Genomic DNA, 115,343 nt, shown 5'->3' on the forward strand with positions numbered 1-115,343 from the left:
TTAATTTAGCTTTCGGCGGGCAAAAGGGAAAAGGGTGAGTGCGGTGATTGTGATGGGATTCAAAGATTGGGGGAGTGAGGTGATGGTCCTCTCCCTGGAAGGGAGAGGGAGCAAATTATTCCCTCTCCCCTTTGGGGAGAGGGCTAGGGTGAGGGGCGTTGGCCGGGCGAGCGCATCAGCCCCGGAGCCTGCCACATCGACGTTGTCAGGCCGCTGTCCACCAGACCAAGCTGATCGGCATAGACCTTCTGCCACTTATCCTTCATGCCGTCGTAGAGCTCCCGGTGCGCACGATTCGGCGTAAACACCCGGCTCCAGCTCACCAGCTTTTCGCCCGCGCTGGCCATATCGGCATACAGCCCGGCACCCGCGCCTGCGGCGATCGCACAGCCCAGTGCGGTGGCTTCTTTGACTTCTGGCACCCGCACCGGTAGCCCGGTAACGTCGCTTAAAATCTGGCTCCACAGCGCGCCTTTCGAACCGCCGCCCGCGAATACCAGGCTGTCGAACTGTACGCCGGAGAACTGTGAAATCTGCGCCAGATTGCAGGCTGACACAATCGCCGCGTTCTCTTCGAGCGCGCGGAACAGCGTGGCCTTGTTGCACTTTTCGGGGTCGATGGAGAGGTTAATAAACGACGGCGCGGCGTGATACCACTGGCTGAAGTGCATGGCGTCAGAGAATATCGGCATCACGCCGTGAGAACCCGCCGGTACGCGGCTCGCCATCTCTTCGAGCAGTGCATAGGTATCGGTGCCGAGGCGTTCGGCAATCAGCTTTTCCTCAGCGCAGAAGGCATCGCGGAACCAGCGCATGGTGAGCCCGGTAAAAAAGCTTATCGATTCTGCCTGCACCATGCCGGGAATAACATGCGGGTTAACGCGGATGTTCATCGCAGGGTCGGTTCGCACTTCCGGCAAATTCACCACCTGCTGCCAGAAGGTGCCCCCGAGCACGGCCGTCTGGCCAGGACGCACCACGCCAAGCCCCAGACAGCCCAACTGTACGTCGCCACCGCCCATCACCACGGGTGTACCAGCCCGCAATCCGCACTGCTGCGCCGCGGCTTTGGTGACGCTGCCGAGCACCGTGCCGGTTTCTTTTACCGGTGAGAGCATATCCGCCCGCAGCCCGGCCATATCCAGCAGCGCGGGGCGCCAGTCACGGCTGAACAGATCCAGCATCCCGGTGGTGCCTGCGTTAGACGGGTCTACCGCCAGTTCACCGGAGAGCTTTGCCGCCAGCCAGTCGCTGATCATGGTGATGGTTGCGGCATTGCGATAGATATCCGGCCGATGGTGTGCCAGCCAGAGCAGGCGCGGCATGGCAGAGAGCGCCAGCGTCTGGCCGGACACGTCGTACACTTCGGATTCAAACCGGTAGTCGTGGATCTCTTTTAGCTCCGCCACTTCGCGACTGGCCCGGGCATCGACGTTGGCGCAGGCCCAGATGGCCTCGCCGTTGCGATCGTAGAGCACAATCCCTTCACGCATCGAACAGCAGGCGACAGACTGAATATCGGCGGCGCTGAGGTGGGCGTTTGCCAGCGCCTGGCGGATGCACTGGCAGGCGAGCTGCCAGTTCGTGGTGAGGTCAAATTCCATCGAGCCGGGAACGCCCTCGACGCTCAGGTGTTTCCACTCGGCCTGGCCGACCGCTATCTGGCGGCCTGCCAGGTCGAAAATCACCGCCCGAATGCTGCCGGTTCCTGCGTCTAACGCTAAAAGGTAACTCATGACGTGCGCCTCGCTGTTATCGCACGGCGCGCGGCGGTTACCCCGCCAGCGACAGCACCGCGCGTGCTGTTGTCTCTTCCGTTACCAGGCCATTAATGCGTTTGCCGGTGAGGGCCGCATAAATAGCCTGCGCTTTCTCTTCTCCCCCGGCGACGCCAACGATGGTCGGCAGCTGCGCCAGCTCATCGAGCGTGACGCCGAGCAGCTCGCGGTGGATCTCCAGTCCTTCAACCGGCTTGCCGTCTGCCTGGAGGAAGTAGCCCAGAATGTCGCCGACCGCACCTTTGCGGGCGAACATCAGCTGTTCTCCTTCGCTGATATAGCCGGAACGCAGGATCGTGGCGTCACGCCGCTGATCGATGGCGCCAATCCCGACGACCGCCGCGTCTGCCGCACCCGCCGCGAGGATCACATCCCGCACGCTGGATTCACGCCGCAGGATCTCTGCCACCTCCGGCGACGAGACCCGCAGCGGGGCAGGGATCATGCTGACGCTGCACGCCGCATCTAACTGCCCGATGCCGGTCATATACGGCCCGACGCCGCCGGAGAGCGTCACCAGGCGGATCTGCTGAGAGCCGATAAAGCCGCTCAGGTGCTGAATACAGCTCATGGTTGCTTCGCCGAACCCCACCGCCAGCAGCTGGCCTGGCTCAAGCACGCCCATCAGTGACTGCGCGGCACCTACGCCTAACCGCGTGTTCATCGGCGGAGTGTTCAGCGCTGGCAACACCCGGGCAATTTTGAGCCCGAAGCGCTGCTGCAGTTCGGTTTCCAGCGCCAGGCAACCCTCGTAGCGGGAGTTGATCTGCACGCGGATCACGCCGGACTGGCGCCCTTTTTCCAGCAGCCGGGAAATCTTCAGCCGCGGCAGGCCGAGCCGCTCGCCAATGTCGTTCTGGGTCAGACCGTCGTGGTAGTAGCACCAGGCCACCCGCGCCACCAGTTCTTCCTCCGCCAGCGCCAGCCCGGCGTAGCGGCCCTCTTCGATGCGTTTTTCGCTCATAAAGTGAACTCTTATAAAAATCTAGATCATATGTTCGCAGTTGCGCGGACTGAAAGTGTGAAGCCACTGGCAAAACAGATCTTTCATTGCTCATCGACTTTGCAGGGCGATGAAAACGCCAAAACTGTGATCCTTGCACGGTTGTAAATATAGTTCAGGGTCTACGCTTTTGAACATTATTAATTTAAAAAATCATTTGTTCAACCGAGGCGTGACGATGAAGCCACTGATTGAAGCCCGCAGCATTCGCAAAAAGTTCTCCGGTATCGCCGTGCTGAAGGGCATTGATTTCACGCTTTTTTCTGGTCAGGTGCATGCGCTGATGGGCGGCAACGGGGCGGGAAAATCCACGCTGATGAAGATTGTCGCCGGGGTGGAAACGCCGGACGAGGGTGAACTTCGGATAAACGGTAAACCTTTTGCGCGGCTCAAGCCCGGCCAGGCTCACCAGCTCGGCATTTACCTGGTGCCGCAGGAGCCGATGCTGTTTCCGAATTTGACCGTGCGGGAAAACATTCTCTTTCGTCTGCCGCGTGAGGCGAATCTCGATCAAAGGCTGGCGGAGAAATTACAGCAGCTGAACTGCCAGCTGAATTTGCAGGCCACCGCCGGCACGCTGGAGGTGGCGGATCAGCAGATGGTTGAGATCCTGCGCGGGCTGATGCGCAACGCGCAAATTTTGATCCTCGACGAACCCACTGCGTCATTAACGCCCGGCGAAACGGATCGGCTGTTTCGGCAGGTTCGGGCATTACAGGCACTGGGCGTCGGGATCGTCTTTATCTCCCACAAGCTGCCGGAGATCCGCGCGCTGGCGAGCCACGTATCGGTGATGCGCGACGGCGCGGTGGTGTTAAGCGGCGCGACAGCCGATCACAGCGATGCGCAGCTGATCGCCGCGATGACGCCCGCCAGCCGCGACAAATATCTGAGCGACACGCAAAAGCTTTGGCTGGCGCTGCCGGGCAACCGCCGCACCCAACCGCAGGATTTTCCCGTTCTGCGCGTGGAAGATCTGACCGGGGAAGGTTTTATCGATCTGAATCTGGAGATCCGTGCCGGTGAGATCGTTGGCCTTGCGGGGCTGGTTGGCTCCGGGCGCACGGAGCTGGCGGAAACGCTGTACGGCCTGCGCCCGGTGCGCGCCGGGCGAATCTGGCTGGAAAACCGCGATATCAGCGGCGACAGCACCCGCGCGCGGCTGGCAAGCGGGCTGGTTTATCTGCCGGAAGACAGACAGGTTTCGGGGCTGTTTCTCGATGCGCCCGTTCGCTGGAACACGGTGATGTTCAATCAGCCTTCGCTGTGGCAGGAAAACAAACGTGAGGCAGCGGTGGTGGAACGCTATCACCGGGCGCTGGGCATCAAGCTCAACAATGCCGACCAGCCGGTGCGCACGCTCTCCGGCGGTAACCAGCAGAAGGTGCTGCTGGCTCGCTGTCTGGAAGCGAATCCTTTACTGCTGATCGTCGATGAGCCAACGCGCGGCGTGGACGTTTCCGCTCGTGCCGATATCTATCAGCTGCTGAAAAGCGTGGCGGCGCAAAACGTGGCGGTGCTGATGATTTCCAGCGATCTTGATGAATTTCCGGGGCTGGCAGATCGGGTGCTGGTGATGCATCAGGGCCGCATGAGTGGCGAACTAATGAGGCAGGCGGTGAGCGTCGATCGGATGATGACCCTGGCCTTCGGAGGGCAGGCATGAAAACCTTGCTGAAAAACCGTGAACTGAGCGCGTTCCTCGCCATTCTGGCGCTGTTTGCCGTGCTGGTGGCGCTGAATCCGTCCTACTTCAGCCTGCAAACCCTGGCGATGATTTTTTCCAGCTCGCAGATCCTCTGCCTGCTGGCGCTGGGGGCCGCGCTGGTGATGCTGACGCGTAATATTGATGTTTCGGTCGGTTCCACCGTTGGTCTGAGCGCGATAGCCGTCGGCGTGGCGCTTAACAACGGCTACGGCCTGCCGGTCGCTATCGCCTTTGCGCTGGGGATTGGCGCGCTGGCGGGCGCATTCAATGGCCTGTTAGTGGTGGGCTTTCGCATTCCGGCGATCGTCGCCACGCTCGGCACGCTGGGGCTGTATCGCGGCATTATGCTGTTGTGGACCGGCGGCAAGTGGATTGAAGGCCTGCCGGACAGCCTGAAATCGCTATCGGAACCGGCGCTTATCGGCATTTCACCGCTCGGCTGGCTGGTACTGGTCTTGCTGCTGGCGGGCGCGTGGACGCTGGCACGCACCACCTTTGGCCGTGATTTTTATGCGGTGGGCGATAACCTTGCCGCCGCACGCCAGCTGGGCGTTGGCGTGAACCGTACGCGAATGCTGGCCTTCACCTTCAATGGCATGCTCGCCGCCTGTGGCGGGATTATCTTTGCCGCACAGATTGGCTTTGTGCCGAACCAGACCGGCAGCGGGCTGGAGATGAAGGCCATTGCTGCCTGCGTGCTTGGCGGCGTGTCGCTGCTCGGCGGCACCGGCACGCTGATTGGCGCCTTCCTCGGCGCGTTTTTCCTGACCCAGATCGACACCGTGCTGGTGCTGTTCAGGCTCCCGGCCTGGTGGAACGACTTTATCGCCGGGCTGGTGCTGCTTGGCGTGCTGGTTCTGGACGGACGGCTGCGTCAGGCGCTGGCCCGCCATCAGCGGGCGCAGAAGTACAGCCGGTTTCAGCCTGGCAACAAAGGCGGCAAGAACGTCGCCCCGTTTCCCAAACGTAAAAGCAAAGAGGTGGCGTAAATGAAGCTCAACTGGGAAAGCGCGCTGCTGATTCTGCTGGTGCTGGAGATTGCTTTGTTCGGGGCGCTGAACCCGCGCATGCTGGACGCCAATATGCTGCTGTTCAGCACCAGCGATTTCATCTGTATTGGCATTGTCGCGCTCCCGCTGACGCTGGTGATCATCAGCGGGGGAATAGACATTTCGCTTGGCTCAACCATTGGCCTGTGCGCGATCGCGCTGGGCGTGATGATGCAGGCGGGCTGGCCGATGAGCGTGGCGATACCGCTCACTTTACTGCTCGGCGTGCTGTGCGGGCTAGTGAACGCGGCGCTTATCCATTACACCGGCATTAGCCCTTTGGTCATCACGCTTGGCACGCTTTATCTCTACGGCGGTGCGGCGCTGCTGCTTTCCGGCATGGCCGGGGCGACGGGCTATGAGGGCATCGGCGGCTTCCCGGACAGCTTCACCGCCTTCGCCAACCTGACGCTGCTTGGCCTGCCGGTGCCGCTGGTGCTGTTTATCGTTATTACCTTTTTCTTCTGGCTGCAGGCCCACCGTGGGCGCTTCGGGCGCCATCTCTTTTTGCTTGGGCAAAACCCGCGCGCGGCGCGCTATGCGGCGCTTTCCGTTAACGGTATGCCGTACGTTCTGTACGGCCTGGTGGGGCTGGCATCCGCGATTGCCGCGCTGGTGCTGGTGTCCTATTTCGGCTCTGCCCGTTCGGATTTAGGTCGCGATTTGTTAATGCCCGCGCTGACCGCAGCGGTGCTCGGCGGGGCCAATATTTACGGCGGTTCCGGCTCGGTTATCGGGACGGCGCTGGCGGCGCTGCTGGTGGGGTATCTGCAGCAGGGTTTACAGATGGTCGGTATTCCCAACCAGGTGTCGAGTGCGCTTGCGGGCGCGCTGCTGGTTGTTGTGGTGATGGGGCGTTCGCTGAGTCTGCATCGTGAAGGGGTGCGCACGGTGTGGCGTCGGCTTTTTTCGCAAAAAATATCCGGAGCATAAGATGAAAGCAAAACTGTGTGTGCAGCTGAGCGCCCTGGCGCTGGCAATGAGCGTGGTGACGGCGCAGGCGGCAGATCGCATTGCGTTTATCCCGAAGCTGGTCGGCGTCGGCTTCTTTACCAGCGGCGGCAACGGTGCGAAAGAGGCGGGCAAGCAGCTCGGCGTGGACGTCACCTACGACGGCCCGACGGAGCCGAGCGTCTCCGGCCAGGTGCAGCTAATCAACAACTTCGTCAACCAGGGCTATAGCGCAATTATCGTTTCGGCGGTGTCACCGGACGGCCTTTGCCCGGCGCTCAAGCGTGCGATGCAGCGCGGTGTAAAAGTGCTGACGTGGGATTCCGACACCAAACCGGAATGCCGCAGTATCTACATCAACCAGGGCACGCCGGAGCAGCTTGGCGGCCTGCTGGTGGATATGGCCGGGAAGCAGGTTACCAAACCTGATGCCAAAGTGGCGTTCTTCTATTCCAGCCCCACCGTTACCGACCAGAACCAGTGGGTGAAAGAGGCGAAGGCTAAAATCGCCAAAGATCATCCGCAGTGGCAGGTGGTCACCACCCAATTTGGCTATAACGACGCCACCAAATCATTGCAGACCGCCGAAGGCATTCTGAAAGCGTATCCGGATCTCGACGCGATTATCGCGCCGGATGCCAATGCGTTGCCTGCTGCGGCACAGGCGGCTGAAAACCTGAAGTGCCAGGGCGTGGCGATTGTTGGTTTCAGCACGCCGAACGTGATGCGCCCTTACGTAGAGCGCGGCACGGTGAAGGCCTTCGGCCTGTGGGATGTGGTGGAACAGGGCAAGATTGCGGTTAACGTCGCCGATCATTTGCTGAAAAAAGGCGATCTTAACGTCGGTGACAGCGTGGCGGTGAAGGATATCGGCGACCTGAAGGTCGAACCGAACAGCGTGCAGGGCTACCAGTATGAGGCGAAGGGCAACGGTATCGTGCTGCTGCCGGAGCGCGTGGTGTTCACTAAAGAGAACATCGGCAAATACGATTTCTGAGGGAGGGAACAATGGCTGATTTAGACGATATCAAAGACGGTAAAGACTTTGGGCTCGACCGCCCACAGAAAAACGTGCTGTACGAGCTGAAGGGCTGCGGCTCGCTGGAGTGGGGCATGCAGTCGCGTCTGGCACGCATCTTTAACCCGCAAAGCAACCGCACGGTGATGCTGGCCTTCGACCATGGCTATTTCCAGGGGCCGACGACGGGGCTTGAGCGTATCGACCTGTCGATAGCGCCGCTGTTTAGCGAAACCGACGTGCTGATGTGCACGCGCGGCATTTTGCGCAGCACCGTGCCTGCCGCAACCAACAAACCTGTGGTGCTGCGTGCGTCCGGCGGCAACTCGATTCTGAGCGAACTTTCCAACGAGTGCGTGGCGGTGACGATGGAAGATGCCCTGCGCCTCAACGTGGCGGCGGTGGCGGCGCAGGTGTATATCGGCAGCGAGTACGAGCATCAGTCAATCAGCAACATCATCAAGCTGGTGGATGCCGGAAACCGCTACGGCATGCCGGTGCTGGCGGTGACGGGTGTGGGCAAAGAGATGACGCGTGACGCCCGATACTTCTCGCTTGCCAGCAGAATTGCGGCAGAAATGGGGGCGACCTTCGTCAAAACCTACTTCGTGGAAGAGGGCTTTGAAAAAGTGACCGCCAGCTGTCCGGTGCCGATTGTGATTGCTGGCGGTAAAAAGCTGCCTGAGGACGAAGCGCTGGAAATGTGCTGGCGGGCCATCGACCAGGGGGCGTCCGGCGTGGATATGGGACGCAATATCTTCCAGTCCAGCGCGCCGCTGGCGATGCTGAAGGCGGTGAAAAAAGTGGTGCATGAGAACCTGAGCGCCCGCGAGGCGTACCAGTTCTGGCAGGAAGAAAAACAGGGAGAAGCCAAATGAACGTGACGCTGGTGGAGATCAACATCAAACCGGAACGCGTGGATGAGTTTCTGGACGTATTCCGCGCCAACCACGAAGGGGCGCTGACCGAGCCGGGTAACCTGCGCTTCGACGTATTGCAGGACCCGGAGGTGGCGACCCGGTTCTTTATCTACGAAGCCTATAAGGATGAGGCTGCGGTGCTGGCGCACAAGCAGACCCCACACTATCTGGCCTGCGTGGAGAAACTTGATGAGATGATGTCGGAACCGCGCAAAAAGCGGAGCTTTGTTGGGTTGTTGCCTGAGTAAAAAATGCCTGGTAGCTGATTGCCCGGTGGCGGCTATGCCTTACCGGGCCTACGGGATCCTCACTCGTAGGCCGGATAAGCGCAGCGCCATCCGGCAATGGCCAAGTGCGTGCAGAAAAAGCCCGGTGGCGGCTATGCCTTACCGGGCCTATGGGATCCTCACTCGTAGGCCGGATAAGCGCAGCGCCATCCGGCAATGACAAATTGCGCGCAGAAAAAAGCCCGGTGAGTGTCAAATCTCACCGGGCTTTTTGTTGGCTATCCTCAGGCTTGCTCCACGGAGACCCGCAGTGCAGCCAGTGCTTTACCCGTCGCTTTCAGTACCTGCTCACATTGCTCAACGGTGAGCGTCAGAGGGGGTTCAATGCGAATGGTTTTAGCGTTGTTCAACGTGCCCGCCACCAGAATACGCTGGCGGAACATTTCGCTCGCAAAGCTGTAGCCGATCTCGTTATCAACGAACTCGATGGCGATCAGCAAGCCTTTCCCGCGCGCTTCCTGCACCAGATCCGGGTATTCACGCGCCAGCAGACGGAAGCCGTCCAGCAGCATGTCACCTTTCTGTTCCGCCTGAGCGGGCAGGTTCTGTTCCAGCAGCACGTTGATGGTTGCCAGCGCCGCCGCACAGGCCAGCGGGTTGCCGCCAAAGGTGGTGGTGTGCAGGAACGGGTTGTCGAACAGCACCGAGAACACTTCTTCGGTCGCTACCGTGGCACCAATTGGCATCACGCCGCCGCCAAGCGCCTTGGCAAGACAGAGAATGTCCGGCTGCACGTTTTCATGTTCGCAGGCGAACATTTTGCCGGTGCGGCCCATCCCGGTTTGTACTTCATCGAGTATCAGCAGCGCGCCAAACTCATCGCAGAGCTTACGCACGGCGGGCAGATAGCCCTGCGGTGGCAGGATCACGCCGCCTTCGCCCTGGATGGGTTCCAGAATGATGGCTGCCACGTCGTCCCCGGTCTTTTTGCATTCGCTCAGCACGGTGCGCATGGCGTTGATGTCACCGAACGGCACATGACGGAAGCCTGGCAGCAGCGGCATAAACGGCTTGCGGAAATTCGCTTTTGCCGTGGCCGACAGTGCGCCAAGGGATTTCCCGTGGAACGCGCCGCTGGTGGCGATAAAGGTGAACTTGCCGCGCGGTGACTGGTACGCTTTGGCAAGCTTGATGGCCGCCTCTACGGACTCGGTGCCGCTGTTGCTGAAGAAACTGTATTTCAGCTTGCCCGGCGTCAGTGCCGCGAGCGTTTTCGCCAGCATCGCGCGAAGCGGATCGAGCAGTTCCTGGCTGTGAAGCGGTTGTTTGGCGAGCTGATTCTGTACGGCGGAAACGACTGTTGGATTACGGTGCCCCACGTTGAAAATCCCGAATCCACCCAGGCAGTCGACGAACTCCTGTCCCTGGGTGTCGACAAGCGTATTCAGACTGCCCGCTTGCCACTCTACGGCTCCGTAATCCCCGCCGGCGGTAACAGATTTGCGATATTCCAGAAAACCTGGATTCACGTGCTCTTTAAAGTACTCCCGGACCTCCTGGTTGAGTGATTTCATCTCATCATGATCGAGCGTGCGCTTCTCAATGAGGTTCAATGCGTGCGCTGTGCAGGCCAAAGCCGATGCGCTGGAAGGTAACCTGTTCAAAATATGCTCCTGGCGATCGCGTATCACATGATACTGATTTAAGTATTGCAGGGATTACGCCAGCCGGGAGCGGACCGCGAAAATCGAGATAAACGGCTGTGGAGGGCGCTATGTTACAAAATTTAATCATTTCTATAACACTGTGACGTGTTTTACTCCTGAGCTTTCAGCATATGTGCGGTCATTATATTGAACGGTTGCACTGCACTGGTGCAGAGGTTGCACCGTGAGAGGGATGGCCTACGAAAATCAGGGTTTAAACGCAAATTGCGATCTGTATCAACTTTAACAATTAAAGTAAAAGTGGTTATCGCCGAAATAACAATTAAGAGAAAAATTAATAACCATCGAATCAGCCAAGGACGCGTTTAATGTCACCTCCACTGACCGTCACGCAGCGTGATTATACGCTTGACGATGACACCACGTTGATGTCCACCACCGATCTGCAAAGTTACATTACCCACGCTAACGACACGTTTGTTCAGGTCAGCGGCTACCGCCTGGAGGAGCTAACCGGGCAGCCGCACAACATGGTGCGTCACCCGGATATGCCAAAAGCCGCCTTCGCCGACATGTGGGCCACGCTGCAACAGGGCGAGCCATGGACCGGAATCGTCAAAAACCGCCGCAAGAATGGTGACCACTACTGGGTGCGTGCCAACGCCGTGCCGCTGGTACGCAATGGTAAAATCAGTGGTTATATGTCGATTCGTACCAAAGCGCAGCCTGAGGAAATAGCGGCCACAGAGTCGTTGTACAAAGCGCTCAATGAAGGCCGCTGCACGAAGCGCGTGCGTAAAGGGCTGGTGGTGAGCAAGCGCTGGTGGGGGAAATTACCGGGTATGCCGCTGCGCTGGCGAGTACGTGGCGTGATGGGGCTTACCTGGCTGGCGCTGACGGCGGTGCTGCTCAGTACCGGCGCGCACTGGCTGGCGTGGCTTGTCAGTTCGCTAATGCTGCTGGCGGGTAACGGGTTTATTCAGTGGCAAATTGTGCGCCCGGTAGAGAACGTGGCACGTCAGGCGCTGAGCGTGGCGACCGGCGAGCGAAACAGCGTCACCCACCTCAATCGCAGCGACGAGCTTGGGCTGATTCTGCGCTCGGTCGGTCAGCTTGGGCTGATGTGTCGCTGGCTGATTCATGACGTCTCCGGTCAGGTGGCGAGCGTCCGGCAGGGCAGCGAAACGCTGGCTCAGGGCAACAGTTCGCTGAACGAAAGGACCCGCCAGACCGTGGAGAACGTCCAGCAGACGGTGGCCACCATGAGCCAGATGGCAGCGTCGGTGCAGAACAATGCTGAGACCGCCGCGGCGGCGGATAAGTTGTCGAACGCGGCAAGCGCGGCGGCCACTCAAGGCGGGCAGGCGATGCACACCGTGGTGAAAACCATGGATGAGATTGCCGACAGCACCCAGCGGATTGGTTCGATCACCAGGCTCATCAACGATATTGCCTTCCAGACGAATATTCTGGCGCTGAATGCGGCGGTTGAAGCAGCGCGCGCCGGGGAACAGGGCAAAGGCTTCGCGGTAGTGGCAGGCGAAGTGCGCCATCTGGCAAGCCGCAGCGCGAGCGCGGCCAATGACATCCGCAAGCTGATCGATGCCAGCGCCAGCAAAGTGCAGTCCGGCTCCGATCAGGTTCATGCTGCCGGAAAAACAATGGACGACATTGTGAGCCAGGTGCGCAACGTTACCGGACTGATTGCGCAGATTAGCCTCTCGACATCAGAGCAGGCGACGGGGCTGGCGGACCTGACCCGCGCCGTGGCGGAGCTGGATGCCATCACCCTGAAAAATGCAGGGCTGGTTGAGGAGAGCGCGCATGTCTCGGCGATGGTGAAACACCGCGCCGGACGCTTACAGGATGCCGTGGCGGTGCTGCACTGATCGCACAAGCTGCCCTTTTGTGTTTTGTTGCAAATCATTATCATTTGCGCTTAATGACAATAACAGACTAAAAGAGGCTTACCGATGGCGACCCTGACCGAAAAAAAATACCCGAAGCGCGTGCGTAACGAGCTGCGCTTTCGTGAGCTGACCGTGCTGCGAGTGGAGCGCATCAGCCAGGCGTTCCAGCGTATTGTGCTGGGGGGCGAGGCGCTGGAAGGCTTCACTTCAGCCGGATTTGACGATCACACTAAGCTGTTTTTCCCGGAGTCGGGCAGCCATTTCACCCCGCCGACCGTCACCGACGAAGGCATTATCTGGGTGGACGACGTGCGCCCGCCAACGCGTGACTACACCCCACTGTATAATGCGGAGCGTCATGAGCTGGCCTATGACTTCTTTATCCACGACGGTGGAGTTGCCAGCCAGTGGGCAATGGCGGCGCAAGTGGGTGACAAGCTCACCGTCGGCGGTCCGCGTGGTTCACTGGTGGTGCCGGAAGATTATGCGTGGCAGCTTTATGTCGCTGATGAATCCGGCATGCCCGCGCTGCTGCGTCGCTTCACGGCTCTCCGCCAGCTGGCGAATCGCCCGCAGGTGAGAGCGATTGTCACCGTCGCGAACGCGGCGTATCAGGATTATCTCGCCGATTGTGGCTTTGAGATCGACTGGGTGGTAGGGCACAGTGCAGAAGCAGTAGCGGAGAAACTGGCGGCGTTGAACGTGCCGGAGGAAGATTATTTCCTGTGGTTTACCGGCGAGGGCACGGTGGTGAAATCGCTGCTGGATGAGTTTGTCACGGAAGAGATTGATCCGCAGCTGGTGCGTTCACAGGCTTACTGGCATCAAAAGTAACAGTTTCCCCTCACCCCGGCCCTCTCCCCAAAGGGGCGAGGAGGAAAACCAAACATCCGCTCCAGACAGTTCCCTCTCCCCTCCGGGGAGAGGGTTAGGGTGAGGGGTTGTCACCTGACTCACGCCACCTCATCAAATCCCGCATCGACAATCTGCTTTTCCAGCGTGCGAATGGTGTTGCTCATCGCTTTCTCCTGTTGCCGGAAATAGCCTTCCGTGTCACGAAGCGTGGTGACTAACTGCCACGCACCTTCTTTTTCCAGACCCGACAGCTCCAGATGCAGAGCCTGAATCTGCCGACGCATTTCGTTGATGCGCTGGCGTAACGGTGCCAGCTCGTTGAGACGAGCACTCGCCATTTCTGGCTGCTGACCCTGCATAAGCCTGGCGAGGATCGTCCGCACCGTGGCGAGATCGCCGCGCTGACGGGCCTGGTTGAGCCTCACCATCAGCGTATTGGCTTCCGCTTTCAGCGCCTCGTCCACCAGATCCGGGTGGCACAGCTTGCTGGCCTGTCGCCACAGGCGCTTCAGCTCCTGGCGCTCGGATTCTGCCAGCCGCAGCTGGGCGGCCTGGTGCTGCTGGGCCTCCTGGTGGCGCTGGCGATACGATTCATAATCCTGGCTTGCGGCATCGGCCTGGCGGGCCGATTCTTCGGTGACGGGCTCACTGCGGCTGCCTTCATGCAGCTGACGACGCAGCATTTTCTCCGCCAGCACTTTACGCAGGCGCAGGATCTCCGTCATCAGCGGGCCGAGACGGGTCATATAGAGATCGTTGAAATCATCCAGCCGCTGAATGCGGGCGTTGCGCCGATCGACCAGATCCTGCAGCTCGGTCTCGAGAGTTTTCAGCTCCAGCTTGCTGGCGGCAATTTGCGGATCCTGCCAGGCCGTCAGCGCCCGCTGACTTTGCAGCCAGGCGCTGATGGCGGTGATGGCGTCGGCATAGCGGTGCTGCTCCAGCGCCTGCACGATCGCGGTGAGTGCCTCATCCAGTGGCTCTTTCTTCAGCCGGACAAGCTGGCTCTCGACGATGTCGTCGTCCTCCAGCTCAATCGCATTCTTGATGATTTCCAGCCGTTTAATGGGTTTATTCATGACGCGTAAGCTCTGCTTCCTGGCCTGCGGAGTGGCAGGCAGATTACCACTGTGCCCGGACGGCTGTCAGCGGATAAACGTCATTATAAATTGTCTTATTTCAGTCAGTTAACACTTCAACCTAATCTAAAACCTTAACCGCAACTGCCAGTCAAAAATGGCAAAGAGCCGGGTTAGCACATTGCGGCATAATCATATGCGTATTTTGTTGTTGAGTTCTTTGTGAAACTAATGCTACCGTCTGGACGTCTATAGCTCTAAACATCTAAAAATAATGATTGTACTTAACCAGATCCGCAAAATTTTTGACCACGGTAAAGCGCCCATCACCGCCGTGGACGACGTCAGCCTGACCGTCGACAAGGGGCAGATTTACGGCATCATCGGCTACAGCGGCGCGGGAAAAAGCACGCTGATCCGCCTGCTCAACGGCCTGGAAAAGCCGACTTCCGGCAGCGTGTTGATCAACGGCCAGAACATCGCTACCGCCAGGGGCGAAACGCTGCGCCGGGCGCGCCTGAAAATCAGCATGGTGTTCCAGCACTTTAACCTGCTGTGGTCGCGTACCGTCAGTGAAAACATTGCGTTTTCCATGCAGATTGCCGGGGCGCCGAAAGCGCAAATCAAGGCCCGCGTGGCGGAGCTTATCGATCTGGTGGGGCTGAAAGGGCGTGAAAATGCTTATCCGTCGCAGCTGTCCGGTGGGCAAAAGCAGCGAGTGGGCATTGCCCGGGCGCTGGCGAACAGTCCGGACGTGCTGTTGTGTGATGAGGCCACTTCGGCGCTCGATCCGCAGACAACCGATCAGATTCTGGATTTACTGCTCGATATCAACCGCCGCTTTGGCCTGACTATCGTGCTCATCACCCATGAAATGCACGTGGTGCGCAAAATCTGTGACCGTGTGGCGGTGATGGAAAACGGCAGAGTGGTGGAAGAGGGGGAGGTGATCCGCGTCTTCACGCACCCGCAGCAGCCGATTACCCAACAGTTTGTGCGCCAGGTGAGCCAGTACGCCGAAGACGACGCCTTTAACCCGGCGCTTGCGCAGGATTTGCAGGGCAGCGTGATCAAGCTGACCTTTACCGGACACAGCACGCACCAGCCGATTGTTGGCGAGCTGACGCTGCGCTATGGCCTGCCTTTTAACATCCTTCACGGCAAGATGACCCAGACGGCGCACGGCGTGTTTGGCCAGCTCTGGCTGCACGTGGTGGCAACGGAAGAACAGCTGAACAACATCCTCGCGGATTTGCAGCACAGCGATATCGACGGCGAGGTGATTAAACGTGGCTGATTTGACCCTGACTGAACAATGGTTCCCGCATCTGGATCTCGACTCGCTGTGGGCGGCCACTCAGGAAACGCTCTACATGACGGCGCTGTCCGGTGCGGCGACGTTTGTCCTCGGTATTGTGCTCGGGCTGGCGTTATTCCTGACAGCCAAAGGCGGCCTGTTCCACAACCGTGCCGTCTACGGTGTGATTTCGGTGCTGGTGAACGTGTTCCGTTCCATTCCGTTCATCATTTTGATTGTGCTGCTGATCCCGTTCACCAAGACGATCGTCGGCACCATTCTTGGCGCGAACGCCGCGCTCCCGGCGCTGATTGTGGGCGCCGCCCCGTTTTACGCACGGCTGGTGGAAATTGCCCTGCGTGAAGTCGATAAAGGCGTGATTGAAGCGACCCGCTCCATGGGGGCACGCCTGTCGACCCTGATTTTCCGCGTGCTGCTGCCGGAGTCTTCTCCGGCGCTGGTTTCGGGGATTACCGTCACCCTGATTGCGCTGGTGAGCTACAGCGCAATGGCGGGGGTGATTGGCGCAGGTGGCTTAGGCAATCTTGCGTATCTGGAAGGATTCCAGCGTAACCATAATGACGTCACCCTGGTGGCGACGGTGACCATCCTTGTCATCGTCTTCATCATTCAGTTCTGCGGCGACGTTCTGACTTCTCTTTTGGATAAACGATAATTCTTTGGGACCACACATCATGAAAAAAGCACTGACACTGATTGCCGCCGCCACCCTGAGTGCCCTGAGTCTCTCTGCGTGGGCTGATACCCTGACCGTAGGCGCGTCTAACGTACCGCACGCCGAAATTCTGGAGCAGGCGAAGCCGATTCTGGCGAAAGAGGGGATCGACCTGGAAATCAAACGCTTCCAGGACTATATCCTGCCAAACACCGCGCTGGCGGGCCGCGAAATTGATGCCAACTACTTCCAGCACATTCCTTATCTGAACAGCGTGCTGAAGGACCATGCGGGCGATAAAGAGTATGATTTCGTTAGCGCAGGGGCGATTCACATTGAGCCGATTGGCATCTACTCGAAAAAATACAAATCGCTGAAGGACCTGCCGGAAGGCGGAAAAATCATCATGCGTGATGCGGTGTCAGAAGAAGGGCGCATCCTTTCCATCTTTGAAAAAGAGGGCGTGATCAAGCTGAAGCCGGGAATTGATAAAGTCACGGCGCGCATCAGCGATATCGTGGATAACCCGAAAAAGCTGAAGTTCCTGCCGAACGTCGAAGCTTCCCTGCTGCCTCAGATGTATAACAACGACGAAGGTGATGCGGTGGTGATCAACGCCAACTATGCCATCGACGCGGGTCTCGACCCGGTTCACGATCCCATTGCCGTTGAGAGCGGTGAAAATAACCCGTACGCCAACATCATCACCGTGCACCGCGGCGACGAGAAGAAAAAGGATATCGTCGAACTGGTGAAAGTGCTCCACTCCAAAGAGATTCAGGACTGGATCCGTACCAAATACAAAGGTGCTGTGATTCCTGTGAATAACTGATTGCTCTTCTTTGGTCAGGGTTGAACACATTGCTTTAAGGTTCGGTGTGCACCCTCTCCCCGGCCCTCTCCCAAAGGGAGAGGGAGAAGGTCAAAGGCTGCACCGTGCAGTTCTCTCTTCCCGGGTGAGGGAGAAGGTCAAAGGCTGCACCATACAGTTCCCTCTCCCTTTGGGAGAGGGTTAGGGAGAGGGGAAATCGTCAACACAAGTCCCGTTCCAGACACTTCTTTACAGCACTCCCCTTCATCTGCCGCTAAGATAAGCCTCGAAAATCCCTGAGGCATTTATGATTAAACGACCGCGCAACGCTTTTCTTCTTGTCGCTCTGGCTTGTCTGGTGGTGCTGATTTGCACCGCGCAGCGCATGGCTGGCGTGCACGCGCTGGTGATGAATGCTTCTCCCGTTGCGCAGCAGACTGCCCAGCAAAACGTTACGCAAAGCAATGATACCGACGCGCCCGTTACGCCGTGCGAGTTAAGCGCCAAATCCCTGCTGGCGACGCCGCCGGTGATGTTTGAAGGTGCGCTGTTTGCCATTGCGCTGCTGATGGCGGTGCTGGCCGCCGTGCCGCAACGCCCGGAGCGGCTCTGGCCGCCGCGAGTCATTTCTCCTCCCCGTTTACGGGTGCATCTGCGATTATGCGTCTTCCGTGAGTGAGTGATTGCCTGACAGCTCAGGTTAATCAATCATTTACGGAGAAACATTATGCAAAACCTTTTCAGGCAGCTTCTGCTCTGCCTGCTCTGGCTATGGCTGCCTGTCAGCCATGCCGCCGATACGGGCTGGCTGCGCGCCGCCGATAACGATCATGCCAGCATCAGGCTGCGAGCTCAGGCTCAGCAGGCGGGTGATGCGCGTCTGCTGCTGGATGTGGCCCTCGAAAAAGGCTGGAAAACCTACTGGCGTTCGCCGGGAGAAGGCGGCATCGCGCCCGCCATTAAGTGGCAGACGCCGCTGGAGATGGACTGGCGCTGGCCGGTGCCGCAGCGGTTTGAGGTGGCGGGTATTTCCACTCAGGGCTACCATGGCAACGTAACGTTTCCGGTAACCCTGCGTGGCAAACTGCCTGAAAAGCTCAGCGGCGTGCTGACGCTTTCAACCTGCAGCAACGTCTGTATCCTGACCGACTATCCGTTCTCGCTCGATCTCAGCGCGCCAGCCGGGGCGGATTTCAGCTACGACTTCACGCGTGCCATGGGCACTTTGCCGCTTAAGGATGGCTTAACGTCGCAGCTTGAGGCGGGCTACGGCGCGGGCAAGCTGACGGTTACCGCAACCCGTGATGCGGGCTGGCAAAAACCGGAGCTGTTTATCGACACCCTGGCGGATACCGACTTCGGCAAGCCAAATTATCAGGTTGAAGGACAAAATCTCACCGTCACGGTGCCGGTCAGCGATGGCTGGGGTGAAGCCGCGCCGGAGCTGCGGGGTAAAACGCTCTCCGTTGTGTTAGCCGACAGCGGGCAGGCACAGGAAAGCCGTGTGAAGGTAGGCGAAGCCAGCATGGCGGACAACTCGTTTTCACTCGGCTGGGTGCTGCTGATGGCGCTGGCAGGCGGGCTTATCCTTAACGTGATGCCGTGTGTATTGCCGGTGCTGGCGATGAAACTTGGCAGCATCATGCAGGCACAAGGTGCCGATCGCCGCAGCGTGCGCCTGCAGTTTATGGCCTCGAGCGCCGGGATCGTCACTTCTTTCCTCGTACTGGCGCTGATGATGACGGCGCTGCGCCTCAGCAACCAGGCGCTGGGCTGGGGCATTCAGTTCCAGAACCCGTGGTTTATCGCCGGGATGGCGCTGGTGATGGTGCTGTTCAGCGCCAGCCTGCTGGGCCTGTTTGAAATCCGGCTTTCTTCGGGCGTGTCTACGTTCCTCGCCACCCGCGGCGGCAACAACCTGCGCGGGCATTTCTTACAGGGCGCATTTGCCACGCTGCTGGCGACGCCTTGCACCGCGCCGTTTCTCGGTACGGCGGTATCCGTTGCGCTACTCGCGCCTCTGCCGCTGCTGTGGGGGCTGTTCCTCGCAATGGGGATCGGCATGAGCCTGCCGTGGCTGCTGATTGCTGCCTGGCCGGGGCTGGCGTTGCATCTGCCGCGTCCGGGACGCTGGATGAACGTCGTGCGTCTGATTCTGGGGCTGATGATGCTCGGCTCAGCGCTATGGCTCGGCAGCCTGCTTACCGTGCATATCGGCCAGAAGCCGACGCTGGTGTTGCTGGTCGTTGTCACCGTTGCGCTGCTGCTCGGCACGCTGTGGCGCTGGGGCTGGCGCGTTGCCGCTTCTTCTTGCCTTGCTGTACTGATTGCGATTGCCGTGGCTTTTCCCCTGCTGCAGGGAGAACGCAAAAGCCTGATGGAAGATCGTATCGCCTGGCAGCCGCTCAGCGAGCAGGCCATCACCAAAGCGCTGGCGGAGAACAAGCGCGTGTTTGTCGACGTGACCGCCGACTGGTGCGTGACCTGTAAAGCAAACAAATTCAATGTGCTGCTGCGTGAGGATGTGCAGAAGGCACTAACGGCGGATGACGTGGTTGCCCTCAGAGGTGACTGGAGCCGCCCGTCTGACACCATCAGCGAATTTCTTCGTGCCCGCCAGAGCGTGGCGATCCCGTTCAATCAAATTTATGGCCCGGGGCTGGAACAGGGTCGCATTCTGCCGCCGCTGTTAAGCCGCGATGACGTGCTGCAAACCCTCACCGACGCCAAAGGACAATAACGATGCGTATTCTGACTTTTATTCTGCTGTTTTGTGTTTCAACCCTGAGCTTCGCTGCGGAACCGGATCTGGAAAATTTGCTCTGGAACGACCCGAATACACCTTCCATCGGCGCTGAAAAACCACGCCTGACGCTGGTAAGCTTCACCGATTACAACTGCCCGTACTGCAAGCAGTTCGACCCTGAGCTGGAGAAAATTGTCCATAAATACCCGGACGTGAAGCTGGTGGTGAAGCTGTTGCCGTTTCGCAGTGAAAGTTCGGCTAACTCAGCACGCATCGCCCTGACGGCCTGGCGAGAACAGCCGCAGCAGTTCTGGGCGCTGCACCAGCGGCTGATGTCGAAGAAGGGCTACCATGATGATGCTTCCATTCATGCGGCACAGCAGAAAACAGGGACGGAGGCTATCAAGGCGGACGGGCAAAGCGCTGAAACGCTGCAGATGAACCTTATCCTTTCCCAGGTGCTGGGCGTGCAGGGCACCCCGGCGACGCTGGTGGGCAAAACCATGGTACCGGGCGCTATCCCTTACGCAGATCTGGAGGCGCTGGTGAAAGAAGAGCTGGCGAAAGCCGATGCGAGCTAAGCTCAAACGCTGGCTGCGTGAAGGTGTGGTGCTGCTGTTTATCGCGGCAGCGGCAATGCTCGTAGTGGATCAGTTCCGCAAACCAACCCTGCCTGCGGCGTTCAGCGATACGCCATTGCAGACGCTGGACGGCAAAACGGTGAATCTGGCTGAGATGAGCCAGGATCGCCCGCTGCTGGTTTACGTCTGGGCAACGTGGTGCGGCGTGTGTCGCTATACCACGCCGTCGGTCGCGACGATGGCAGAACAGGGGGATAACGTTGTGACCGTCGCGCTGCGATCCGGCGATGACGCAACGCTCTCGCGCTGGCTGGAAAAGAAAAAATACGCCATGCCTGTGGTGAATGACGAACAGGGGCAGCTTTCCCGCGCATGGCAGATTCAGGTCACGCCAACGCTGGTGGTGATGTCGAAAGGGGAAGTGAAATCCGTTACAACAGGATTCACCAGCGGATGGGGAATGAAGTTAAGGCTGTGGTGGGCGGGGATATAACCGTTGATGGCATCAGGGAGGATGCCTGTTTTTCATCTCCATCAGTCTGCCCATTCACTACGGGATCTTATTTAGGGGGGAATGGGGAATGCTTTTGCTCCGTATTCTTCAGGACAATCTGTCGGCAGTTACCGTACCGTGCAGATATGTACGCAATAACGTCATGATTACCTTCATGGACATGTAGCATATGCTCCTGCTATTAATTAAGGTATAGCAATTTTGACATGATAATCTCTTGCCTGAGATTAACGAATTAATAATATAAAAATAAGTACTCAAAACGGTGGGGGGATTTATTAAACGGTTTATATGCCGGCGTTATAGAGACAAAGTGTACGATATCAATATTACCGCTGGCAGCAATAGGATAACTTATACTTGAATGTGTTTGTTATGATAACAGGGGCCAGCTTATTCGCGTGAAAATTCATGCGCTATGATTTCCTGATTTAACGTAAGATACCAGGGCCGCCGTTTTCTACTAAATAATATCATTATCCTGCATGCCACTGTTGATGGTATATCGATTTGGGCTTCATACAGACCCACTCATTAGCTATGCGCATTCAATAGATGCGAGCAACCTTTTACACAAGAAAAACTCTACCCTGACCCTGTAATTAACATACTCCTATTAGCAAAATGGCCTCAGTAACCTCAGGAAGTGTCAGCCCCGCCGGTTTTTGCATAGAGGTAACGTGCACGGGTAAAGTATGAGGTCTAATGATTGCCCTGCTTCTTCTCTCCAGCAACAAAATAAGTTCATCCCTGATGCTATCCTCCCCTGAACGGTGGATAATCGTTCAGGGCTGCGGCTTTCCGTAGCCTGTCTCCCCATTATTAATTTACTTCTGCTGTCCTGTCTTCCCCACTGGAAGGGCAATGTCTACCAGAGATCTACCCATAAACTGCTGGATGTGGTTTGGTTTCATTGTTTCATGAAGTGAATTTATAACATTAATATCAATAGGTTAAGTAATTTTTTAAGGTGAATGAAGATAACTTCAGAAGCTGGTCAGGGTTTGATCAGAATAATGAAGCTAACTTCATTTTAAAATAAACAGGAAGCTTATTATCTTGGTATTCAATTCACTCCATTACTTTCTTTTCCCGCAAGGGCGAAGAGGGGGAGAGTTCATTCATCGGTGCTGTGGAAATGCGTTTCGAATCGCTGGTAACTATTCTATGCATCGGAGGTGGCTACATTATTTTTTCGGGGGAAGAGACGGCGGTCTTCTCCTGAAACACCATTCATCCCGCCAGAGAAATGCATTATGGAAAACAAAGAATTTATTTTGAACGACAAAAAATTTATGTTGGTCAAATTACAAGCGTGGAACCGTCTGATGTTTGTCGCTGATTTACAAAAAGATGTTCTGACACCGCTTCTGGATAATCTGGGGGAAAAATCCCTTGATGGTATTTTTTCAGCTGTATCCGAACAGGGCGATAAACCAGATGTCATGAAGCTATTAAAATCACTGTCCAGTGTTATTGATAGCCGTAATTTAGAAAAGTGGGTAAAGAGAGTCCTTTCTGAGGGGATGATCGTTTATGTGAAAGAAGATGAGCAGAAAGTAAAACTGTCTTTCCATGAACTCACAAAACTCTTCTCGGCGCCTCAGGATATCATCATGCTGATGAAGGAGGCGATTGTATTTAATCTCGACGGTATTCTCGACATTATTAAAGGTATGGGAGGGGCAAAGGCGGATAAACCGCAAATAAGCTAAAGAAGAGCCAGGGAAGAGCGCTCTTCAGTGTATAAGAAAACACATCAACTCAGAAAAGGAAGAGGGATATTCCTGTGTGGTCTCTGGCGGGCCACCGCGTGTTTTCTTTTTTGCAAATAAATATGGGATTGAATCTATATGAATGGAACAATTGATTTTTTCTCGCCATCAGGCGAGAAACTCGCTAGCACGGCCGAAATGACAGGTGCAGCTCCTGCCAAAAGTGGAGCGATCCGCATACCTGTTTCAGCAAGAGATGTCACGGGCGTACAAAAGGATAAGAACGCCCTTAATATCTTAACGAAAGATAATCAAAAAATTGTCATCAAAGACTTTTTCGGCGATGCGAAAAAGAAGCTCGTTTTTGATGATGGTAAGGAGATTTTTGAAGGGGATTATCTCCCTAACGAACAATTCAACGGTCTGCAATTTAAACCATTACAGAGTATTGATGAGGTATTTGAAGGGGCTGAAACGGCTGCAAACGACAGTGACGATTATGTATGGGTCGTGCCTTTAATTGCGGCAGCTGCTATTGGCGGTCTCGGGATTGCCGCGATAAATCATAAAGGCAGCAGCAGTAAGATTAAGGGCCGGGATACGGCCAAAGATAAGCTCGACAATGCCAAAGACGACGCCAATAAGGCGATCGACGACATGGAGCATCTGACCGACAAGGAGAAGGACGATGCCCACAAGGCCGTTGATGAGGCCAAAAATGAGGATGAGGTAAATAAAGCCGTTGAAGATGCGGCTGACAAGAACCTTGAGGGAGCCAAGGACGACGCCGATAAGGCGATCGACGACATGGAGCATCTGACCGACAAGGAAAAGGATGATGCCCACAAGGCCGTTGATGAGGCCAAAAATGAGGACGAGGTAAACAAAGCCGTTGATGATGCGGCTGACAAGAACCTCGAGGGTGCCAAGGACGACGCCGATAAGGCGATCGACGACATGGATCACCTGACCGACAAGGAGAAGGACGATGCCCACAAGGCCGTTGATGAGGCCAAAAATGAGGATGAGGTAAATAAAGCCGTTGATGATGCGGCCGAGAAGAACCTCGAGGGGGCCAAAGACGACGCCGATAAGGCGATCGACGACATGGATCACCTGACCGACAAGGAAAAGGATGATGCCCACAAGGCCGTTGATGAGGCCAAAAATGAGGACGAGGTAAACAAAGCCGTTGATGATGCGGCTGACAAGAACCTCGAGGGTGCCAAAGACGACGCTAATAAGGCGATCGACGAGATGGAGCATCTGACGGACGAGCAGAAAGATGATGCCCACCAGGCCGTTAACGATGCGACCGACGTTCCGGGCGTGGAAAAAGCGGTGGAGGATGCAGCAGAGAAGAACCTCGAGGGCGCCAAAGACGACGCCAACAAGGCGATCGACGACATGGAGCATCTGACCAACGAGGAGAAAGACGACGCCCACAAGGCCGTTGATGAGGCCAAAAACGAGGATGAGGTCAACAAAGCCGTTGAGGACGCAGCAGAGAAAAATCTCGAGGGCGCCAAAGACGACGCCAATAAAGCGATCGACGACATGGAGCACCTGACGGACGAGCAGAAGGACGATGCTCACCAGGCTGTTAACGATGCGACCGACGTTCCGGGCGTGGAAAAAGCGGTGGAGGATGCAGCAGAGAAGAACCTTGAGGGCGCCAAAGACGACGCCAACAAGGCGATCGACGAGATGGGGCACCTGACGGACGAGCAGAAGGACGATGCTCACCAGGCCGTTAACGATGCGACCGACGTTCCGGGCGTGGAAAAAGCCGTTGAGGACGCAGCAGAGAAAAATCTCGAGGGCGCCAAAGACGACGCCAACAAGGCGATCGACGAGATGGAGCACCTGACGGACGAGCAGAAGGACGATGCTCACCAGGCCGTTAACGATGCGACCGACGTTCCGGGCGTGGAAAAAGCCGTTGAAGACGCGGCTGAGAAAAACCTCGAGGGAGCCAAAGACGACGCCAGCAAAGCGATCGACGAGATGGCATACCTGAGCGATGAGCAGAAAGACGCAGCTCACCAGGCCGTAAACGTTGCGACCGACGTGCCGGGCGTGGAAAAAGCACTGGACGATGCCGCCAAAGCTAACCTCGAGGGAGCCAAAGACGACGCCAACAAGGCGATCGACGAGATGGAGCATCTGACGGACGAGCAGAAAGACGACGCTCATAAGGCCGTTAATGACGCGACCGATATCCCGGGCGTGGAAAAAGCACTGGACGATGCCGCCAGCCTCAATGTTGAAGACGATTCTTCATTCCTGGGCGATATTATCAGTGGCATATGGAATGCGATTATTGCAATTCCTAAAGGAATTTTAGAAGCACTTAAGTCGGTTATTTCGAAATTAGGTGATTACCACTTCTTGCTCGAATCAGGTCCTGCTGCCCTGACCGGTGTTGCATTGATCGTTTGGGAAGCGGTGGTTGAAATTATTCACGTGCCATTAAGCTTCTTGTCTAACATGGCTCAGTGGGTTATTGGCTTTACTACAGGTATTTTGGGCGGAATTTGGGGACCGTTAGGCACCATTCCACATATCCTGAATGGCATATTGATTCTCGTAGATGGTGCAGTTAATGCCATTAAAATTATCGTCGAAAGCATCGGTATTGGCGTTATTACCCTCCCTGCGATCATTACCGGGGCAATTGCCTGGGTGATTACCCTTGCTAAAGGGATTGGTGCTTTGTTAAGTGGCGACTCTTCCGCGATGGAAGATTTCATCTCTGACCTTTCACAATCATTTTTGCAAAACCCACTTATCCCATTAGTACTGGGTGATCTGTTCGTCGCGTTTATGGTTATTCCTAAACTGGCCGTTGAGGTAATCGCTGTCATTGCTGAGTGGATCCTGGGAATTATCACCGTAGTGATGCAATGGATCCCAGGGTTGATCCCGGTCGTCAGCGTAGTCTCTGATTTCACCCTTGCCATTGATGGTGTTGTTATTGCTATTCATTATGGCTTGAGTAGCGTTATAAACCTGATTACAAAACTGGGAATGGCATTGATCATGGGGCTCCCGATTGCTATCAGCACGGGGACATCAGCAGCCGCCATTATTGAAGCCTTTATAAAAGGCGTCCTCGGTCTTAACTCTGATGAGGATACCTCGGATAATCCAATCAATAATATTATTGATTCTATTATCGATTTTATTAGTTCGCCAATCAGCAGTATCGGAGATATTATTTCTTCAATCTTCAGTAACATTGGTAAATTCATCGAAGATCCGTTCGGCGTTATCGGCGAAATGTTTCAGAATGTTATTGATATGATTCTTAGCCCATTCAAGGGTATTATCGATGCGGTTGTCTCGGTTATTGATTTTATTACCAGTCCGTTTGAAGCAGTGGGTAATATCATCAGCGGTATAATGGAAGTCATCGGTAATATCATCAGCGATCCGTTCGGTGCTATCGGCGATATGTTCCAGAAGGTCATTGATCTGATTCTCAGCCCGTTCAAGGGTATTATTGATGCAATTGGTTCCATTTTTGATTTCATAACAAATCCGATTGATGCGATATTTAATTTGATCGGCAACCCAATTGCACTGGCGTTCAAATTTATCACTGACCCGGTCGGAACAATTACCGAGTTGTTCAACAATGTCATTGATACCCTCCTGAGTCCGTTTAAGGGAATCATTGATTTTATCGGAAATATTATTTATGGCATTACCCACCCACTGGAAACGATCTCTAATATCATTAACGATATTATAGCGAAAATCTTCGGCGGCTCATCCGACGAACCTGCCGATGCTGTTGCTGAGTCGCTCAATGCCATTCTGGATACCGTTGAATCAGCAGCTGAGGTCGTAACACCGGCGGCTGAAGCAATTGACAGCCTGCTCGTTCGTGCAGAGGGGGCTGTTGATAATTTCCTGGAGGCTCCGGTTGAATTCGTCTTTGGGGAAAGCAACGAGAAAGGCTCTTCTGTCAAAGATTTGACCGAAATTACGAGTACGCTCGATGAGTTAGCGGGTTATGCCGATGCTAATGTTGTTTCGCTGACCGAAATGGCTGAGGCGCAGGCTTCGCAGGAAGCAATTACGCCAGCGGTAAGTGAAGAGCTCACAGAGGCGCAGCTTGCTTCTGTCATGGAGGAAAGCAACGCCAGCGAGATTGATTTGGATTCACTCATTGGTGCAGAAAACGAGCTCATCGTAGCAGAGAATAATGCTCAGGATGAGCAACGCAGCGTCGAAGATACCGGAGGATATAGCGTATTTGAACAAATTATCAGTCAGCTACAGTTAAACGAAGATAGTTATCAGTTTGCTGCTGCATAATATTAAGTAATCACCTTTCCCAACAGCTTTATATATTGAGCTGTTGGGATTGGTCAGCCACATGTCTTATAAAAAGTGGCTTCTTATCAGCGCCATGAAGTATCTCTTCATCACGGATGCCAGAAACACATCATCATGGAATGATAACGCGTTGTATTTATAATTCAGGGAGATATTCAGTGGGACTTACTCATAAAACACTACTCTATTTATCCGTTACCATGGGAAATCTGTTAACGATCGCGGATGCTTCTTGTGAACTTATAACTTATCCCGTTTCATTTATTAATGAGGATAAATCATCTGCATCATCTGCATCATCTGCATCATCTGCATCATCTGCGACTTTCGAACCGAAAAAAGATCGGAACAGTGATGCCTCTGTTGTATATGCCAGGACTGTGGAAGCGAGCCCGTTACCAAAGAAACACGCTCCTGTGGCATCAGCGGCGGCGACTAAAAAAAATATCACTACTTCAAAAGAGAAATATAGCCTGCGCAGCGCAATATGGATGGCAGTCAGCTGGCACCCGGAAATAAAACGGGCAAAAGCTGAAACTGAAAGACTTAAGTCTATGGTGGATGAGGTCAGATCTGCATATTATCCTAATGTAGAAATGGGCCTTAATTCAGGAATAGAAAAAGATGGTTATACTGACGACAATAACAAAACCAATCAGCTAAACGTCTCAGTTGAACAGATGATTTATGATTTCGGCAATACTGGCGACAGGGTAGAGCTTTCTGAGCTTAACGTCATCGGTGCTAATTATGAAGTTGAAAAAGAGGTTAACGACATCCTCTATCAAACCATTAACGCTTATTTACAGATAGTTCGTTATCATCAGCTCATTGCCGCCGCCAGGGATCGCATTGACGGTTTTACTAAGATCAGAGATATAACAAAAAAACGCGTAGCCCTGGGGGCCAGCGCTGAATCTGACTACTCTCAGGCCAGCCTCAGAGTGGCCGAATCGCTCTCGAACTATAATGATTATATTTCTCAGTATAAAAAATGGTCAGCAACGCTGGATTATCTGCTAAACAAAGAGATTGCTTCCAGGATTATCATGGAGTTTCCTGCTGACGTTGAAGAACTCTACAATAAAATATTACGTGATAATCCAGCTAATATTGAATCTCCGGCGATCAGGATTGCCAGGGCAAAAATAGAGATCTCGAAAAAACAAATTGATGTGCAAAGAAATGGGCATTACCCGAAGATCACGTTGACACCTTACTATGAACACGATTTGACATCCCAATCAACCGGTAACAGCGTTGCGAAAAATCGCGATCGCTATGGCGCATTTATAAATGTAAAAGTCCCGCTTTATCAGGGGGGATCAGTGTCATCTAAAGTACAGCAAGCACAAGAAGCGCTAAATACTGCACAATTTAACTTAGATGCTGAACAAAATAATGCTAAACAGAAAATGATGGAATTTTCCAGCCAAATTATAAACACGAAAATCAGCCTGGAAAACAAACTGGAGCGGGAACAAAGTGCTATACGAACCCGGAATCTTTATATGTCTCAGTATCTGGAGTTAGGGACTCGATCATTCTCCGATTTAACCAGCGCTGAATCGGAGATCCACCAGACCAAAGCAGACATTATTAACAGTCATTATGCGATATCGAATCTTGCCCTTGAAAGTCTCTACTATGCTGGCAAGTTAATGAATTTATTACAAGATAAAAGGTAATATAGTGCAAGATATGGATTTCTTTTCCTGTATGGAAAGTGATAGTGACGCCAAAGAGTACTATCTGGAACAATGGAAAAGTGCGTTGGTTAATATTGCTCACCACTATCGACTCAATGTGTCAGAACAGAATATTCTGATAACATCGTTATGGCATGACAATGAGCCAACCCGGAAAATCATAGAAAACATGAGTCGTCGGGCCGGGCTTTCGTTTAAAGAAGACTTTGTTGATGGCTATCGGTTTAATTCCTGGCTCTTTCCTCAGGTGCTGGAAATGAAAGACGGGCGTCTGGCCATTATCAAAAGCATTGATGAGGATAAAAATTTTGTTATCTCGTTTATTGAAGACGGTGAGCTGATCTCGTTAGTGCCGGAAGAGCAGGTTCGCGCTGAAGGGCGCCGAATTATTACCTTGCGGCCGGCAAAAAACGTCTCCGATTCCCGAATTGACGATTATATCAAACCGGCTGAGAAGTACTGGGTCTGGAAGATTATTTTTGCTGACATGAAGCCATACTACCTGGTCATACTGGGTTCACTGTTTGTCAATATTCTGGGCCTGGCGGGTATCACTTACTCGATGCAGACCTATGATCGAGTCATTCCTGCGCAATCTCATCCCACAATGTGGGTGCTTTTTATCGGCGTGGTTGTGGCGCTGATTTTTGATTTCACCTTACGCTTAATCCGCTATAGCGTAACGGATATTCTGGGAAAACGTGCCGATCTGATTATTTCAGACAGGGTATTTGGCAGGGCCCTGAGGATTAAAAATGCCTACCGCCCAAAATCCACTGGTTCGTTTATTTCTCAGCTAAAGGAGCTGGAACAGGTTCGTGAAATGATGACCTCGTCGACCGTCGTCGCAATTACGGATTTGCCGTTCTTCTTTATGTTCCTGGTGATTATCTATTTTTTGGGTGGGATCGTCTTCCTCGTGCCTTTGGCCGGGGCAATTCTTATGGTGCTTCCTGGTTTGTTGAGTCAAAAGAAACTTTTCCGTCTGGCCAATACGGCCACGAGAGAATCCAGCCTGCGTAATGCCATGCTGGTCGAAACGGTTCAGGGGCTGGATGACATCAAATTTTTACAGGCTGAGCATCGTTTTCAACAGCAATGGCTGCACTACATTAAGACGACATCAGAAAATAGTCTGGAACTAAAACATCTGACACATACGTTAACCACATGGTCTTATTTAGTCCAAAGTTCGGTGTTTGTTTGCCTGGTCCTGGTAGGGACCCCGTTTGTTATGTCCGGCGATCTGTCTACCGGAGCATTAGTCGCCTCATCCATTCTTAGCTCAAGGATGATGGCACCCATTGCACAAATTGCCAACATCATTACTCGCTGGCAACAAACCAAAGTGGCGATGACGAGCCTCGACTCGATTATGCAATTACCCATTGACCAGCCGGAGCATCAGCGCTTGATCCATAAGAAATTTATCGAAGGTAAATATTCGATAAAAAATGCCTCCTTTATGCATCATGCCGATGGCCAGAAAATAGCCGTGAGCGTTGACTCACTGGAGATCAAAGCGGGTGAGCGTATTGCAATACTTGGGCGTAACGGTTCGGGGAAATCATCGCTGTTAAACGCGCTTTCAGGAATGATGCACCAGAGGTCCGGAGAGGTGATCCTGGACGGTATTAATATCAATGATATCGACCCCGCCGATCTGCGTCGCGATGTTGGATATCTGAGCCAAAACTCCCGGCTTTTTTTCGGTTCGCTCAGGGAGAACATTACGCTGGGCTCTCCGTTGGCGCGCGATGAGGATATTGTTGAAGCAATCAAGATTACCGGAGCCATTAATTTCATTAACCAACTTCCGTCTGGTTTAGATTATATTATCCAGGAAGGTGGCCATGGTCTTTCAGGTGGGCAGCAGCAAACAATTTTGCTGGCAAGACTGGTGTTGCGTAATCCTAATATTGTGATTATGGATGAACCAACTTCTTCTCTTGATGATGTTACTGAAGATGAGTTTGTCAAAAAAATGGGCGGCTGGATTTCTGGTAAAACAGTAATTATTGCCACCCATCGTAAAAAAATATTGAATCTCGTTAACCGGACTATCGTTGTATCTGGCGGAAGGATTGTGTTAGATAAAAGCAAGAATGAGATTATCGATGAAATGTAACCATATATTTTCAAGGTCGATATATTTATATTGTTGTCCAGCTATTTCGGGTGATCATTTTTAATGAAAAATACTTATGAAAAATTAAAAAATAAATTTCTGTCTGCCAAAGACTTTTGTCAGCATGTGTTTTTTACAACCGATAAGGACGCCATCCGTCAGGTACGGGCGACCGATGAATTTACGCTTGCCGATACCCATGGTGGCGTAAAGACCAGCCGGGCCCTTTATATCCTGCTCAGCATTGTCTTTTTCCTCAGTATATTTTTGCTGTGGGCCTCGATGTTCAGTATTGATGAGGTCTCTAAAGGCGATGGTCGGGTAATCCCCAGTTCGAAAGAGAAAATCATTCAGTCTCTTGATGGCGGGATCCTCGATAAGATAAATGTTACGGAGGGGCAAATCGTTCAGGCGGGAGATATTATTGCCAGCCTGGATACGATAAGAACCCAGGCTGCAGTGATGGAGTCTGAATCTAAATATCGGGCTTTATTGGCCAGCAAGGTCAGGCTGCTGGCGGAGATAAGCGACCGCCCTTTGGCGTTTCCTGACGAGCTGAATGATTTTCCTGAAATCACCGACAGAGAAAGGATACTTTATACGTCGAGAAAAAATAATTATATTTCGTCGATTAAAGATATCCAGGCATCTAAGGTGTTATTAAACAATGAGCTGGCGATCAATACACGGCTTATGGCGCAGGGTGCATCAAGTAAAGTCGACGTTATCAGACTCAGGAAGCAGCTGGTCGATCTGAACATGAAAGAGTCAGAGCTGAATTACAACTATCAGGTCAGATCGGGCGAGGAGCTATCCAGAATTTCCGGAGAAGTGGATTCACTGTATCAAAAGATCGTTGGCCAGCGCGATTTGCTGAAAAAATCGACCATTACTTCGCCGGTCAGAGGGATTGTAAAGAATATAGAAATTAACACAATTGGAGGGGTTATTCCTCCTAATGGCACCATCATGAACATCGTTCCCCTTGACGATCGCCTGCTTATTGAAGCAAAGATCTTGCCGCGCGATATCGCCTTTATTCATCCCGGACAGCGTGCAATCGTCAAAATCACCGCATATGACTACTCAATTTATGGCGGCCTGGACGGTGAAGTGGTAACAATTTCTCCTGATACCATTTCAGACCCTCAAAAACCTGAAGTTGTCTTTTATCGTGTCTATATCAGGACGACAAAAGATCATTTACAGACCATGGACAACAAACAGCATTTTATCTCTCCAGGGATGGTGGCCAGCGTTGATATTAAGACCGGTAATAAGACCATCCTCCAGTACCTGATTAAGCCATTTAACAAAGTTGGTGAAGCATTGCGGGAAAGGTAAGGGAAGCGCCTTTTCGGGGATTAAGCATGCCATTGATGCATTTAGCTAAAATGGGCTACCACTTTTTAATCGCCATTCAAAAATGGGGCAGCAAAAAGGCCACTCGCGAAAGTGGCCTAACTGTATGTATTTACTGCTTAAATTTGGTGGCCCCTGTTGGGTTTGAACCAACGACCAAGCGATTATGAGTCGCCTGCTCTAACCACTGAGCTAAGGGGCCGTGGCGGGGAATTATAAAGGAACTGGCGGGTGCAATCCAGCACCACGCGCATGGTTGCTGTTTTTATAAACAAATGGTTTTTCAATCCTTTATACTTTGGTTATCTCTCAGTAAGACAGGAAAGGCGATGATCAACGATATTCTGGCACCTGGTCTGCGCGTGGTGTTCTGCGGCATTAATCCCGGCAAATCGTCGGCACACACCGGGTTTCACTTTGCTCATTCTGGTAATCGCTTCTGGAAGGTGATTTATCAGGCCGGTTTTACCGACAGGCTGTTAAAGCCTGAAGAGGAGCAGCAGCTACTCGATACCCGCTGCGGCATTACCATGCTGGTCGAACGCCCTACGGTGCAGGCCAGCGAAGTGGCGCTGCATGAGCTGCGAAGTGGAGGAAGAGGGCTGATTGGTAAGATAGAGAGCTACCAGCCTGCGGCGTTGGCGATTCTGGGTAAGCAGGCGTACGAACAGGCTTTCAGCCAGCGTGGAGCGCAGTGGGGCAAGCAGCCGACGTCCATTGGCGCGACTCAGGTTTGGGTACTGCCAAATCCGAGCGGATTAAATCGTGCGACGCTGGATAAGCTGGTTGAGGCGTACAGAGAGCTCGATCAAGCGTTGATAGCTCGAGGGTTATAACCCGGCGTCCGACGCCGGGTCTGGCAAGATTAGAGCTGATTCGCCTGGTTGATCATCGACTGGCCTAACGTGCTCTGAATACGGTAACAAAGCGATTTCATACGCGAGTCGTAGGCGCCGGTCACCAGATCGTCAATCTGTGGGTTCAGATTTTCTTTCACTGAAAGGTACTGGCTGGTTTTACGGGTCAGCACCTGCATTTCACCGCTGTAGCGTTTATAGCTCTTGGGATTATAGGTTTTAAGCGCGGTCAGTTGTTTCACGCAGGTATCGTTGGCGATAAGAGTGGGGGCGCTGCTGACGGTTTGCGCGACAGCGGGCTGAGGCTCCACCACGACGGGCTGGGCAGGGGGCGGTGTGACCACGGATTTCGGCATATTTTGCGGTTTGTTGACGCATCCTGCCAGCGCGATGCAAAGCATCAGAAGCCAAGTTTTATTCATTATGTTTTTAATTCCTGCGAGGTTTTCAATAGTCTAAAAGGAAATCATGACGCGATGCAGTGTCTGATTCACCTCATCTCTAAGCGCCATTAAAAGGAAAAAACTTAATATCTTAGGGGAAAATTCTGCGCCGATGAGTATAGAGCGTCACCGGGCAGGTTCAAAGATTCATAAACGGCCAAAAGTCAGGCTAAAACCGCAGATTGGGTGATGAAAGCGGCCTGATGAGCAAAAAAAAGCCACACTTGCGTGTGGCTTTTTTGTCGCGGATAAAGCGTAAACGAAATTAATCGTCCAGGAAGCTACGCAGCACTTCAGAACGGCTTGGGTGACGCAGCTTGCGCAGCGCTTTCGCTTCGATCTGACGGATACGTTCGCGGGTTACGTCGAACTGTTTACCCACTTCTTCCAGAGTGTGGTCGGTGTTCATGTCGATGCCAAAGCGCATACGCAGAACCTTCGCTTCACGCGCGGTGAGGCCCGCCAGCACGTCGTGCGTTGCCGCACGCAGGCTTTCAGTGGTCGCTGAATCCAGCGGCAGCTCGAGGGTAGTATCCTCGATGAAATCGCCCAGATGTGAATCTTCATCGTCACCGATTGGGGTTTCCATGGAGATAGGCTCTTTGGCAATTTTCAGTACTTTGCGGATTTTGTCTTCCGGCATCAGCATACGTTCGGCCAACTCTTCCGGCGTCGGCTCGCGGCCCATTTCCTGCAGCATCTGGCGGGAGATACGGTTGAGCTTGTTGATGGTCTCAATCATATGCACCGGAATACGGATGGTGCGTGCCTGATCCGCGATGGAACGGGTGATCGCCTGACGGATCCACCAGGTTGCGTAAGTGGAGAACTTGTAGCCGCGACGGTATTCGAACTTATCAACCGCTTTCATCAGGCCGATGTTGCCTTCCTGAATCAGGTCGAGGAACTGCAGACCGCGGTTGGTGTACTTCTTGGCAATGGAAATAACCAGACGTAAGTTCGCTTCAACCATCTCTTTCTTCGCACGGCGGGCTTTGGCCTCACCGATGGACATGCGACGGTTGATATCTTTTACCTGTTCAATGGTCAGGCCGGTTTCTTCTTCAATCTGCTGCAGCTTCTGCAGGCCGCGCTGAACGTCGCCTTTCACATCGTTCAGTTTTTCAGACCACGGCTTATTCATCGCTACGGCGGCGTTGAACCAGGTTTCGCTGGTTTCGTTGCCGGTGAACAGGGTGATGAAGTTTTTCTTCGGCATTTTGCACTGTTCAACGCACAGCTTCATGATGATACGTTCCTGAATACGAACGCGCTCCATCATGGTCCGCATGCTGTTGACCAGGTAATCGAACTGTTTTGGCACCAGGCGGAACTGTTTGAATACTTCAGACAGCTTCTGGATCTCTTCCTGCGCCGCCGCGTGGCTACGACCTTTAGCTTTGATCGTGTCGCGGGTCAGTTCGTACTGAGTGCGCAGCTCACCGAATTTTTCACGCGCCAGTTCCGGATCGATGCTGTTGTCATCATCGCTGGAATCGTCGTCGCCGTCCTCTTCGTCTTCATCTTCGTCATCATCCTGCTCTTCCTGAGAGAGCTCAGAACCGACGTGGGTGGCGGTTGGTGCCATCTCTTCTTCAGCGTTAGGATCGACGAAGCCCGTGATGAGATCGGACAGACGCGCTTCCGCGGCTTCCACGCGATCGTACTGCTCAAGCAGGTAGGTGATCGCTTCCGGGTATTCTGCAACGGAGCACTGCACCTGGTTGATGCCGTCTTCGATACGCTTGGCGATGTCGATTTCGCCTTCGCGGGTCAGCAGCTCAACGGTCCCCATTTCGCGCATGTACATGCGCACCGGGTCGGTGGTACGACCGATTTCAGATTCAACGCTGGACAGCACCTGAGCAGCCGCTTCTTCCGCGTCCTCATCGGTGTTGTTTGAGTTTTCAGCCAGCAGGAGATCATCGGCATCCGGTGCTTCTTCCATCACCTGAATGCCCATGTCATTGATCATTTGGATGATGTCTTCGATCTGATCGGAGTCGACGATATCTTCCGGCAGATGGTCATTGACCTCGGCATAGGTCAGATAGCCTTGCTCCTTACCACGCTGGACAAGAAGCTTAAGCTGTGACTGCGGGTTTTGCTCCATAAGACGGTATCCACACTTAATTCATTGATTGGTGTCGGTCGGCGAAAACGAGTTACCGACTTTTAAAGCGAGGGCCTGCTTATATTATTGCCGCTGCGCCTCGGGGCGGCTTTCGGGGGCTTCCCGATTGATATTCGGCACTTAAGCCGTTGAATTCATTTTTTGGCCAGTTCCTGGTTCAGCGTCCAGAGTTCCCGGCGTTCTTCACTGCTTAATCCGTGTGTGCGGTCGCGAGCTATCAACTCTTCTTGCCGCTGGACCAGCAGTGAATCAAACATATGGTTTAACGAGTCGGTGAAAGTTTGTTCAGCGATTTCCTTATCTGCTATATCGTCCCACATCGACAGTTTTTCAAGGGTTGCGGCCTCATTTGTGCCGCGATACTGCTCAAGCATTTGGCCCGTTGTCAGTCCAGGCTGCGACAAACAAGTGTTGACCAGTTCAGAAAATAAGCCAAGCCCAGGCAGCTTTTTCGGATCAAGCCCGGTCAAAGGCGGCACTAGAGCAGCAAGCTCAGGGTTTTGCACCAGTAACCCTATCAGTATACGCATGGTCGTGCGTTTTAGCTGAGGCGCGGGGCGGGCAGCGCCATTTTCTGCCTGTTTTGGCATTAAACGTTCAAGCTGCGCGTCGTCCAGGATCCCAAGCTTCTTGCCCAGCTCCTGGCGCAGATAAATACGCAGCGTTTCACCCGGGACCTGGGTAATCAGCGGCAGCGCCAGCGTACTGAGCTGTGCGCGCCCGTCCGGGGTGCTTAAATCGACCTGCGGCATCAGGCTGTTAAACAGAAACGTGGAGAGCGGCTGTGCCTGCTCCATCCGTGCTTCAAACGCTGCTTTGCCCTCTTTACGCACCAGCGTATCCGGATCTTCGCCGTCCGGCAGAAACATAAACCGCAATTGACGGCCGTCAGTCATATACGGCAGCGCGGTTTCCAGCGCTCGCCATGCGGCATCGCGGCCTGCACGGTCGCCGTCGTAGCAGCAGATGACCTGATTGGTCACCCTGAACAGCAGCTGAATGTGATCGGCTGTAGTAGAGGTGCCCAGTGACGCGACGGCATAATTAATGTCGTACTGCGCAAGCGCCACCACATCCATATAGCCTTCGACCACCAGCAGACGCTGCGGTTCAGCTTCGGTTTGCTGCGCTTCATAAAGGCCGTACAGCTGGCGGCCCTTATGGAAAATATCGGTTTCCGGAGAGTTGAGGTATTTCGGCAGGGCATCGCCCAACACGCGGCCACCAAAACCTATCACCCGGCCTCGCTTATCGCGGATGGGGAACATCACCCTTTCGCGGAAGCGATCGTAGCTGCGTCCTTGATCGTTGGTGACTAACATGCCCGCATCGGTCAGCGACTGCTGATTTTCCCGGTTGTTGCCAAAACGCTTCAGGACGTTATCCCAGCCCGGTGGCGCATAGCCAATCGCAAACCGGGCGATGACTTCGCTGCTTAAACCACGCTTTGTCAGGTACTGACGCGCAGGTTCGGCGACGGGTTGGTTCAGGGATTGCTGATAAAACGCGCTCAGACCATCCATGAGCTGATAGAGACTTTGCCGCTGATGGCGCTCTATCTGGGTTGGGCCAGAGCCTGCTTCGTACGGGACTTCGAGGTTGTGCATGGCCGCCAGCTCTTCGACGGTTTCCACAAACTCGAGCTTGTCGTAGTTCATCAGAAAGTCGACGGCGTTCCCGTGCGCACCACAGCCGAAGCAGTGGTAAAACTGTTTCTCACCGTTGACGGTGAAAGAAGGGGTTTTTTCGTTGTGGAACGGACAACACGCGTGATAATTCTTGCCCTGCTTTTTCAGCTTAACGCGCGCATCGATCAGATCGACGATGTCGGTTCTCGCCAGCAGGTCATTGATAAAGACACGTGGGATTCGTCCGGCCATAAGCCCCGTTAAGTTTTACCAATACATAAACGAAAATAAGCCGCGCATTCCTTCCGGAAGCACGGCCTTTACAGCTTAAACTCGGTCTGGATTGAGAGCGTGCGCTCCCAACAGATTAGTACAGACGAGTGCGGCGTGCGTTTTCGCGAGCCAGTTTCTTCGCGTGACGTTTCACAGCAGAAGCTTTAGCGCGCTTACGTTCAGTCGTTGGTTTTTCATAGAACTCACGACGACGAACTTCCGCCAGAACACCTGCTTTCTCGCAGGAACGCTTGAAGCGACGCAGTGCTACGTCGAACGGCTCGTTTTCACGTACTTTAATTACCGGCATGTAACTCTCACCTTTATAAATTCGGTTTGCCGCTGGCATCAACGCCAGCTTATTTCAAAATGGTGCGGAATTTTACTGCAACTGTCGCTGCTTTGTAAAGCACCAATGCCGTTTTTGAACGGGACTTTTGTAAGGGGCACGAGTATACACGAAGTCACCCCTGAGGGTATACATCAACCCGCATTCGCCCTACACTGCGCGGTATTGAAACGAGGTAAAACGAACCATGCGTGTACTGGGAATCGAAACATCCTGCGACGAAACCGGCATCGCCATTTATGACGATGTGAACGGATTGTTAGCCAACCAATTGTATAGTCAGGTGAAACTGCACGCTGACTACGGCGGCGTGGTGCCGGAGCTTGCCTCCCGCGATCACGTGCGGAAAACCGTTCCGCTGATTCAGGCAGCGCTGAAAGAAGCGAATCTGTCGGCAAAAGAAATTGATGCCGTGGCCTATACCGCAGGTCCGGGTCTGGTGGGCGCGCTGTTAGTTGGCGCAACAGTGGGGCGCGCGCTGGCGTTCGCATGGAACGTACCGGCCATCGCCGTTCACCATATGGAAGGCCATCTGCTGGCCCCGATGCTGGAAGATAATCCGCCGGAATACCCGTTTGTGGCGCTGCTGGTTTCCGGTGGCCACACGCAGCTGATAAGCGTAACGGGCATTGGTGAGTACGAGCTGCTAGGCGAATCTATTGATGATGCGGCAGGCGAAGCCTTCGACAAAACGGCGAAGCTGCTGGGGCTGGACTATCCCGGTGGCCCGATGCTGTCAAAACTGGCTTCTCAGGGCGCAGAAGGGCGCTTTGTTTTCCCTCGTCCGATGACGGATCGTCCGGGGCTGGACTTCAGCTTCTCCGGCCTGAAAACGTTCGCTGCGAATACGATTCGCTCGAACGGCAATGACGATCAAACCCGCGCCGATATCGCCCGTGCGTTCGAAGATGCGGTCGTTGATACGCTGATGATCAAATGCCGCCGTGCTCTGGATCAAACGGGCTTTAAGCGTCTGGTGATGGCGGGCGGCGTAAGCGCCAACCGCACTCTGCGCGCGAAGCTCGCCGAAATGATGCTCAAGCGTAAAGGCGAGGTGTTCTATGCGCGTCCCGAATTCTGCACCGATAACGGCGCGATGATCGCCTATGCCGGCATGGTGCGTCTGAAAACCGGCGTTCATGCGGATTTAGGCGTTACCGTCCGTCCTCGCTGGCCGTTGGCTGAACTGCCTGCCGCGTGATTTTTTCGCCGAGCGGCACTTCGTTTGCACCGGCCTACGGTTTGTCGGTCCGGTAAGCGAAGCGCCGCCCGGCATTGATAATCACCCCTTCAGCATTCCCTTATCTTCCAGAAACGCAATAATCGTCTTTAGCCCTTCTCCGGCTTTCAGGTTGCTGAAGGTCCAGGGTTTGTCGCCGCGCATGCGGTTGGTGTCGCGCTCCATCACTTCCAGCGATGCACCGACGTACGGGGCGAGATCGGTTTTGTTGATCACCAGAAAATCGGATTTGGTGATCCCCGGGCCGCCTTTGCGGGGGATCTTTTCCCCTTCCGCCACGTCGATTACGTAGATCGTCAGATCCGCCAGCTCCGGGCTGAACGTTGCGCTGAGGTTATCGCCGCCGCTCTCCACGAAGATCAGATCCAGATTGCCGAATTTCTCGCTTAATGCTTCCACAGCGGCGAGGTTCATCGACGCATCTTCACGAATGGCGGTATGCGGGCAGCCGCCCGTTTCCACGCCGACGATGCGCTCAGGGTCCAGTGCACCCGCTTCGGTGAGGATGCGCTGATCTTCTTTGGTGTAGATGTCATTGGTGACGACTGCCAGGTGATATGTATCGCGCATTGCTTTACACAACGCTTCCAGCAGGGCGGTTTTACCGGAGCCCACCGGGCCGCCGACGCCGACGCGCAGCGGGTGTTTGTAACTTGCCATACCTTCTCCTCAGGAACGGAATATCCGGGAATATTGGGTTTCGTGACGCGCCGAAGCGATGGCCGAAAGCGGCGTCGCGGAACCGATCTCTTCGTCTGGGCAGTTCAGCCCCCGTTCAACGCCTGCGGCATAGCGCTCGCAGAGTGTCATTATTAATTTCTGCGCGGCCTGCTGCCCGAACGGCACGAGCTTCACGCCGGCCATCACCGCGCTTTCGATCCAGCTGTATCCGAGCGTCAGGGCCAGCTCGTGCAGGTTTATCTGCCAGCGCACGCCAAGCCACGCCATGCCGCACAGCTGGCTCTGGTTAAACAGAGTGCGCCATTGCGCCGGGCATTCCGGATGCCAGTCGTAGAGCAGGCGGGTGAACGCCTGGCCGCGGTTACGTTCTTCTTCACGCAGCTCACGCGTTTCGCGACAGGCGAGCAGCCATGCCGTCCAGCGCTTCGCGGCTTCCGCATCGTCCTGCTCCCAGGCCTGATACAGTCGGGCGAGCAGCGGTAAATCAACGTGGAAAAAACTCTGCTCCATCTGCTGCGTTTGCCAGTGGGCAAAGGCGGCGCTGTCTTTCACCCAGCCTGCTTCGACTGCCCATTCCAGGCCCTGCGACCAGCTGTAGCCGCCGACCGGCAGGCTGCTGCTGGCGAGTTGAAACAGGCGCAGCTTTTGCGTGGCGCTGGTCATCAGTGGCTGTGCGAATGGCTGTGAGAATGATGATGTCCCTGCGCTTCGCTGGTGTACGCGCCGGCCTCAGGTTCGAACGGCAGATGTGCAAAGCTCACCTCAAGGCCGAACTGGCGCAGCATATCGTCGAGGACGTGGTCGTGATGAAAGCGCAGTTCGCCGGGCATGATTTGCAGCGGCACGTGGCGGTTGCCGAGGTGATAGCAGGCTTTGGCAAGCTGGAACGGATCGTCGCAGCGCACCACTGAAACGCCTTCATCGGCGGCGATCACTTCGATACATTCGCTGCCGTCTTCGCTGGAAAGAATGTCGCCGCCGCGCAGTAGCAGGCCGCGTGGCAGCATCAGCCCGGCTTCGCGCCCGTCGCTGAGTGTCACTTTGGCGCGACTTTTTACCCGCACGTCAATCGGCAGAGTGACGCTGGCGGTGAGGCTGTGCGCGTGTTCGACGCGCTGAGTCAGATACAGCATCTTTGCTCCTTAAAACAGAAAATAACGTTGCGCCATCGGCAGCACGTCCGCCGGCTCGCTGGTAATCAGCTTGCCGTTGACCTTCACTTCGTAGGTCTGGGCATCCACGGTGATATCCGGCTGTAAGCCGTTGTGGATCATGTCGGTCTTTTTCACCGTGCGGCAGCCTTTCACCACGGCAATCTGGCTTTTCAGCGCCAGCTTTTGCGGCACTTCGTTGTCGAGCGCTGCCTGGGAAATGAACGTCAGCCGCGTGTGATGACGCGCTGTGCCGAGCGCACCAAACATCGGACGATAGTGCACTGGCTGCGGCGTGGGGATAGACGCGTTGATGTCGCCCATCGGGGCCATCACGATCATCCCGCCTTTGACGATCGTTGCAGGCTTCACGCCGAAGAATACGGGAGACCAGAGTACAAGATCCGCCAGTTTTCCCGCTTCGATGGAGCCGACCTCATGGGCAATGCCGTGGGTTAACGCCGGGTTGATGGTGTATTTGGCGATGTAGCGCTTCACGCGGAAGTTATCGTTATCGCCGGTTTCTTCCTCCAGCGCGCCGCGCTGTACCTTCATGCGATGCGCTACCTGCCAGGTGCGCAGAATGACTTCGCCCACGCGGCCCATGGCCTGTGAATCTGAGGAGGTCAGCGAGAACGCGCCGATGTCGTGCAATACGTCTTCGGCGGCAATGGTTTCCCGGCGAATGCGCGATTCGGCAAAGGCCACGTCTTCGGCGATATCCGGCGACAGGTGATGGCAGACCATCAGCATGTCCAGGTGTTCGTCGATGGTATTGACGGTGTAGGGCAGCGTCGGGTTGGTGGAGGAGGGCAGAATATTCGGGTGTGCGCAGGCGGTGATGATGTCCGGCGCATGGCCGCCGCCCGCGCCTTCGGTATGAAATGTGTGAATAGTCCGGTCGCCAATAGCCGCCAGGGTATCTTCAACAAAGCCTGATTCGTTCAGGGTGTCGCTGTGCAGCGCCACCTGAATATCCATCTCTTCGGCGACCGTCAGCGAACAGTCGATGGCAGCGGGCGTGGCGCCCCAGTCTTCGTGAATCTTCAGGCCGACCACGCCTGCGGCGACCTGCTCCCGGAGCGTGTCTGGATTCGAACTGTTGCCTTTGCCGAGCAGGCCAATATTGACCGGCAGTGAATCGATAGCCTGAAGCATCCGGCTGATATACCACGGTCCGGGCGTACAGGTGGTGGCGTTGGTGCCTGCCGCCGGTCCCGTGCCGCCGCCGATCATCGTTGTCACGCCGGAGACCAGTGCTTCTTCCGCCTGCTGCGGGCAGATCCAGTGAATATGAGTGTCGACGCCGCCTGCCGTCACGATCTTACCTTCGGCGGCGATCGCTTCGGTGCCTGCGCCGATCGGGATCGTGACGTTGGGCTGAATATCCGGGTTGCCCGCTTTGCCAATGGCAAAGATCCTGCCGTCCTTTACGCCGATATCGGCCTTCACGATCCCCCAGTGATCGACGATCAGCGCGTTGGTAATCACCAGATCCACGCAGTCGTTACTCAGCATCTGGCCCTGACCCATGCCGTCGCGGATCACTTTGCCACCGCCGAATTTGACCTCTTCGCCGTAGGTGGTGAAGTCGTCTTCGACTTCGATCCACAGTTCGGTGTCAGCAAGGCGGACTTTATCACCCGTTGTCGGGCCAAACATGTCGGCGTACGCCTGACGGGAAATCTCAGTCATGCTTTTGCCTCCAGCTCGCCCATTACGTCTGCGCGAAAGCCGAAAATACGCTTCTCTCCCGCGACGGCGACCAGTTCGACTTCACGCTTCTGGCCGGGTTCAAAGCGCACGGCGGTGCCTGCCGCGATGTTCAGTCGGAAGCCTTTGCAGGTGTCGCGCTCGAACTTCAGGGCCGGGTTCACTTCATAAAAATGGTAGTGCGATCCGACCTGGATCGGACGGTCACCGTGGTTCTCGACGATGACTTTTCGCGTTTCGCGGCCTGTATTCAGGGCAATATTGCCATTTTGGATCTTGTATTCACCGGGGATCATGGCGGTACCTCAGAGTATCGGATTGTGCACGGTGACGAGCTTGGAGCCATCCGGGAATGTGGCTTCTACCTGAATATCGGGGATCATTTCCGGCACGCCTTCCATTACCTGGTCGCGAGTCAGCACATGGCGGCCATCCTCCATCAGCGAGGCCACGCTTTTGCCGTCGCGTGCGCCTTCCATGATGAAGGCGCTAATCAGCGCCACGGATTCCGGATAGTTGAGTTTTACTCCTCGGGCGAGGCGGCGTTCAGCCACCAGCGCCGCGGTGAACAGCAGCAGTTTGTCTTTTTCTCTGGGCGTCAGTTCCATAGCGTTCTCTCAGGTCAGCCAGATGCGGGGAAGCAGAGGCGATTTGTTCAGTAACTGCGGTCGAAGCTGCTGCCAGACGTCACGCATTGCGCGCTGGCAGACCAGGTTATCGTGCGACAAAAAGCGGACCATCAGCAGGCCGTCGGCAAGCGTGGCACCGGCGAAGGCGTCAAGCGGCACAAGCCTGTCGCGCACGTCCTCAAGCATGTGTTCATCGGCGGGATAGCACGTCAGGCTGCCAACCCACGGCTGTTCGGCCACGGCGCTTAAGTCACCGTTGCTCAGGCGCAGGCGCTCAATCAGCAGCGGCTCGCCGTTCTTCCACACTTCAAGACGGTTGCTGATATCGCCTTCGCTAAAGCGTTCTCCCATCACCGGGCGGCCAAAGCAGAACAGATCCCAGGCGAGCAGCTTTGCGCCTTCCTGCAAATGGAAAATGCTGTGCAGCGTGGCGCGGGCAGCGGGAAAGAAGATGGTGTCCTGCGGCAGCCATTCGAGAATGGCGTTTTCGCCGATGTCAAAACGCTGGTGAAGTTGAGACTGCGGGCCGCAGCTTCGGTAGAACTTGCTCGCGCCGGGCATAGTGATAAGCGTATGGCTGCCGTCTTCAAGGGTGACGTTGATAGCCAGCTCATCGCCACCAACGATGCCGCCGGGTGGGTGAAGCAGGTAAAGGTGGCAGGTTTCGCCCTCGGGATAAAAGGGGCGCTGGACGGTGAGCGGACCGTAATGGCGGCCGGAAGCCAACACTGTTTTTTCCGGCGTGCGGCGAAACAGCAGATCGAGCGTGGCGCGCCAGCCCGTATGTTCACTTTTCGGTACTGCGCCAGGCAACGAGGCACCCCTGCAATCGCGTGAATAATCAGACGATAATGAGTATGGATCAGCGTGCAGGCTTCGCGATCATAGGAAACGCTTATGATGTTAAGTAAATGCAATAATTGATGTCGCCGCCCGAACGGCGGCGAAGGGGAAACTATTCCTGCAGTTTTTTCTTGCGCTTGAGGCGCGACCAGATTTTGGTTTCCTGACGTCGCCACAGGCGCTGAATATTGTCATGATGGCGCAGCAAAATCAGGCAGGAAAGCATGGATACCGGGAAGGTGTACTGCGGTTTGAACCACCAGACGTAAAACGGCGCAACCAGCGCGCTGACGATGGCGCCCAGCGATGAATAGCCGCTCAGCAAAATAGTCAGTAGCCAGGTGCCGGCCATCACGCCAGTTAGATCCCAGCCGATAGGCGCGATAGCACCAAACGCCGTAGCAACGCCTTTGCCCCCGCGAAAGCCAAAGAAGATAGGCCAGATATGCCCGAGACAGGCTGCGATAGCGACGAGGCCGAGCCAGAACGGGGTGAACCCCAGCGCCCAGGCACCCCAGGTCGGCAACATGCCTTTGAGGATGTCGAAGATTAAGACTGCTACGGCTGCTCCCTTGCCGCCAATTCGTAAAACGTTGGTCGCCCCGGGATTCCCGGAACCGCTCACGCGTGGGTCAGGCAGACCCGCGATGCGGCAGACCAGAATGGCGCTGGAAATTGAGCCGCAAAGGTAGGCGAGGAAGACCATTCCAGGCTCGATTGCACTCATAACGCTGTTCCGTTTTGAAAATGTATCGGTATTCTCTTCATCTGTGGATAATACGCATATTTTGCCGGAAGTGGTATCCGGCACGGGCAAAAAGCAGGCAGGGCGTGATGGATATTGTATTTATAGAGCAACTTTCGGTTATCACCACTATTGGTGTTTATGACTGGGAACAGACCATCGAACAGAAGCTGGTGTTCGATATCGAAATGGCGTGGGACAACCGTAAATCAGCTGCCAGCGACAACGTTGAGGATTGCCTGAGCTATGCCGATATCAGCGAGGCGGTCATCGCCCATGTGGAAGGCGGGCGTTTTGCGCTGGTGGAACGCGTGGCGGAAGAAGTCGCGCAGATTCTGCTGACGCGCTTTAACTCACCGTGGGTGCGCATCAAACTCAGTAAACCGGGGGCCGTGGCGCGTGCGGCAAACGTGGGCGTTATCATCGAGCGTGGCACAAATCTGAAACCGTAAGAATAAATTCATCACAAGTAAACGAAACGCCGATAGTTATGTCTTAGAGCTGGATTCTTTTTAGCAGCTTCTTTTTTCTATTATTTAAGGGTTTATTGAATGAGCGATATGCACTCGCTGCTGGTAGCGGCTATCCTGGGTGTTGTCGAGGGACTGACGGAGTTTTTACCTGTTTCCAGCACCGGCCATATGATTATTGTCGGCCATTTGCTGGGTTTTGAGGGCGAAACAGCAAACACGTTTGAGGTGGTTATCCAGTTAGGATCGATCCTTGCGGTGGTGGTGATGTTCTGGCGTCGTCTGTTTGGTCTGATCGGCATCCATTTTGGTCGTCCACCGGTGCATGAAGGTATGGGGACAGGTCGCCTGTCGCTGATTCACGTGCTGCTGGCGATGATCCCGGCGGTGGTGCTTGGGCTGGTGTTGCACGATGCCATTAAATCGCTCTTCAACCCGGTAAACGTGATGTATGCGCTGGTGGTCGGCGGCGTGCTGCTGATTGCCGCTGAGCTGCTGAAGCCGAAAGAGCCGCGCGCAATGGGCCTGGATGATATGACTTACCTTCAGGCGTTTGCTATCGGCTGCTTCCAGTGTCTGGCGCTGTGGCCGGGCTTCTCCCGCTCGGGTTCCACCATCGCGGGCGGGATGCTGCTTGGCGTGAGCCGCTATGCGGCGGCAGAGTTTTCCTTCCTGCTGGCGGTGCCGATGATGATGGGCGCGACGGCGCTCGATCTCTATAAGAGCATCGGTTTCCTGACCAGCTCTGATATTCCGATGTTTGCCGTAGGCTTTGTGAGTGCGTTCGTGGTGGCGCTGTTTGCCATCAAAACCTTCCTGCACATCATCAAACGCATCACCTTTATTCCGTTCGCTATCTACCGCTTTGTCGTGGCGGCAGCGGTCTACGCGGTGTTTATGTAACCTGCGGACAGCGTTTGTCCTTCCACTGCGCGACGGCGTCAATGCGGCGTCGCGTCAGTTCTTCCCGCACTTCAGGCCCCTTGAATCCTGCCTCAATCACCGGTTTTGTCGGCACGGATTTCGTTATCTCCCACGCTTCGCGCAACAGACGCCCCTGCGGATAATCGCAGGCTTCAAACGTGGTGCGTCCGCGCACGTCGGCTTCGCTGGTGAGCGCCAGCTGCTCGACCCGCTGCGGTTTGCGCCAGGCATCCAGGGAGTCAAAGAGCTTCACGATCGTCGCCGGTTTGAGAATGGGCAGGGTGTGAATGAGGTCGTGGAATTCCGCCACCAGTTTCGCCAGATCGCGCATCTCGTTAGGCACGCGTAACCGGGCGCAAAGCTGTTCGACAAGCTTTACGCCAGCCAGGCCGTGGCCATGGTGGCGCGGCCAGAACTCTTTTGGCGTGAGTGCCTTACCGAGATCGTGGCACAGCGTGGCGAAGCGTACGTCAACGGCTGGCGTCAGCATTGCTGCCATCGTCAACGTCATCAGCGTATGTACGCCGGTGTCGATTTCAGGGTGCCATTTGGCTGGCGCGGGCACGCCGTATAGCGCATCAATTTCCGGAAAGAGTACCTTTAACGCACCGCAGTCGCGCAGCGTCTGGAAGAATACCTGCGGGTTTCGTGTGCTCAGTGCGTTCTCGGTTTCTTTCCATACGCGTTCCGGCGTGAGATGTTCAAGCTCACCTGCGGCGGTCATGTCGCGCATCAGCGTCATGGTTTCATCGGCGATGCGGAAACTCAAATGCGCGTAGCGGGCGGCAAACCGCGCCACGCGCAGTACGCGAAGCGGATCTTCACTGAAAGCCGGGGAAACATGGCGCAGCAGGCGGTTTTGCAGATCGGCCTGACCGTGATACGGGTCGATAATATCGCCGCTTTCGTCCTGGGCAAGGGCGTTAACGGTCAGGTCGCGGCGCTGTAAATCCTGCTCCAGCGTAACGTCCGGAGCGGCGTAGCAGGTGAAACCGGTATAGCCTGAACCGGATTTTCGCTCGGTGCGGGCGAGGGCGTACTCTTCGTGAGTTTTCGGATGGAGAAAAACAGGAAAATCGCGACCTACCTGCTGGTAGCCCGCGTCGAGTATTTGCTGTGGGGTGGCGCCGACAACGACCCAATCTTTGTCTTTGACCGGCAGGCCTAACAACGCATCACGTACTGCACCACCGACCAGATATGTCTTCACGCCAACCTTCTCCCCTCACTGTTTTATCTGCTGATAATACGTAAGTGTAGAGGAGATGGCTAATCAGGCCGATGCTGGCATCAGTTCATCCAGCGATCGTTGCGTTTGCGGCTTGGCACCAGGCGCGGCAAAACCAGACCCAGAATCAGGCCTACGCCGAGCACACCGCCGCCGTACATAAACCACTGCATGATGATGGTGCGCTGCTTGTCATCGAGCTGCAGATTGGCGGCATTCACCTTTTTCTGCGCCACGATAAGCTCGTTTTTCAGCTTCTGGTTTTCGGCTTTCAGGCTGTTGATGACGCTGTCGCTTCCGGCGACTTTTTTCTGCATGTCTGCCGTGCGTTGGTTCCAGGTACCGTCAATATTGTTCAGCTTGTCGGTCAGGGTTTTGACCTGGTTTTCGAGATCCGGTACGCGAGTTTTGAAGCTCGGTTCGCTTTTCAGCTCTTTCAGCGGGATCCATGCGGTACGGCCGTTGCTGTCGCGCACCTGGCCATACTGGGTGTTTTCATTGGTCTGCAGCAGGGTGACGGCTTCACCGGCGGTGACGGTGCCCGCAAGGCGATAGTTGTCGCCGGGACCGCTGCGTACCCAGGTATTCAGCTCATCAGAAACGTAGCGAGTTTCTTCCGCGTGAACGGCAGCAGAAGCGCTAAGGGCAAGTAAAGTTAATCCAACCAGGCGTAATTTAAGCATCGGGTCTTCGTTATTTTCATAAAGTGAGTCGATAGTAAAGGCATCAGTCTGACGATGCCAGGCATTCTACGGCAATCAGAATCGTCCAGGAGGCGATTGCATGGCAAAGTACCGCGAAATACACTCTACTGACAAAAAAGATGCGCGGAAGTTCGGCGTAACGATCAATCAAGGCTTCGCAACCATAAGAAATCAGTCATGGATCAGGAAATCGAATTAAAGTTCATCGTTGAGCAGCACGGCGTGGAGACGCTGCGCCGGCAGCTCAATACCCTCACCACGGAACACATTCCGGCGGCACAGCTTCTCAATATCTATTACGAAACCGCCGACAGCTGGCTGCGTCGTCACGACATGGGGCTACGCATTCGTGGCCACAACGGCCGCTATGAAATGACGATGAAAATTGCCGGGAAAGTGGTGGGCGGCCTGCACTCGCGACCTGAATACAATATCGACCTCGATAACGCCGAACTGGCGCTGGAAAAGCTGCCGGCTGAAGTCTGGCCGCAGGGTAAGCTGCCGCCGGAGCTGGCCTCGCAGGTGAAGCCGCTGTTCAGCACCGATTTTTACCGCGAAAAGTGGCTGGTAAACCACAACCAGAGCCGGATTGAGCTGGCGCTGGATTTGGGCGACGTCAAAGCGGGCAACCATCAGGAGCCGATTTGTGAGCTGGAGCTGGAGCTGCTGCACGGCAGCGTGGACGATATTCTGGATTTGGCCAAACAGCTGATTTCCGTGGGCGTGCTGCGTCAGGGTAGCCTCAGTAAGGCGGCTCGCGGTTACCACCTGGCGGCAGGTAATGCAGAACGTACTCTGAAAAAAGCTGAATTTAAAGAACAGGATAACGCGGCTCTCGAAGCGGCGCTGGCGCACTGGCAGTATCATGAAGAGCTCTGGCTGCGCGGCAACGCTGAGGCGAAAGCTGAAGTGCTGAAGGCGGTGGCGTTTATCCGTGACGCTCTCCAGCGCGAACACGAAATGGCTGCCGCGCAAATGGCGCAAATTGGCGAAGCGATTGTCAGCGCATCCGATGCGAAGAGTGCTGCCTTTAAGCCGCAAATCGCGCAGGCCAAACTGATGCTGACGGCTTTTCTGGTCACCGGACGATAACTTTCACGAGGGCAGTCATGACGCCGTTTTCTTTGCAGTTAGAGCAGCAGTGGCAGACGGTGATTGACCGACTGCCGGCAGATTTCCCGTCTATGCCGCTGAGCCAGCAGGCGCAGGCGGCGATGGCCTTCAGTGATTTCATCAGCCAGAGCCTGGTCGCACACCCGGAATGGCTGGGCGAGCTTGAAAACAGCCCACCGCTCGCTGACGAGTGGCAGCACTATGCCGCCTGGCTTCAGGAACGGCTTGCGAACGTCAGTGACGAAAATAGCCTGATGCGCGAGCTGCGCCTGTTTCGCCGCCGCATCATGGTGCGCATCGCCTGGTCACAGGCCCTGTCGCTGCACTCCACCGAAAGCAGTTTGCAACAGCTGAGCCATCTGGCAGAAACGCTGATCGTCAGCGCGCGCGACTGGATTTACGATGCCTGCTGCCGCGAATGGGGCACGCCCTGCAATGCCGAAGGCAAACCGCAGCCGCTGCTGATCCTTGGCATGGGCAAGCTCGGCGGTGGCGAACTTAATTTCTCCTCTGACATCGACCTTATTTTTGCCTGGCCGGAGCACGGTTCAACCCAGGGCGGGCGGCGTGAACTCGACAATGCCCAGTTCTTCACCCGCATGGGGCAGCGGCTTATCAAAGCGCTCGATCAGGCAACGATGGACGGATTCGTGTATCGCGTGGACATGCGCCTGCGCCCGTTCGGCGAAAGCGGTCCGCTGGTGCTGAGCTTCGCCGCGCTGGAAGATTACTACCAGGAGCAGGGCCGCGACTGGGAACGCTATGCGATGGTCAAGGCCCGCATCATGGGCGACCGGGAAGGCCTCTACGTCGATGAGCTGCGCGCCATGCTGCGGCCCTTTGTTTTCCGCCGCTATATCGACTTCAGCGTAATCCAGTCGCTGCGTAGCATGAAGAGGATGATCGCGCGTGAAGTTCGCCGTCGTGGCCTCAAAGACAACATCAAGCTCGGCGCGGGCGGCATCCGTGAAATCGAGTTTATCGTTCAGGTGTTTCAGCTGATCCGCGGCGGGCGTGAGCCATCGCTTCAGGGCCGCTCGCTGCTGCCGACGCTGGAGGCCATCGATGCGCTGCATCTCCTGTCGGAAGGTGAAGCCGCGCAGCTGCGTGAAGCGTATCTTTTCCTGCGCCGACTGGAGAACCTGCTGCAAAGCATCAACGATGAGCAAACCCAGACCTTGCCGCAGGACGAGCTTAATCGCGCACGTCTGGCATGGGGCATGGATTTTGCCGACTGGGAAAGGCTCACTGAAGTACTGAACCAGCACATGGCCCAGGTGCGGCAGATCTTTAACGAGCTGATTGGCGACGACGAAGAAACCTCGGCGGATGAACAGCTCTCCGAGCACTGGCGCGAGCTGTGGCAGGATGCGCTACAGGAAGATGACACCACGCCGGTGCTGGCACATTTGGCAGACAGCGCCCGTCACCAGGTGCTGGCGCTGATCGCGGATTTCAAAAAAGAGCTGGATAAGCGCACCATTGGCCCGCGCGGGCGTCAGGTGCTGGATTCACTGATGCCGCATCTGTTGAGCGAAGTGTGCAGCCGGGAAGATGCCCCCGTTCCGCTGGCGCGCATCATGCCGCTGCTGACCGGTATTGTTACCCGAACGACCTATCTTGAATTACTGAGCGAATTTCCCGGCGCGCTGAAGCATCTGATTCGCCTTTGTGCCGCGTCGCCAATGGTTGCCAACCAGCTGGCACGCTATCCGTTGCTGCTTGATGAACTGCTGGATCCGAATACGCTCTACCAGCCGACGGCGACCGACGCCTATCGCGACGAGCTGCGCCAGTATCTGCTGCGCGTGCCGGAAGAAGATGAAGAGCAGCAGCTGGAAGCGCTGCGCCAGTTCAAGCAGGCGCAATTGCTGCGCGTGGCGGCGGCTGATATCGCCGAAACGCTGCCGGTGATGAAAGTGAGCGATCACTTAACCTGGCTTGCGGAGGCAATGATCGATGCCGTCGTGCAGCAGGCCTGGACGCAGATGATCGCCCGCTATGGTCAACCGAAACACCTGTCAGAACGTCAGGGGCGCGGTTTTGCCGTGGTCGGGTACGGTAAGCTCGGTGGCTGGGAGCTTGGCTACAGTTCCGATCTCGATCTCGTTTTCCTTCACGACTGCCCGGCGGACGTGATGACCGACGGCGAACGTGAAATTGACGGTCGACAGTTCTATCTGCGCCTCGCACAGCGCATCATGCACCTCTTCAGCACCCGCACTTCCTCGGGCATTCTGTACGAAGTGGACGCTCGCTTACGTCCTTCCGGTGCTGCAGGCATGCTGGTGACAACGACGGAGTCGTTCGCCGATTATCAGCGCAATGAAGCCTGGACCTGGGAGCATCAGGCACTCGTCCGGGCTCGCGTGGTGTATGGCGATCCGCAGCTTCAGGCGCAGTTTGACGCTATTCGTCGCGACGTACTGATGCTGCCGCGCGCAGGCGAGAAGCTGCAAACCGAAGTGCGGGAAATGCGTGAAAAAATGCGCGCGCATCTTGGCGGCAAACATCGCGATCGTTTTGATATTAAAGCGGATGAGGGCGGTATCACCGATATTGAATTTATCACGCAGTATCTGGTGCTGCGTTTTGCCCACGATAAGCCGAAGCTGACGCGCTGGTCCGATAACGTGCGTATCCTCGAGCTGCTGGCGCAAAACGACATTATGGATGAACAGGAAGCGCTGGCGCTGAGCCAGGCATACACGACGCTTCGCGATGCGCTGCATCATCTGGCCCTGCAGGAAGAAGCGGGGAACGTGGCGCTGGATGCATTTACGGCAGAGCGTGAGCTGGTTGCCGCCTCATGGCGGAAATGGCTGGTAATGCCCTGAGTTATGCTATTATCGCGCGCAATTGATGAATCTTTCAGGAGTCTGGAATGAAAGTAACGCTGCCAGAGTTTGAACGTGCAGGGGTGATGGTTGTCGGCGACGTAATGCTGGATCGCTACTGGTATGGCCCGACGAGCCGCATTTCTCCGGAGGCCCCGGTGCCGGTGGTGAAAGTGGATACCATTGAGGAACGCCCTGGCGGCGCGGCGAACGTGGCGATGAACATTGCTTCACTGGGCGCTAACTCCCGCCTGGTTGGCCTGACGGGCATCGACGATGCGGCACGCGCGTTGAGCAAAGCGCTGGCGGACGTCAACGTGAAATGTGATTTCGTTTCGGTGCCGACGCACCCGACCATCACTAAGCTGCGCGTACTTTCCCGCAACCAGCAGCTGATTCGTCTGGACTTCGAAGAAGGCTTTGCCGGCGTTGACCCTCAACCGATGCATGAACGCATCCAGCAGGCGCTGGGCCATATTGGGGCGCTGGTGCTCTCCGATTACGCTAAAGGCGCGCTGGAAAGCGTGCAGGCAATGATTCAGCTGGCGCGTAAAGCGGGCGTCCCGGTGCTGATCGATCCGAAAGGCACTGAGTTTGAACGCTATCGCGGCGCGACGCTGCTGACGCCTAACCTGTCTGAGTTTGAAGCCGTGGCCGGGAAGTGCAAGAGTGAAGCAGAAATCGTTGAGCGCGGCATGAAAGTGATCGCCGACTATGAGCTTTCTGCGCTGCTGGTGACCCGTTCCGAGCAGGGCATGACGCTGTTGCAGCCGGGCAAAGCGCCGCTGCATATGCCGACTCAGGCGCAGGAAGTGTATGACGTAACCGGTGCGGGCGACACGGTGATTGGTGTGCTGGCGGCAACGCTCGCAGCCGGGAATTCACTGGAAGAAGCGTGCTTCTTCGCGAACGCCGCAGCAGGCGTTGTCGTCGGCAAACTCGGGACGTCCACCGTTTCGCCGATCGAGCTGGAAAACGCCGTGCGTGGCCGTGCCGATACCGGATTTGGCGTGATGAGCGAAGACGAACTGAAGCAGGCTGTTGCCGCTGCCCGCAAGCGCGGTGAAAAAGTCGTGATGACCAACGGCGTGTTCGACATTCTGCACGCCGGTCACGTCTCCTATCTTTCGAACGCGCGTAAGCTTGGCGATCGCCTGATTGTTGCGGTGAACAGCGATGCGTCCACCAAACGCCTGAAGGGGGAAACCCGTCCGGTGAACCCGCTTGAACAGCGCATGATCGTGCTGGGCGCGCTGGAGTCCGTTGACTGGGTCGTTTCGTTTGAGGAAGACACGCCTCAGCGCCTTATCGCGGGCATTCTGCCGGATCTGCTGGTAAAAGGCGGTGACTACAAGCCAGATCAAATCGCGGGCAGCGAGGAAGTCTGGGCGAACGGCGGCGAAGTGATGGTGCTCAACTTTGAAGACGGTTGTTCAACCACGAATATTATTAAGCGCATTCAGCAGGACAGCGACCGCTAAGCCTCTATTCACGCCAAAAGCGCCCCGCCAGAGGGGCGCTTTTTTTTGGGCGCTCTCCCGTCCCGGCACCAAAAACGCCCTTCATCTCTGTATCTGCGACGCTTATCAAATTTTAACTTATTGATAACTTTCGTTTGCTGGTATTGCAACTATCATTAACATTCATCTGATTCCTGAATGCTGGCACAGATATTTACCTAGGAAAATTTAGGATAAGTGTTTGTGTATATAAAATTCTTATTATTTTTGACTTGTTCATGCATTTCTTAAGTTTTGTGCTTTTTTGTGGTTGTTAACGCTATGTCTTGCGCATTTTTACGGAATTTTGTGTTTTTGGGGTGATACAATGAAACCAACCTGTAGTCTCTCTTTCCTTACCTCCTGCATCTGTCTGGCGCTGACCTCAGGCCAGGCCTGGGCCACATGCAACGAGACGTCTCCCGCGAACGGTCAGACCGTGACTTGCGATGCGACGACACCTGAAAGTACCGCCGTCGTGAGCGGCGCCGGCGTGACGAACGTGACCGTGAATGTGCTTCCGAGCGGCGAATTAAACGTGACCACCGGTCCGGCTATTTCCCTGGGCGATGGCAGTAAGATCGCCAACGACGGGACGATTAGTGGCTCTACGTCGGGCCTGCTGCTGCGTGAGGGCAGCAGTACCGTTACGAATAACGGCTCTATTACCGGCACTGCCGGGCCGGGAATTATGTTTCAGGGAAGCGGCGGCAACACATTAAATAACAACGGTACCATCACCGGACGTGACGCTAAAAATAATGCCGTTATCTTTGGGAGCGGCAATGACACGCTGTCGGTGGGTGTCGGAAGTCTTATCGATGGTAACGTCGATCAGGATTTTGGCTCTACTGGTACATCCGGTAGCGGTAACGACACTTTTACGATGGACGGGGGAACGATCAGAGGCACCGTTGATCAAGGCGTTGGGCCGGGTGTTGATCGCGCCACCATCACCGGCGGCACCATTGAAGGTGACTTCAGGCAGGGCGGCGGCAGAGATACTTTCGAAATGTCGGGCGGCACCATTACCGGGGAGTTTAATGATGGCGATATTGTCACCATCACCGGGGGGACTATCGGAAGCGTTGCGCTCAACCTGGGAAATGATGATTTTCGGATGTCCGGCGGTGAAATACTCGGGGATGTAAAGGGGCAGGTCAACAATGACAGCTTTAATATCTCAGGCACCGCGATCGTTGACGGCAATATCCTGGGTGGCATCGGCGATGATAGGCTTGTCTGGCAAAACGGAGGTACCATCAAAGGAAGTATTCTGATGGATGGCGATCCCAGCGGCGATAAAATTGGCAATGATGAAGTCACCCTTATCAACCAAAGCTCGGCCACAACCGCCTCATCTCCTGTCATTGATGGTGGGGCTGGCACCGATCGCTTCACTTTAGACAACAGTCAATATATTCATCGCGATGCGAATATCCTCTCTGGATTTGAGTCCGTTAACCTGACGAACAATTCCACGTTGACGCTGGATCACCGGGATCTCAAGTTGGGCGACAGCCAGGACGATAATGCCAGCACCGGCTTTACTATCGATGCAACCAGCACCCTCGCGATTGACAATGATAATGCCGTGGCCTTTACCGGACATCTTAGCGGCACCGGTACCGTCAGCACCGATACCAGCGGCAATGCGTTCGATTTTACCAGCAACAACAAAGACGATGGCTTTGAAGGTACGCTGGCGCTGGGTAACAGTACCCTGGCGCTGGAGGGCATCAATACTGAAGCGCTCAGCAACGCCACGCTGAAGGCCGGTGCAGGCAGCGTAACGACCGTGGGCAGCGGGCAGCAGCATATCGGCGGGCTGGCCTTTGACGGCGGAACCGTTATTTTCGGCTCGGTCGCACCGGGAGAGAAGACGTCTGATAATACGATTCAAACCGCAAAGGACCTCGATCTTAGCGGCTCAGGAACCGTGCAGGTTGATCTGGGCGATGCGGTGAATACGCCGCCCCAGACGGATGGCCGGGTTCCTCTGCTGGAGCAGGATGATGGCGATACCCTTATCAGGCTCGCCGGCTCGGACGGTACGGTAACCGGAACGGGCGGTGCGCTTGAGCTAAAAGACAGCAGCGGCAACGTTATCAGCAGCGGTAAAACGCAGGATATTCTCGATCGGGACGGCGGCAGCAAGGTAGCGGAAGGAACCTGGGACTGGCGTTTAACCTCCGGTGATAGCAATGATGGCCTGTATGTGGCCTATGCGCTGAAAGAGGTAAACCTGATTGGCCAGGGCAACAGCGCCCTTGTGCTGAACAGCGGTAGCAGCACGGGGAACGCCGCCGATCTTAGCGCTAAGGTGACCGGAAGCGGCGATCTGGCTATCGATACCAGCAGCGGAACCGTTTCGCTTTCCAACGGCAGCAACGATTACACCGGCGTTACGGATGTGCGCAGCGGTACGCTGCTGATGAGCAACGATAACGTACTGGGCCAGACTTCACTGCTGAAGCTTGCCGATAGCACGGGCCTGGCAATGAGCGGACATGCACAGACCGTAGGGGCCGTAGACACTGCGGCCGGTTCGCTGATCGATATTGCTGGTGGCAGCCTTGGAATCAATAACGGCGGTACGGTGAATGGGCATCTGCAGGGGGCGGGAGCGTTGACGCTGAACGGCGGTGAGCTGACGATTAATGGTGCAAACACGGCGATGACTGCCACCACGACCCTGAAAAGCGGTTCGACTATTAATCTGGACAGCGTCCAGGGGCTGGGAAGTGGAAATATCGACAACGGCGGCGTGCTTAACCTGAATGGCGCGGCAGGAACGTTTGCAAATAACCTGAGCAACAGCGGCCAGGTCAATCTGAACAGCAGTCAGACCGTGCTGGCCGGCGATAATCGCGGCTTCAGCGGCGAATTTAATATCGATAATGCCAGCCGACTGACCGCAGGGCAGGCGTCTCATCTGGGCCAGTCGGTTATTCATGATGAAGGTACGCTGGCGCTGGTGACCGACAGCAACTGGTCGCTGGAAAACGCGGTGAGCGGTGCGGGTAATCTCGTGAAAGAGGGTGCCGGGCTGGTCACGCTTGCTGCGCAGAATATGACCTATACCGGCACCACGGATATTACCGGAGGTGGGTTAATATTCGGCGATCGCGGCAGCGATCTGACGCTCTCATCTTCTCAGGTCAATATTGCGGAAGGCGGACTGCTGGCCGGCAACGGCACCGCAGCCGGCAGCGTTGATAACAAAGGCCTGCTGCAGGTTGGACACGCCGGGCTGGTGGTTTCTGCGGCTGCTCGTCAGGCCCTCGCCGCAACTCTGGCGGCGGTTAGCAGTAATAACGACGCGCTGACGGTCGGCGGCAATCTCACTAACAGCGGGCAGATCCAGCTGGGCCAGACCGGTAGCGATGTGCTGGCAGGCAACTCATTGACGGTTAACGGCAACTATCTGGGAGAGGGCGGAAAAATCGCTTTCAACACCGCCCTGGGTGACGATAGCTCCCTGACCGATCATATGACGGTAATGGGCGACACCAGCGGCAATACGCTGGTGAGCGTGAGAAATGCGGGGGGCAGCGGGGCCAGAACGCTGAACGGTATTGAGATCATCTCCGTTGAAGGAAATTCGGCCGGTACCTTTACCAAAGATGGGCGTATTGTTGCGGGCGCCTGGGACTATAACCTGGAGCGCGGTAAAGGTGGGGCCAGCGATCCTGATAACTGGTATCTGACGAATAATGCCCCCACGCAGCCAGTCGGGCCAACCAACCCGACGGAACATGTGAATCCGGGAACGCCGATGTATCGTGTGGAAGCCGGGAGCTATATCGCCAACGTTGCGGCAGCAAACACTCTTTTTGTTACCCGACTCCACGATCGCCTGGGCGAGACCCAATATACCGATGCTTTAACTGGCGAAAAGCGCGTCACCAGCCTGTGGCTGCGCCAGGTGGGCACCCATAACACATGGAGAGACAGCACGGGGCAGCAGAAAACCCAGAGCAACCAGTACGTTGTGATGCTGGGCGGTGACGTGGCGCAGTGGAGCAGCGACGGACTGGATCGAGGGCATCTGGGCCTGATGGCCGGCTACGGTAATAACCACAGCAACACCCGCTCTGATGTGACAGGCTACCATTCAGATGGTCGGGTCAGCGGCTATAACGTTGGCGTGTACGGCACCTGGTATGCCAATGATGCGGAGAAGACGGGGCTTTACGTGGACTCCTGGGCCAGCTATAGCTGGCTGAAAAACACGGTCAACGGTGAAGATCTGGCCCGCGAGGAGTACGACTCTAAGGGGCTGACTGCATCGCTGGAAAGTGGCTATACGTGGAAAGTCGGTGAGTTCAACGGCAGTAAAGGTACGCTCAATACCGTTTATATTCAGCCGCAGGCCCAGGCTATCTGGATGGGGGTTAGTGCAGATGATCACACCGAAAGCAACGGCACCCACGTCAGCAGCAACGGTGATGGCAACGTGCAAACCCGTCTTGGCGTGCGTACTTACCTGAAAAGCCACAGCCGGCTTGATGACGGTAAAGATCGCGAGTTTGAACCTTTTGTTGAGGCTAACTGGATCCATAACACCCGTGATTTCAGCGTAACAATGAATAATGTGACGTTGAGCCAGTCCGGCGCGCGTAATCTGGGTGAGCTGAAAACAGGGGTGGAAGGTAAGCTGAGCAACAATCTGACGGCCTGGGGCAACGTGGGTCAGCAGATAGGCGATAAAGGCTACAGCAATACGGAAGCCATGCTGGGGGTTAAATACAGCTGGTAACCTGATACCAAATAAAAAACCCGTCCTGCGTGACGGGTTTTTTGATCGGCAGAGAGCAGGCTACTGCTGATTTTCTGCTGAAGGTGATGCCGCATCCGGCGTGGATCGGGCTTCCAGATCGCTGAGGCGCTGCTCCAGCAGAGCCAGCTTCTCACGGGTGCGCAGCAGCACCTGCGTTTGTACGTCAAACTCTTCACGGCTTACCAGATCCAGACGGGTCAGCTGAGACTGCAGCGCCTGACGGATTTTCTTCTCGACGTCATCACCAAACTCACGCAGGCCTTTCGGCATCGACTCGTGAACCTGGCGGGCAATCTGTTCAATTTTCTTCGGATCAATCATTACGGTTTTCCTGATCGGGTCTGATTTGCAGATTATTGTAGTGCCTATAGCCTGCGCTATAAACCAGAAATGTTTGAAGCTTATGCATTGCCGGAGATAATCATTAGCGTTATAGTTATCTCGCTTATTCTCAGGGCGGGGCGAAATTCCCCACCGGCGGTAAATCAACCCAGGTTGAAAGCCCGCGAGCGCTTCAGGCGTCAGTCTGAAGGTCAGCAGATCCGGTGTAATTCCGGGGCCGACGGTTAGAGTCCGGATGGGAGAGAGTAACGATCTACGGGCAAGGCCCGCTCACGTTATTTTTTTGCCGCTGCGTCGGCGCTCCTAAGACTGCCCTGATTCTGGTAACCATAATTTTAATGAGGGCTTTTACCATGAATCAGACGCTACTTTCCTCTTTTGGTACCGCTTTTGAACGTGTAGAACACGCGTTATCCGCGCTGCGCGAAGGCCGCGGCGTGATGGTACTCGATGATGAAAACCGTGAAAACGAAGGCGATATGATCTTTGCCGCTGAAACAATGACCGTTGAGCAGATGGCGCTGACTATCCGCCACGGCAGCGGCATTGTGTGCCTGTGCATCAACGAAGAGCGCCGCAAGCAGCTTGACCTGCCGATGATGGTAGACAACAACACCAGCGCCTTCGGCACCGGTTTTACCGTGACTATCGAAGCGGCGCATGGCGTGACCACCGGCGTTTCTGCGGCCGACCGCATCACCACCGTGCGTGCCGCCATTGCCGATGGCGCGAAACCTGCCGATCTGCATCGTCCGGGCCACGTTTTCCCTCTGCGCGCGCAGGCGGGTGGCGTGCTGACTCGCGGCGGTCACACGGAGGCGACCATCGATCTGGTGACCCTGGCAGGTTTCAAACCTGCGGGTGTGCTGTGTGAACTGACCAACGATGACGGCACCATGGCGCGTGCGCCGGAGTGCATCAAGTTTGCTGTGGAACACAATATGCCGGTGGTGACCATCGAAGATCTGGTGGAATATCGCCAAAAGCATGAGCGTAAGGCCAGCTAAGTCTGCCTGACGCTGAAATGAAGAACGCCGGGATAATCCCGGCGTTTTGCTATGCGAAATCCATCGTCTGTAACAGCACCAGGCTCAGCCCCATCACCGACATGCCACACAGCACGCCGTAGCTCGGGTTGTTATGCGGATCTATCTCTTTGGCGAGCGGCATCAATTCATCGACCGACAGTGCCACCATAATTCCGGCCACCGCGGCCATGATGGCAGCCATGACCACCGGTGATACCAGCGTTCCCAGAATCAGCCATGCCAGCACCCCGCCAAGAATTTCAGCCATGCCTGAAATCCCTGCCCAGAACACCGCTTTACGTTTCGAGCCCGTGGCGGCATAGACCGGCCCGGCGACGGCCAGACCTTCCGGAATATTGTGCAGCGCAACGGCGAGCGCAATACCAAAGCCGAGTTCCAGATTACTGCTGGCGGTGACATACGTTGCAACACCTTCCGGGAAGTTATGCAGGCTGATGCCGAGCGTTAACAGGATTGCTGTCCGGCGCAGGTTACGTGGCATGATGGCTTTGTCGCCCTGCATCAAATCCTGCGGGTGGGCGTGCGGCAGCATACGATCAAGCGCGAAGTAGCCAAGCAGTCCAATCACAAACATACCGTAGCCGAGCACCGGCGACATCCCTTCCGTGCCGAGCGCGGCGGGCAACATTTCCATCAGGGAAATCAGTAGCATAATCCCGGCAGCGAAGCCAAGAGAAAAGGCCAGTACGCGATCAGAAGGCTTCTGGCCTATAACGCCCAGCAGCGCCCCGATGAAGGTGGCCCCACCGGCAAGTAAGGTCAGAATCAAAGGTACTGACATAGAAACTCCTTAATGATAACCATTATCATTTATAGTAAAGCTCCCTTTTCCCAAAAGCGAGGGGGCAAAGGTGCTTTTACGTGTCCTTACATTCAAATTTCCTGATGATCATCATCACCGTTATCTGAGTTCATCCGCACTCAAAACCGCGTAATGTAGAGCCATCAATCCGACTGTTCCTGTAAGGATATCATCATGTCTTCTTCCCGTATGCCAGCTCTGTTTTTAGGTCACGGTAGCCCGATGAACGTGCTGGAGGATAACGTGTACACGCGTGCCTGGCAGCAGCTGGGCGAAACGCTGCCGCGCCCAAAAGCGATCGTGGCGATTTCCGCGCACTGGTTTACGCGAGGAACGGGCGTCACGGCGATGGAAGCCCCGAAAACCATTCATGATTTCGGTGGATTCCCGCAGGCGCTGTATGACACGCACTACCTGGCTCCGGGGTCGCCAGAGCTTGCTCAGCGGCTGGTTGAGCTGTTAGCTCCTGTGCCCGTTGCGCTTGATAAAGAAGCCTGGGGCTTTGACCACGGCTCCTGGGGCGTGCTCATTAAGATGTACCCGGATGCTGATATCCCGATGGTGCAACTGAGCATAGACAGCACGAAACCCGCTGCCTGGCATCTCGAAATGGGACGTAAACTCGCGGCTTTGCGCGATGAAGGTATCATGCTGGTGGCGAGCGGTAACGTGGTGCATAACCTGCGCACAGCGCGCTGGCATGGCGAAAACTCGCCGTATCCTTGGGCGACCTCGTTCAATGAATTTGTGAAAGATAACCTGACCTGGCAAGGGCCAGCGGAAGAACATCCGCTGGTAAATTACCTCGATCATGAAGGCGGTTCATTATCGAACCCGACGGCGGATCACTATTTACCGCTGCTGTATGTGCTGGGCGCGTGGGACGGGCAGGAGCCTGTCAACATTGTGACAGACGGGATTGAGATGGGGAGTCTGAGTATGCTTTCGGTACAGATCGGGGAGTGATGAAATTGCCCGGAAAACAACGCGTCGCCGGGCATTTGCAAGAGCGTTACTCCACAAAAGTATGCGGATAGAAGCGTGACAGATCCTGAGTGATCAGCGCCCGATCTTCACGAATGCCGATCCCGGCAGGCTGGTCGTTGATCAGCCAGCTACCGATCAGCGTATAGCTGTCGCCAAATTTCGGTAGTTCGCAAAACTGCTGGACGATCATGCCTTCTTCGCCGTAAGGCCCTTCAACCGCTTCCAGCACTTCACCGTTCTCCACGATCGACACATTTGCGCCTTCACGGGAGAAAATCGGTTTCTTCACGTACTTCGCCATTTCCGGATATTCGTCTTCGGCGAAATACGCTGGCAGCAGGTTCGGGTGATCCGGGAACATTTCCCACAGCATTGGCAACAGGGCTTTGTTGGAGATAATGCTTTTCCAGGCCGGCTCCAGCCAGCGCACGCCAGCGTCTTCGAGCTTGGTGGAGAAAATCTCCCGCAGCATGTATTCCCACGGATAGAGCTTGAACAAATTGCTGATAACCTGATCCTGCAGATCGGTGAACTGACCCTTTTCGCCAAGCCCGATATCTTCGATGTACAGAAATTCGCTGGCGACGCCGGCTTCGTTGGCGCAGTCCTGCAAATACTGCACGGTACCGCGATCTTCTTCGGTGTCACGGCAGCAGGCAAAGTGCAGCAGATTAAAACCATGCTGTTCACGCAGCACGGCAAAGCGCTCAATCAGCTTTTCCTGCAGGCTGTTAAACTGATCGCTTCCCTCAGGTAGCTTTCCGGCATTGAGCTGATCTTCCAGCCAAATCCACTGGAAGAATGCTGCTTCGTACAGAGACGTTGGTGTGTCTGCGTTATTCTCCAGAAGCTTAGGTTCACCTTTGCCGTCCCACGCCAGATCGAGGCGGGAGTAGAGCGACGGCTGCTGCGTTTGCCAGGACTGGCGCACGAAGCTCCAGGTGTGCTTCGGGATGCGGAACTTAGTCAGCAGTTCATCGCTGCTGACCACGCGTTCCACAACTTTCAGGCACATCTGATGCAGTTCGGCGGTGACGTCTTCGAGTTTCTCGACCTGATCAAGCGTCAGTTTGTAATAGGCGTCTTCACACCAGTACGGCTCACCGTACATGGTGTGGAAGTTGAAGCCATACTCGGTGGCTTTTTCGCGCCAGTCCGGGCGCTCGGTGATGCTGACTCTTTCCATGACGGTTAGCCGCCCATCGAACGGGTGGAGGTTCCCGCAGCGCTGCGCGACATGGTGGACTGTTTAGCGACGGACTCACCAAAGCCACCGCGGGTGACGGTGCTGGTGGTGGCTGGTTTTGGTGCCATCGCGGTTTTCGGCACGTTCATGGTGCGTCCGGACTGCGCCGCGCCGTAGCTTTTCCCGCCTGCGTCGGTGTACTGACCGTACGCCGGGCTTGCCGGGTTTTTTGAGCTGAACAGCGGCTGCTGCTGCATTCCGCCACTCATCATGCGGCCCATCATGTAGCCTGCCATCAGCGGCATCCAGAAGCTGCCGCCGCCCTGCTGGGCCTGCGCCTGATTTTCTGGAGCCATGCCTGCCTGGGCTGGCGCCTGCTGGCACTGGCCTTCGCCAAACTCTGCCACGCAGTCTTCACGGCTGGCGTATTTTGGCGCGGTGCGCTCGGCTTCTTTCAGCGCATTATTGTACGAGGCGGTACATTCGGCGCTTTTGCCCGGGTTGGCACTCGAGCAATCATCCGCGTTCTGGTACATCGATACCGTTTCATCTGTTTTTTCGCAGCCTGAAAGCATAAAGACTGCAGTGATCGCCAGCGCAACCGGCGTCAAATGGCGTGCGCCCCAGTTCTTGCGGAACGAAGCGTGATTAATTGTTTTTGTCCGTTTCATTATCTTTCATCCTGGACCCAGTGGTAGCGCTCAGGATAGTGGATGAGTGGTTGAAATTGAAGCGATGAGGGACGAGCGACGCAGATCTTTACGTTGCCTTACGTTTATTTTTGTGGGAGCTGTGAGAAAAGGAATAAACCCCGGCGAACGATGCCGCCGGGGCAGCCCGAATCAGTTTTTGAACGGGTTAGAGCCAGTGCTGCTGGTGGTTCGCTGGGCGGCTGGCTGCGCCGCAGGTGCGGTGCTGGCGCCATTGCCATTATAACCATCCGCGTTAGCGTCCTGCTGGGTATTCTCAGGCGCAACGGTTTCCGGAGAGGTGGAAACCGGCTTACCGAGCGTGCCGTTCAGGGCCAGCAGGTCGTTCTCATTGAGCGTACCCAACGCTGACTTGATGTTCAGCTGGTTGATCAGATAGGTGTAACGCGCGCTGGAGAGCTGCTGTTTTGCGTTGTACAGCGTGGTGGTCGCATCCAGAACGTCAACGATGGTGCGGGTACCGACCTGGTAACCGGCTTCCATCGCATCCAGTGAGCTCTGCGCAGAAACAACGGCCTGTTTGTAGGCGTTGATGCTGCTCACGGAAGCGTTGATGTTATTAAAGGAAGAACGCACGTTCTGTACCACGTTGCGGTGCGCGCTTTCCAGCTGCTCGCTTGCGCCAACAAAGTTGTACTGCGCTTGTTTCACCTGCGAGGTGACTGAGCCACCGCTATACAGCGGCAGGCTGAAGTTCAGGCCAATCTGATTCTGACCGATGTTGCGATCGGTATACTGGCTGCTGGTGGCGTTGCTACCGTTATACTTGGTATCCGTAACGCCGGTAGACGCTGTCAGACCCACGGTCGGCATATGGCCGGTTTCTGCATAACGAATTTGCTCACGCGCCAGGTCCTGGCTCAAACGAGCCTGCAACAGCGCCAGGTTACGATTTTCAGCCTCTTTCAGTAGCGCATTCACCGGCTGTGACTTGTCCGTTTTGAAGCTGCTGACGTTCAGAGAGGCCAGTTCCGGATAGTAGTTACCGGTGACCTGGCGCAGCTGCTCAACGGCGTTGTCGAGGTTGTTACGGGCAGTGACTTCGTTTGCCAGCACGGTATCGTACTGTGAACGGGCGTTCTGCACGTCAGTGATAGCCACGAGACCGACGTTAAAACGTTGAGTCGTCTGATCCAACTGTCGGTAAATCGCCTGTTTCTGTGCTTCGGTGTAGGAGAGCGAATCGATAGCGCTCAGCACGCCAAAGTAAGCGGTTGCCGTGTTCAGGATCAGGGTTTGCTGATCGGTCTGGTAGGTGACGTCCTGAATACCCGCGGATTTTTCCTGCAGCGTCAGGGCGCGCCATTTCGACATATCGAAAATGGTTTGCGTCAGGGACAATGAGGCACTGGTCGCATTAGAATTGATACCATTCTGATCTTTATAGCCGTTCGTATAGGTATAATCTGCGCCTAAACCGAGCTGAGGCAGTAACGGGCTGCGTGCTTCGTTAATTTTTTCGAATGCAGCATCACGATCTGCCGCGGACTTACGCAGGTCCGGGTTGCTCAAACGTGCCTGCTGATACACCTGCAACAGGTTTTCCGCATGGCTTAGTGCGCTGAAGCCCGTCAGGCTTAAGCCGATAAGGATGGGGAGCAATTTCTTCATTTGCATTCCTTGTTGTGAAGCATTTAGCGCTGATCTAATTCAAAAAGATTCGTCGATTGTACCAGAGTCTTGCCGCTTAAAAAGTTGGCGTATCGTGCCATCTGACGTTAATTTGCACCAATCTATCACAGCACCATTAAAAAGTAGTCAAATGGGCCGGAAATCCATAATTTCATCACGAAGTCACCAGGAATGAACGATGAGCAACAAACCACAGTCAGTCGTTACTTACGGCAAAAATGATGTAGAAATTATTGCACGAGAAACGCTCTACAGCGGTTTTTTTTCGCTGGAGTCGTGGCGTTTCCGTCACCGGTTATTCAATGGTGAAATGAGCGGTGAAGTGCGTCGTGAAATTTTTGAACGCGGGCATGCCGCAGTCTTGCTACCCTTTGACCCAGTGCGTGATGAAGTTGTGCTGGTGGAGCAGATTCGCATCCCGGCTTACGATACCAGCGAAAGCCCGTGGCTGCTGGAAATGGTTGCCGGGATGATTGAAGAGGGCGAAACACCTGAGGACGTGGCCCGCCGTGAAGCGGTGGAAGAGGCCGGTCTCGACGTGAAACGAGTCAAAAATATGCTCAGCTATCTGGCAAGTCCAGGTGGCACCAGCGAGCGCCTGACCATTCTGGTCGGCGAAGTGGACGCCACGACCGCGCACGGTATTCACGGTCTGGCAGATGAACACGAAGATATTCGGGTGCATGTGGTTAGCCGGGAACAGGCTTACCGGTGGGTAGAAGAGGGAACAATCGATAACGCAGCCTCTGTCATCGCCCTGCAATGGCTGCAATTGCATTATCAGGCATTACGAAACGAGTGGACAAAATGAAGCGCTATACACCTGACTTCCCTGAAATGATGCGTCTGTGCGAAACCAACTTCGCCCAGCTGCGCCGACTGCTGCCCCAAACGGATGCGCCCGGCGAAACGGTGAGCTATCAGGTGGCCAATGCGCAATACCGGTTAACGATCAGCGAATCGACCCGCTACACTACTCTGGTGGAAATTGAGCAGACCGTGCCCGCCGTGAGCTACTGGAGCCTGCCGTCAATGACGGTGCGCCTTTACCACGATGCGATGGTGGCTGAAGTGTGTTCGAGTCAGCAGATTTTTCGCTTCCAGGCACGGTATGATTACCCGAATAAAAAGTTGCATCAACGCGACGAAAAGCATCAAATTAACCAGTTTTTGGCCGACTGGCTGAGGTACTGTTTAGCACATGGAGCGATGGCGATTCCGGTTTGTTAGCGTCGTGAAACCTAAGGACACCATTTGGAAAGCCTGTTAAATCTCACTCTGGCTGGTGGGGCCGGGGTGAGGGTCTTACAAATCACTGATACTCACCTGTTTGCTGAAAAACATGAAACGCTGCTGGGAGTGAACACCTGGGAAAGTTACCAGGCCGTACTGGCAGCCATCCATGCTTCAGAGCGTGAGTGCGATCTCGTCGTCGCCACTGGGGATTTAGCACAGGATCACTCGTCCGCGGCCTATCAGCATTTCGCTGAAGGCATCGCGGGCTTTGACGCGCCCTGCGTCTGGTTGCCCGGCAACCACGATTTTCAGCCAGCCATGTACAGTGCTCTACAGGATGCGGGAATCTCCCCGGCAAAGCGCGTCTTTGCTGGCGAAAACTGGCAAATTCTGATGCTTGACAGCCAGGTGTTTGGCGTACCGCACGGTGAGCTAAGTGAATTCCAGCTCGAATGGCTGGAACAACGTTTGATGGAATCCCCCGATCGCTACACGCTGTTGCTGCTGCATCATCACCCGCTTCCGGCCGGGTGCAGCTGGCTGGATCAGCACAGTCTGCGTAACGCGGGTGCGCTGGATCGCGTGCTTATGCGCTTCCCAAGGGTTCGGCATTTGCTCTGCGGGCATATCCACCAGGAGATGGACGTGGACTGGAACGGCCGTCGGATGATGGCGACGCCGTCAACCTGCGTGCAGTTTAAACCGCACTGTGCGAATTTTACTCTTGATACCATTGCCCCAGGCTGGCGCTGGCTGGAACTGCATGCTGACGGTACGCTTACCACCGAAGTCTGCCGCCTGGACGGTGCGCAGTTCCGCCCTGACACTGCTTCAGAAGGATACTGATGTCTACGCTTCTCTATCTCCACGGATTTAACAGTTCGCCGTTATCGGTGAAAGCCACGGCCATGAAGACGTGGCTTGCGGAGCACCATCCGGAAATCGATATGGTGGTGCCCCAGTTGCCTGCATTTCCGGCACAGGCGGCGGAGCTACTGGAGAAACTTGTCATGCAACACGGCGGGGCTCCGCTTGGGATTGTAGGGTCGTCGCTCGGCGGCTATTACGCCACCTGGCTGTCACAATGCTTCATGCTGCCTGCCGTGGTGGTCAACCCGGCGGTACGTCCGTTTGAGTTGCTCACCGGTTACCTCGGTCATAATGAGAATCCCTACACCGGGGAGCAATATGTGCTAGAGTCACGCCATATTTACGATCTGAAAGTGATGCAAATCGACCCGCTTGAAGCGCCGGATCTACTCTGGCTGCTGCAACAGACGGGCGACGAGGTGCTGGATTATCGCCAGGCCGTTGACTACTACGCCGCTTGTCGACAAAACGTTGAAGAGGGCGGGAATCATGCCTTCATCGGCTTTGAAGATCATTTCACACAGATTATTGATTTTCTGGGACTGCGTTAATCAGTCCTGACTACTCGTGAACATACCATGACGCAATCTTCTTATAACGCTGATGCCATTGAGGTACTCACCGGGCTTGAGCCGGTTCGCCGCCGCCCGGGAATGTACACCGACACTACTCGTCCTAACCATCTTGGTCAGGAAGTGATTGATAACAGTGTGGATGAGGCACTGGCAGGTCACGCCAAACGCGTGGAAGTCATTCTGCATGCGGACCAGTCACTCGAGGTTATCGATGACGGGCGCGGCATGCCGGTCGACATTCACCCGGAAGAAGGCGTCCCGGCGGTAGAGCTGATCCTTTGTCGTCTGCATGCGGGCGGTAAATTCTCCAATAAAAACTACCAGTTCTCCGGTGGCCTGCACGGCGTGGGGATCTCGGTGGTGAATGCCCTGTCAAAGCGTGTAGAAGTCAACGTACGCCGTGATGGCCAAATCTACACCATCGCCTTTGAAAATGGCGAGAAGGTGGAAGACCTGCACGTGAGCGGCACCGTCGGTAAGCGTAACACCGGCACCAGCGTGCACTTCTGGCCGGACGAAAGCTTCTTCGACAGCCCGCGCTTCTCCGTTTCGCGCCTGACGCACCTGCTGAAAGCGAAAGCGGTGCTTTGCCCGGGTGTGGAAATTGTCTTCAAAGACAAAGTAAACAACAGCGAGCAGACCTGGTGCTACGCCGACGGTCTGAACGACTACCTGAGCGAAGCGGTGAACGGCCTGCCGCTGCTGCCGGAAAAACCGTTCGTTGGCAGCTTTGCCAGCGATACCGAAGCCGTTGGCTGGGCGCTGCTGTGGCTGCCAGAAGGTGGCGAACTGCTGACCGAAAGCTACGTTAACCTGATTCCAACGATGCAGGGCGGCACTCACGTGAACGGCCTGCGCCAGGGTCTGCTGGACGCAATGCGTGAGTTCTGCGAATACCGCAATATCCTGCCGCGCGGTGTGAAGCTGTCAGCGGAAGATATCTGGGATCGCTGCGCGTACGTGCTGTCGGTGAAAATGCAGGATCCTCAGTTTGCCGGGCAAACTAAAGAGCGTCTGTCCTCACGCCAGTGTGCGGCGTTCGTTTCCGGCGTGGTGAAAGATGCCTTTAGCCTGTGGCTGAACCAGAACGTTCAGGCCGCAGAAATGCTGGCCGAAATGGCGATTTCCAGCGCCCAGCGCCGCCTGCGTGCTGCCAAGAAGGTGGTGCGTAAAAAACTCACCAGCGGTCCGGCGCTGCCGGGGAAACTGGCAGACTGCACGGCACAGGATCTCAACCGTACAGAGCTGTTCCTCGTGGAAGGAGACTCGGCGGGTGGTTCAGCCAAGCAGGCGCGCGATCGTGAATATCAGGCGATCATGCCGCTGAAGGGCAAAATCCTGAATACCTGGGAAGTGTCGTCCGATGAAGTGCTGGCTTCGCAGGAAGTGCACGATATTTCGGTGGCGATCGGCATCGATCCGGACAGCGACGATCTGAGCCAGCTGCGCTACGGCAAGATCTGTATCCTTGCGGATGCGGACTCCGATGGACTGCATATCGCCACGCTGCTGTGCGCGCTGTTCGTGAAGCATTTCCGAAACGTAGTGAAGGCCGGTCACGTCTACGTCGCCATGCCGCCGCTGTACCGTATCGACCTGGGTAAAGAGGTCTATTACGCGCTCGACGAGCAGGAAAAAGAGGGCGTACTGGATCAGCTCAAGCGTAAGAAAGGCAAACCGAACGTCCAGCGCTTCAAAGGCCTGGGTGAAATGAACCCGATGCAGCTGCGCGAAACTACGCTCGATCCGAACACTCGCCGTCTGGTGCAGCTGTTTATCGACGATGAAGACGATCGCCAGACCGATGCGGTAATGGATATGCTGCTCGCCAAGAAACGTTCCGAGGATCGCCGTAACTGGCTGCAGGAAAAAGGCGACATGGCGGATCTGGAAGCCTGAGGCAAAAAGGACAGGGTGGTTTAGAAAGGCACACGCACCACCCTGCCAAACTACTGCGCAATTAACCTGCCGGGGCTGATGAAATCTCCCCCTGCGTCGGGTGGCATCAAAAGCTTTCCCCGCGCGACCTCTGCTCTGCCCAGTCACATCCTCTTAATAGCGCTGCTTTGATTCATTTCGGCGGGCTTACGTTCATCATGGCGGGAGAGGTGTAAAAATGGCGGGCTGAAAATTCATCCCGCCAGAGTAGCGTTTAAGGCCACTATTGCCTTAATTCACGCGCGACGCTTATTACTTGAACAGTGGAGCAGGCAGCGGAGCGGGAGCGGGTTTTTTGTGGAACAGGCCATCCAGGAATGAGGAGACATTCTGGAAAATTTCTACGATCTGACCGATACCGTTACCGACTTCTGACAGCACGCCGGAAGCGCCTTTCAGGCCGAAACCCTCCAGAACCTCACCAATTCCTTTACCGATGGCAGCACCCGTATCTGCAATGGCACCTGCGCCTGATACCGCTTCGATTTCCTGATTGTGTAATTCTCTCATTTTTTCATCCTTACTCTTGAGGTTTAAATAAACCCGGCGGCGAACGCATTTTTCAGCGCCGGGGTTGGGAAGCATATTCCGCACTACTGATAGTCAATCTGATAGACCAGGATCGACTGCAGCTTGCCGGGAGTCATATTTTTGTCCCGAACGTAATATCCAGCCCGCAGCGGTATGGTGACCACCGATTGCCCGTCTTCGAAGTTGCCGACCTCAAAGTTCTGGCCAACGGTTACCGGCGTGAACGGCTGACCCCGGGCACCCTGGAACATCTGCAGGGCAATCCCCGGCGCGCTCTCGCCTGAGTCCAGACTTTTGAAGAAGAACAGCCCATCGCTGGCCGAGCCTGGAACGTCCTGGCCGGTAAGCTTCATCATGATTGCCTGGGTGCTCCAGAGCGTGGAGTTACAGGAAAGCTGAACGTTAATATCAGCCGTGTGCCCGTCAACCGGCCCTGTTCCCTTCACGTCGCTGATGTTGAGTGGCGGCAGATTTGCGGTGTAGTTGCCACTGCCCATTACGTCGCAGGTCTGGGTGGTGAATACCAGCTTGTTACCGTTTTTCATATAAAACACCATATCGCTGGTATCGAACTGGTCGCCCACGCTGAACAGCATGACGGTGTTTTTCGTGCTGAGAAGCGTGTTCTCTGCGGTTTTTACCAGCTCAATAGTGACGTCCAGAGTAAGACGCGTGGCGTCTTTCGTGGACAGGCTCGGAAGCCAGATATAGCTGGTCTGGAGCCCGGTATTAAAAGCCTTACGGGTATTACCGCGGTCGCCGGCTACCGTGATATAGAGCGTTAATCCGCTTTTGCTGCCAAACACGTTGGAGACATCCGAGCGGTTGATATAAATGGGCTCGGGCCCGCTGATTGAGCTGCCTTTTCTGCCATCCTTCGCACACCAGATAGGGATCTGGTGTGTTTTGCTAAACAGCACGGTGCCAACAGGGGCGCTGGCGTTAATGCCATTCGGCATTTCGTTGAAGTCGAACAACGTTGTCACCATTGACGAACTGTCAAAATCGCAATGCACCGCCGCCTGAGTGATAAGCGGCGCGGTGATAAGGCCCGCGCCGAGCGTCAACAGTATAAAAAAACGCTTAAGCATATAGTTTTCCTGATCTTTACGTTCACACCGACGTTAGCTGCGTTGGTCTTCGTCCGGCTGCGTCATGGCAATATTCTGTCGAGGCGTTTGATCGACGCCGTCACAAACCGTATTCACGCGTTCGAAGTTCTGACCGGAGCGGGGATGGCCCACGGTGAGGTCGAAACCGCAGGTAAATTTCTGCCGGCGTTCGCCCCAGCTGATGTTGAGACGATCTTTCCCTTCTTCCAGGCGGGCATAGATTTGGCCGCCCTGGGCCACTACGCCGACGGCTTTACCCTGACCGTCGGTTACGGCGGCGCCGAATGGCAGCGCATCGCCTTCAGGCGTGGTGGCGCGAATCAGCACCATGCGGCCCTTATCGGTCGGGTAGTCGATTTTGACGATGGCACCCTGAGCCGGAGCAATCTGTTTGCTGGTGGTCTTAAGATCCACGTCAAACGGCAGCCCTTTCGGATCGATCGCCACTTCATTCACGCGGTATGGCGTCATATAGGGCACCAGCGCCAGGCCCCAGCGGTTAACCTCTACGCCCGGATAGCCTTCAACAGCGGCGCCCTTGGCATCTTTAGCAGAAACCACAGCCATGGTTGTCAGGCTGTCATACGGGCTTGCTACGACGCCGTCAGTCAGCGCCACGACGCTTCCTGACATGCCCACGGAGTAGCCGTGATAGTGCTCGCCCTTCGAGAAACTGCCGTTCAGCGTTGTATCGCGGAAGCGGTAGGCGCCATTGAGGTTGCTGGAGTAGCGGTTGTCGTAGTCGCGCCCTGCGGAAACGTTATAGGAGAGCTGATTGCGTTCCCCCAACTGCCCGCTCAGCCCCATCTGCGACATAACGCCGTTGTCGTCAATGGTGGTGTAGTTGTTAAGGGTTGGGCTATGGTCGCTGTGCCCCAACGGAACAGAGAAGTTCAGCAGGTATTGCGTCTCACGGACGTTGTCGCTGTCGGTGGTGCGGCTGATGGCCAGGCCGTAGCTGAGCCAGCGGTAGCTGTTGTTATAACCTACCTGGAACTGAGTATTGCTGCCGCTACGGTTCCAGTAATTCTCCTGGTAGCCGGAGACATAGAGCTGTCCAAAGAGATCCCCAAGATCCTGGTTTACGGTCAGCGATACGCGGTTACGTGGACGGTCCAGCTTCTGCCAGGTCACATTGTCGTTGCCTTGCCTCAGGTGGTCGGACAGATAGACCGCATTATGCAGATCCAGATAGCCGGAAGAGGAAAAGCGGTAAGCCGCAAGCGAGAAGCTACTGTTGGTCGAGGAGATAAATTTACTGTAGCTGGTACGCAGGCTCATCCCGTTATGCGATTCGCCTCGATCGGAAAAGCGGGTGCCGTTTACATCGAGGGAGATAGCGCCAATCGGGGTACCGAATGCGCTCCCGGCCATGCCTGAATAATAGAAATCAGTCGAGGTGGTGCCCAGGTAGGTGGTGACATAATTATTGATACCGCGCTTCCAGGTCCCCTGGAAGACGTAAGGCGCATCGGAAACGTTGATGTTTCGCAGCTTACCGGCCATCAGGCTGTAATTCGTACGGCCCGGACGCAGCAGCTCGGGAACAGAAGCGTAAGAGACGGAAAAGGTACTTTTCGAACCGTCAGCTTCCGTTACCGTCACCAGCAGATCGCCGCCGTAGCCGGTAGGATAGAGATCGTCGATCGAGAACTCACCCGGTGGGACCGATGTCTCGTAGATCACCTGACCGCGCTGTTTTACGGTGACTTTGGCGTTCGTTCGGGCAATACCGCGAATGTTTGGCGCGTAGCCGCGCATAGAGTCCGGCAGCATCTGCTCGGCGGTGCCAAGCTGAACGCCCCGATAGCTGAAAGAGTCGAACATCTCGCCGGAGGTATTGCCGTCCCCAACGAGCAGGCGGGAATTCCATGCCGCGATATCACGCTGCAGGTTAGTGGCGAAGCTGGTGTATTTTTCCTGGCCGCTGTTGTCCCAGCGATAGTTACCCGCGTGCCTCAGCATCCACTCTCCGAGATTCAGCCCGCCCTTCACATCACCGAAGAATGACTGATAGTCATTCATCTGGCTGTGCTGCTCAAAGTAGGTTGCGCCATAGCTCAGATACAGCGCTTTCTCGCCGTAGGACCACATGGATGGTGGAACATATCCGCGCGCGCGCTGGCTGAGCCAGGCCTGTGGGATGGCGAGGTCGAGACGCATATCTGACGGACTGAAGCGGGCGCTGGCACCCGGCACGATGGACTCAAGCGTCGGGCAACCGTCAGGCTGCGTCAGCGACGCTTCAGCCTCCGGGGTCAGGCGAGTGTGGTTAAGGCCGATTCGGGTAGCGAGATCGTTGCTAATACAGAGGCGAGATTTGCCGCCAACGTTACGTACCTTTACCTCGGCGCGATCGAGCAGCCTGCCATTCAGGTATACGTCCGGCTGATAGTCTCCTGCTTCAATGCGGTATTCCCCGTTGAAGCGGGAAATATCCACTTCCTGTCCGGCGGCATTATCCAGAAAATCGGCGTTAAAATTCACATCGGCAAAAACCTGAGGTGCAGCGATGCCGCCAATAACAGAAATCACGCCGAGCGCCAGCTGTGATAATTTGAATCTGTGAGAAATAAGAAATTTCATAGTCACATCCATGCACAGAAATGAATAGCTACCCTTTTTTCAGCTGCGCTTTTACCGTGCCGCCATAATCATTGAGATAGCTAAAAGTAATGTTGTTAGTTCCAGGATTGCTGCCTAATTTAAAATTATGGGAAGAGAATGGCGCAATCATTGCACCCTGGATACCGCTTCCTTCCGTACTGTTGGCAGTCAAATAGATCTTCGTTATCGTTATATTAAATGGCGTTGGGTTTTTGACTTCAATACAGGTGCTGCATGAACCCACAGACCAGGTTAATTTATCTACGGCATCAGTATAGGATTCGGATTTCATCGCCTGCGGGCGGAAGAAAAGCTTAATGCGCGAACGGAACGCCATTTGTACGTTGTTGCCATGAGCATTTTCTGGATTGGGTGGAATATCCAACACGTTCAGATAAAAAACGGACTCCCGGTCTGCCGGAAGATTTTGACCAGTATATGAGATACGTAGCGTTTGCCCTTGTTTAGGCTCAACCCGAAATACCGGCGGAAATATCACGAAAGGTACGTCGATTTGATTAACCTTTGCGGAACTGTTGCCTTTGTCAATCCACGTCTGGACGAGGGATGATTTATTTCCTTCATTATTCAGGCGCAGCGTGATTTCTTTTTCACTTTCAGGATATACCACGCGGGTGCCGTTGATAACAATACCAGCCTGAGCAACCGAAGAAGAGAGAATTAATAAAAACAGGAAATTCAAAGCGCGCATGTTTCAGGAATCCCTGGATAATATCCATAAACAACAGGGAACGAAGCGTTCCCTGTTAAATTAAATCAACGCTGATTCTTATTCGTAATCGATGGAATAAGTTACAGATGAAGCCACTTTACCTGCAGTAGATGCACCGGTAGCGTAGTAACGAGCCTGGTAAATCAGGTCAGCAGCGCCGCTGTTCAGCGGAGTCGCTGCGTTAGCACGCTGGCTGTCGTTACCTGCTTCCAGAACCACGTCAGCATCGTTCAGGAGCTGGATCTGTACGTTTTTAGCGCCGTCGGTCAGGGTATTGTTCAGACGACCGGTTGCTGCATCAACGGTAGCGCCAGATTCAAAGTAGGCACGCACGTTAGAGTCGGTTGGAGTACAGCCGGTCAGGTGCATAACGAAATTAGTTGCCCCAGCGAATTCACCCGGTGCTGCCAGCTGAGTAACAGGCAGTTTCGGCAGGTTAACGGTAGAATCACCGGTTGCGCTGTCGTCAACGGTCACTTTACAGGTGGCAGCAGTCAGTTCACCGTTGATGGTGATTGTACCAACCGGCGCTGCGGATACCGCGCTTGCAGACAGACCCATTCCCATAACAACTAAAGAAGCGATAATTGCCTTTTTCATATAAATCCTTTTTGTATGAATAGCGATCCCCATGCATGGGGAATTGCATTTTCATTGATAGTGTGAAATTAAAAGGGATAATTATCCCTTTAACTTATTTCCCGGAGAGAAACTTAATTCCGGTTGCGACGGCTGCGGCAATAGTTACCAGACCAGTAACCAGTGCCAGGCCGTATTCGTCGCCCTTGCCTGTAGCCTGTGAAGGCTTAGTCGGGCCAGCAGACCAGCCCGGTTCAATAGCGCCGGTATCAGAATCTGAACCGAAAATACCATGACGGAAAAAGTTCAGAATATCTGAAGTTAAGCTGCCGCCTGCCACTTCCTGCAGGTCTTTATTCTTTATCTCTTTCATAATGGTTTACTCTGAATCAAACTTTAGGAGTCGGGATCGTGTGATCGAACCACTGATCGGTAGAGTTATTGAATGCTTCGAGAGTCTTATCCCAGCCGTTTACCAGACCATAGGTAAAGCCAGTGATTGCCCCCTGAACACCACCGATCACCATAGTGACGGCAGCTGCGATGGCGCCAACGCCCAGAATACCGCCGGTGCTCCCGCCGGAAACGCCGCCTTTTGCCAGGCCAACGTTGATTCCGGTGATAGAGCCGAGGATGCCCGCGCCCAGAGTGTCAAAGAAGCCAGCACCCGCTACTTCGTTAATTTCAGAGATCTGCAGTTCACGCATTTTTTATTCCTTAAAAAATAAATTAATCAATTCTGCAAGCACCCGATGACTTCGCTGCCTGTAAAGTGATTATAAAGAAGCGGGGCTGACGCCCTCAATAGATTAACTTCTAATGTATCCTGGGCTTTTTTAATAGAGGAGGAAATAATCTTATATTAATCGTGTGGGTAAGTGATTTTGGGGAGGGGGTAAATACAGGGGTGTGTTATTTAAAAAACGCAGGCCATTGGCCTGCGTTGATGTTAATAATAAACTCTGTAATTATTCAAGCGAGTTTTCGAATTGCTGATGCGTAAGCTCCTGAATACCTTCCCGGCTCAGCAGAATAATACGATCCGCACTGCGGATGGTTTCCGGCCGATGTGCGATAATAATACGGGTGATATTCATCTGCCTGATAGCGTTATTAATGGCGCTTTCGCGCGCAACGTCGAGATGGCTGGTGGCCTCATCAAGAATCAGGAGGTCAGGATCGCGATAGAGTGCGCGCGCCAGCAGCACACGCTGGATCTGTCCGCCGGACAGCGACGAGCCCATATCGCCCACAAGGCTGTTATAGCCCATCGCCATCGCCATAATTTCTTCATGGATCTGGGCGAGCTTTGCCGCCCGCTCCACTTTCTGCTGGTCGTAGTGGGAATCAAAGAAGCTGATGTTATCGCTTAACGAACCCGCGAACAGGATGTCATCCTGCATAACGCTGCCGATGCGCTCGCGATACCAGCTCATACCCAGCTTGCGGATGTCCTGGCCGTTAACCTCAATCGTACCGGAGGCCGGCTTGAGCAGGCCGAGCAGCAGCTTAACCAGCGTCGATTTCCCCTGGCCTGAGGGACCGATAATGGCGACCGACTCACCGGCGTTAATGGCCAGGCTGTAGTTTTCCAGCACCCAGGGTTCGGTCAACGCGTAGCGAAAAGAGATATTGTTGACCTGCACCGAAAAAGCTTCACGGCTGGCGCTGGAAGGGAGTGACACGCTGTTGTCCATATCGGTTTCCTTATCTGACAGTACGATGTCTGCCAGACGCTCGCCGTGAAGCCGCAGCATCCAGAACTCGATAACGGCGTTGATTAGCCCGGTTGCGCGGCTGATAAACTGATCGGAGAAGCTGGAAAAGGCGATCAGCATCCCGCCCGTAAAATGACCGTCGAGCACCTGAAGGGCCGCCAGCCAGATCAGCACCACGCGGCCGACGCCGGAAATCACCCCCTGCAGGGTGCTGAAGCCGATGCTCAGGCGCTGGATGTGAATACCTTTATTGGTTGCCTCAACCAGCTCGTTGGCGTAGGTGGAAACGCGCATCTCCTGCTTATTGCTTAGTTTGACGGCCTGTACGCCGCGAATGGACTCCAGCAGCTGCGACTGGGCGCGGGCGTTAGCGATAAGCTGATCTTCGTTTGCCTGGCGGAACGGGCGGAAAGATATCCAGCGAATAATGATATAAATCGCCAACATGCCCAGCACGACCCAGGTCAGCTCCATGCTGTAGGCAAACAGCATGCACAGCGTCACCACGGCCATGACGCCGTCGAGAATAGAGGAGATAAAACGGCTGGTCAGCGTACTCTGAATCGTACCGATAGAGCCAAAACGCGACACGATATCTCCGGTGTGGCGCTCTTCAAACCATGACATAGGCAGGCCCAGCAGGTGAGAACAGACGTTTGCCGACCACTGCACGCTCAGCATGCTGGAAAACCAGGTGGTGACCCAGGAGCGAATTGCCGTGATGGCGCTTTGCAGCACAACAACGGCAATAAAGGCGCTGCCGAGCAGCGTCAGCAAATCTTTGTCTGCGGACGGTAGCACCTGATCCATCACCCATTGGGTATAGAAAGGCGACAGCAGCGAAAAAAGCTCCAGCCCGATGGAGAGGATCAGTACCTGCATAAAGGCGGAGCGGATCCCGCTTACGTTGCCGATGAGCTTCATCATCGACAGGGATTCTTTTTCCTCTTTTTTCTCGAAGCTTGCCGCTGGCAGCAGCTCAAGCGCCACGCCGGTAAAGGATTTTGAAACCTCCTCAAGCGGCACCTCACGGCGACCCCTGGCGGGATCGTGGATAATGATTTTCTTTTTGGTTACTGCCTTGAGGACCACGAAGTGGTTCATGTCCCAGTGCAGAATGCAGGGCATACGCAGCTTGTGCAGCTCGTCAATTTCCAGACGCAGCGCGCGGCTCGCCAGGCCAAGCTGATGTGAAACCAGCATCACGTCGCCCAGCGTCGCGCCCTTCAGTGAGGTCGAGAAGCGGCGGCGCAGGGTGATCATGTCGATTTTATGGCCGTAGTAGTTGGCAATCATGCCCACGCAGGTCAGACCGCACTCTGCCGCCTGAGTTTGCTGGATAACCGGCAGCTTCTTGCGCCAGGAAAAATTCAGTTTATTGTGCAGATTCATTTTTTATTCATGCTCTTATCAGTTGTCGCAATCAGGCAGAAGTACTACGGCTCAGGGCATAGAGTGGCTCAAGCACCCACTCATACAGGCGGCGTTTATCGATCAGGAAGTCCGCCTCGACGGCGCTGCCCGGCAGCAGCCGCTGCTCGCGGCCGTAGGCATGAACAAACTGCTTATCGAGCCTGACCTTAACCAGGTAGTGCTGTTCCTGAACCTGATTGTTGCCGGTAATCTGGGCGACCTCCTGCGGCGAGAGGGCCACGCGGGATATTTCCGTTACCCGGCCATACTGCTGGCCGAATTTTTGCCAGGGATACGCCTGATATCGCAGTACGACCCTTTGTCCGGGACGGATAAAGCCGATTGCCCGGCTGCTGACCATTATGCGTGCCTGTAGCTCGGTATTTTCGGGCAGCAGTGATGCCAGCGTCTGGCCCTGGCTGACAATTTGCCCGCGCTTCACCACCACCGAAGCCACCGTGGCTTTCTGCGGCGCGTCAAACACCACCGAGCGGCGGGATTCGTTTTCGATCATGCTCTGGCGCAGTTCCGCCATTCGACGGGCGATATCGTTAGCCTGATTCAGCTCGTTGATCGGTTGCTCGCGGATCTGCTGTAGCGTCTGGGTGAGCTGCTGTTGCAGGTCAATACGCTGCCTGGCTACGTCCTGAATACGTGACTCGGCCTCAAGGCGCTGGGTTTCCTGCTCTTCGACCTGGCTGTTAGAGGCGTAGCCTTCCCCGCGCATCATTTTCAGCTTGTCCACTTTCTCCGCCGTCAGGCGCATCTGCTTAACGCGACTGCTGCTGATATCCGCAAGGCTTTTGATCTGCTGTTCGAGCAGGCTGCGCTTGTCCAGCAGCCCTTTACGGGTTTCTACGGACAGCGCATCCAGGTTCTCACGCTCCTTTTGCAGGACCTTAAGCTGTAAATCCAGCTGCTGGGCGATGCTCTCCCTGGTCTGGCCCATACGGGTGGCGACTTCCGATGACACGGTCACCAGCGGAGCGCCTTTGTTTACGCTGTCGCCCTCCTGGATAGTGAGATCCGTTACGGTGCCGGTGTTCATCGCCACGATATCCATAACCCCTTCAATGGGGATTAAGGCTCCGGTGGCGTTCTCACGTTTGGTATAGGTACCGAAAATGCAGAAGGCGAGCGTAACGAGGGTGACCAGCTCAACAAGGCTGATAATGACCCAGCGATAGGGCGGGCAGTAAAGCGCTACGCTACCGATTGACTTTGACTTGTTCGCGTCAAGCGCTTCCTGGCGAAATAATGATTCAGACATTCAGAGAGTCCATGTAGGGTTTAATAGCGGGCAGGGCAGGTGAATTTCTTCAGCCAGGCGTAATTGAGATCGCCCGTCGCGCTGGCCAGTTTGATATTCGACGTAATGTATTCGTACTGCGCGTTGGCAAAATCACTGAGCGATTTGAAATAATCTTTTTCTGCATTGAGCCTGTCGATAGTGGTCCTCATGCCCAGCTCGTAGGCGTATTGCGTTGACTCCATTCTTTTTTTGGCTGAGACAATGCCGCGATCGTATGCGCTAATCGTCGCTTCGCCAGCGCGAACACCGGACCAGGCGCTTTCCATATCCTCGAGCGCCTGGCGCCGCGCATCGATCAGCAAATCTTTGGCCTGTTCCTTACGGTGGGCCGCCTCAATGCTTTGCGAAATCTGGCTTCCACCGGCGAACAGAGGTACTGAGACATTGATACCAATGTTGGTATTGCGGGTTTTTGACGTGGTGCCAAAGACATCATCCAGCACGTTGCCATCTTCGGCGCGGCTCCAGTTGTTGCCATACGAAGCCTGAAACGTGACGACCGGCAGGTGTTGCCCTGCAGCCGCGACGACGTCGGCCTGGCTTTGGTTCATCACAAACTGCGCCGCCTGAATATTCAGGTTCTGGCTCTCCGTACGTGACCTCAGCAGCGCCAGCTGGGGCAGTTTTTTTGGCGTAACGCAGTCCATTCCGCTAACAGGCACGCTATTGCCCGACTGGCCGGTCAGTCTTTCGAAACGAATTTTTGCATCCTTGAGCTGGCTTTCGGCTGAAATCACGTCGGCCACGGACTTATCAAAATTCGCCTGCGCCTCGTCAACGTCCAGGCGCGTTTGCTCGCCGATAGCGAGCGCTTTACTCGCTGAATTAAGCTGTTGTTCGAACGCCACGCGTGCTTTATCGGCGTTATCCAGCACGCGGGAGTAATAGATGACCGTAAACCACGCATCGCTGACGTCGCTGATCATTTTCTGCTGAGCGAGCATATACCTGACCTGCGCCTCATCGGCGATGGCGTCACCCCGTTGCCAGTCTGCGTATTTACTGAGATCGAAAAGGGGTTGGGTTACATTGACCGCGGCATTATGACGCGTGACGCCTGCAGCATAAGAAGCCTTCGGCTGATCCTGCTTTGACCATGCGCCGTTCAGCGAGACCACGGGAAGCAGGCCCGCAAAGCCCTGAATCCGCTTTTGCTGCTGAGCATCGTTGAGGTTTCTTGCCGCCAGAATGGTCGAATCATAATTGTCCGCAGCGATCACGGCTTCCTGTAGCGTTAAGGCGCTGCAGTACTGAGGGTGCAGAAAAAAAACAGATGAAATGATTGCTGATGTCCAGGCTCTACTCTGCATACTGTTATTCCATTACTCCGGCGAGCTGAATAAATTTTAATAATTCACTGTTGGTTGAAATATTTAGCTTCTTCATCGCGTTGTGTTTCTGCGTTGCAACCGTACTGACTGCCCGGTTCTTTCGCGCCGCGATTTCTGAAATAGAAAAGCCCTGCGCCAGTAGATACAGGACATCCCACTCTTTTGACGAGAGCATTTGCGGCCCCTTATGTGCCGCACGCAGAATGGCTTTAATGCTTTCAGAAACATAGGGAAGCTGACGTTCGCTACCGATTACGCTGCTCATTGCCTGATGCAGTTCAGTGATATTGTCATTAGCGCTCACGATGGCCTCGAACTTCATATCGATAATTCGCCGCAGCAGCCATATATTCGTTCCGGAGATAAACAGTACCCGCCGGACATGATGTTCGCTACAGAGCTTGCAGAACCGCGTGCTGATGTTACTGCTCCACTCCTTATGGCTATATAGGTAGTTAAATTCGGTAATAAGAATATCAACGTTATTATCAGTAATCTTTTCTAATAGCTCATCAACGCCGGAGATCACTTCCAAAGATAAGGGGCAATTATCCAGTGCCTTCTCCAGATACTGACAAATGATTTGTTGATAAATATTATTTTCATAAAATACAGCGACTTTCAGGCGTTCCATTCCGTTGTCCATAGCAATGGAGTATTCCATCTTTTTTATAGCGGAAGATGTCAGGTAACTCGTTTTAAGCTGGCGTAAAAGCGTTGGCTGAAGCAAGCAAGGTGACTGGCATCAATAATCAACTTTTTTATGGTAATGAAAAAGAATAACGCTCTCAATGCCTTTTTTAGAAAAATATCGAAGGACTTTTCTTCTGATATTTGAATAATCCTATGTGTCGGAAAATAATCACAAGGAATAAATAATCCTATTATCAGAATTTAAGCAATGAGTGTTATTATTGATTAATAAACTATCAATCCTCCAGACCGGACCCCTTATACAACATTAAGGCGCTGCGGAAGGCATTATATTGCTATTGCGCAACGTCTTAAGTATTTATCCCAACATGCAACAAGCTAAGGAATGCGACTATGTCAAGGCAATCACGAATTGTCTCCCATCGTTTGATCACGGGATTGTGTTTGATTACTCTCCCTGCCACGTCTGCGCTGGCGGCGGCAGTAACCGACGGAACCACCCTACAGGTTAAAAAAAATTACTCTGCCACCAGCATTGGTGATTATCCGCTTAATGCTCAGGGGCAGAACAGCGTTATCGAAACCGGTATTGATGGGCTGCTGTTTACCAGTGATAAAGACTCTACGTCTGCGGCGCTGGCGACGGATAAAGGCAAACTTATTCTTAATAACGCAACCCTGACCTCCAGCGGTAAGGTCGCCGATGGCGTCAAGCTGGATAATGGCATTCTGAATGCTACCGGCGGGACGATTACCGCGACGGGCTCGGCCGCGCGAGGTATCGGTGCCAATAATGGCTCTCAGATAATGCTGGATAACACCATGGTCAACGCCGCCGGTTCCGCGATGGCGGCGATTAACCTGAGTAATCAGAGCGTACTGGAGGCCACCGGCGCCCGTATTGTTGCGGCGGATAAGGCCATGGGCCTGCAGCTTAAATCCAACAGCGCAGAGATGAAATCCAGCGCGACGTTGAAAAATACGACCGTCTCCTCCCAGAACAGCGATGCTATCCGCGTGATGAACGGTGATGTGACGCTGGAAGGTGCCATTCTCAGCAGCGCAGGGGCAAACGGCTACGCGCTGAATGCCAACGGCGGGGCGACTATCAACGCTACCGGCGGCCGTTTCCAGACGACGGGAGCGGACGGTGACGCAGTATGGCTTGCCTCCGCTGATTCGATCCTGACGGCAAAAGACACCAGCTTCTTTACGACCGGCGATAACGCCATTGCGGTCAACGCCCAGTATGGTGAGGCCACGCTCACCGGTAACACCATTGAAACTGCCGGTGATATGTCTTACGGGCTGTATACGGAAAACAAAATTAAAGGCGATATGCTGACCATTGATACCCAGGGTGCGGGCAGCTCCGGGGTGTTTGCAGCACGGGGAGGCGATATTGCCTTAAGCGGAGCGGAAATCAGCACGCTCGGTCAGCAGGCGGACGGTCTGAGAGCTATCGACAGCTCATCTCTTCAGGCGAATAACGTCACCGTAGCGACCAAAGGTAATAGCGCCTCCGGGGTCTATTCCAACGGATCAAACGTGACCTTGACCGACAGTAAGCTCAGCACTGAAGGCGCGCGCAGCATGGGGATTGCCGCCGCCGCGGCGGGCAGCGTAGCGGCAACCGGCGTCAATGTGACGACCCAGGGCGATGGTGCTTCGGCGCTCTTTACGCAGCAGGGAAGCATTAATTTTGCCAACGGCGAGCTTGCGACCAGCGGAAAAGCAGCCGCTATTCAGGCTCAGGGAAACGACAGCGCGCTGCCTGAAAGTCACGTGACGCTGAATACGGTAAACGTAAATGCCGCTCAGGGCCCATCGGTACAAAGCGAGGGCGGTACTCTGACTCTGGATGCGGCCAACAGCACCTTTAACAGCGGTACGGGCGTGGTGCTGAACGTGCTGGCGAGTGACGGCACGGCGGTGACGCTGAATGCGGATAACAGCGTCCTTAACGGCTCGCTGATTTCTGACAGTGCGGACAGCGTCTCGACCGTTGCGCTCAACAGCGGTTCACATCTGATTGGGGCCAGTAAAAATATCACCTCCGTTGCGCTGGATGGCTCCAGCCGCTGGGACGTAACCGCCAATTCTGACGTCGAGTCCCTGAGCAATAACGGTCTTATTGCCTTCAGCGCGCCGGATGACCAGGGGCACAAGACGCTGACGGTGAACGGTGACTACAGCGGTAACGGTGGCACTATCGTCTTTAATACCCTGCTGGGTAATGACAATTCCCCAACGGATAAAATGATTGTTACGGGGGATATCAAAGAAGGTGATACGCGCGTGACCATCAATAATCTGGGCGGAAAAGGGGATTACACCGTTAACGGCATTGAGGTCGTTAAGGTGGGCGGGACGTCTTACGGTACGTTCACCCGCTCAGGGCGTATTGTGGCCGGTAACTATGACTATCGCCTGCAGAAGCAAAATCAAAGCTGGTATCTGACAAACGAAGCTCCGTCTCCCGACCCGGAAGATCCGAATAAAGACGACGGTAATCATTCGGGCGGTAACGACGGTGGTAACGGCGGCAACCCTCCTGTGCCGCCGCCGCACGGTAACAAGCTTCAGGTGCGCCCTGAATCCGGCGGCTACCTGGCAAACCTGATGGCAGCAAACACGATGTTTGCCACCCGCATGCAGGATCGACTCGGGGAAGGGGAATATGCGCGCGATGGCCAAAGTGGACATGCTGATGGCCTCTGGATGCGCCATGTTGGTAACACCACCAGCTTCAACATTAACTCTGACCAGATGAAGGCCAGAACCAATCGTTACGTGGTTCAACTGGGGATGGATATGGCTGACTGGAGCACCACAGGCCTCGATCGCTGGCACGTCGGCGGAATGGTCGGGTACGGTAATGCCAAAAGTAATATCCGTTCGTCGGTCACTCACTATCGTACCGATAGCACCGTAGAAGGTTACAGCGCCGGGATGTACGCGACATGGGTACAGTCTGAGAAAGATATGTCCGGTACCTATCTCGACAGCTGGGTGCTGTATAACTGGTTCCGCAACACGGTTAACGGTCAGGGGCTGCCGAGCGAGCAGTACCATACGCAGGGCTTCACCGCTTCCGTTGAGGCGGGCTATACCCTGCCGTTGACCAGCAATGAGCGCCTGAGCAGTTGGTTGCAGCCAAAAGCTCAGCTGAGCTGGATGGACGTTGCGGCTAAAAATCGTCGTGAGGCAAACGGCACGAGAGTAACGGATCAAAACGACGGGATGCTCAGCTCCCGCCTTGGTCTTCGCGCTTATCTTAAAGGCCACAGCCATCTGGACGATAATACCGGCCGTGAATTCCAGCCTTTCGTAGAGGCGAACTGGATCCATAACTTCGATACGTACCAGGTGCGAATGGACGGCATCAACAACGAGGTGCTGGGTACCCGCGACATCGGTGAGCTTAAGCTGGGCGTGGAAGGTAAAATTGCTCATAACTTCACGCTCTGGGGCAACGTTGCTCAGCAGATGGGTGATGATGGCTACGCTGATACCGGCGTACTGCTCGGGGCCAGACTTAACTTCTAATCCTCCGCTATGATCTGCGGGAGAAGCCTTAAGGTTTCTCCCGCATTCCTTTGTTTCCCGGCCATCTGCCTGACCGTCTACACCAGTCCACTCTTCTTTACTGTCCACTTTACCTCACCACTTTCTTCTTGCCTGTAGCGTCTCACATTGCGCGTTATGGCAGCTTTTGCTGTTGTACCGCCCCGTTTCTGCAATGGACTAAAAGCCTGTGCCAGGGGCTGTTTAACTGCGTCTCCTGATGCAGTTAAAGAGGAGCAGTCAACGTTAAGCTTGTCGGGGGCCAATTCACCGGCCGGATGTCAGGTTTGCGATGAACAGTATTGGGTCGAGGGCTTTATTGCCTAAGAAGACGGTCTGTGAAGGAGGTCTGGAATTGGGAGAGACTGCTGCGCCTGGCGTGGTGCGCAGGTGCAGCGGCTGTCATTAATTCGGAGTTACGGACGGTTCCCGTCGATTTGCAGGGCAGACGTCAGATCAGCAGATAATATGTCTGAGAGAAGAGTAAAACCTGCTATTGCATTGGGTATTTAATTTACGCATGGCGGCATACTTATGCAGGTAAACCGTTTTTACATTGCATCCCATATAGTTGGCGATTTGCTTGGTCTTAAGGTTTCCGGAATAGCCGCGCATCACGCTGATTTCCTCGTCAGTTAAAGGAACCTGATCGCGTCCGGCTATATTAATATTCAGGCCATAATGAATACCGGCATTTTTACTCTTGGTGATAATCACATTCCACAGCGCATTGACTTCACGCAGGGAAATCAGCTTATTAATTGATCCATCAACATCATCCGGCGCGAGGAAGCCAGCCCCTGCGGAGTAAATATAGATACTTGCCGTGGGCTGACGCTCGCGGAGATCGCGAATATCGCTTTGAATATCGACTAAAAACCCGTTGGCGGTCAGTGGGTCATAAAGGATAATATCATATTGCGTCTCGCTGTCCGCCAGAGCGGAAAGGTTCGGATAGTTAGTTAAATAAACCGTATCCTTTTCATCATGTCTTAATGCCGACAGTCCGATAGTGACGTATTCGCAGCTGTCGACGACAGCAATATTGATAATCCGCGCTCTGTCCATAAGAGTTCTCCCTCCAGTTATTAATGATTCCTGGCATATAACAAATAACCGTTGGCACGGCGATCGCAGCGATGCCTGCGCCAATAATGGACTCAGGCGTCCAGCATGCTCATAATGTGTATACTGCTGTGAAACATATGCATATAACGCAGCAGTACCACGTCGTTAGAACGCGCGGCGCCAATTTTGCGCGCGACGTTAATTTTTAAGTGGCTTATCGTTTTTACCGAAAGGTGCATTTTCGCGCCTATCGAGGTTTTACTATGGCCCCGCAGCAGCCCGGACAGAACGCGTTTTTCCTGGGGAGTGATAAACGCCGGACTGGCTTCGGATCTCTGGCCCAGCGTATGTACCAGCTGTAAAAGTTGCTGGCCGGTCGCTTTTTTTGAAGTCAGGCAAAGCCAGCCATAGATAATGAAACTCGAGTCAAGTGCGACATCCAGCATGACTATAGTGCGTAATTCAGGTTGTTCTATATAGGCCGAAACGGCTTTCAGCAATGCCACATCATCAATACTGATAACGACCATGTCATCGTCGCCAGCGTTGTTCCTGATCGCTTCCAGAGACGCGATGCATTCCTGTAGGGCAGGGGCTGCGTAAACTGCCGTGCCCGCGCAGCATTCCCGTAGCGCTAAGGTGATTCCTGCCACGAGCCAGGCATCATTGGTCAGAATATGTATTGTCCTTGCGCTATGCATAGCATTATTCCTTTGCGTCTCCTGAACCCAGCGGCATCCTCTTGTGTAAAAGGGCATCAGCCGTAGACAAATTATCGTCACTCGGAGTGTGGTTTTGCAACGTTATACTTTTTAAGTGCATATTTTATTTTAATAATCTTAAAGTAATGGTTTTATGTCTTATTTTCAGTGTTTTGTGCTGACATTGTCGCGTGCGGTAAGCTTTTAGATATCATTGTTATTGGGCGGATTGTTCCTTTATTTTCGAATGAAGCAAGAAGGATGAAGAGAGAAAATGCAGGTCACTGGGACAAGCTGAAAGCCGTTAAAATCAGGCGGGCAGGAGGGAAAGGATGCAGACGGCAGGTTAAGACATTCAGAATAAAAAAAACCGCAGCCGTAAGGGCTGCGGTTTTTTCTTGCGGGGTGAAATCAGATACCGGACTCAAGAATGCGGATTTCAGATTCCAGTACGTCGCCTTTAACTGCTTCACTCCACGCTTTCATGTGTGGAGTTTGCAGGTGGGCTTCAAGATGAGCAACGGTTTCCCACTGTTCGACCATGATGATGGAGTCCGGCGCGGTCGCCTGGAAGCTCACGCCTGCGGCGTGGTCAACCATTGGCGCGTAGCCGTGACAGCCTTCTTCCTTCAGCACGGTTGGAATAATTTTCGCGAACTGATCCAGTACGGCCTGACGGTGGTGCTGACCAGGACGGGTACGGATCTCAGCAATAACGGTTAACATAATAAACGCACTCCTTTTTATGCAGGCCTTCAGTTAACCAAAAATCTCGCCAAGATGCTTGCGATATTCTGCTACATAGCGCGGCACGTCCGGCATTTTGATCACGTCGTTGGCGATAAAGGTCGGCAGCGCTTCCATACCGAGGAACTGGTTAGCTTTATGGAAGGGCAGGTACACGCCGTCAACGCCCACGCCGTGGAAGAATTGGTTTTCTTCGGTGAAGGCTTCCATTGGTGCGTTCCAGGTCAGGGAAAGCATGTACTTTTTGCCCTGAATCAGGCCGCCGGAGCCATATTTTTTGCTGGCGTCAGAACGGGTACGGCCGTCGCTGGCGTACAGGGAGCCGTGACCTTCGGTGAATACGTCGTCAATGTACTTTTTCACGGTCCACGGCGCACCCATCCACCAGCCCGGCATCTGCCAGATAACCGCGTCGGCCCACAGGAAGTTTTGCACTTCGGCCTTCACGTCATAATCGCTGTCAGCACGCACAACACGGACTTCATGCCCGGCGTCGCGCAGGAAGCCGTCCGCGACCTCGGTCATGGTGTCGTTCAGCTGACCGTTGGAGTGACCAAATTTCTTACCGCCATTGATAATCAGGATCTTGCTCATCGTTATTCCTCAGACAAATACGTTTGCCTTTAGTGTAACGCCGACGGCATTGCGATGAAATTCGCAAAATGTGCAAAGTCTTTTGCTGTTTGAGCAATAATCGTTCTATCCGCTGACGCGCGCGATAAACCCGCCTTCCGGTGCATTGCTGAAGACCACGCTCATATGATGCAGGGCAGCGATGCGCTGGACGATGGAGAGTCCCAGACCGCTGCCGGGTTCATCCTGGCCCGGCGGGCGATAGAAGCGCTCGCCTATGCGGGCGAGGGCCTCGGGGCTGATGCCGGAGCCATTGTCGCGGACGGTAAAGCCGCGCGCATCCAGCGTTACGTCAATCGTGCTGCCGCGCGGGCTGTAGCGCACGGCGTTGTCGAGCAGATTGCGCACCAGCAGGCTTAGCAGCAGCGCCTGGCCTTTGCGTCGGACCTCAGGCGCAGTGATATGCAAACGGACTTCAATCCTCGCCTGCTGCGCCGTGTGGTAGATATCCATCACCGAAGACTGCAGCAAATCGGCAAGCGAAAGCGTCTCCACGTCGTCGAGCTCCGCCAGCGAATCCAGACGCGACAGGGTTAACAGCTGCTCCACCAGGCGTGACGCGCGATCGATACCAAAGTGCAGCTGCGACAGCGCTTTCTCAAGGCTTGCCGGATCGTCCATCGAGAGCTGCGCCACTTCCGTCTGTACCTTCAGCGCGGTCAGCGGGCTGCGCAGCTCGTGGGCGGCATCGGAGGTGAAGCGTCGCTCGCGTACCATCATGTTATGGGAGCGGCTGAAAAGCTGGTTGAGGGCCTGTACCAGAGGGCGCACTTCTCCTGGTACACCCTCCGTGCTGAGCTGTTCGTCTGAGTCCGGCGTTCGACGTTGCAGCGTGCGGGCCAGCTTTTTTAACGGCGCGAGCTCACGGCTCAGCAGCAGGATGAGTAACAGCACCATCAAAGGCAACGCGACCAGCCACGGCGTCAGCTGTGAAGTGACGATGTCCAGCGCCATCTCCTGACGGTAGTCCCATTCCTGACCAACGACGATACGGTATTTTTCATCGGCGGTGGTGAGCCACAGAAAACGCCATTCATCGTCGTCGTTTTTGATGCGGCCATCGTCGAACCCTTCCCGGCGATAGTGATAGGGAATATCGCGCCCGTTGTCGCCATCGTTCAACACCATCCGTCCGTCGGTGGTGAAAATAGCGAACGCCAGCGCATCGTCGTCGAGATGGCCGTGCTTAATTTTCTTTTTGGTGCGCAGCGCGGGCGTGGCGACATGCAGCTCATTGAAGTCCATCGCGCTCAGGCGCTTAGCGAACAGCATCTGCTGAGTATCGAACAGCTTGTCGAGCTTGTGGGTGGTTTGCTGCCAGGCGATAAAGCTGGCGCAGCTCCAGGCGACGAGCGTTAACAGGATAAACAGCAGCGTCAGGCGCAGGCGCAGACTCATATAGCGAAGGCGCTTCATTTGTCACCTGCGTTTGGTGAACCGAGGGTGTAGCCGATCCCATGTACGGTGCGAATAAAATGGCTGCCGAGCTTGCGGCGCAGGTGATGCACGTGAACCTCCACGGCGTTACTGGAGACATCGTCGTCCCAGTTATAGAGCTTTTCTTCTATTAATTTGCGCGGCAGCACGCGTCCGGCGTTGCGCATCAGCAGCTCAAGCAGGGCAAACTCTTTTGGCTTCAGCGTCAGGGGCTCGTCGTTCAGGGTTGCGGTCAGGCTGTCGGGGTTGAGCGTCAGCGGGCCGTGGCGCAGCGCGTTACTGGCCTGGCCGTGCACGCGGCGAATCAGCGCCTCCAGACGGGCGGCGACTTCAATCAGCGCGAACGGTTTGCAAAGATAGTCGTCGGCCCCGGCGCGCAGGCCTTCCACGCGTTGAGCCAGCGCGTCACGTGCGGTCAGAATCAGCACCGGCTCTTTGCGCCCCTGAGATCGCCATTCGCGCAGGATCTCCAGCCCATCCATGCCCGGCAGCGTGAGGTCGAGGATCACCGCATCATAGGGCGCGGTGTAGAGCGCCGCTTTCCCCTCTTCGCCGCGCGTAAACCAGTCCAGGGTGAAGCCCATTTTGACGAGCCCGGTCTTCAGCCCGTCGCCGATAAGCTTATCGTCTTCCACCAGTAAAATGCGCATCCTTACCTCTCGTTTGCCCCGACGTCGAGGGTCAGTAAACCCGTGCGCGACGGCGGTGTACAGCATTAAATTTTCTTTTTTCGCCTTAAGAACTCGTTAAGTATTGACCTGTTTAATGGGGGCCAGAGTCTACTCAAAGGGAGAAGTAATCATGAAAAAAACCTTAGCAATAGCGGCCATTGTGGCCCTGATGTCAGCCCCGGCGTTTGCCGCCAATACCCAGGGCGGATTCAGCGGACCGGGCTCAACGGCGACCAGCAGCCAGAGCGGCGGTTTCGTCGGTCCGAACGGCACCGTCACCACCGTTGAGAAAGCAAAATCGATGCGCGATGACGCATGGGTGACGCTGCGCGGCAACATCGTTGAGCGCCTGTCTGACGACACCTATACCTTCAAGGATTCGAGCGGCACCGTGAACGTGGACATCAGCCATAAGCGCTGGAATGGCGTCACCGTTACGCCGAACGACGTGGTGGAAATTCAGGGTGAAGTCGACAAAGACTGGAACTCCGTTGAAATTGACGTGAAGCAAATCAGCAAAGTCAGCAAATAATCCTTCTGTGCCGCCGCTCCCGCGGTGGCGCTGTTTGCACCTCTGATACACTTGCGAAAGATCGGTCAGGATTACCCTCGATCGTTCGGGCAAAGTTGGCCATCTGGACGAACCGCTGACGCTGGACAATCTCAGCAGCATGGCCTGGGATGACCCGGCCACGACGCCGCCGGAGGCGTTTCGCGGTCGGGCGGCACATCGGATCGCTTGATAACCTGTCGCAGACGGTCTGGTCGCTGTTTCGCGACTGGCTGCCGGGCAGCGGCGAAACCCTGCGCGATGCGCCGGTGTTCTTCCATTACCTCAATTTCGTCAATGATGTACCGGAGCGAACTGCAAACGGATATCTCTTTGCCACTGGCGTAACGGCACCATGCCGCAGCATTCCACCGCTGCGGCAAAACTGCTTATCTCCTGTGACTCAGCGCGACAGATAAGGTACTATCTGCGGCAATATTGCCCCCTGCATGGCCGGGCGAATTCGTTGAGGAATCACAATTAATGAGCGATATGGCAGAGCGCCTTGCGCTACATGAGTTTACGGAAAAGGCGTACCTTGACTACTCCATGTACGTCATCATGGATCGCGCCTTGCCGTTTATCGGCGATGGCCTGAAGCCGGTCCAGCGTCGCATTGTCTATGCAATGTCCGAACTGGGGCTGAACGCCAGCGCCAAATTCAAAAAATCCGCCCGTACGGTCGGTGACGTGCTGGGTAAATACCACCCGCACGGCGACAGCGCCTGCTATGAAGCGATGGTGCTGATGGCGCAGCCGTTTTCCTATCGTTACCCGCTGGTCGACGGCCAGGGGAACTGGGGGGCGCCGGACGATCCGAAATCCTTCGCGGCGATGCGTTATACCGAATCGCGCCTGTCGAAATATGCCGAAGTGCTGCTGGGTGAACTTGGCCAGGGCACCGTGGACTGGCTGCCGAACTTCGACGGCACGCTGCAGGAGCCGCGCATGCTTCCGGCCCGCCTGCCGAATATTCTGCTGAACGGCACCACCGGCATTGCCGTCGGTATGGCGACGGATATTCCGCCGCACAACGTTCGCGAAGTGGCTCAGGCGGCCATCACGCTGATTGAAAAACCGAAAACCACCCTCGACGAACTGCTCGACATCGTGCAGGGGCCGGATTATCCAACCGAAGCAGAGATCATCACTTCGCGTGCCGATATCCGTAAAATTTACCAGAGCGGTCGCGGCTCCGTGCGTATGCGCGCGGTGTGGAAGAAAGAAGACGGTGCCGTGGTGATCACTGCGCTGCCGCATCAGGTTTCCGGTGCGCGCGTGCTGGAGCAAATCGCCAGCCAGATGCGCAACAAAAAGCTGCCGATGGTTGACGATCTGCGCGATGAATCAGATCACGAAAATCCGACTCGCCTGGTGATTGTGCCGCGTTCCAACCGCGTGGACATGGATCAGGTGATGAACCATCTGTTCGCCACCACCGATCTGGAAAAAAGCTACCGTATCAACCTGAACATGATCGGCCTGGATAACCGTCCGCAGGTGAAAAACCTGCTGGAGATCCTCACCGAATGGCTGGCGTTCCGTCGTGATACCGTCAGCCGCCGTCTGAACTACCGCCTGGAAAAAGTCCTCAAGCGCCTGCATATCCTCGAAGGTTTGCTGGTGGCGTTCCTCAACATCGACGAGGTGATTGAGATCATTCGTACTGAGGATGAGCCGAAGCCGGCGCTGATGTCGCGCTTTGGCATCAGCGAAACTCAGGCTGAAGCGATCCTCGAACTGAAATTGCGCCACCTCGCCAAACTGGAAGAGGTAAAAATTCGCGGCGAGCAGAACGATCTTGAGAAAGAGCGCGATCAGATTCAGGCGATCCTCGCTTCCGATCGCAAAATGAGCAACCTGCTGAAGAAAGAGCTGCAGGCTGACGCTGACGCCTTTGGCGACGACCGTCGTTCTCCGCTGCGCGAGCGCGAAGAAGCGAAGGCGATGAACGAGCACGATATGCTGCCGTCTGAACCGGTCACCATTGTGCTGTCGCAGATGGGCTGGGTGCGCAGCGCCAAAGGCCATGATATCGACGCTAAAGGCCTGAGCTATAAAGCGGGAGACAGCTGGAAAGCGTCGGCGAAAGGCAAGAGTAATCAGCCGGTGGTGTTTGTCGACACCACGGGGCGCAGTTACGCCATTGACCCGATTACGCTGCCGTCAGCGCGCGGGCAGGGCGAGCCGCTCACCGGCAAGCTGACGCTGCCGCCGGGTGCCACCGTCGAGCATATGCTGATGGAAAATGACGATCGGAAGCTGCTGATGGCCTCCGATGCCGGCTACGGTTTCGTCTGTACCTTCAACGACCTGGTTGCACGTAACCGCGCCGGGAAGACGCTCATCACCCTGCCGGAAAATGCGCAGGTGATGCCGCCGCTGGTGATCGAAGATGAGTCCGATATGCTGCTTGCCATCACCCAGGCAGGCCGCATGCTGATGTTCCCGCTGAGCGACCTGCCACAGCTGTCGAAAGGCAAGGGCAATAAGATCATCGGCATTCCTTCCGCCGATGCGGCGAAGGGCGCAGATGGCCTCGCGCATCTCTACATCCTGCCGCCGCAAAGTACGCTGACGATTCATGTCGGAAAACGGAAGATCAAGCTGCGTCCGGAAGAGCTGCAAAAAGTGACCGGCGAGCGCGGTCGTCGCGGCACGCTGATGCGAGGCTTGCAGAAAATCGACCGTATCGACATTGATTCACCGCTGCGTCCTGCTGCGGGCGCGGGCGACAGCGAAGAGTAACTCCGATGCCCCTTCCTGCCGGAAGGGGCTATAAAATTTGCGGTAAACCGTTGTTAATTCGTGCGCTGCGATTAACAATAATCGGAAAAGGGTTCCGCAAGTCATATCACCTGATCGATATATAACTCTAAGCGTTCAGGATCTCAGAGGTAGCTATGCTATTGATTTTTCGCGCAATCATCGTTGTCATTTACTGCATCCTGGTGTGCGTTTTTGGCTGCATTTATTGTCTGTTTAGCCCACGTAATCCAAAACACGTCGCGACCTTTGGTCATATGTTCGGTCGACTGGCGCCCGTTTTTGGCCTGAAAGTCGAAAAACGTTTGCCGCAAGGGTATGAAAACTTCGGTAACGCCATCTATATCGGCAACCATCAGAACAACTACGATATGGTGACGGCCTCCAACATCGTGCTGCCGCCAACGGTGACCGTAGGCAAAAAAAGCCTGCTGTGGATCCCGTTCTTCGGTCAGCTTTACTGGCTGACGGGCAACCTGCTTATCGATCGTAATAACCGCGCGAAAGCACATGGCACCATTGCCGAAGTGGTTAATGCCTTTAATAAGCGCAAAATTTCCTTCTGGATGTTCCCGGAAGGCACCCGCAGCCGCGGCCGCGGCCTGCTGCCGTTTAAAACCGGGGCGTTCCATGCCGCTATTGCCGCAGGCGTGCCGATTGTGCCGGTGTGCGTGTCCAACACGTCGAACAAAATCAACCTCAACCGCTTCAATAACGGGCTGGTGATCGTTGAGATGCTGCCGCCGATTGATACCAGTACCTGGGGTAAAGATCAGGTTCGCGCCCTCGCCACGCACTGCCGTGAAATGATGAAGGCGAAAATCGCTGAACTCGACCAGGAAGTGGCTGAGCGCGAAGCGGCGAATAAGAAAAAGTAAACGTGTTACCAGGCTGCTCTGCGCTGGCCTGCCACGCTGTTTGGGAACGGTTTCCCTCTATTTAGCAGTTTGTCTCATGGAGTTTATATGTCACTCAGTCGGCGTCAGTTTATTCAGGCATCCGGAATTGCGCTTTGTGCTGGCGCCGTGCCGCTGAGGGCAAATGCGGCGGGCCAGCAGCCTGCATTGCCCATCCCTCCGCTTCTGGAATCACGGCGTGGACAGCCGCTGTTCCTGACGCTACAGCGTACGCACTGGTCTTTCACCCAGGGCACACGAGCGCCGGTGTGGGGCGTGAACGGACGCTATCTGGGGCCGACGATCCGCGTCTGGAGCGGCGATGACGTCAAGCTTATCTACAGCAATCGCCTGACGGAAAACGTGGCGATGACCGTTCGTGGCTTGCAGGTGCCGGGCCCGCTGATTGGCGGTGCGGCGCGTATGATGTCGCCGAACGCGGACTGGGCGCCGGTACTGCCGATTCGCCAGAGCGCCTCCACGCTCTGGTATCAGGCGAACACGCCTAACCATATGGCGCAGCAGGTCTATAACGGCCTCGCCGGAATGTGGCTGGTAGAAGACGACGTGAGTAAGTCCTTACCTATTCCGAATCACTACGGCGTGGACGATTTTCCCGTCATCATTCAGGACAAGCGCCTGGATAACTTTGGCGCGCCGGAATACAGCGAGCCGGGCAGCGGCGGCTTCGTCGGCGATACGCTGCTGGTGAACGGTGCGCAGAGCCCGTATGTCGAAGTTTCGCGCGGCTGGGTGCGTTTGCGCCTGCTGAACGCCTCAAACTCTCGTCGCTATCTGCTGCAGATGAGCGACGGGCGGGCGCTGCACGTGATCTCGGGCGATCAGGGCTTCCTGCCCGCACCGGTATCCGTCAAACAGCTTTCACTGGCGCCGGGCGAGCGTCGTGAAATTCTGGTCGATATGACCAACGGTGACGAAGTGTCGATCACCTGCGGTGAAGCGGCGAGCATCGTTGACCGTATTCGCGGCTTCTTCGAGCCGTCGAGCATTCTGATTTCCACTCTGGTGCTGACGCTGCGCCCGACCGGGCTGCTGCCGCTGGTGACCGACAGCCTGCCGATGCGCCTGCTGCCGGAAGAGATTCTGACCGGCACGCCTGTTCGCAGCCGCGACTTCACGCTCAATGACGATCCGGGCATCAACGGTCAGCTCTGGGATCCGCAGCGCATCGACGTGACCGCGCAGCAGGGCTCGTGGGAACGCTGGACGCTGCGCGCCGATAGCCCGCAGTCGTTCCATATTGAAGGCGTGATGTTCCAGATCCGCAACGTAAACGGTGCGATGCCGTTCCCGGAAGACCGTGGCTGGAAAGATACGGTCTGGGTCGATGGGCAGGTCGAGCTGCTGGTGTACTATGGCCAGCCGTCGTGGCCACACTTCCCGTTCCAGTTCTCCAGCCAGACGCTGGAGCTGGCCGACCGCGGGTCTATCGGGCAGATACTGGTGAACCCGGCGCCTTAACCCTCACCCGGCCCTTTCTCTCTGGAAAGGAGAGGGAGAAAATCCGGCAGATACTGTTCCCTCGCCCCTTTGGGGAGAGGGTTAGGGTGAGGGGAAAAATTGCATCTCACCCTTCAATTCCCCTATAAAACCAGCGTATAATCGCCGCCTTTTGATGTCTCTTTTTTAACCACCCGGAAGCACTATGAGCGCAATTTCCCTGATCCAGCCGGATCGCGATCTCTTTTCCTGGCCCCAGTACTGGGCAGCCTGTTTCGGCCCGGCGCCTTTTTTACCTATGTCCCGGGAAGAGATGGATCAGCTTGGCTGGGACAGCTGCGACATTATTCTGGTGACCGGCGACGCCTACGTCGACCACCCGAGCTTCGGGATGGCCATCTGCGGACGCATGCTTGAAGCCCAGGGCTTCCGCGTCGGGATCATTTCCCAGCCGGACTGGAACAGCAAAGAAGACTTCATGCGTCTGGGCAAACCGAACCTGTTCTTCGGCGTGACCGCGGGCAACATGGACTCGATGATCAACCGCTATACCGCCGATCGTAAGCTGCGTCACGACGACGCCTACACCGCGGATAACGTAGCGGGTAAGCGTCCGGACCGCGCCACACTCGTGTACACTCAGCGCTGCAAAGAAGCCTGGAAAGACGTGCCGGTCATTTTGGGGGGCATCGAAGCGAGCCTGCGCCGCTCTGCGCATTACGACTACTGGTCTGATACCGTTCGCCGCTCGGTGCTGGTGGACTCCAAGGCCGATATGCTGATTTTCGGCAACGGCGAGCGTCCGCTGGTGGAAGTCGCGCATCGCCTGGCGATGGGAGAGCCGGTGGCGCAGATCCGTGACGTGCGCAACACCGCGATCATGGTAAAAGAAGCGCTGCCGGGCTGGAGCGGAGTGGATTCCACCCGTCTCGATACGCCGGGGAAAATCGACCCGATTCCGCATCCTTATGGTGAAGACCTGCCGTGTGCCGACAACAAGCCCGTCGAGCCGAAAAAAGCCGAAGCCAAACGCATCACCGTACAGCCACCGAAGCCAAAGCCGTGGGAGAAAACCTATGTGCTGCTGCCTTCCTACGAGAAAGTGAAAGGCGACAAAGTACTGTATGCGCACGCCTCGCGCATCCTGCACCATGAAACCAACCCAGGCTGCGCCCGCGCGCTGATGCAGAAGCACGGCGACCGTTATATCTGGCTGAATCCGCCCGCGATCCCACTCTCTACCGAAGAGATGGACAGCGTGTTTGCGCTGCCTTACAAGCGCGTGCCTCACCCGGCATACGGCAGCGCCCGCATTCCGGCCTATGAGATGATCCGCTTCTCAATCAATATCATGCGCGGCTGCTTCGGCGGGTGTTCGTTCTGCTCGATCACCGAGCACGAAGGGCGCATCATTCAGAGCCGCTCTGAAGATTCGATTATCAACGAGATCGAAGCCATTCGCGACACGGTTCCCGGATTTACCGGTATTATCTCCGATCTGGGTGGCCCAACCGCCAACATGTACATGCTGCGCTGTAAATCCCCGCGCGCCGAGCAGACCTGCCGTCGTCTCTCGTGCGTTTACCCGGATATCTGCCCGCACATGGATACCAACCATGAGCCAACGATCAACCTCTATCGCCGCGCCCGCGATCTGAAGGGGATCAAGAAGATCCTGATCGCCTCTGGCGTACGCTACGACATTGCTGTGGAAGATCCGCGCTATATCAAAGAGCTGGCGACGCACCACGTCGGCGGCTATCTGAAGATAGCGCCAGAGCATACCGAAGAGGGCCCGCTGTCGAAGATGATGAAGCCGGGCATGGGCAGCTACGACCGCTTCAAAGAGCTGTTTGATACCTATTCAAAACAGGCCGGGAAAGAGCAGTACCTGATCCCTTACTTCATCTCCGCACACCCGGGCACCACGGACGAAGACATGGTGAACCTGGCGCTGTGGCTGAAGCGTCACCGATTCCGTCTCGATCAGGTGCAGAACTTCTACCCGTCGCCGCTCGCTAACTCGACGACCATGTATTACACCGGTAAAAACCCGCTGAGTAAGATTGGTTACAGGAGTGAGGATGTCTTTATTCCGAAAGGGGATAAACAGCGTCGCCTGCATAAGGCGCTGCTGCGCTACCACGATCCGGCGGGTTGGCCGATGATTCGTCAGGCGCTGGAAGAGATGGGTAAAAAGCATCTGATTGGCGGTCGTCGCGAATGCCTGGTGCCGTCTCCGACGCTGGATGAAATGCGTGAAGCGCGTCGCCAGAATCGTCATACTCGCCCGGCGCTGACCAAGCATACGCCGGTGGCACATCAGCGTAACCCTGGGGCTCGCAAGCCTGCGGAGGGTGCCGCGAAAGCCGGCGCGTCTACTGCAAGAAATGCGGCGGCCCGCAGGCCGAAACCTGCCGCTAAGCGTGCGGCGAAGCCATAAAAAAACGCCCGGCCAATGACCGGGCGTTTTGCTGTCAATCTTAGACCACCTTCTGAGAAGGTGGTCTTTTACTTTTGGGGCTTAACCGCCAAACTGATCCGGATCCGGCCCGAGGCGTTTACCCTGGTCGAGTTTCGAGATTTCCCCCAGCTCATCTTTATCCAGACGGAAATCCCAGACGTCGAAGTTTTCGGCAATACGCGCCGGGGTGACCGATTTCGGGATAACCACCAGCCCGCTGTCGAGATGCCAGCGAATCACAACCTGTGCCGGGGTTTTACCATATTTTTCAGCCAGATGGCGAATGATGTTCTGGTCGAATACGCCCTCGCCGCCCTGCGCCAGCGGGCTCCAGGACTCAGTCTGAATTTTGTGGGTCGCGTTCCAGGCATGAAGCTGACGCTGTTGCATCAGCGGGTGAAGCTCAATCTGATTGATAACTGGCGAGACACCGGTTTCGTCTATCAGCCGCTGCAGGTGAGCGAGCTGGAAGTTACACACGCCGATGCTTTTGACCAGACCCTGCTCCTGGAGTTTGATCATGCCGCGCCACGCTTCAACGTAATGATCGATAGCCGGAACCGGCCAGTGCATCAGATACAGGTCGACATAGTCGAGCTGGAGCTTATCAAGGCTCTCCTGCAAGGCCTCAGCCGGGCGCTTCTGATCGTCGTTCCACAGTTTGGTGGTGATGAACAGCTCATTGCGCGCGACACCAGCGCTGGCTAATGCCTTGCCTACGCCATCCTCATTTTTGTACGCTGCGGCGGTATCAACAGAACGATAGCCGACCTCCAGCGCTTTATTAATGGCGGTAACGACTTCCTCGTTGCCTGCTTTCCACACGCCAAGACCCAGCTGCGGCATCACGTTGCCGTCCTGGAGTTTGATTACGGTTGGATGTGTCATGCATTCCTCCTTTCCCCGTCATATTTCGAGCCGCAGATGCGTTGGCTGCACTCCCTCACCCCAGTCACTTACTTCAGTAAGCTCCTGGGGATTCACTCCCTTGCCGCCTTCCTGCAACTCGAACTATTCAGGGGATGAAATTAACGTTGCCGGAGGAGAGGAGTGAGTGCCCTCCGGCAAATCAGTAACATTAAGTCTGGACGAAATACGAGAAAACGAAAGGTTAAGCGGAAAAAGCCTTAGCGTGCCGCTTCGTAAATGCGACGGCTCACCTCAAGGGTAATATCCTGCTTTTCGCCGAGTTGCGTCATGCCGTGCTCTTCAAGCTTTTTCAGCAGCGCCGGGATGGAGCTGCCGTCCAGGCCGTAGTCGGACAGACGCGTTGGGACGCCCATCGCTTCAAAGAAGCTGCGGGTGGCGGCGATGGCGGCGTCGATGCGGGCATCATCAGTGCCTTCGGTGATGTTCCACACGCGTTCCGCATATTGCAGCAGTTTAGCGCGTTTGGTGTCGCGTTTTTCGTTCCACAGCGATGGCAGTACGACTGCCAGAGTCTGGGCATGATCGAGGCCGTGCATCGCCGTCAGCTCATGGCCGAGCATGTGGGTTGCCCAATCCTGCGGCACGCCTGCGCCAATCAGACCGTTCAGCGCCTGAGTGGCCGCCCACATTACGTTGGCACGCACGTCGTAGTTCTCTGGCTCTTTCAGCGCTTTCGGGCCTTCTTCGATAAGCGTCAGCAGAATGCCCTCGGCGAAGCGGTCCTGAATCTTGCCGTTTACCGGATAAGTCACGTACTGCTCAACGGTGTGGACAAAAGCATCCACTACGCCGTTCGCAACCTGGCGCGGCGGCAAGGTGTAGGTGTAAACAGGATCCAGAATGGCGAACACCGGACGCACCAGCGGGTTCATAAACGCCTGTTTGTCGCCGGTGGTTTTGCGGGAGATAACTGCACCCATATTCGATTCTGAACCCGTGGCAGGCAACGTCAGCACGGAGCCCATCGGAATTGCGCTTTTGATGTTGCTGCCGTGGGTTTGCAGGATTTCCCACGGATCGACGCCGTCAGCATAGTGCGCGGCTGCGGCGATAAATTTCGTGCCGTCGAGTACGGAGCCGCCGCCCACGGCCAGCAGGAAAGTGACCTTCTCATCACGGGCAATTTTTACTGCGTTCATTAGCGTTTCGTAAGACGGATTAGGCTCGATGCCGCCGAACTCCAGCACGTCCAGACCATTCAGGGCGCTCAGTACCTGGTCCAGCACGCCGGTCTTTTTGACGCTGCCGCCGCCGTAGGTGACGAGTACGCGGGCGTCAGCCGGGATTTGCGCGCGCAGATCGGTAATGGCGCCTTTACCAAATAAAATACGGGTTGGAGTGTGCAGGTCGAAATTAAACATGGCTTATTCCCTCTGTTTCGGGTGAAAAAGACGACAGCAGGAGGCTGCCTGATGGAACGTATTGTGGTCCTGTGACCCGATTGCCTCAATGCACAAACCTGCCGATGTATTGCCCATTTCTCCAGGTGGCTGGAGAAAATGAACAGTTAAGCTCACAATGTCTTCATCGAAAGAGACCCCGGATATCGCCTGCCATGAACCGTGAAGAGACCTGTCAGCTGCTGACAGAGAAAATTAAGCAGCTGAAAAATAATGAAGAAGTGCTGAACCGGCTGCTGCCGGATATTCGCCTGCTCTATGGCACACAGCCCGGTACCCGCACGCCAGTGATGTACCAGCCCGGCATCGTATTTCTCTTTTCCGGCCATAAAATCGGCCACATTAACGAGCGCGTTTTCCGCTACGACGCCACGGAATACCTGCTCCTGACGGTGCCGCTGCCGTTCGAGTGTGAAACGTTCGCTACGCCGGAAGTCCCTCTGGCGGGTTTGCGGCTGAACGTGGATATTCTGCAATTGCAGGAGCTGCTGATGGACATCGGCGAAGATGAACTGTTCCATCCGTCGATGGCGGCGAGCGGGATTAACTCTGCCAAATTATCTGAGGAGATCCTCTGCGCCGCTGAACGGCTGCTGGATGTGCTGGAGCGCCCGCTGGATGCGCGCATTCTGGGTAAACAGATTATCCGTGAAATGCTTTATCACGTGCTGATGGGGCCACGCGGTGGCGCGCTGCTGGCGCTGGTCAGCCGCCAGACGCACTTCAGCCTGATAAGCCGCGTGCTGAAGCGCATTGAGAGTCAGTACACGGAAAACCTGAGCGTGGACCAGCTGGCGGCTGAAGCCAACATGAGCGTCTCGGCGTTTCATCACAACTTCAAATCGGTAACCAGCACCTCGCCGTTGCAATATCTGAAAACCTACCGCCTGCATAAAGCGCGGATGATGATGGTTCACGATGGCCTGAAGGCCAGCACCGCGGCGATGAAGGTCGGGTATGAGAGCGCGTCCCAGTTCAGCCGGGAGTTTAAGCGCTACTTCGGGATGACGCCGGGCGAGGATGCGGCGCGTATTCGGGGAATGCAGGGAGCGTAGCCCCGGTAAGCGTAGCGCCACCGGGGAAAACGAATTCAGGCGTTACTGTACTTCTTCTTAATCACCACAATTACCGTACCGAGCAGGCCTGCGACCAGCAGGAAAATCGGCAGGATCATCAGGAAAGTCATCACCTGGTCTTCGTGCTGTTTCACAAACGGGATCATGCTCAGCGCGTAGCCAAAGCTAGTCACCACGCCAACCCACAGCACGGCGCTCAGCCAGTTAAAGAACTGGAAGCGGCGATTTGATAAACCGGAAATACCTGCCATGGTTGGCAGCAGGGTGCGGACAAACGCGAGGAAACGCCCTGCCAGCAGGGCCAGTAAACCGTGCCTGTCGAACATGCAGGTTGCCCGCTCGTGGTATTTCACCGGCAGCTGCGAGAGCCAGCCCTTCACCGTTTTTGTGTTGCCAAGCCAGCGACCCTGAATATAGCTCAGCCAGCAGCCGAGGCTTGCAGCGACCGTAAGAATGGCTAACGTCGGCACAAAGTCCATCACGCCTTTGGCTATCAGCGCCCCCGCGAGCAGGAGCAGGCTGTCCCCCGGTAAAAAAGACGCAGGGAGCAGACCATTTTCTAAAAATAGCGTTGCAAACATCACCAGATAAACAACACCCACCACGCGGGGATCCGCCAGCGCGGCAAAATCATGCTGCCAGAGTGCGGCGGCAATCTCCTGGATAACAACCATGGACTTTCCTGTGGACTGACATTTTCTGTGTAGTGTACTCCTGAATCGCCCGGGATGCCTTGATCCCGGACGCAACAATGCAGGCAGTTTTTTGCGGAGACTGTCTGAAATTGTGTCCATCGGTTGCCACTTTACACGATGCGCTCAAAGCCCGCCGCTAAATCGAGGAGAAGATCGTCAACATTTTCTAAACCGATATGCAGGCGAATCAGCGTACCGCTGAAATCCGGCTTGCCGTCCGGACGAATAGCCGCCAGCTGTTCTGGCTGTGTCGGTAAAATCAGTGACTCATAGCCGCCCCAGGAGTAGGCCATGCTGAAGAGCGTAAAGTGGTCCAGATAGGCCGCAAGCTCGCTGTCGCTCAGGCGTTTTTTGAGAATAAATGAGAAAAGACCGCTGCTGCCCGTAAAGTCTCGTTTCCAGAACTCATAGCCTTTACTTCCCGGCAACGCAGGGTGGTTCACGCGCTCTACCTGCGGATGCTGAGCCAGCCATTCGGCAATTTTAAGACTGCTTTCGTGGTGCTGGCGTAAACGCACGCCGAGGGTTCTCAATCCACGGCTGGCCATATAGGCGGTATCGGCGTCGACCATCTGACCCATCAGGTAAGCATTCTCACGCAGCTGATCCCAGCAGCGGGCATTTGCGACGGCGGTGCCAATCATGCCGTCGGAATGACCAATCAGGTATTTGGTGGCGGCCTGAATCGAAATGTCGATATCAAACTCAAGCGCCTTAAACAGCACGCCCGCAGCCCAGGTATTGTCGATCATAATGATGGCTTCTGGCGCAACGCGACGTACCGCGCTGACGATTGCCGGAACGTCATGCACTTCCATGGTGATGGAGCCGGGAGATTCCAGGAACACAACTTTGGTATTGGGCTGAATCAGGTCGGCGATGTCCGCGCCAATCAGCGGATCGAACCAGCCGGTGGTGACGCCAAGCTTCGCGAGGATTTTGGTACAGAAATCCTGGCTTGGCTCATAGGCGCTGTTGGTCATCAGGACGTGATCGCCGTGCCCGACAAACGCCAGAATGGCGTTGGCCACGGCGGCCGCGCCGCAGGGGAACAGGGCGCACCCGGCACCGCCTTCCAGCTCGCACATAGCTTCCTGCAAAGAGAAGTGCGTCAGGGTGCCGCGACGGCCATAGAACAGTTCGCCTTTTGCGCGGTTGCGCGTGGCGTGCTTTTTGGCCTCGACCGTGTCGAACACCAGAGATGACGCGCGCTGAACAACGCTGTTCACCGAGCCAAGCGTGTATTTTTTACTGCGGCCAGCGTTCACCAGCACGGTATCAAGTTGCTTTTCGGACATGTTCGTCTTACCTGTTTTTATACGTCTGGACGTCTAAACTAACATGATTGCAGGGTGAAGTACGAGGAGCGAGCAGATTAAGCAGAAAATTTTGCTGGAACGCAGTAAAGCCCCTTTTTCCTGCGTGAGCGCAATGAAACTTAGTGATGATTGCGTCAATATGTAAATAGTAATGAGAACGACTATCAATTCGACGACTTTTTGATATCATTACGCTCAGATTTTGTGATTTGGATCCTGGAGATACAGAGTGGGTAATAATTTGATGCAGGCGGATCTCTCCGTTTGGGGTATGTATCATCATGCCGACATCGTGGTTAAGGTGGTCATGATCGGCCTGATTCTGGCATCGGTTGTCACCTGGGCAATCTTCTTCAGTAAAAGCACCGAACTGCTGTCGCAAAAGCGCCGCCTCAAGCGTGAGCAACAGCTACTGGGTGAAGCCCGCTCCCTGAATCAGGCAAGCGACATCGCTTCCGCCTTCCCGGCCAAAAGCCTCAGCGTTCAACTGCTCAACGAAGCGCAGAACGAGCTGGAACTCTCCGCAGGCGCCGAAGATAACGAAGGCATTAAAGAGCGTACCGGTTTCCGTCTTGAGCGACGCGTTGCGGCGGCTGGCCGTCATATGGGCCGTGGTAACGGCTATCTGGCGACCATCGGCGCGATTTCTCCGTTCATCGGCTTGTTCGGTACCGTCTGGGGCATCATGAACAGCTTCATCGGTATTGCCCAGACGCAGACCACCAACCTTGCTGTGGTTGCACCTGGTATCGCAGAAGCGCTGCTGGCCACGGCGATCGGTCTGTTCGCCGCCATCCCGGCAGTGGTTATCTATAACATCTTTGCCCGCATGATTGGCAGCCACAAGGCGTTGCTCGGCGATGTGGCCGCACAGGTTCTGCTGCTGCAAAGCCGTGACCTCGACCTGAACGCCAGCGGCACGCCGCCGGTACGTACCGCCCAGAAATTACGGGTAGGGTGACAGCCAATGGCAATGCGTCTGAACGAAAATCTGGACGACAACGGCGAAATGCATGAGATCAACGTGACGCCGTTTATCGACGTCATGCTGGTGCTGCTGATTATCTTTATGGTGGCCGCGCCGCTGGCAACTGTAGATGTCAAAGTGAATCTGCCGGCTTCCTCCAGCCAGCCGCAGCCGCGTCCGGACAAGCCAGTGTATCTGTCGGTCAAAGCGGATAACAGCATGTTCCTCGGTAACGATCCGGTTACCGAAGAGAGCATGGTGAATGCCATCAATGCCCTGACCGAAGGCAAGAAAGACACCACCATCTTCTTCCGTGCGGATAAAACCGTTAACTACGAAACGATGATGAAGGTAATGGATACTCTGCATCAGGCAGGCTATCTGAAAATCGGCCTGGTGGGTGAAGAGCACGCTGCGGCGAAATAATTTTCCACTCAGTCATGAAGCCGACGCAGATCCCTCTGCGTCGGTTTTTTTTAGCCCAGATGTTCTCCCCCGCATACGCCGTGCACTTCTGCGGTGACATAGCTCGATTCCTCACTCGCCAGATAGACATACACAGGCGCCAGCTCAGCAGGCTGACCCGCACGCTTCAGCGGCGTCTGCTGGCCAAATTTCGGTAGCTTGTCCTGGGTTTGCCCGCCTGAAATCTGTAACGGTGTCCAGATTGGGCCAGGTGCGACCACATTGACCCGTACGCCCTGCGGCGCCACCTGTTTGGCAAGCCCGCGGCTGAAGTTCAGGATTGCCGCTTTTGTCGAAGCATAGTCCAGCAGGTGCGGGCTGGGCTGATAAGCCTGAATGGACGAAGTGGTGATGATGCTGGCGCCGGCAGGCAGTAGCGGCAGCGCTTCCTGAACAATCCAGAACAGCGCGAACACGTTGATGGTATAGGTCTTCACCACTTGTTCGGTGGTGAGTGCCTTAATCTCTTCAACAGCGACCTGTTTACCGGCCACCAGCGCCAGAATATCGAGGCCATCCAGCGCCTGGTGAGCCTGATGGGGGAGCTGTCGGGCGAAGTGCTCATCGCTGAGATCGCCCGGCAGCAGAACGGCTTTTCTGCCCGCAGCTTCAATCAGTGCCTTCACCGCCTGAGCATCCTCTTCCTCTGCCGGGAGATAGTTGATGGCGACGTCAGCGCCTTCGCGCGCATAGGCAATGGCCGCCGCGCGGCCAATGCCGGAATCACCGCCGGTGACCAGCGCCTTGCGGCCCGCTAACCGGCCGCTGCCCGTGTAAGACTCCTCACCGCAGTCAGGAACCGGCTGCATCCTGGCCTGAATGCCGGGAGCGGCCTGTTTCTGTTGAGGGTAATCTTCGCGGTAATAGCGCGTCAGCGGGTTCTGTAGTCGAGTCTGATCGTGTCCCATAGCGTTCCCCTTTTCACTGAAGTCAGCTATTAAGGGTAGTTGCTGTGTGGGACAGGGATCACTATCCGGAATGTTCTGTCGCTTTCGGAGGCGTTTTTGCCGGGTGTAGAGAGTGGCGTTCTTCCGGGGCAACGATGTTGACGCTGGCGGTATGGCAGTTACCGTCTGACAGCCTGCGCGTCAGGCGCAGTGTAGCGGCCTCGCGCGCCAGAATGTGCTGATAGCTTGATTCAATATGCGCCAGAATTTTCTCTTTTAGCTGAGGATTGCGCGTCATGATTTCGGCAAGCGCTGCGCCGTAAATCTCTTCTTTGACCTGGAAGGCGTAAATTTCCCGACGATACTGCCACTTCATGCGCACCAGCGCTGCGGGAATAGAGACCAGCGCGCGGGCTATCTCGGCAATCACCGCGTTTTTCTCGTTTTTAAGTGCCTGGAGATTGTGCTGCAGAATGATGGCGTCGCTGTTTTTGTCGTCTAAAGTCAAATAAACGTTATTATTCTCACCCACTTTCATTTTTATTCAGCCTGAAAATCGTAAAAAAGCGAAGTGGTTTTTTCTCGCGTAATCAAATTAAGCCAAATTTCATTGCCGTCTTCATTAATTTTATTGGTGCATTCGCTGATAATTTGACTTAATTCCTGTGCGTCGATTTCGCCTTCCATTTGTAGATCATTGAGAACGCGCACAAAGGCTTCGATTTTTACCACACGAAACAGCCTGTCTGTAATATGGCGATCGCGCTCTTCCAGCAGCATGTTGCGCGACTGGCCGCTATGGCCGACAGAGGCTAATATATCGGCCTGAAAATGTTCGAGGCTTATCTTTCCCTGAGTCAAATTAGCGTGACTTTCTGCTGTTGCGGTATTTTGTTCTGTACCGGAAATATGAAAGCGTGCCGGAATCAGCGACTCGGGTATCATGCCTGATGTCCTTTTAGTTTCAACAGGATAAGGGCGGTAAAGATGTGGGGTTCGTTGACAATATCATGGTGTAAATTTAAAATCAAAAAAAATGGAGCCAACCATGAACAGTATTATTTATTTCGTGATAGCCCTGCTGGTGCTCACTGTTGTTATTCTTTTAATCATCTCTGGTCTGTTTAAAAATGACGTTGTGGAAGAAGCGTCTGCACCCGCGCAGCTGAAATTGCTCAGTAAAGAAGAGGGTGAAGACCATTTTTCTGTGCTGATGAACGCGATAACCCCGGTATGGTACTGGCGAGTCAACCATGAATATATTGATTTTCTTCACGCTACAATAAAACGGATGAGTATCGCTGAATTAAAGGCTACCGATGGGTTATTTGAAGCCCAGCGGCGCTGCAGCGATCTCAATTCTGCGGTGTATAAGTACTATGACAATATAAAAAAGCGCTGCCTCAATGGTGAAAAGGTGCCACACGGAGACCTCGACGTGCTCAACCTCCAGCAGTGTTTTCGCGAATTTAGCCTGAATGCCTATCCATCACTGGTGGCGCTGGTATGGCCGGAGTTTCAGCGCCCGCAGGTGGATCCGCAGGCGGTTTAGGTTGATGCCACTATGGCAGACGCCCTCTCCCTAACCCTCTCCCAAAGGGAGAGGGAACTCAACAATGCGCTGTTTTTGATTTTCTCCCTCTCCCTCAGGGAGAGGGCCGGGGAGAGGGAGAGCCGCCTGTGCTTATTTATCCGAAGAAGCCTGCCATAAATTCAGCTGCCCGTCGGCCACGTGTTGGTCAATCTGCGCCAGCTCCTGCGGCGTAAAGGTCAGGCTGGTCAGCGCCTGCACGTTCTCCTCCAGCTGCTCTGGCTGGCTGGCACCAATCAGCACCGAGGTCACGCGGCTATCCTTCAGCAGCCAGCTCAGCGCCATCTGCGCCATGCTTTGCCCGCGCGATTGCGCCATCTCCTGCAACAGCCGCAGGCTTTGCAGATTGCTCTCGCTGAGCATATTTTCCGTCAGCCCTCGCGCTTTTTTGCCTTCAGTTTGCATTCTGGACCCGTCCGGGATGCCGTTCAGGTATTTCCCCGTCAGCAGCCCCTGGGCCAGCGGCGTGAAGGCAATGCAGCCGACACCGTTCTCTTCCAGCGTATCAAGCAGCCCGGTTTTATCGACCCAGCGATTCAGCAGGTTGTAAGACGGCTGGTGGATCAGCAGCGGGATTTTCCAGTCGCGCAGCAGCGCCACTATTTGCTGTGTGCGCTCGGTCGAGTAGGACGAAATCCCGACGTACAGCGCTTTCCCGCTCTGCACGGCCTGGGCCAGCGCGGCGGCGGTCTCTTCCATTGGCGTTTTCTCGTCGACGCGGTGGGAATAGAAAATGTCGACATAATCAACGCCCATACGCTTAAGGCTCTGGTCGAGGCTTGCCAGCAGATACTTGCGCGAACCACCGGAGCCGTACGGGCCCGGCCACATATCGTACCCGGCCTTTGTCGAGATGATCAGCTCATCGCGGTATGCCGCAAAATCCTCCCGCAGCAGGCGGCCAAAGTTTTCCTCTGCGCTGCCCGGCGGCGGGCCATAGTTATTGGCAAGATCGAAATGGGTGATGCCCAAGTCAAAGGCTTTGCGCAGCAGCGCGCGCTGAGAATCAAGCGACTGAATGTGACCAAAACTGTGCCACAACCCCAGGGACAGCGCAGGCAGCTGCAGCCCGCTGTTGCCGCAATAGCGATACTGCATCTGTTGATAACGTTCGGAACTGGCGAGCCAGGACATAGAAGCTCCTTCTGGTCTGTATTTTGAAACGACGTTTCTATATTAGCGCCTGAAAATGTTCCGGTAAGTTCGGGCGATCACACTGCTGGCGATTAATAAGGTATACGCAATGACCAGGCCCCGTGGCGCTGGCATGGAAGCGGACCCTGGCGTGGTTCAACCGCTACCTGTGGTGAAAGTTTCATAAAAAAATAATCACAAAAGGTTAGAAATTCTCAGGGTGCTGCCGATAACGAGGTATCTGTGACGAACATCACAATATATTTGCAACGGCCAGGAGAATTTATGCACTTGCTTCGTAACTTTACTATCCGGTTGGTCATGCTGACCATCCTCGGTATCTTTGGACTGCTGTGGTCCGGCGTTGGGCTTTACAGCGTCTACTCTTTGTCGAAAGTCTCTCAGGGCAATGAGGTGGACAGGGCGCTGGTAACGCAAATGACGCTGCTGAGCCAGGGCAACGATCAGTATTTTCGTTTTGTCACTCGCCTGAGCCGGGCGATGGAGAGCAAAGCGGCAGGCAGTACTCCGGACTTCGCTCCGGCACAGCAGGCGCTGGATAACATGCGCCACAAGCTGGAGGCGTTAAAAGAGATTTCGCCGGGTCCGATGGATGCGCAGGTATCTGCCGGAACGCTCGCCAGCTGGCAGGCATTGCTGGATAACGGCGTTACGCGCCAGATGCAGCTGGCGACACAGGGCTCCGCAGAAGCGTATCGTCAGCAGGCCAGTAACGTTACACCCGCCCTCAGCCGCGCTTTTGGTGCAAGCACTGAGAAATTTAATACCCAGGCCAATAGTGCGCTCGACCATACCCGCCAGGTGGTGGATCACCTCACGTCCGTTACCCGCACGCTTATCATCGTTGCCGTTGTTATCGGCCTGTTGCTGCTGCTCTTTTCCGACCGCTATCTGGTTACGATGCTGGTGAAACCGCTTGACCGCGTGCGTCAGCATTTCCGGCTGATGGCGCAGGGCGATCTCAGCCAGCCAATGTTACCGTTTGGTCGTAACTGCGTAGGGCAGCTGGTGCCATTACTGAACAGCATGCAGGAGAGCCTGCGCGATGCGGTTAGCTCAATCCGCCACGGCAGTGAAAATATCTGGCGTGGCGCGACGGAAATCTCTTCCGGAAACAACGATCTCTCTTCGCGCACGGAAGAACAGGCGTCTGCGCTGGAAGAAACGGCGGCAAGCATGGAACAGCTGACTGCCACCGTCAAACTGAATGCCGATAACGCGCAGCAGGCAAGCCAGCTGGCGGATATTGCCTCGCAAACGGCGGGCAAAGGCGGGGCGCTTGTGGAGTCCGTGGTGCAAACCATGTCCGGAATTGCCGACAGCTCGAAGAAAATTGCTGAAATCACCACCGTCATCAACAGCATTGCCTTCCAGACCAACATTCTGGCGCTGAATGCGGCGGTGGAAGCGGCCCGGGCAGGTGAGCAGGGACGAGGTTTTGCGGTGGTGGCCGGGGAAGTGAGAAACCTGGCGAGCCGCAGCGCCGGTGCGGCAAAAGAGATTGAAGGGCTGATTGCGGATTCCGTTACGCGCATCGACAGCGGCGTGCGGTTGGTTAACGACACCGGCAGCACGATGGATGCTATCCTCCGTGCCGTTCAGGAAGTGACGACCCTGATGAAGCAAATTGCCAGCGCCTCGTCAGAGCAGAGTAAAGGGATATCGCAGGTCGGCGTCGCTATCACGCAGATGGACAGCGTCACCCAGCAAAACGCCTCGTTGGTGGAGCAGGTCTCCGCTGCCGCTTCGGCGCTGGAGCAGCAGACGCAGGTGCTCCAGCGTTCGGTGCAGCAGTTCCGTCTGGCAAAAGATGACAATCTGAACGTGCCCGAGACGCCGTTTACACCAAAAACACCGCCTTCCCCGGAATGGGTAGCTTTCTAAATTTCACTGGATCACGCTCAAAATTTCGCTATATAATTTTTTATATAGCGATATTTGAGGGGATGCAATGGACAACCATTTTGGCAAAGGTCTGATGGCCGGATTGAATGCGGCACAGGCTGAAGCTGCGGCAAACGTTGGGCAGTACTGCGCGGATTACAAGCGGGGATTCGTGCTGGGCTTCAGTCACCGGATGTTTGAGCAGACGGGAGACAGGCAGCTCAGCGCGTGGGAAGCGGGCGTGCTGACGCGCCGCTACAATCTCGACAGAGATATGGTGATGGATTTCTTTCGCGAGAAGAACTCAGAGGCGGCGGTACGCTACTTCATGGCGGGCTATCGCGTCGAGCGATGAATCTTCGTTAGAGAGTGAAATGAGCGTCTGACCAATCGCCGCGCCGTTTTTTCCGGTGTGCTTGATCTGATACATTGAAATATCGGCCCGCAGAAGCGCCGCGCTGAAATCGTCTTCGACCTGCACCTCATTGATGCCAATTGACGCCCCGACCGTGGCGGTGCCGCTTGCCAGCTCAAACGGCGTCAGCGCTGCGCGCAGGCAGTTGTGGGCGGTGCTCCAGACCAGCAGGCTGTTGAGTGAAAAGGGCAGCAACAGGACAAACTCATCGCCGCCGAGCCGCCCGACTACCGACTCCGGCGGGCAGGCCTCGCGCAGGCGCTGGCTTAGCTGCATCAGCAGCTCATCGCCGCAGCGGTGGCCAAACCGGTCATTCACCGCTTTAAAATCGTCTAAGTCGATAAAGGCCACGCACATGGCTTCACCCAGCTGCATGCGCGAGAAATGCTTCAGCAACGCATGGCGGTTAGCGAGCCCGGTTAACGGATCGTGATTCGCCAACCGGGAAAGTTGTTCCTCGTACTGCTTCTCTTTGGTCATATCGATGTGGGTGCCGGTGATCTTCAGCGGCCTGCCGTCGGCGTCCCATTCACTGACCCGCCCTCTGTCTAACACCCAGGTGACGGTGCCGTTTTTGTGCAGCATGCGGTGCAGCGCTTCGTAATACGGCGCTTTCCCTTCCAGATGACTATAAAACGCATCTAAAACCCGCTGCTTATCCTCCGGGTGCAGGTGTTCCCGCCACACGTCGAAATGAGCGCTCAAAGCTTTGGGCTGATAGCCGAGCATCGCGCCCCAGCGACGATTAAAAATAATGAGTTTTCCACTGGGAATATCCAGCTGCCATAAACAAAGCCCGGTACCATCGAGAGCAGCGCTGAGCTTGCTCTTTGCGTCACGGGCAATGCGCAACAGCCGGGCGTTATGCTTTTTCAGATTCTGGATCTGCTGTTTCAGGGCGATTTCAGACATTTATATGCCATATGCCGGAGGAAGACATATTCATACTAATAATGTATTGGCGTGTAAATATCGTGTGAGAAAAAAGTGACCGGGTGTTTGTCCGGTCAATGAGCTTTCCTGAACAAACAAGGAAAATCAATTTTGATTTTCGGCTACTTTCCCACAAAGAAGGGAAAAACCACGCTTTTTCCCTTCTTTGTCTGTGAGTTGTGACCGGACGATGACGTCCGGTCGACGGGAAGGGATTATCCCTGGCGTTTATCTTCGGTATTGGTGTCGAAATCGCTGGCGCTGTGGCGCTCATGCAGCTGCTCGTTAAGCGGCCCCTGCGCGCGGTTGACGATACGCCCGCGCTTCACCGCCGGACGATTGCCGACATCCTGCGCCCAACGCAGCACGTTTTTGTAGCTCTCCGCATCAAGGAATTCTGCGGCGTTATACACCGCACCCAGCACCACGTTGCCGTACCACGGCCAGACTGCCATATCGGCAATGGTGTACTCCTCGCCCGCCACATAGCGATTTTTTGCCAGCTGCTTATCCAGTACGTCGAGCTGGCGTTTGGCTTCCATCGTGAAGCGATCGATCGCGTACTCAATTTTCACCGGGGCATAGTTATAGAAGTGGCCGAAGCCGCCGCCGAGGAACGGTGCCGAGCCCTGTAACCAGAACAGCCAGTTCAGCGCTTCCGTACGAGCCGCAGGATCTTTCGGCAGGAAGTGACCAAACTTTTCCGCCAGATAGAGCAGGATTGAGCCAGATTCAAATACGCGCAGCGGCGGATTGACCGAATGATCGCTCAACGCCGGAATCTTGGAGTTTGGGTTGACCTCGACAAAACCGCTGGAGAACTGATCGCCCTCGCCAATGCGGATCATCCACGCGTCATACTCCGCGCCGGTTACCCCGAGCGCCAGCAGCTCTTCGAGCATGATTGTCACTTTCTGGCCGTTCGGCGTACCCAGCGAGTAGAGCTGCAAAGGGTGCGTCCCGACCGGCAGCGCTTTTTCATGGGTTGGGCCGGAGACCGGACGGTTGATGTTGGCGAACGCGCCGCCGCTGTTCTTGTTCCACTCCCAGACTTTCGGAGGCTGATAGTTAGTGTCAGACATATGAGTACCTGGTTTGTTGGTTGACGTATTGAGGCAGTGTAGCAGGTGATAATGCCAGGCTTTAGCATTCAGCGGCGTGATGGGGCTAACGGCTTATTTTAAAAACATCTTATATAGATCGTTTCGGATATAAGCTTAAACAAAAATCGCATTTCAAATCGTGTGGCAAAGGCTCCACTATGCACGGCGAACTGCACCGTAAAGCAGACAAAAAATAATGATGGCAAGGAGTTAATAAAGCATGCGCAAGTTGGTTTTCTCCGCCGCGATGATCTCGCTGGCCTTCGGTCTCGCGGGATGCGATGACGCAAAAAATAAAGACACCGTAAACGCTCCGACGGCAAATCAGAACGCCGCGCCGAAAGAGGGCGGTTCGCTGATTATCGGCATTACCTCCGGCGATCCGCTGGCGGTGAACCCAATTTACGCCAGCGACCGCACGACGCTGACTATCATGCAGGCGCTTTATGCACCGCTTTACAGCTACAACGACGGCAAAATCGAATGGGGCCTGGCCGAAAGCCTGACGCCGTCCGCCGATAATCTCAGCTACACCCTGAAGCTGAAGCCGAACCTGAAATGGCAGGACGGCCAGCCGCTGACAGCCGACGACGTGGTTTTCACCTTTAACAAACTGCTGGATGAAAAGCAGCACAGCTTCTTCCGCAGCATGTTTATGTTTGGCGGTAAGCCGGTTGCGGTGAGCAAAGTTGACGATTTGACGGTGAAATTTACCCTGCCGCAGGTCAGCGCCGCGTTCGTCGGCACCCTGGTGCAGATTTACCCCATTCCGCAGCACGTGTTCGCCAACGAAGCCGATCTGGAAAAGAGCAGCAAGAACGATGCGCCGGTGGGCTCCGGCCCGTTCAAATTTAAAGAGTATCGTGCCGGGCAGTACTACGCGCTGACCCGCTTTGATGACTACTGGAACGGCAAAGCGAAGCTCGATTCCGTGACCTACCGCTTCGCCAAAGACAGCAACTCCGCCAACCTTGCGCTGCAAAACGGCGAAATCAACCTGAAGATGGTCGATCCACAGGACGTCTCACGCCTGAAAAACACCGGCAAATTCGACTTCGTGACCTATCCGGAAGGGCGTCTGGCGTACATGACTTTCAACCAGAACGTGCCGGTGATGCAGAGCAAAGCGCTGCGTCAGGCAATCGCTTATGCCATCAACAAGGATGACCTTGTCACTACTGCGTTCACCTCACAGGATTACGCCAAACCGGCCACGTCGTTCCTGACGCCGGACACGCTGTACCACTCGGACGACGTGGACCAGTACAAGTTCGATTTGCAAAAAGCGAAGGATTTGCTGAAGGAATCGGGTGCTCCGGCAGATCTGAAGCTGCGTCTGGCCTATGTGAACACCAATAAAACCCAGGAAAGCATGAGCCTCTACATTCAGCAGCAGCTGAAGGCGCTGGGGATTAACGTGGAGCTGATGCCGCTGGACGCCAACGCCATGTCGCAGCGCAGCCTCGACATGAAAAACACCGCTTGGGAGCTGAACCTCGGCGGCTACATCATGGGTGCCGAGCCAGATGGCTACAAGTCGTTGTTTATGAGCAACGAAGCCTACAACTATGCGCACTACAAAAATCCGCAGTTCGATGCGCTGTGGGATAAAGGCGCGATTGAAACAGATGCTGCCAAACGCGGTGAGATCTACAAGCAGATTCAGCAGACCGTAGCGACCGATATGACGTACTACCCAATCGCCTACACCAATGCGACGGTCGCGGTCGATAAACGCTTTGGCGGTACCGCAGAAGCCGAACCTAAGCCGGTTTATATGTTCCAAGATCTGTCGAAGATTTATCAAAAATAATCAGTGATATCTGAACGCTGACTCTGTGCCGGGCGGCACGTTGTTTGCCCGACCTACCAATCCCGTAGGCCCGGTAAGCGTAGCGCCACCGGGCACTTTCTCAGCGGCCAGTTTTGTGAAGGGAATGTCGTGAACTC

The 115,343-nt window shown here is 55.2% G+C and carries 97 protein-coding genes, 1 tRNA gene, 2 pseudogenes and 1 riboswitch; of the genes and pseudogenes, 49 read left to right on the forward strand and 51 right to left on the reverse strand.

Going from position 1 to position 115,343, the window contains the following annotated elements; all coding sequences use genetic code 11:
* Positions 1-143 precede the first annotated feature (143 nt).
* Positions 144-1,736, reverse strand: a complete 1,593-nt coding sequence (lsrK, locus tag AB1287_RS11580) for an autoinducer-2 kinase (protein WP_435617847.1) — start codon at positions 1,734-1,736, stop codon at positions 144-146.
* Positions 1,737-1,773: 37 nt separating this feature from the next.
* A complete protein-coding gene (gene lsrR / locus AB1287_RS11585; RefSeq protein WP_435617848.1) occupies positions 1,774-2,742 on the reverse strand; it encodes a transcriptional regulator LsrR in 969 nt (322 codons plus the stop codon).
* Between the two features lie 217 nt (positions 2,743-2,959).
* Between lsrR and lsrA the strand changes: the two genes are divergently transcribed.
* From lsrA to lsrG, 6 genes are read left to right on the forward strand one after another with little or no spacing between them, the layout of a single operon-like run.
* Positions 2,960-4,447, forward strand: a complete 1,488-nt coding sequence (gene lsrA, locus AB1287_RS11590; protein ID WP_435617849.1) for an autoinducer 2 ABC transporter ATP-binding protein LsrA — start codon at positions 2,960-2,962, stop codon at positions 4,445-4,447.
* Positions 4,444-5,478, forward strand: coding sequence for an autoinducer 2 ABC transporter permease LsrC (lsrC, locus tag AB1287_RS11595; RefSeq protein ID WP_312625543.1), 1,035 nt, complete (start codon positions 4,444-4,446; stop codon positions 5,476-5,478). Before lsrA ends, lsrC begins: the two co-directional genes overlap by 4 nt.
* Positions 5,479-6,471: an autoinducer 2 ABC transporter permease LsrD gene (lsrD, locus tag AB1287_RS11600; protein WP_435617850.1), complete on the forward strand. Its 993-nt coding sequence runs from the start codon at positions 5,479-5,481 to the stop codon at positions 6,469-6,471.
* Between the two features lies 1 nt (position 6,472).
* A complete protein-coding gene (gene lsrB / locus AB1287_RS11605) occupies positions 6,473-7,486 on the forward strand; it encodes an autoinducer 2 ABC transporter substrate-binding protein LsrB (protein WP_435617851.1) in 1,014 nt (337 codons plus the stop codon).
* Positions 7,487-7,497: 11 nt separating this feature from the next.
* Positions 7,498-8,385 (forward strand): 3-hydroxy-5-phosphonooxypentane-2,4-dione thiolase, encoded by an 888-nt coding sequence (lsrF, locus tag AB1287_RS11610; protein WP_435617852.1) that lies wholly within the window; start codon positions 7,498-7,500, stop codon positions 8,383-8,385.
* Positions 8,382-8,675, forward strand: a complete 294-nt coding sequence (lsrG, locus tag AB1287_RS11615; protein WP_435617853.1) for a (4S)-4-hydroxy-5-phosphonooxypentane-2,3-dione isomerase — start codon at positions 8,382-8,384, stop codon at positions 8,673-8,675. The genes lsrF and lsrG overlap by 4 nt, the downstream gene beginning before the upstream one ends.
* Positions 8,676-8,938: 263 nt before the next feature.
* Here the strand turns inward: lsrG and ygjG are convergent, their stop codons facing one another.
* Positions 8,939-10,318: a putrescine aminotransferase gene (gene ygjG / locus AB1287_RS11620; protein WP_312625551.1), complete on the reverse strand. Its 1,380-nt coding sequence runs from the start codon at positions 10,316-10,318 to the stop codon at positions 8,939-8,941.
* 371 nt (positions 10,319-10,689) lie between these two features.
* Between ygjG and AB1287_RS11625 the strand changes: the two genes are divergently transcribed.
* Positions 10,690-12,210: a methyl-accepting chemotaxis protein gene (locus AB1287_RS11625; protein ID WP_312625552.1), complete on the forward strand. Its 1,521-nt coding sequence runs from the start codon at positions 10,690-10,692 to the stop codon at positions 12,208-12,210.
* An 84-nt stretch (positions 12,211-12,294) separates the two neighbouring features.
* Positions 12,295-13,065 (forward strand): siderophore-interacting protein, encoded by a 771-nt coding sequence (locus AB1287_RS11630; protein ID WP_435617854.1) that lies wholly within the window; start codon positions 12,295-12,297, stop codon positions 13,063-13,065.
* 119 nt (positions 13,066-13,184) lie between these two features.
* On the opposite strand, the gene AB1287_RS11635 is transcribed toward AB1287_RS11630, so the two are convergent.
* Entirely contained in the window at positions 13,185-14,165 is a 981-nt protein-coding gene (locus AB1287_RS11635; protein ID WP_435617855.1) for a DNA repair protein, read from the reverse strand.
* A 274-nt stretch (positions 14,166-14,439) separates the two neighbouring features.
* Between AB1287_RS11635 and AB1287_RS11640 the strand changes: the two genes are divergently transcribed.
* The 12 genes from AB1287_RS11640 to AB1287_RS11695 all read left to right on the forward strand — a co-directional run bounded on the left by AB1287_RS11640 (position 14,440) and on the right by AB1287_RS11695 (position 32,033).
* Positions 14,440-15,462: a methionine ABC transporter ATP-binding protein gene (locus AB1287_RS11640; RefSeq protein ID WP_435617856.1), complete on the forward strand. Its 1,023-nt coding sequence runs from the start codon at positions 14,440-14,442 to the stop codon at positions 15,460-15,462.
* A gap of 7 nt (positions 15,463-15,469) precedes the next feature.
* Positions 15,470-16,138, forward strand: coding sequence for a methionine ABC transporter permease (locus tag AB1287_RS11645; RefSeq protein ID WP_097162287.1), 669 nt, complete (start codon positions 15,470-15,472; stop codon positions 16,136-16,138).
* A gap of 19 nt (positions 16,139-16,157) precedes the next feature.
* Entirely contained in the window at positions 16,158-16,970 is an 813-nt protein-coding gene (locus tag AB1287_RS11650) for a MetQ/NlpA family ABC transporter substrate-binding protein (protein WP_312625557.1), read from the forward strand.
* Between the two features lie 286 nt (positions 16,971-17,256).
* On the forward strand, positions 17,257-17,628 hold the full coding sequence (locus tag AB1287_RS11655; RefSeq protein ID WP_435617857.1) for a copper resistance protein: 372 nt from the start codon (positions 17,257-17,259) through the stop codon (positions 17,626-17,628).
* A gap of 48 nt (positions 17,629-17,676) precedes the next feature.
* A complete protein-coding gene (locus AB1287_RS11660; RefSeq protein WP_435617858.1) occupies positions 17,677-19,689 on the forward strand; it encodes a protein-disulfide reductase DsbD family protein in 2,013 nt (670 codons plus the stop codon).
* Between the two features lie 2 nt (positions 19,690-19,691).
* Positions 19,692-20,276 (forward strand): DsbA family protein, encoded by a 585-nt coding sequence (locus AB1287_RS11665; protein WP_435617859.1) that lies wholly within the window; start codon positions 19,692-19,694, stop codon positions 20,274-20,276.
* Positions 20,266-20,769, forward strand: a complete 504-nt coding sequence (locus AB1287_RS11670) for a protein disulfide oxidoreductase (RefSeq protein ID WP_435617860.1) — start codon at positions 20,266-20,268, stop codon at positions 20,767-20,769. The genes AB1287_RS11665 and AB1287_RS11670 overlap by 11 nt, the downstream gene beginning before the upstream one ends.
* Before the next feature lie 1,277 nt (positions 20,770-22,046).
* Positions 22,047-22,505, forward strand: a complete 459-nt coding sequence (locus AB1287_RS11675; RefSeq protein WP_312625566.1) for a phage tail assembly chaperone — start codon at positions 22,047-22,049, stop codon at positions 22,503-22,505.
* Positions 22,506-22,643: 138 nt separating this feature from the next.
* Positions 22,644-26,831: a BapA/Bap/LapF family prefix-like domain-containing protein gene (locus tag AB1287_RS11680; protein ID WP_435617861.1), complete on the forward strand. Its 4,188-nt coding sequence runs from the start codon at positions 22,644-22,646 to the stop codon at positions 26,829-26,831.
* A gap of 179 nt (positions 26,832-27,010) precedes the next feature.
* Positions 27,011-28,540: a TolC family protein gene (locus tag AB1287_RS11685; RefSeq protein ID WP_435617862.1), complete on the forward strand. Its 1,530-nt coding sequence runs from the start codon at positions 27,011-27,013 to the stop codon at positions 28,538-28,540.
* Positions 28,541-28,553: 13 nt separating this feature from the next.
* On the forward strand, positions 28,554-30,689 hold the full coding sequence (locus AB1287_RS11690; RefSeq protein WP_435617927.1) for a type I secretion system permease/ATPase: 2,136 nt from the start codon (positions 28,554-28,556) through the stop codon (positions 30,687-30,689).
* A gap of 63 nt (positions 30,690-30,752) precedes the next feature.
* A complete protein-coding gene (locus AB1287_RS11695; protein ID WP_435617863.1) occupies positions 30,753-32,033 on the forward strand; it encodes an HlyD family efflux transporter periplasmic adaptor subunit in 1,281 nt (426 codons plus the stop codon).
* 144 nt (positions 32,034-32,177) lie between these two features.
* Here the strand turns inward: AB1287_RS11695 and AB1287_RS11700 are convergent.
* Positions 32,178-32,253, reverse strand: a tRNA-Ile gene (locus AB1287_RS11700).
* 127 nt (positions 32,254-32,380) lie between these two features.
* Here AB1287_RS11700 and mug point away from each other — a divergent pair.
* Positions 32,381-32,887 carry a G/U mismatch-specific DNA glycosylase gene (gene mug, locus AB1287_RS11705; protein WP_312625575.1) on the forward strand — a complete coding sequence of 169 codons (507 nt, stop codon included), beginning with the start codon at positions 32,381-32,383 and terminating at the stop codon, positions 32,885-32,887.
* A 29-nt stretch (positions 32,888-32,916) separates the two neighbouring features.
* Here the strand turns inward: mug and AB1287_RS11710 are convergent, their stop codons facing one another.
* From AB1287_RS11710 to rpsU, 4 genes are all read right to left on the reverse strand, one after another.
* Positions 32,917-33,330: a hypothetical protein gene (locus AB1287_RS11710; protein WP_435617864.1), complete on the reverse strand. Its 414-nt coding sequence runs from the start codon at positions 33,328-33,330 to the stop codon at positions 32,917-32,919.
* Between the two features lie 286 nt (positions 33,331-33,616).
* Positions 33,617-35,464 carry an RNA polymerase sigma factor RpoD gene (gene rpoD / locus AB1287_RS11715; RefSeq protein WP_312625579.1) on the reverse strand — a complete coding sequence of 616 codons (1,848 nt, stop codon included), beginning with the start codon at positions 35,462-35,464 and terminating at the stop codon, positions 33,617-33,619.
* A 155-nt stretch (positions 35,465-35,619) separates the two neighbouring features.
* Complete coding sequence (gene dnaG / locus AB1287_RS11720) at positions 35,620-37,365, reverse strand: DNA primase (RefSeq protein ID WP_312625580.1); 1,746 nt, start codon at positions 37,363-37,365, stop codon at positions 35,620-35,622.
* Between the two features lie 115 nt (positions 37,366-37,480).
* Entirely contained in the window at positions 37,481-37,696 is a 216-nt protein-coding gene (gene rpsU, locus AB1287_RS11725) for a 30S ribosomal protein S21 (RefSeq protein ID WP_001144069.1), read from the reverse strand.
* A gap of 226 nt (positions 37,697-37,922) precedes the next feature.
* Here rpsU and tsaD point away from each other — a divergent pair, with 226 nt between their 5' ends.
* A complete protein-coding gene (gene tsaD / locus AB1287_RS11730) occupies positions 37,923-38,936 on the forward strand; it encodes a tRNA (adenosine(37)-N6)-threonylcarbamoyltransferase complex transferase subunit TsaD (protein WP_435617865.1) in 1,014 nt (337 codons plus the stop codon).
* 81 nt (positions 38,937-39,017) lie between these two features.
* Here the strand turns inward: tsaD and ureG are convergent, their stop codons facing one another.
* The 8 genes from ureG to plsY form a co-directional block, all read right to left on the reverse strand.
* Positions 39,018-39,635: an urease accessory protein UreG gene (ureG, locus tag AB1287_RS11735; protein WP_435617866.1), complete on the reverse strand. Its 618-nt coding sequence runs from the start codon at positions 39,633-39,635 to the stop codon at positions 39,018-39,020.
* 9 nt (positions 39,636-39,644) lie between these two features.
* Positions 39,645-40,319, reverse strand: a complete 675-nt coding sequence (locus AB1287_RS11740) for an urease accessory protein UreF (RefSeq protein WP_435617867.1) — start codon at positions 40,317-40,319, stop codon at positions 39,645-39,647.
* Positions 40,319-40,789 carry an urease accessory protein UreE gene (gene ureE, locus AB1287_RS11745; RefSeq protein WP_435617868.1) on the reverse strand — a complete coding sequence of 157 codons (471 nt, stop codon included), beginning with the start codon at positions 40,787-40,789 and terminating at the stop codon, positions 40,319-40,321. The genes AB1287_RS11740 and ureE overlap by 1 nt, the downstream gene beginning before the upstream one ends.
* Positions 40,790-40,798: 9 nt before the next feature.
* Complete coding sequence (gene ureC, locus AB1287_RS11750; RefSeq protein ID WP_435617869.1) at positions 40,799-42,502, reverse strand: urease subunit alpha; 1,704 nt, start codon at positions 42,500-42,502, stop codon at positions 40,799-40,801.
* Positions 42,499-42,816, reverse strand: a complete 318-nt coding sequence (locus AB1287_RS11755; RefSeq protein ID WP_312625586.1) for an urease subunit beta — start codon at positions 42,814-42,816, stop codon at positions 42,499-42,501. Before AB1287_RS11755 ends, ureC begins: the two co-directional genes overlap by 4 nt.
* Positions 42,817-42,825: 9 nt before the next feature.
* The gene (locus tag AB1287_RS11760; RefSeq protein ID WP_097162189.1) at positions 42,826-43,128 is read right to left on the reverse strand and encodes an urease subunit gamma; all 303 of its coding nucleotides are present in this window, start codon (positions 43,126-43,128) and stop codon (positions 42,826-42,828) included.
* A gap of 9 nt (positions 43,129-43,137) precedes the next feature.
* A complete protein-coding gene (locus AB1287_RS11765) occupies positions 43,138-43,962 on the reverse strand; it encodes an urease accessory protein UreD (RefSeq protein ID WP_435617870.1) in 825 nt (274 codons plus the stop codon).
* 142 nt (positions 43,963-44,104) lie between these two features.
* Positions 44,105-44,719 carry a glycerol-3-phosphate 1-O-acyltransferase PlsY gene (plsY, locus tag AB1287_RS11770; protein WP_435617871.1) on the reverse strand — a complete coding sequence of 205 codons (615 nt, stop codon included), beginning with the start codon at positions 44,717-44,719 and terminating at the stop codon, positions 44,105-44,107.
* Positions 44,720-44,826: 107 nt separating this feature from the next.
* Between plsY and folB the strand changes: the two genes are divergently transcribed.
* Together folB and bacA are read left to right on the forward strand one after the other, a co-directional pair.
* Positions 44,827-45,189, forward strand: a complete 363-nt coding sequence (folB, locus tag AB1287_RS11775; RefSeq protein WP_312625590.1) for a bifunctional dihydroneopterin aldolase/7,8-dihydroneopterin epimerase — start codon at positions 44,827-44,829, stop codon at positions 45,187-45,189.
* Positions 45,190-45,288: 99 nt separating this feature from the next.
* Positions 45,289-46,110 carry an undecaprenyl-diphosphate phosphatase gene (gene bacA, locus AB1287_RS11780; protein WP_312625592.1) on the forward strand — a complete coding sequence of 274 codons (822 nt, stop codon included), beginning with the start codon at positions 45,289-45,291 and terminating at the stop codon, positions 46,108-46,110.
* Here the strand turns inward: bacA and AB1287_RS11785 are convergent.
* Both AB1287_RS11785 and AB1287_RS11790 read right to left on the reverse strand, forming a co-directional pair.
* Positions 46,103-47,341 carry a multifunctional CCA addition/repair protein gene (locus tag AB1287_RS11785; RefSeq protein ID WP_435617872.1) on the reverse strand — a complete coding sequence of 413 codons (1,239 nt, stop codon included), beginning with the start codon at positions 47,339-47,341 and terminating at the stop codon, positions 46,103-46,105. The genes bacA and AB1287_RS11785 overlap by 8 nt on opposite strands.
* 80 nt (positions 47,342-47,421) lie before the next feature.
* Entirely contained in the window at positions 47,422-48,042 is a 621-nt protein-coding gene (locus tag AB1287_RS11790) for a TIGR04211 family SH3 domain-containing protein (RefSeq protein ID WP_435617873.1), read from the reverse strand.
* Positions 48,043-48,240: 198 nt separating this feature from the next.
* On the opposite strand from AB1287_RS11790, the pseudogene AB1287_RS11795 reads away from it, so the two are divergent.
* From AB1287_RS11795 to AB1287_RS11810, 4 genes and pseudogenes are all read left to right on the forward strand, one after another.
* Positions 48,241-49,143, forward strand: a pseudogene (locus tag AB1287_RS11795) (inorganic triphosphatase); the annotation flags it as partial.
* Between the two features lie 29 nt (positions 49,144-49,172).
* Positions 49,173-52,013, forward strand: coding sequence for a bifunctional [glutamate--ammonia ligase]-adenylyl-L-tyrosine phosphorylase/[glutamate--ammonia-ligase] adenylyltransferase (gene glnE / locus AB1287_RS11800; protein ID WP_435617874.1), 2,841 nt, complete (start codon positions 49,173-49,175; stop codon positions 52,011-52,013).
* A 47-nt stretch (positions 52,014-52,060) separates the two neighbouring features.
* Positions 52,061-53,494 carry a bifunctional D-glycero-beta-D-manno-heptose-7-phosphate kinase/D-glycero-beta-D-manno-heptose 1-phosphate adenylyltransferase HldE gene (gene hldE / locus AB1287_RS11805; RefSeq protein ID WP_312625599.1) on the forward strand — a complete coding sequence of 478 codons (1,434 nt, stop codon included), beginning with the start codon at positions 52,061-52,063 and terminating at the stop codon, positions 53,492-53,494.
* Positions 53,495-53,840: 346 nt separating this feature from the next.
* Positions 53,841-58,274 carry an autotransporter outer membrane beta-barrel domain-containing protein gene (locus tag AB1287_RS11810; protein WP_435617875.1) on the forward strand — a complete coding sequence of 1,478 codons (4,434 nt, stop codon included), beginning with the start codon at positions 53,841-53,843 and terminating at the stop codon, positions 58,272-58,274.
* Positions 58,275-58,334: 60 nt separating this feature from the next.
* Here AB1287_RS11810 and ubiK read toward each other — a convergent pair whose 3' ends face one another.
* On the reverse strand, positions 58,335-58,616 hold the full coding sequence (gene ubiK / locus AB1287_RS11815) for a ubiquinone biosynthesis accessory factor UbiK (RefSeq protein WP_435617876.1): 282 nt from the start codon (positions 58,614-58,616) through the stop codon (positions 58,335-58,337).
* A 122-nt stretch (positions 58,617-58,738) separates the two neighbouring features.
* Positions 58,739-58,888, forward strand: a riboswitch (FMN riboswitch).
* Between the two features lie 102 nt (positions 58,889-58,990).
* Between ubiK and ribB the strand changes: the two genes are divergently transcribed.
* Positions 58,991-59,644: a 3,4-dihydroxy-2-butanone-4-phosphate synthase gene (ribB, locus tag AB1287_RS11820; protein ID WP_435617877.1), complete on the forward strand. Its 654-nt coding sequence runs from the start codon at positions 58,991-58,993 to the stop codon at positions 59,642-59,644.
* A 49-nt stretch (positions 59,645-59,693) separates the two neighbouring features.
* Here ribB and zupT read toward each other — a convergent pair whose 3' ends face one another.
* On the reverse strand, positions 59,694-60,467 hold the full coding sequence (gene zupT, locus AB1287_RS11825; RefSeq protein WP_312625605.1) for a zinc transporter ZupT: 774 nt from the start codon (positions 60,465-60,467) through the stop codon (positions 59,694-59,696).
* Between the two features lie 195 nt (positions 60,468-60,662).
* Between zupT and ygiD the strand changes: the two genes are divergently transcribed.
* Complete coding sequence (gene ygiD, locus AB1287_RS11830) at positions 60,663-61,454, forward strand: 4,5-DOPA dioxygenase extradiol (protein WP_435617878.1); 792 nt, start codon at positions 60,663-60,665, stop codon at positions 61,452-61,454.
* Positions 61,455-61,500: 46 nt separating this feature from the next.
* Here the strand turns inward: ygiD and AB1287_RS11835 are convergent, their stop codons facing one another.
* The 3 genes from AB1287_RS11835 to tolC form a co-directional block, all read right to left on the reverse strand.
* Positions 61,501-62,661, reverse strand: coding sequence for a glutathionylspermidine synthase family protein (locus tag AB1287_RS11835; RefSeq protein ID WP_435617879.1), 1,161 nt, complete (start codon positions 62,659-62,661; stop codon positions 61,501-61,503).
* A gap of 5 nt (positions 62,662-62,666) precedes the next feature.
* Positions 62,667-63,332, reverse strand: coding sequence for a DUF1190 family protein (locus AB1287_RS11840; RefSeq protein WP_312625608.1), 666 nt, complete (start codon positions 63,330-63,332; stop codon positions 62,667-62,669).
* 171 nt (positions 63,333-63,503) lie between these two features.
* Positions 63,504-64,982, reverse strand: coding sequence for an outer membrane channel protein TolC (gene tolC / locus AB1287_RS11845; RefSeq protein ID WP_435617880.1), 1,479 nt, complete (start codon positions 64,980-64,982; stop codon positions 63,504-63,506).
* Positions 64,983-65,181: 199 nt separating this feature from the next.
* Between tolC and nudF the strand changes: the two genes are divergently transcribed.
* Genes nudF through parE form a run of 5 tightly spaced genes read left to right on the forward strand, consistent with a single transcriptional unit; the run spans position 65,182 to position 69,583 of the window.
* Positions 65,182-65,814: an ADP-ribose diphosphatase gene (gene nudF / locus AB1287_RS11850; RefSeq protein WP_312625610.1), complete on the forward strand. Its 633-nt coding sequence runs from the start codon at positions 65,182-65,184 to the stop codon at positions 65,812-65,814.
* Positions 65,811-66,233 carry a DUF1249 family protein gene (locus AB1287_RS11855; RefSeq protein WP_312625611.1) on the forward strand — a complete coding sequence of 141 codons (423 nt, stop codon included), beginning with the start codon at positions 65,811-65,813 and terminating at the stop codon, positions 66,231-66,233. Before nudF ends, AB1287_RS11855 begins: the two co-directional genes overlap by 4 nt.
* 24 nt (positions 66,234-66,257) lie before the next feature.
* Positions 66,258-67,085: a 3',5'-cyclic-AMP phosphodiesterase gene (cpdA, locus tag AB1287_RS11860; protein WP_312625613.1), complete on the forward strand. Its 828-nt coding sequence runs from the start codon at positions 66,258-66,260 to the stop codon at positions 67,083-67,085.
* Positions 67,085-67,660: an esterase YqiA gene (gene yqiA / locus AB1287_RS11865; RefSeq protein ID WP_312625614.1), complete on the forward strand. Its 576-nt coding sequence runs from the start codon at positions 67,085-67,087 to the stop codon at positions 67,658-67,660. Before cpdA ends, yqiA begins: the two co-directional genes overlap by 1 nt.
* A 27-nt stretch (positions 67,661-67,687) precedes the next feature.
* Entirely contained in the window at positions 67,688-69,583 is a 1,896-nt protein-coding gene (gene parE, locus AB1287_RS11870; protein WP_435617881.1) for a DNA topoisomerase IV subunit B, read from the forward strand.
* Positions 69,584-69,874: 291 nt separating this feature from the next.
* On the opposite strand, the gene AB1287_RS11875 is transcribed toward parE, so the two are convergent.
* The 11 genes from AB1287_RS11875 to AB1287_RS11925 form a co-directional block, all read right to left on the reverse strand.
* Positions 69,875-70,132 (reverse strand): hypothetical protein, encoded by a 258-nt coding sequence (locus tag AB1287_RS11875; RefSeq protein ID WP_312625616.1) that lies wholly within the window; start codon positions 70,130-70,132, stop codon positions 69,875-69,877.
* An 83-nt stretch (positions 70,133-70,215) separates the two neighbouring features.
* Complete coding sequence (locus AB1287_RS11880; protein WP_312625617.1) at positions 70,216-71,244, reverse strand: fimbrial protein; 1,029 nt, start codon at positions 71,242-71,244, stop codon at positions 70,216-70,218.
* Between the two features lie 33 nt (positions 71,245-71,277).
* Entirely contained in the window at positions 71,278-73,851 is a 2,574-nt protein-coding gene (locus AB1287_RS11885; protein WP_435617882.1) for a fimbria/pilus outer membrane usher protein, read from the reverse strand.
* Between the two features lie 28 nt (positions 73,852-73,879).
* Positions 73,880-74,584, reverse strand: a complete 705-nt coding sequence (locus AB1287_RS11890; protein ID WP_435617883.1) for a molecular chaperone — start codon at positions 74,582-74,584, stop codon at positions 73,880-73,882.
* 78 nt (positions 74,585-74,662) lie between these two features.
* Positions 74,663-75,205, reverse strand: coding sequence for a fimbrial protein (locus AB1287_RS11895; RefSeq protein ID WP_312625622.1), 543 nt, complete (start codon positions 75,203-75,205; stop codon positions 74,663-74,665).
* A gap of 94 nt (positions 75,206-75,299) precedes the next feature.
* Positions 75,300-75,557: a hypothetical protein gene (locus tag AB1287_RS11900; RefSeq protein ID WP_312625624.1), complete on the reverse strand. Its 258-nt coding sequence runs from the start codon at positions 75,555-75,557 to the stop codon at positions 75,300-75,302.
* A 16-nt stretch (positions 75,558-75,573) separates the two neighbouring features.
* Complete coding sequence (locus tag AB1287_RS11905) at positions 75,574-75,891, reverse strand: hypothetical protein (protein WP_312625625.1); 318 nt, start codon at positions 75,889-75,891, stop codon at positions 75,574-75,576.
* A gap of 261 nt (positions 75,892-76,152) precedes the next feature.
* Entirely contained in the window at positions 76,153-78,294 is a 2,142-nt protein-coding gene (locus tag AB1287_RS11910) for a peptidase domain-containing ABC transporter (protein WP_312625627.1), read from the reverse strand.
* Between the two features lie 31 nt (positions 78,295-78,325).
* Positions 78,326-79,585, reverse strand: coding sequence for an HlyD family secretion protein (locus AB1287_RS11915; RefSeq protein ID WP_435617884.1), 1,260 nt, complete (start codon positions 79,583-79,585; stop codon positions 78,326-78,328).
* 20 nt (positions 79,586-79,605) lie between these two features.
* Entirely contained in the window at positions 79,606-80,937 is a 1,332-nt protein-coding gene (locus tag AB1287_RS11920) for a TolC family outer membrane protein (protein ID WP_435617885.1), read from the reverse strand.
* A 4-nt stretch (positions 80,938-80,941) separates the two neighbouring features.
* Positions 80,942-81,592: a LuxR C-terminal-related transcriptional regulator gene (locus AB1287_RS11925; protein ID WP_312625633.1), complete on the reverse strand. Its 651-nt coding sequence runs from the start codon at positions 81,590-81,592 to the stop codon at positions 80,942-80,944.
* 464 nt (positions 81,593-82,056) lie between these two features.
* On the opposite strand from AB1287_RS11925, the gene AB1287_RS11930 reads away from it, so the two are divergent.
* On the forward strand, positions 82,057-85,161 hold the full coding sequence (locus AB1287_RS11930) for an autotransporter outer membrane beta-barrel domain-containing protein (protein ID WP_435617886.1): 3,105 nt from the start codon (positions 82,057-82,059) through the stop codon (positions 85,159-85,161).
* A 474-nt stretch (positions 85,162-85,635) separates the two neighbouring features.
* On the opposite strand, the gene AB1287_RS11935 is transcribed toward AB1287_RS11930, so the two are convergent.
* The 6 genes from AB1287_RS11935 to qseB form a co-directional block, all read right to left on the reverse strand.
* Positions 85,636-86,247: a LuxR C-terminal-related transcriptional regulator gene (locus tag AB1287_RS11935; protein WP_312625637.1), complete on the reverse strand. Its 612-nt coding sequence runs from the start codon at positions 86,245-86,247 to the stop codon at positions 85,636-85,638.
* Between the two features lie 92 nt (positions 86,248-86,339).
* Positions 86,340-86,948: a LuxR C-terminal-related transcriptional regulator gene (locus tag AB1287_RS11940; protein ID WP_435617887.1), complete on the reverse strand. Its 609-nt coding sequence runs from the start codon at positions 86,946-86,948 to the stop codon at positions 86,340-86,342.
* 411 nt (positions 86,949-87,359) lie between these two features.
* Positions 87,360-87,674, reverse strand: a complete 315-nt coding sequence (locus tag AB1287_RS11945) for a putative quinol monooxygenase (RefSeq protein WP_435617888.1) — start codon at positions 87,672-87,674, stop codon at positions 87,360-87,362.
* 33 nt (positions 87,675-87,707) lie between these two features.
* On the reverse strand, positions 87,708-88,289 hold the full coding sequence (locus tag AB1287_RS11950; protein ID WP_312625642.1) for an NAD(P)H-dependent oxidoreductase: 582 nt from the start codon (positions 88,287-88,289) through the stop codon (positions 87,708-87,710).
* 105 nt (positions 88,290-88,394) lie between these two features.
* Positions 88,395-89,744 (reverse strand): quorum sensing histidine kinase QseC, encoded by a 1,350-nt coding sequence (qseC, locus tag AB1287_RS11955; protein ID WP_435617889.1) that lies wholly within the window; start codon positions 89,742-89,744, stop codon positions 88,395-88,397.
* Complete coding sequence (gene qseB, locus AB1287_RS11960) at positions 89,741-90,415, reverse strand: quorum sensing response regulator transcription factor QseB (RefSeq protein WP_435617890.1); 675 nt, start codon at positions 90,413-90,415, stop codon at positions 89,741-89,743. The genes qseC and qseB overlap by 4 nt, the downstream gene beginning before the upstream one ends.
* A gap of 151 nt (positions 90,416-90,566) precedes the next feature.
* Between qseB and AB1287_RS11965 the strand changes: the two genes are divergently transcribed.
* From AB1287_RS11965 to AB1287_RS11990, 6 genes and pseudogenes are all read left to right on the forward strand, one after another.
* On the forward strand, positions 90,567-90,968 hold the full coding sequence (locus AB1287_RS11965; RefSeq protein ID WP_435617891.1) for a YgiW/YdeI family stress tolerance OB fold protein: 402 nt from the start codon (positions 90,567-90,569) through the stop codon (positions 90,966-90,968).
* A 176-nt stretch (positions 90,969-91,144) separates the two neighbouring features.
* Positions 91,145-91,334 (forward strand): annotated as a pseudogene (locus AB1287_RS11970) (AraC family transcriptional regulator); the annotation flags it as partial.
* A 135-nt stretch (positions 91,335-91,469) separates the two neighbouring features.
* Positions 91,470-93,734, forward strand: coding sequence for a DNA topoisomerase IV subunit A (gene parC / locus AB1287_RS11975; protein WP_312625648.1), 2,265 nt, complete (start codon positions 91,470-91,472; stop codon positions 93,732-93,734).
* A 155-nt stretch (positions 93,735-93,889) separates the two neighbouring features.
* A complete protein-coding gene (locus AB1287_RS11980) occupies positions 93,890-94,630 on the forward strand; it encodes a 1-acylglycerol-3-phosphate O-acyltransferase (RefSeq protein WP_312625650.1) in 741 nt (246 codons plus the stop codon).
* Positions 94,631-94,717: 87 nt separating this feature from the next.
* Entirely contained in the window at positions 94,718-96,130 is a 1,413-nt protein-coding gene (ftsP, locus tag AB1287_RS11985; protein ID WP_435617892.1) for a cell division protein FtsP, read from the forward strand.
* Between the two features lie 184 nt (positions 96,131-96,314).
* On the forward strand, positions 96,315-98,552 hold the full coding sequence (locus AB1287_RS11990) for a YgiQ family radical SAM protein (RefSeq protein ID WP_312625653.1): 2,238 nt from the start codon (positions 96,315-96,317) through the stop codon (positions 98,550-98,552).
* 81 nt (positions 98,553-98,633) lie between these two features.
* On the opposite strand, the gene dkgA is transcribed toward AB1287_RS11990, so the two are convergent.
* A complete protein-coding gene (gene dkgA / locus AB1287_RS11995) occupies positions 98,634-99,461 on the reverse strand; it encodes a 2,5-didehydrogluconate reductase DkgA (RefSeq protein ID WP_435617893.1) in 828 nt (275 codons plus the stop codon).
* A 239-nt stretch (positions 99,462-99,700) separates the two neighbouring features.
* Complete coding sequence (gene yqhD / locus AB1287_RS12000) at positions 99,701-100,864, reverse strand: alcohol dehydrogenase (protein ID WP_435617894.1); 1,164 nt, start codon at positions 100,862-100,864, stop codon at positions 99,701-99,703.
* A 194-nt stretch (positions 100,865-101,058) separates the two neighbouring features.
* Between yqhD and AB1287_RS12005 the strand changes: the two genes are divergently transcribed.
* On the forward strand, positions 101,059-101,958 hold the full coding sequence (locus tag AB1287_RS12005; protein ID WP_312625658.1) for an AraC family transcriptional regulator: 900 nt from the start codon (positions 101,059-101,061) through the stop codon (positions 101,956-101,958).
* A 35-nt stretch (positions 101,959-101,993) separates the two neighbouring features.
* Here AB1287_RS12005 and yghB read toward each other — a convergent pair whose 3' ends face one another.
* Complete coding sequence (yghB, locus tag AB1287_RS12010; protein WP_435617895.1) at positions 101,994-102,653, reverse strand: DedA family general envelope maintenance protein YghB; 660 nt, start codon at positions 102,651-102,653, stop codon at positions 101,994-101,996.
* Between the two features lie 131 nt (positions 102,654-102,784).
* Positions 102,785-103,972 (reverse strand): cystathionine beta-lyase, encoded by a 1,188-nt coding sequence (gene metC / locus AB1287_RS12015; protein ID WP_435617896.1) that lies wholly within the window; start codon positions 103,970-103,972, stop codon positions 102,785-102,787.
* A 250-nt stretch (positions 103,973-104,222) separates the two neighbouring features.
* On the opposite strand from metC, the gene exbB reads away from it, so the two are divergent.
* Together exbB and exbD are read left to right on the forward strand one after the other, a co-directional pair.
* Entirely contained in the window at positions 104,223-104,954 is a 732-nt protein-coding gene (exbB, locus tag AB1287_RS12020) for a tol-pal system-associated acyl-CoA thioesterase (RefSeq protein ID WP_312625663.1), read from the forward strand.
* Positions 104,955-104,960: 6 nt separating this feature from the next.
* Entirely contained in the window at positions 104,961-105,386 is a 426-nt protein-coding gene (gene exbD / locus AB1287_RS12025) for a TonB system transport protein ExbD (RefSeq protein ID WP_312625665.1), read from the forward strand.
* A gap of 50 nt (positions 105,387-105,436) precedes the next feature.
* Here the strand turns inward: exbD and AB1287_RS12030 are convergent, their stop codons facing one another.
* From AB1287_RS12030 to AB1287_RS12040, 3 genes are all read right to left on the reverse strand, one after another.
* Positions 105,437-106,333 carry an SDR family oxidoreductase gene (locus AB1287_RS12030; RefSeq protein WP_435617897.1) on the reverse strand — a complete coding sequence of 299 codons (897 nt, stop codon included), beginning with the start codon at positions 106,331-106,333 and terminating at the stop codon, positions 105,437-105,439.
* Positions 106,334-106,394: 61 nt separating this feature from the next.
* The gene (locus tag AB1287_RS12035; RefSeq protein WP_435617898.1) at positions 106,395-106,850 is read right to left on the reverse strand and encodes a cytoplasmic protein; all 456 of its coding nucleotides are present in this window, start codon (positions 106,848-106,850) and stop codon (positions 106,395-106,397) included.
* 2 nt (positions 106,851-106,852) lie between these two features.
* Positions 106,853-107,257 carry a hypothetical protein gene (locus AB1287_RS12040; RefSeq protein WP_435617899.1) on the reverse strand — a complete coding sequence of 135 codons (405 nt, stop codon included), beginning with the start codon at positions 107,255-107,257 and terminating at the stop codon, positions 106,853-106,855.
* Between the two features lie 103 nt (positions 107,258-107,360).
* Between AB1287_RS12040 and AB1287_RS12045 the strand changes: the two genes are divergently transcribed.
* Positions 107,361-107,864: an ESA_00282 family adhesion-associated protein gene (locus AB1287_RS12045; RefSeq protein WP_312625669.1), complete on the forward strand. Its 504-nt coding sequence runs from the start codon at positions 107,361-107,363 to the stop codon at positions 107,862-107,864.
* 132 nt (positions 107,865-107,996) lie between these two features.
* Here AB1287_RS12045 and AB1287_RS12050 read toward each other — a convergent pair whose 3' ends face one another.
* Complete coding sequence (locus AB1287_RS12050) at positions 107,997-109,037, reverse strand: aldo/keto reductase (RefSeq protein WP_435617900.1); 1,041 nt, start codon at positions 109,035-109,037, stop codon at positions 107,997-107,999.
* 285 nt (positions 109,038-109,322) lie between these two features.
* Here AB1287_RS12050 and AB1287_RS12055 point away from each other — a divergent pair, with 285 nt between their 5' ends.
* On the forward strand, positions 109,323-110,942 hold the full coding sequence (locus AB1287_RS12055; protein WP_435617901.1) for a methyl-accepting chemotaxis protein: 1,620 nt from the start codon (positions 109,323-109,325) through the stop codon (positions 110,940-110,942).
* Between the two features lie 67 nt (positions 110,943-111,009).
* Positions 111,010-111,297, forward strand: coding sequence for a DUF2623 family protein (locus AB1287_RS12060; RefSeq protein WP_312625674.1), 288 nt, complete (start codon positions 111,010-111,012; stop codon positions 111,295-111,297).
* On the opposite strand, the gene AB1287_RS12065 is transcribed toward AB1287_RS12060, so the two are convergent.
* Both AB1287_RS12065 and yghU read right to left on the reverse strand, forming a co-directional pair.
* Positions 111,247-112,269, reverse strand: coding sequence for a diguanylate cyclase domain-containing protein (locus tag AB1287_RS12065; RefSeq protein WP_435617902.1), 1,023 nt, complete (start codon positions 112,267-112,269; stop codon positions 111,247-111,249). The genes AB1287_RS12060 and AB1287_RS12065 overlap by 51 nt on opposite strands.
* Positions 112,270-112,505: 236 nt before the next feature.
* The gene (yghU, locus tag AB1287_RS12070; RefSeq protein WP_312625677.1) at positions 112,506-113,372 is read right to left on the reverse strand and encodes a glutathione-dependent disulfide-bond oxidoreductase; all 867 of its coding nucleotides are present in this window, start codon (positions 113,370-113,372) and stop codon (positions 112,506-112,508) included.
* Between the two features lie 241 nt (positions 113,373-113,613).
* Here yghU and AB1287_RS12075 point away from each other — a divergent pair, with 241 nt between their 5' ends.
* Positions 113,614-115,206, forward strand: coding sequence for an ABC transporter substrate-binding protein (locus AB1287_RS12075; RefSeq protein ID WP_435617903.1), 1,593 nt, complete (start codon positions 113,614-113,616; stop codon positions 115,204-115,206).
* Positions 115,207-115,343 lie beyond the last annotated feature (137 nt).

The organism is Scandinavium sp. UTDF21-P1B (genome assembly GCF_040750395.1).
Classification (GTDB): domain Bacteria; phylum Pseudomonadota; class Gammaproteobacteria; order Enterobacterales; family Enterobacteriaceae; genus Scandinavium.

Bases quoted from the DNA above. Each gene is read 5' to 3' on its own strand.
- lsrK (WP_435617847.1), bottom strand. From the start codon at position 1,736: ATGAGTTACCTTTTAGCGTTAGACGCAGGAACCGGCAGCATTCGGGCG.
- lsrR (WP_435617848.1), bottom strand. From the start codon at position 2,742: ATGAGCGAAAAACGCATCGAAGAGGGCCGCTACGCCGGGCTGGCGCTG.
- lsrA (WP_435617849.1), top strand. From the start codon at position 2,960: ATGAAGCCACTGATTGAAGCCCGCAGCATTCGCAAAAAGTTCTCCGGT.
- lsrC (WP_312625543.1), top strand. From the start codon at position 4,444: ATGAAAACCTTGCTGAAAAACCGTGAACTGAGCGCGTTCCTCGCCATT.
- lsrD (WP_435617850.1), top strand. From the start codon at position 5,479: ATGAAGCTCAACTGGGAAAGCGCGCTGCTGATTCTGCTGGTGCTGGAG.
- lsrB (WP_435617851.1), top strand. From the start codon at position 6,473: ATGAAAGCAAAACTGTGTGTGCAGCTGAGCGCCCTGGCGCTGGCAATG.
- lsrF (WP_435617852.1), top strand. From the start codon at position 7,498: ATGGCTGATTTAGACGATATCAAAGACGGTAAAGACTTTGGGCTCGAC.
- lsrG (WP_435617853.1), top strand. From the start codon at position 8,382: ATGAACGTGACGCTGGTGGAGATCAACATCAAACCGGAACGCGTGGAT.
- AB1287_RS11625 (WP_312625552.1), top strand. From the start codon at position 10,690: ATGTCACCTCCACTGACCGTCACGCAGCGTGATTATACGCTTGACGAT.
- AB1287_RS11630 (WP_435617854.1), top strand. From the start codon at position 12,295: ATGGCGACCCTGACCGAAAAAAAATACCCGAAGCGCGTGCGTAACGAG.
- AB1287_RS11635 (WP_435617855.1), bottom strand. From the start codon at position 14,165: ATGAATAAACCCATTAAACGGCTGGAAATCATCAAGAATGCGATTGAG.
- AB1287_RS11640 (WP_435617856.1), top strand. From the start codon at position 14,440: ATGATTGTACTTAACCAGATCCGCAAAATTTTTGACCACGGTAAAGCG.
- AB1287_RS11650 (WP_312625557.1), top strand. From the start codon at position 16,158: ATGAAAAAAGCACTGACACTGATTGCCGCCGCCACCCTGAGTGCCCTG.
- AB1287_RS11655 (WP_435617857.1), top strand. From the start codon at position 17,257: ATGATTAAACGACCGCGCAACGCTTTTCTTCTTGTCGCTCTGGCTTGT.
- AB1287_RS11660 (WP_435617858.1), top strand. From the start codon at position 17,677: ATGCAAAACCTTTTCAGGCAGCTTCTGCTCTGCCTGCTCTGGCTATGG.
- AB1287_RS11665 (WP_435617859.1), top strand. From the start codon at position 19,692: ATGCGTATTCTGACTTTTATTCTGCTGTTTTGTGTTTCAACCCTGAGC.
- AB1287_RS11670 (WP_435617860.1), top strand. From the start codon at position 20,266: ATGCGAGCTAAGCTCAAACGCTGGCTGCGTGAAGGTGTGGTGCTGCTG.
- AB1287_RS11675 (WP_312625566.1), top strand. From the start codon at position 22,047: ATGGAAAACAAAGAATTTATTTTGAACGACAAAAAATTTATGTTGGTC.
- AB1287_RS11680 (WP_435617861.1), top strand. From the start codon at position 22,644: ATGAATGGAACAATTGATTTTTTCTCGCCATCAGGCGAGAAACTCGCT.
- AB1287_RS11690 (WP_435617927.1), top strand. From the start codon at position 28,554: ATGGATTTCTTTTCCTGTATGGAAAGTGATAGTGACGCCAAAGAGTAC.
- AB1287_RS11695 (WP_435617863.1), top strand. From the start codon at position 30,753: ATGAAAAATACTTATGAAAAATTAAAAAATAAATTTCTGTCTGCCAAA.
- mug (WP_312625575.1), top strand. From the start codon at position 32,381: ATGATCAACGATATTCTGGCACCTGGTCTGCGCGTGGTGTTCTGCGGC.
- AB1287_RS11710 (WP_435617864.1), bottom strand. From the start codon at position 33,330: ATGAATAAAACTTGGCTTCTGATGCTTTGCATCGCGCTGGCAGGATGC.
- rpoD (WP_312625579.1), bottom strand. From the start codon at position 35,464: ATGGAGCAAAACCCGCAGTCACAGCTTAAGCTTCTTGTCCAGCGTGGT.
- dnaG (WP_312625580.1), bottom strand. From the start codon at position 37,365: ATGGCCGGACGAATCCCACGTGTCTTTATCAATGACCTGCTGGCGAGA.
- rpsU (WP_001144069.1), bottom strand. From the start codon at position 37,696: ATGCCGGTAATTAAAGTACGTGAAAACGAGCCGTTCGACGTAGCACTG.
- tsaD (WP_435617865.1), top strand. From the start codon at position 37,923: ATGCGTGTACTGGGAATCGAAACATCCTGCGACGAAACCGGCATCGCC.
- ureG (WP_435617866.1), bottom strand. From the start codon at position 39,635: ATGGCAAGTTACAAACACCCGCTGCGCGTCGGCGTCGGCGGCCCGGTG.
- AB1287_RS11740 (WP_435617867.1), bottom strand. From the start codon at position 40,319: ATGACCAGCGCCACGCAAAAGCTGCGCCTGTTTCAACTCGCCAGCAGC.
- ureE (WP_435617868.1), bottom strand. From the start codon at position 40,789: ATGCTGTATCTGACTCAGCGCGTCGAACACGCGCACAGCCTCACCGCC.
- ureC (WP_435617869.1), bottom strand. From the start codon at position 42,502: ATGACTGAGATTTCCCGTCAGGCGTACGCCGACATGTTTGGCCCGACA.
- AB1287_RS11755 (WP_312625586.1), bottom strand. From the start codon at position 42,816: ATGATCCCCGGTGAATACAAGATCCAAAATGGCAATATTGCCCTGAAT.
- AB1287_RS11760 (WP_097162189.1), bottom strand. From the start codon at position 43,128: ATGGAACTGACGCCCAGAGAAAAAGACAAACTGCTGCTGTTCACCGCG.
- plsY (WP_435617871.1), bottom strand. From the start codon at position 44,719: ATGAGTGCAATCGAGCCTGGAATGGTCTTCCTCGCCTACCTTTGCGGC.
- folB (WP_312625590.1), top strand. From the start codon at position 44,827: ATGGATATTGTATTTATAGAGCAACTTTCGGTTATCACCACTATTGGT.
- bacA (WP_312625592.1), top strand. From the start codon at position 45,289: ATGAGCGATATGCACTCGCTGCTGGTAGCGGCTATCCTGGGTGTTGTC.
- AB1287_RS11790 (WP_435617873.1), bottom strand. From the start codon at position 48,042: ATGCTTAAATTACGCCTGGTTGGATTAACTTTACTTGCCCTTAGCGCT.
- glnE (WP_435617874.1), top strand. From the start codon at position 49,173: ATGACGCCGTTTTCTTTGCAGTTAGAGCAGCAGTGGCAGACGGTGATT.
- hldE (WP_312625599.1), top strand. From the start codon at position 52,061: ATGAAAGTAACGCTGCCAGAGTTTGAACGTGCAGGGGTGATGGTTGTC.
- AB1287_RS11810 (WP_435617875.1), top strand. From the start codon at position 53,841: ATGAAACCAACCTGTAGTCTCTCTTTCCTTACCTCCTGCATCTGTCTG.
- ubiK (WP_435617876.1), bottom strand. From the start codon at position 58,616: ATGATTGATCCGAAGAAAATTGAACAGATTGCCCGCCAGGTTCACGAG.
- ribB (WP_435617877.1), top strand. From the start codon at position 58,991: ATGAATCAGACGCTACTTTCCTCTTTTGGTACCGCTTTTGAACGTGTA.
- zupT (WP_312625605.1), bottom strand. From the start codon at position 60,467: ATGTCAGTACCTTTGATTCTGACCTTACTTGCCGGTGGGGCCACCTTC.
- ygiD (WP_435617878.1), top strand. From the start codon at position 60,663: ATGTCTTCTTCCCGTATGCCAGCTCTGTTTTTAGGTCACGGTAGCCCG.
- AB1287_RS11835 (WP_435617879.1), bottom strand. From the start codon at position 62,661: ATGGAAAGAGTCAGCATCACCGAGCGCCCGGACTGGCGCGAAAAAGCC.
- AB1287_RS11840 (WP_312625608.1), bottom strand. From the start codon at position 63,332: ATGAAACGGACAAAAACAATTAATCACGCTTCGTTCCGCAAGAACTGG.
- tolC (WP_435617880.1), bottom strand. From the start codon at position 64,982: ATGAAGAAATTGCTCCCCATCCTTATCGGCTTAAGCCTGACGGGCTTC.
- nudF (WP_312625610.1), top strand. From the start codon at position 65,182: ATGAGCAACAAACCACAGTCAGTCGTTACTTACGGCAAAAATGATGTA.
- AB1287_RS11855 (WP_312625611.1), top strand. From the start codon at position 65,811: ATGAAGCGCTATACACCTGACTTCCCTGAAATGATGCGTCTGTGCGAA.
- yqiA (WP_312625614.1), top strand. From the start codon at position 67,085: ATGTCTACGCTTCTCTATCTCCACGGATTTAACAGTTCGCCGTTATCG.
- parE (WP_435617881.1), top strand. From the start codon at position 67,688: ATGACGCAATCTTCTTATAACGCTGATGCCATTGAGGTACTCACCGGG.
- AB1287_RS11875 (WP_312625616.1), bottom strand. From the start codon at position 70,132: ATGAGAGAATTACACAATCAGGAAATCGAAGCGGTATCAGGCGCAGGT.
- AB1287_RS11880 (WP_312625617.1), bottom strand. From the start codon at position 71,244: ATGCTTAAGCGTTTTTTTATACTGTTGACGCTCGGCGCGGGCCTTATC.
- AB1287_RS11885 (WP_435617882.1), bottom strand. From the start codon at position 73,851: ATGAAATTTCTTATTTCTCACAGATTCAAATTATCACAGCTGGCGCTC.
- AB1287_RS11890 (WP_435617883.1), bottom strand. From the start codon at position 74,584: ATGCGCGCTTTGAATTTCCTGTTTTTATTAATTCTCTCTTCTTCGGTT.
- AB1287_RS11895 (WP_312625622.1), bottom strand. From the start codon at position 75,205: ATGAAAAAGGCAATTATCGCTTCTTTAGTTGTTATGGGAATGGGTCTG.
- AB1287_RS11900 (WP_312625624.1), bottom strand. From the start codon at position 75,557: ATGAAAGAGATAAAGAATAAAGACCTGCAGGAAGTGGCAGGCGGCAGC.
- AB1287_RS11905 (WP_312625625.1), bottom strand. From the start codon at position 75,891: ATGCGTGAACTGCAGATCTCTGAAATTAACGAAGTAGCGGGTGCTGGC.
- AB1287_RS11910 (WP_312625627.1), bottom strand. From the start codon at position 78,294: ATGAATCTGCACAATAAACTGAATTTTTCCTGGCGCAAGAAGCTGCCG.
- AB1287_RS11915 (WP_435617884.1), bottom strand. From the start codon at position 79,585: ATGTCTGAATCATTATTTCGCCAGGAAGCGCTTGACGCGAACAAGTCA.
- AB1287_RS11920 (WP_435617885.1), bottom strand. From the start codon at position 80,937: ATGCAGAGTAGAGCCTGGACATCAGCAATCATTTCATCTGTTTTTTTT.
- AB1287_RS11925 (WP_312625633.1), bottom strand. From the start codon at position 81,592: ATGGAACGCCTGAAAGTCGCTGTATTTTATGAAAATAATATTTATCAA.
- AB1287_RS11935 (WP_312625637.1), bottom strand. From the start codon at position 86,247: ATGGACAGAGCGCGGATTATCAATATTGCTGTCGTCGACAGCTGCGAA.
- AB1287_RS11940 (WP_435617887.1), bottom strand. From the start codon at position 86,948: ATGCATAGCGCAAGGACAATACATATTCTGACCAATGATGCCTGGCTC.
- AB1287_RS11945 (WP_435617888.1), bottom strand. From the start codon at position 87,674: ATGTTAACCGTTATTGCTGAGATCCGTACCCGTCCTGGTCAGCACCAC.
- AB1287_RS11950 (WP_312625642.1), bottom strand. From the start codon at position 88,289: ATGAGCAAGATCCTGATTATCAATGGCGGTAAGAAATTTGGTCACTCC.
- qseC (WP_435617889.1), bottom strand. From the start codon at position 89,744: ATGAAGCGCCTTCGCTATATGAGTCTGCGCCTGCGCCTGACGCTGCTG.
- qseB (WP_435617890.1), bottom strand. From the start codon at position 90,415: ATGCGCATTTTACTGGTGGAAGACGATAAGCTTATCGGCGACGGGCTG.
- AB1287_RS11965 (WP_435617891.1), top strand. From the start codon at position 90,567: ATGAAAAAAACCTTAGCAATAGCGGCCATTGTGGCCCTGATGTCAGCC.
- parC (WP_312625648.1), top strand. From the start codon at position 91,470: ATGAGCGATATGGCAGAGCGCCTTGCGCTACATGAGTTTACGGAAAAG.
- AB1287_RS11980 (WP_312625650.1), top strand. From the start codon at position 93,890: ATGCTATTGATTTTTCGCGCAATCATCGTTGTCATTTACTGCATCCTG.
- ftsP (WP_435617892.1), top strand. From the start codon at position 94,718: ATGTCACTCAGTCGGCGTCAGTTTATTCAGGCATCCGGAATTGCGCTT.
- AB1287_RS11990 (WP_312625653.1), top strand. From the start codon at position 96,315: ATGAGCGCAATTTCCCTGATCCAGCCGGATCGCGATCTCTTTTCCTGG.
- dkgA (WP_435617893.1), bottom strand. From the start codon at position 99,461: ATGACACATCCAACCGTAATCAAACTCCAGGACGGCAACGTGATGCCG.
- yqhD (WP_435617894.1), bottom strand. From the start codon at position 100,864: ATGTTTAATTTCGACCTGCACACTCCAACCCGTATTTTATTTGGTAAA.
- AB1287_RS12005 (WP_312625658.1), top strand. From the start codon at position 101,059: ATGAACCGTGAAGAGACCTGTCAGCTGCTGACAGAGAAAATTAAGCAG.
- yghB (WP_435617895.1), bottom strand. From the start codon at position 102,653: ATGGTTGTTATCCAGGAGATTGCCGCCGCACTCTGGCAGCATGATTTT.
- metC (WP_435617896.1), bottom strand. From the start codon at position 103,972: ATGTCCGAAAAGCAACTTGATACCGTGCTGGTGAACGCTGGCCGCAGT.
- exbD (WP_312625665.1), top strand. From the start codon at position 104,961: ATGGCAATGCGTCTGAACGAAAATCTGGACGACAACGGCGAAATGCAT.
- AB1287_RS12030 (WP_435617897.1), bottom strand. From the start codon at position 106,333: ATGGGACACGATCAGACTCGACTACAGAACCCGCTGACGCGCTATTAC.
- AB1287_RS12035 (WP_435617898.1), bottom strand. From the start codon at position 106,850: ATGAAAGTGGGTGAGAATAATAACGTTTATTTGACTTTAGACGACAAA.
- AB1287_RS12040 (WP_435617899.1), bottom strand. From the start codon at position 107,257: ATGATACCCGAGTCGCTGATTCCGGCACGCTTTCATATTTCCGGTACA.
- AB1287_RS12045 (WP_312625669.1), top strand. From the start codon at position 107,361: ATGAACAGTATTATTTATTTCGTGATAGCCCTGCTGGTGCTCACTGTT.
- AB1287_RS12050 (WP_435617900.1), bottom strand. From the start codon at position 109,037: ATGTCCTGGCTCGCCAGTTCCGAACGTTATCAACAGATGCAGTATCGC.
- AB1287_RS12055 (WP_435617901.1), top strand. From the start codon at position 109,323: ATGCACTTGCTTCGTAACTTTACTATCCGGTTGGTCATGCTGACCATC.
- AB1287_RS12060 (WP_312625674.1), top strand. From the start codon at position 111,010: ATGGACAACCATTTTGGCAAAGGTCTGATGGCCGGATTGAATGCGGCA.
- AB1287_RS12065 (WP_435617902.1), bottom strand. From the start codon at position 112,269: ATGTCTGAAATCGCCCTGAAACAGCAGATCCAGAATCTGAAAAAGCAT.
- yghU (WP_312625677.1), bottom strand. From the start codon at position 113,372: ATGTCTGACACTAACTATCAGCCTCCGAAAGTCTGGGAGTGGAACAAG.
- AB1287_RS12075 (WP_435617903.1), top strand. From the start codon at position 113,614: ATGCGCAAGTTGGTTTTCTCCGCCGCGATGATCTCGCTGGCCTTCGGT.